Source organism: Pseudomonas sp. LAIL14HWK12:I1 (assembly GCF_003202095.1).
Taxonomy (GTDB): Bacteria; Pseudomonadota; Gammaproteobacteria; order Pseudomonadales; family Pseudomonadaceae; genus Aquipseudomonas; species Aquipseudomonas monteilii.
Genome location: NZ_QJKG01000009.1, coordinates 57,672 through 173,014, shown reverse-complemented (window position 1 = coordinate 173,014; position 115,343 = coordinate 57,672). Strand labels below are relative to the sequence as shown.

Sequence of the window (115,343 nt, the reverse complement as noted above, 5' to 3'; positions counted from 1 at the left end):
GCACCACGGCGGCGATGACCACCCAGGCGATAAAGTCGAGAATGCCGACGCTGTAGGCGATGATGTTGCTGGCCGGCAACGAAAAGCCGATCAGTGAGCCACCCAGGGCAACGGCTGCCGCCGGATTGTTCTCGCGGATGAGCGCAAACTCACGGTGAGGGGTGAGCCGGGTGTAGATGAACTGGAACAGCCAGAACACCAACAGGGCCACGCTGATATAGAGAATGAAGCCGGTCACCGCTGAAGCGTTGAGCGACAGGCGCAGTGCGTCGAGCATGGGAAATCCTTGTCAGGTTACGTAAAAATCGCCGGGGAACAGGGTGGTGCCAAGCGAAGTGGTGAAGGTCAGGTTGCCCTGCTCATCTTCCTCGATCGACAACAGCAGGAATTCGCGGCGCTCCGGCAGGCCGGTGTCGCGGGCGTAAAGCATCGACAGGTGGCTGATGCCGTAGCGGGCACTCTGGTTGACGACCTGCTCATGCAGGGATACCAAAGGCGCCTTGCCTTGCTCACGGCCCCACTGGCGGGAGTACAGATAACCATCGTGCTCGAAGATCGGCATGCCGACGCTGGATTGGCTGCCAACCACTTGCTGCAAGTGGGCTTGATCGCGGACCGGTATCGCGCTGTGGTAGCCAAACAGCACGGTATCGCCGGCCTCGTTGCCGTTCATCAGCACTTGCAGCCAGTAATCTTCATCATCCAGATAGAAGCGCTTGAGCTGCACGGCCTCACCGAGGTCGACTTCACCCAAGGCACAGACCGCTTGCGCGTCGGGTACCTGAAGTTCGGAATAACCGTCGAGCAGGGGCTTCAACGCAGGGGACGGGTTGAATAGACGGCCGATGAACAGGCCAAAGGGCGACATGACAACTCCTGGAATGCATCCTTGCAGGGGGCGCTACCTTAGCGGGTCCGAGCGGCCAGGCCAATAAACAAAGCGTTTAGGCTGGCCGCTAAAGACCGGCCCGCCCAGCAACAACGTCAGAAGGCTCCCGCAACGTCCCAGGCGATGGCCAAGGTCGGCAAGGGGGTGGGCTTGCGATCAAGGCGCGCCTTTCCCCTCCACCGCCTTGGCGGTTTCAATCAGCTTGTCGAACTTGCGGTTCAATTGGGCAAACTTCTCGTCACTCTTGGCCCGGGCCTTGATGTTTCCGGCCGAGCTGGCCTTGTCGGCAATGGTCACCACGGTCCAGTCCCAGTCTTTGGAGACCCAGTAAACCAGCTCACCCTCTGCAGAAAACGCTTCCAGCCGGCCACCGGTATTCGGCACTCGCTTGGCCTGCTTCGTCATCGGCAGCAGTTGCTGGACCCGCGCCTCGTCAGTGGTATCCAGCCGTACCTCGACCTGGCGAAGCTGGTCAGCGTCATTGAACGACGCTTTCACCTGTGAAACGGGAACACCGCCCAGGCTGTAGTCGCCCTTGGCATTGGTGCCCTGATAAAACTCGGTGGGTACCTGATAGTGATAGCCCGTGAAATGCTCAACCTCGCCGAATTGCTGCTGCAGAATGGCCAGGACCTGGGCCTTGGGCATGCCGAGGGTAAACTGGCCAACTTCAAGCGCCGACCAGGCTTGCAAGGGGAAAATCGCGCAGGCGAACAGGAGCGGTAAGGTCCGTTTCATGGGGTAGTCTTCCTTGAAGTAAGCCCGTCAACCTAACCCCTGCACGACAATCCGACAATACTGGCAGGGTGCCAAACCCTCCCTGCCCCGGCCTCAGGCTACTGCTTTATCCAGGCCACGCTCGGCTTCCAGCGCCCGCACCAGCGGCAACACGTGCTCGCCGAAGTACGCCACTTCCTCCTGGAAATGCAGGAAGCCAGAGAGGATCAAATCCACCCCCACCGCCTTCAACGCGACGATGCGTTCGGCAATTTGCTGCGGTGTGCCGATCAGGTTGGTCTTGAAGCCGTCGTTGTACTGCACCAGGTCCTCGAAGCTGGACCGGGCCCAGTTGCCCTCGCCCTCCGGGCTGGCCGAACCGGCATGCTTGACCTCCTGGCCGAACGCGCGCACCGCCTCGGGGTTGGCCTTGTCGATGATCTCTTGCAGCACCGCACGCGCTTCTTCCTCGGTATCGCGGGCAATGATGAAGGCATTCACCCCGATCTTTACCGAGTGGCCGTTGGCCGCCGCCTTGGTGCGGATGTCGTCCACTTGGGCCTTGATCCCTTCCACGCTGTTGCCGTTGGTGAAGTACCAGTCCGACACCCGCGCGGCCATGTCCCGTGCCGCACGCGAACTGCCGCCCTGGAAGATTTCCGGGTGCGGTTGCTGCAGCGGCTTGGGTTTGAGGTTGTAGTTACGGAAGCGGTAAAAGTCGCCGTTGAAGGTGAAGTTGTCCTGGGTCCAGATGCCCTTCAACGCGCGGATGAATTCTTCAGAGCGGCGATAGCGCTCGTCGTGATCCAGCCAAGGCTCACCGATGGCATGGAACTCGCCCTTGAACCAGCCCGAAACCACGTTGATGGCGATACGGCCCTGGGTGAACTGGTCGATGCTCGCCAGCTGCTTGGCCGCCAGCGCCGGGTTCCACGGGCCTGGCAGGATGGCGGCGATGACCTTGAGTTTTTCCGTGGCGGCCAGCAGCGCGTGGCTGATGGTGACGGACTCATGCTGGTTGTCGGCGCCATAGCCCGCTGTGAAACGGATTTGCGACAGGGCGTAATCGAAACCGGATTTTTCCGCGATTTGCGCCAGCTTGCGGTTGTAGTCGATGTCCCAGCTGGTGCGCTGCTCGATGGTGCTGACCACCAGGCCACCGCTGACGTTGGGGACCCAGTAGGCGAACTTGATTGGGGTGTGGCTCATGGGGAGGCTCCTTGACAATACTTGGGGTTCAAGGAGTTGGGAGCAGCAAACATGCCAACCTATAAATACATATAAATCAATAAGTTAACAAAAATAAAAACCTGTCCAGGTGCACTTCAGGCAGCAGACTGTCGATCCACTGTTGCCCCCGCAACAGCACGCCTGAGAAGCCCCGCCAAGCGACCATCCGCACTGACTGGGAGGATTACAGCAGGCCTACGCCCGCGCTGCCGACGACCCCGAGGGATTCTGGCGCAAACAGGTCGCCGCGCTGGACTGGCATCGCTTTGCGCAACAGATCTTCACAGTCCGGGCCGACGGCAGCGGCCAGTGGTTTGCCGATGGCCAGCTCAACACCTGCCAGCTGGCCGTCGTCAGGCCGCGTTAACGGTGACCATTTGCGTCGCCATGTTCCCGGCCCATCTTGGTTGCCCAAGGCCGCACCACAGACAACGAGCTGAGGATGAACGCGTTGAATCCTCGCCCCGATTTGCTCAAGGCAAAAGCCGCCAGCTATCGCGAGCGCTGGCCATGGCTTGCCTTGGTCGAGTGAAGGCCTACGCCACTGCCTTACTCACGTTGGCCTTGCGCCAGGCAAGCCGCCCGGGCGTGTCAGTCGGCGGCGGGGGCCGCTGCGGTGTCGGTGGCGGGGGCCGGAGCCTGCGCTTTCGACTTCGCACGGTTGCGACGGTCCTGGCTGCGCTGCCGCGATGCCTGCTGCTTGGCATGCAGTGCCTGAGCGGCGGTCACAGTACCAGCGGCTTGGCCGGTCAAGTCCACGCGTGGTGCGTTCTCGACCATGCTTGCCCAGTACCGGGCCCCCCGGCACCAGGTCGAGATGCCCAGCTTGAGCTGTTCACGGGTTAGCCCGAGCAGCTCCAGGTGTTGCTCAGCATCCTTGAAAATGCCCTCTTTGAGCGGCACCTTGGGGGCCGGGTTGACCGGGAAGGCCAACGGAAAATGCTTCTGCAATGGCCAGATCGCCGCGACCGCCGGATCCTGCTCGCGCGGTTTCGCCTGCGGGGACGGCTTGCGCTTGGGCTGTTTCGGGCTCTCGGCCTTTACCTGCTGTTTTTCCGCCCGCAGGCGGTCGCGTAGCGCTGCTAGTTGTTCAAAACCCATCGTTCAGTTCACTGCTTAGAAGTTGATTGCGTGGCGCAAGGATACCCTATGCAGCCCTGACAGTGTTTGCAGGTCATCTTTCCTGGCCAACCGAGACACGCCGAGCGGGCCTCTCAGCTGAATACCCAGAGTACCCGCGTGGGCTTGTCGGTAAGGTTGGCATAACGAAAACTGGCGTGGGGTTGCAGCTGAAAGCTGTCATTGGCGCACAGCGTTACCGGCTCACCGCCGCCCAGCCACACGGTCAGTTCACCTTCGAGCACGAAGCAGCCCTGCTCCGAGCTGTCGTCCAGGTACTCCTCGCCGCTGCTGGCCCCCGGCTCCAGATGGCTATCGAGCATGGAGAACGCGCCCGATATGGTGGGGGACGCCAGTACATCGGTGATGCCGCCTGCCAGGTGAAGCGTGCGACGCTCGTGCGGGCGGGTGACCCAGTCGAGCTCGCGGGGTTTTTCCAGCTTGTAGAAGTAGGCGGTCGAGACACCCAGCGCTTCGCTGATGGCGGTAAGGTCGGCCACGGTCGGGCGTGATACACCCCGCTCGACCTGGGACAGAAAGCCCACCGAACGGCCGATTCGCTGGGCCAGATCACCCAAGGTCAGGCCTTTGAACTTGCGCAGGTCGCGAATCAGTACTGCCAGGCCTTCGATTTCTTCGTGCACTTTCATAGTTGAATCGCGACTTTCAGACAGGAAATGAATGCCCTGAAAATTACATGATCCGACTCGCAAAGCAAAATGCTTCACAGGTGTACTTCTTGCCAGCCAGGCAAACCGGGGCCGCCTTGCGACCCCGGTGCAGCCAACGGCCGCTTAGCGAACAGCCTCGTACGTCAGGTCCAGGCACTTGCGGGCCTTTTCCACCAGTTCGTCAATTTCCTCGATGCTGATCACCAGCGGTGGGGCGATGATCATGGTGTCGCCCACGGCGCGCATGATCAGGCCGTTGTCGAAGCAGTGCTGGCGGCAGATCATGCCCACGCCCTTGCCTTCGTAACGGGCGCGGGTGGCCTTGTCTTTCACCAGCTCGATCGCACCGAGCATGCCCAGGCCACGCACTTCGCCTACCAGCGGATGGTCGGCCAGCTCGCGCAGGCGTTGTTGCAGGTACGGCGCGGTTTTATCGTGCACTTGCTGGATGATCTGCTCGTCACGCAGGATGCGCAGGTTCTCCAGGCCCACCGCCGCCGCCACCGGGTGGCCGGAATAGGTGAAACCGTGGTTGAAGTCGCCACCTTCGCTGAGTACCTGGGCCACTTCGTCACGCACGATCACCCCGCCCATGGGGATGTAGCCAGAGGTCAGGCCCTTGGCGATGGTCATCAGGTCGGGCTTGAGGTCGTAGTAGTCGGTCCCGAACCACTCACCGGTACGGCCAAAGCCGCAAATCACTTCGTCGGCGACGAACAGGATGTCGTACTTGGCGAGGATCTCCTTCACCTTCGGCCAATAGGTCTGCGGCGCAATAATCACGCCCCCGGCGCCCTGGATCGGCTCGGCGATGAAGGCGGCAACGTTGTCTTCGCCAACTTCGAGGATCTTCTTCTCCAGCTGCTCGGCCGCCCACACGCCGAAGTCGGCCTCGGTCATGTCGCCACCTTCGCCGAACCAGTAAGGCTGCGGGATGTGCACGATGTCCGGAATCACCCCGCCCTGCTGGTGCATGCCGCTCATGCCGCCCAGGGCGGCGCCTGCCACCGTAGAGCCGTGGTAACCGTTGATGCGGCCGATGATCACCTTCTTGCTCTTCTGGCCCTTCAGCGCCCAGTAATGGCGGACCATGCGCAGCACGGTATCGTTGCCTTCGGAGCCGGACCCCGTGAAGAACACATGGTTCATGCCTTGCGGGGCCACATCGGCGATCGCCTTGGCCAGCTCCAGCGCAGGCGGGTGAGCGGTCTGGAAGAACAGGTTGTAGTAAGGCAGTTGCTTCATCTGCTGGCTGGCGACTTCGGCCAGCTCATCGCGACCATAGCCAACCGCCACGCACCACAGGCCGGCCATGCCATCGAGAATCTTGTTGCCTTCGCTGTCCCACAGGTACACGCCCTTGGCCGAGGTGATGATGCGCGGGCCTTTCTCGGCCAGTTGCTTCACATCGCTGAACGGCGCCAGGTGGTGGTCGCGGCTCATGGCCTGCCAGGCCAGGGTTTGCGAATTCTGTTCACTCATTGCTTTCACTCCATCGCGTTGCGCAGCAAGGCTGCGCAGGTACTTTTTCTAGTTGGGAAAGGTCGCTTTCAGGCAGACAGCAACAGCTTCTGGCGCAATACCGAGCGCTGCCGGCAGGCCTTGCCGAAGGACTGGAAGAGGGTCAGGTAGTGCGGGTTGTCCATGACCTGGAACTCAGGGTGCCATTGCACCGCAAGGGCAAAACCCTTGCCGTTCTCGACCGAAATCGCTTCCACCAGGCCATCGGGTGCCAGCGCTTCCACCCTCAGCCCCGGGGCCAGCACATCAATGCCCTGACCATGGATGGAATTGACATCGAAGATCGCCGGCAAACCCATGCGGTCGAGCAGGCCGCCAGGCTCTACATGCATGGTGTGGCGCGGGCCATACTGCTTTTCGATGGGCTCGCCCTTGCCTTCACGGTGGTCCATGAACACCCCGGCCTCGTGCACCTTCTGGTGCAGGGTGCCGCCCAGTGCCACGTTCATTTCCTGAAAACCGCGGCAAATGCCGAGTACCGGCACACCGGCAGCGATAGCCGCACGCATCAGCGGCAACGTGGTGGCATCACGCAGAGGGTCGTGATGGGTGCCCTCGGCACTGGCCGGGCCGTTGTAGTGAAACGGCTCGATGTTGGACGGCGAGCCGGTGAAGATCAGCCCGTCCACCACGTCGAGAATATCGGCGCTGTCCATCAGCTCACCGAGGCTGGGTATCACGATGGGCAAGCCACAGGCCGCCTTGGCCGCCGCGCGTGCATACTTCTCGGCGATGGTCTGGGTGGCATGCTGCTCAATCATGCTGGTGCATGCGGTAATGCCAATAACGGGCACACGTGGCATATCTTCCTCCGGCAAATCGGTATTGCGCGTGGTGTTTGAACGTTGAAAGGCGTCGCTGTAAGAACGGCGCCAGCTACAGGAACCAGCGGTATTCGCGGGCATCGATGTGGCGCATGAAATCCAGTTGCTCCTGGTATTTGTTTTCGCAATACACCATCACGAACTCACTGCCCAAACCCTGGTTGACCACCGGGTGGTGACGCATGGCGGCCAACGCACCGAGGGCATCCTTGGGGAAGTCGATGCCGCTCTGGCGGTTGTCGTTCAGCGGGGCGATGGGCTCGACGCCGCGGTCCAGGCCATGCTCCATGCCGGTCAGGATGGCCGCCAGCACCAGGTACGGGTTGGCATCGGCGCCCGCCAGGCGGTGTTCGATGCGCAGGTTGCGCGGGTCGGACTCGGGGATGCGAATGCACGCATCACGGTCTTCGAAGCCCCAGCTGGCCTTGCTCGCCGCGTTGACCATGGCGCCATAGCGGCGATAAGCATTGTGGTTGGGGGCGAAGATCGGCATGCAGTGCGGCAGCAATTCCAGGCACCCGGCTACCGCATGGCGCAGCTTGCGCTGTTCGGCACCTGCAAGGATGTTATTGCCAGCGCTGTCGTACAGGCTGACGTGCACATGCATGCCGCTGCCTGGTGCATCCAGGTACGGCTTGCTCATGAAGCTGGCACGGTAGCCGTGCTTCATCGCGATACCCCGGGTACTGCGGCAAAACAGCGCCGACCAGTCCGCCGCACTCAGGGGATCGTCGCTGTGGGAGAAGTTGATCTCGAACTGGCCTGGGCCCAGCTCCGCCGTGATGACGTTCGCTGGCACACCCTGCTCGTTGGCGCCATCCACCATTTCGTGCAGCACTGACGAGAAACGCGACAGCCGCTCGATGTGCATGTTCGGCTGATCGTCTTCATCCCCGGTCGCCGTGTCACGTGGGTACTGCGGCAGGCCGTTATCCAGCTGGCGGTCGAACAGGTAGAACTCCAGCTCAAACGCCACCACCGGGCGAATGCCACGTTTGGCCAGGCGTTCGATAACGCGGGCCAGCACCTCACGGGGCTCGAACTCGATCGGCTGGGCGGTGCCGTCGGAGGTAATCAGCATCTGGGCGACCGCTTCCTTTTCCCAGCGCACCGGTTTCAGGGTGCCGGGCACCAGGCGCCGGGCGGCGTCCGGGTCGCCGTCGGCGAAGCAGTAGTCACCAATCGGGTAGAGCCCACCCTGGGTACCGAGCAGCACGCAGTTCTGTGGCAGCTTCAGAGGGGCGCCGGCGGCGACCTTTTCCAGCATGTCCATGGGGTAACGCTTGCCGTAGAAGTGCCCGGGGATATCCAGCGCAATCAGGTCGACATAACGTATGGCCGGGTGCTGCGCCCGGAACGCGCGCACTTCAGTCAGCAGATCCGGAAAGATGACACTCATCTTCTTATCCTTGTGAGTTGAACGAATTCAATTGAAGACCCAGAGCACGCGGGTGGGTTTTGCCGTCAGGTTGGCGTAACGGAACTGCGCGTGGGGTTGCAGCTGGAAGCAGTCGTTGGCATGCAGGGTCACGGCCTCGCCTTGGTCCAGCCATACCGTGAGCTCACCTTCGAGCACGAAGCAGCCCTGCTCGGAACGGTCGCTCAGGTACGCCTCGCCACTGGTGGCGCCGGGTTCGAGATGGCTGTCGAGCATGGAGAAGGCGCCGGCGATGGTGGGCGACGCCAGCACATCGGTGATGCCCGACTCCAGGTACAGCGTGCGCCGCTCATGGGGGCGCGTGACCCAGCCGATGCTGCGGGGCTTGTTCAGGTTGTAGAAGTACGCGGTCGACACGCCGAGCGCTTCGCTGATGGCGGTGAGGTCGGCCACGGTCGGGCGCGAAACACCGCGTTCGACCTGAGAGAGGAACCCAACCGAGCGGTTGATGCGCTCGGCCAGCTCACCCAGGGTCAGGTTCTTGAATTTGCGCAGGTCGTGAATAAGGATCGCGAGGGCTTCAACCTCTTCGTGCATCTTCATCGTTTCGGACTGCCGTGAAATTTTTAGAGTTATTTTTCATGAAAAATTACATGAAAAAATTCACGAGTCAAGCACAGCGATGCAAATGTGCAGCCGATAACAGCGTGGCTTAAGGGAAACGGCGTTGGATTGGCTGCGGTGGCGTGGGTTTCTTTAATGGTGCTCAGGGAGTAGCCTCGGCATTGAATCTTTGCAGCCCGGCCACCTCCATCGTCATGCCAAACGGTTTCCCTGACTTACCCTCACTCAACGCGCTACGTGTGTTTGAAGTGGTTGCCCGCCACCTCAACTTCCGCTTGGCTGCCGAGGAGCTGGGGGTGACCCAGGCAGCCGTTGCTCAGCAGATACGCGGGCTGGAAGCAAGCCTGAACCTTCGTTTGTTCGAGCGCCTGCCCCGGGGCCTGGCTCTGACCGATGCGGGCCTGGGTTATAGCGGCAGCATTCGCAGTGCCTTGGCGATGATCGATGAGGCAACCCGCCTGTTGCGCCCGCAGACGTCTCACCTGACGGTCAGCGTTACCCCCACCTTTGCCTCGAAATGGCTTATTCCCAGGCTCGGCAACTTTGCGCAAAGCCACCCGGACATCGATCTGCGGGTGCTGGCCACCGATCGGCTGTCTCACTTCAGTACCGACGGCGTGGATATCGCGGTGCGCTATGGAAAGCCCGAAATTGGCGCGGGGTTGAACAGCGAACTGTTGATGGAGCAGCACATCGTCGCCGTGGCCTGCCCAGCGTTGTTCGAGGGCACCAACATCCCCACCTGCTTCGAGCAGCTGCAAGCGTTCATCATGCTTCACGATGCCCATGACTTCTGGCCCAGGTACCTTGCGGCCGTGTTCCCGCGCCACGCCCAACCGACCGCCAGAAACCTGCGGTTCAACCAGACTTCATTGGCTATTGATGCCGCCATCAGTGGTCAGGGCATTGCGTTGGCCAGCCTGGCATTCGTCGGTGACGACATTGCCGCAGGCAGGCTGATTCAGGTCTTCGACCAGCCGCTCCGGCTGGACAAGTCGTTCTACCTGGTGTGGCCGCGCAAGCTGCAGCAGCCTGAGGCGCTTGACGTGGTTCAACACTGGCTAAGGCAGCAGGCTTGCAATAGTTAATCTACTGTCACGGTAAAGTTTGCCTGCCTCCCTCGCCACTGGGGCTACTGCTAAGGTAAGTGCACCTAAGCAATCAGCCGTTTCAATTCTGGAGGCAGCATGTCAGTAGAAAAAGTTGCGATTATTACCGCCGGCGGTAGCGGCATGGGCGCTGCAGCAGCACGTCGCCTGGCCGCTGACGGGTTCAAGGTTGGCATCCTTTCTTCATCGGGCAAGGGTGAGGCGCTGGCTGCCGAGCTTGGCGGCATTGGTGTAACCGGCAGCAACCAGTCGGTCGAAGACTTGCAACGCCTGGTCGACGCCGTGGTGGAAAAATGGGGCCGTATCGACGTGCTGGTCAATAGCGCCGGCCATGGGCCGCGCGCGCCGATCCTGGAGATCAGCGACGAGGACTGGCACAAGGGCATGGACACCTACCTGCTCAATGTCATTCGCCCGACGCGTCTGGTAACGCCTTTCATGCAGCGCCAGAAGGGTGGCGTGATCATCAACATTTCCACCGCCTGGGCGTTCGAGCCGAGCGAACTGTTCCCGACGTCTGCCGTTTTCCGCTCGGGCCTGGCCGCATTCACCAAGATCTTCGCCGACAACTTCGCCGGGGATAACGTGCGGATCAACAATGTCCTGCCCGGCTGGATCGACAGCCTGCCGGCCACCGAACAACGCCGCGACAGCGTGCCGCTCAAGCGTTATGGCACCAGCGAGGAAATCGCCGCCACCATTGCGTTTCTTGCCAGCGACGGCGCGGCCTACATCACGGGGCAGAACATCAGGGTTGATGGCGGTGTGACACGTAGCGTTTAGGGGCTCATGCAGCTCATTACGCTGGACGGACAGGGTTGGCCCGCCACTTCCCCTACTTGCTGGCAATCGACTGATTCGCCAGCGGGCAGCTCTGGGGGTTAAGAAAACGCGATGTTTTCAGCCAGTCCTGCTGGGGGTAATAGGCGAACACATAGCTACCGCGTTGCAGCGTCTCGATCAGCTTGCCGGCAATGGCCGGCCGCACAGCCGGGCACCCCTGGCTGCGCCCCAGACGACCGAGGCCAGGTACCACCTTGGGGTCGGCGTACGCGGCGGCATGCATCACAATCGCCCGCGACATGCTGTTGTCATTGAACCCCGGTTCCAGCCCCTGCAGGCGCAGCGAGCGGCCGTGCTTGCCACTGTAGGTCTGGCCGGTCTCATACAGGCCGATAGACGACTGGTAGCTGTTCGGCGCGTTGGAAAACGCAGTCGGTACATCGGCGCCGCTGTTCTTGCCATGGGCGACCCATTCCTCGAACAACAGCTTCCTGGCACGCAGGTCGAACACCCACAAGCGTTTATCACGCGAGGCCTTGGAGTAATCGATCACCGTCAGCAACTTGTCCGCATCGCTGTGGCTGGCGCATGCATAGGCGGTGAGTGCCAAGGCCAGGGTCGACAGGCTGGAGCTCGGTGCCAACTGCTGCAGCTCGGCGGCACTCGGCAGAGGTTGCGCGTGGGCGGCTTGCCAGGCGCTGAGAAAAAACAGGCCAATACTGGCCAACGAGAGCCGCGCGGCTCCCCGCAATAGTTTGAAGATCGACATGGATTACCCTGATGAAAACCTGGCCGTTGTTGCCGTGATTGCAGCCAAAAGCGGCTACTTTGCTTGATTCCTGCAGCATTGCCGATCATTTCTTGACCAATGGTTTAACGTCTTCACTGCCTTCGGTGCTGATTACCGTGAATTGTCCATTGCTGCGGGTATCCCGGGTGGATGCCCAGTCGGTGATCACCAGCATCGTGCCAACGTCCATCGCCGCCCGTAAATGGCGGCGGAATTCCGGGTTGATGCTCAATTGGCCCAATTGTTCATAGGGCGTGTTCCCGTACTCCGGGTTGCTCAGGCCCACCACCGACCAATGCAAGGGCAGCGCGCCATCGAGTGCCGGGGCGGATGGCTTTTGCAGCAGGGAATACACCGCCATGCCACTGCGATGCTGGCTGCTTTCAAGCGAAAGCGCCGGTGCCGAGCCGACCAGCTGGCCACCGCGAAACACATACGCCCGCAAGTCGGCGCGGCTGATCAGGATCGACAGCGGCCCCGCCGTCGGGTCGGGGTCGTTCCAGAACTGTTGATTGCTCAATACCAACGGGCCTTGGGCTTTGCCATCGCTGACCGTGGGCGCCAGCACCCCTGGGTGGTAGACCTCCACCGGTGCACTGTGGGTGTCGGAAACGATGACCGTGGTCGAACTGAAACCGGTCACTTCGTACAGCTTCTTGGCAAAGTCCATGGGCAGCCGCACGCAACCATGCGAGGCGGGGTACCCCGGGAGGTGGCCAGCGTGCAGGGCAATGCCGTCCCAGGTCAGGCGCTCCATGTAGGGCATCGGCGCACTGTTGTAGAGGCTGGATTTATGCTCGACCTTTTTCTGCAGAATGCTGAATACCCCGGTGGGGGTTTCCCGGCCTGGCTTGCCGCTGCTCACGGTGCTGACGCCGATGGCGATGCCGTTACGGTACACATAGGCACGTTGCTCGGTAAGGCTGACCACGACAGTCACCGGCCCCACCGGCGAGACCTGCGGGTACCAGAGAAACTGCCCAGGCTTGAGGCTGTCGAGCTGGCTCCTGAGTTGGGCCGGGGTGGGGACCTGCAGGGGAGCCGCTTCGACCAAGGCGACGGCCATTAACAGACCCAGTCCGAGCGATACATGCAACATCGAATTGCCCCCTTGGAACCCTGCCCCCAGCTTAGTCGGAACACGCCCCGCAAAGCCAGCCGTTCACTGCGTCAACCTGCGCCAGCGGTAACAATTGCACACACGAATGTGCACGAACTTCCCACTTCAAGGCCCGATCCATCGCAGCAAAAGGCAGCAAAACGCCGAGAAAACGGCAAATCCCATGAAACCTGCGGGTTGGTACGAATCTTTTTTGTATACAAATCCAACAATAAAAGTACACAACCATCATGGAGTTCCGATGGCGTCGATTTCACGTTCCGATGTTGGCCACCCTGACGCGCTACCGGTCGAAACGGCCGACCCCGTTCAGCTGGCATTGAGCCCGCGCCTGTACAGCACCGACCTCGCGCCAACCCGCGCGGCAAATCGCACCTGGGGGCGCTACAGCCTGTTTGCGCTGTGGACCAACGATGTGCACAACATCGCCAACTACTCCTTCGCCATCGGCCTGTTCGCCCTGGGCATGAGCGGCGCGCAAATCCTTGGCGCCTTCGCCCTCGGCGCGCTGGTGATTTACGGCCTGATGAACCTGTCCGGCTACATGGGCCAGAAAACCGGCCTGCCCTACCCTGTGCTGTGCCGGATCAGCTTCGGCATCCACGGTGCACAGATCCCGGCCCTGATCCGCGCGGTGATCGCCATTGCCTGGTTCGGTATCCAGACGTACCTCGCCTCGGTCGTGCTGCGTGTGCTGCTCACCGCCATCGTGCCAGACCTCAAGGCCTACGATCAGAACGCAATCCTTGGCCTGTCAACACTGGGTTGGGTCACCTTCCTCGGCATCTGGTGCGTGCAGGTGGCGATCTTCGCCTACGGCATGGAGATGGTACGCCGCTTCGAGTCCATCACCGGGCCGATCATCCTGGTCGCATTCGCCTGCCTGGCGGGCTGGATGTACTGGCGCAGTGGCTTGTCGATTGCCTGGTCCAGCGGCAACGCACCGACCGGCTCGACCCTGTGGCTGAAAGTGCTCGGGGCCGCCGCCCTGTGGGTCTCGCTGTACGGCACCATGATCCTCAACTTCTGCGACTTCACCCGCAACTGCCCAGACCGGCGCACCATCAGCGTGGGCAACTTCTGGGGCCTGCCCGTGAACATGCTCGGCTTCGCGCTGATTGCCGTGGTACTCGCCGGTGCGCAGTTCAGCATCGACGGCAAGCTGGTGCAGGGCCCCACCGAAATCGTCGCCGCCATCCCCAGCACCGCCGGTTTGGTGCTGGCCTGCCTGGCCTTCCTGATCGTCACCGTGGCGGTGAACATCATGGCCAATTTCGTCGCCCCGGCCTACGTGCTCGCCAACCTGGCCCCGAACCTGCTGAACTTCCGCCGCGCGGGCCTGCTCAGCGCCGGCATCGCGGTGGTGATCCTGCCTTGGCACCTGTACAACAGCCCGTCCGTAATCGTGTATTTCCTCGGCGGCCTGGGCGCCCTGCTCGGCCCGCTGTACGGCATCATCGTCACCGACTACTACCTGGTGCGTCGCAGCCGGGTGAACCTGCCGCAGCTGTACAGCGAAAGCACCGAGGCCGCCTACCACTACAAGGGCGGGGTCAACCTGCGCGCCGTAGCGGCGTTCATCCCCGCTGCGCTGATCGCCATCGTGCTGGCGCTGGTGCCGGCGTTCGACACGCTGTCGCAGTTCTCGTGGTTCTTCGGCGCCGGTTTGGGCGGGTTGATTCATTACGCCATTGCCGATCGCAGTGCCAGGCATGCCGACGTTTCCGGTGAAAGCATTGCGGTGGATAGCGCGCAGCACTGAAAAGCTGCCAACAGGCCGCCCTGGCCAGTCGACGGATCAAGCCGGGGCAGTTACGCTGGCGCTTCCCACCTGCACGGAAGCGCCAGTGAAAGAGGCCTATCAAGGAAGCTGCCTGTGCGCAGCGGTCAGTTACCTGTTACTTACCCCACCCAAGGCAGTGAGCCATTGCCACTGCAGCCAGTGCCGCAAAAGCCACGGGGCCGCCTTCGCCTCATATGGCAGCGTTCCACGCAGCGGGCTGCGAATACTGCGCGGCGCTGCCAGCCTCAAGGCATTTGCCTCCTCACCCACAGTAGTGCGCGAGTTTTGCGCCGAGTGCGGCTCTAGCCTGTTCTGGTCACGTTCCCAGGGCGAGTTTGCCGATTGGGTTTCGATCGCGCTGGGCACGCTTGATACACCGTTTCTGCCCAAAAAGCAGAAACACCTTCATGTCGACTCTGCTGCCCCCTGGTACACAGCCTGTAGTGCTGACTAAAACTCACGGCAGCACTGCCAGGGCGATACCAAAAGCGCGGTAGCAATTGCCCTTAGGGGTGCAACTTTGATGATCTAGCCCGGTCTGTATAGTCCCGCCGGGCACCCCACACCCGGTGCGAATGCCCATGGATCGGCGTCTTCATGATGCCTCTTGATCACAACCGAACCGATAAGGAAATCTCATGCGTACATTCAAATACGTGCTCGCGGCGTTGCCATTCTTTGTTCTGGCCGGCTGCGGCAACGACGCCCTGGAAGGGACTTACGAAGCGACCACCACTGTGATGGGTTTCAAAAGCCCCAAGCAGAAATGGGAGTTCTCCAAGGACTACATCATCGCCAACGGCAGCAAGGTCAAGGTTGAAGAATGGGAGCGCAAGGATGATGTGGTCACTGCGCGCAACAAGGACGGGCTTGCACTGATCAACGTGCGGGTACTGGAGGGCGGCAAGCGCCTGGAAGCCGTTGGCGGCAGCGACATGGCCAAGAACGAGTTCGTGCGTGTGGATTGATCCACCTGTCAGCCAGCGTTCAAAGGGCCGCGTTGCGGCCCAATTTGCCTAACGGGTCGGCATTGCATTAAACCCGCGAACACGGGCGCCCTCCATGGCATGGTCAAACGTATTCTTGATTGAGCAATCACGGCTAGGCACTTCGATGCCTGAACAACGGATGCTAGCGCTCACCGCACCTTCCGGAGATTCCGTTCGTTGACTGACTCACAGCACAACCCTACCTACGCAAAACGGTTCGAAGCCGTGCTTGCCTATATCGACAGCCACCTTGAAGGCGACCTGTCGGTGAATGCCCTGAGCCGCATCGCCAACTTCTCGGCGTATCACTTTCATCGGCAATTCACGGCATACATGGGCGTTCCGGTTACACGGTATGTGCAACTGATGAGGCTTCGACGTGCGGCGCATCAACTGGTCGCCTCGCCCACAACGCCCGTACTGGAAGCCGCATTCGGCGCCGGCTTCGAAAGCCCCGAAGCCTTTTCCAGGGCGTTCAAGCGTGCGTTCGGCATGGCGCCGAGCGTTTTTGCCAAAGCGCCGAACTGGCAGGCCTGGAGTGCGGTGTTCGTTGTGCCTCACTTAACCAGGAGTATCACCATGCAGATCCGTATCGTGGATTTCGCCGAAACCCGCGTGGCCGCGCTTGAACACCGAGGGGCGCCAAGCCTGGTCGGCGAAAGCGTCGCGCGCTTTCGCCAATGGCGCATGCACAGCGGCCAGTCGCCAGTGGCGACCAGCCGCACCTTCGGCATCCCCTACGACAACCCCGACACCACGCCGGCCCACGCCTTTCGCTTCGCTGTTTGTGGCGAGCTGGACGAGGCCGTAAAGCCCAATGATTTCGGCGTGCACGAACGGGTCATCCCGGCGGGGCGTTGTGCCGTGATTCGGCATACCGGCTCACCTGACTACATTGGTGAGACCATTTATCCGCTTTATCGGGACTGGTTGCCGTCGAGTCAAGAAGAGCTGCGGGATCATCCGTTGTTCTTTCAGTACCTGAGTGTGTACCCGGAAACGCCGCTGGAGCAGTGGGAGACGGATGTTTATGTGCCGTTGAAGTAAGTCTGGCCGTGGGCAGCGGGCAACGCCAGTCATCACAGGGCCAGACGCATGGCAGGCCGAATTGGTAGACTATGCCCATTCCCCAAATCTCCCCGGCGTCGGGCAACCACGCCGGGTATCAGACACGTGCCCCAGATGCCTCAAGAATTAGCTGAAATTCAATGTGCGGAACCGTTCCGACGGTTCAGCGTTGCGCCGATGATGGATTGGACAGACCGCCACTGCCGCTTCTTCCTGCGCCTGCTCTCCAGCCAAACCCTGCTCTACACCGAGATGGTCACCACCGGCGCCCTCCTCCACAACGACGCCCACCGCTTCCTGCGCCACGACGTCTCCGAACACCCGCTGGCCCTGCAACTGGGAGGTAGTGTGCCCGCCGACCTGGCTGCCTGCGCGCGCCTGGCCGAGGAGGCCGGCTACGACGAGGTCAACCTCAACGTCGGCTGCCCGAGCGACCGGGTGCAAAACAACATGATCGGCGCCTGCCTGATGGCACACCCGGCGCTGGTGGCCGATTGCGTGAAGGCCATGCGTGATGCGGTGTCGACGCCGGTGACGGTCAAGCACCGCATTGGCATCAATGGCCGCGACAGCTACGCCGAACTGTGCGACTTCGTTGGGCAGGTGCGAGAGGCCGGCTGCCGGAGTTTTACCGTGCATGCGCGCATCGCGATCCTGGAGGGGCTGTCGCCGAAGGAGAACCGCGAAATCCCGCCGCTGCGCTATGACGTGGCAGCGCAGTTGAAGGCCGACTTCCCGGACCTGGAGATCGTGCTCAACGGCGGGATCAAGACCTTGGCCGAATGCCAGGCGCACCTTGAAACCTTCGATGGCGTGATGCTGGGGCGTGAGGCATATCACAACCCTTACCTGCTGGCCGAGGTAGACCAGCAGCTGTTTGGCAGCGCGGCGCCGGTGGTCAGCCGTAGCGAGGCGCTGGCACAGCTGCGCCCTTACATCGTGGCGCATATGGCAAGTGGTGGCGCGATGCATCACGTTACCCGGCACATTCTAGGGTTGGCGCAGGGGTTCAATGGCGCACGGCGCTTCCGCCAATTGCTGTCGGCGGATATTCACAAGGCCGCTGAGCCGTTGGCGGTGTTTGATCAGGCAGTCGAGTTGTTGCAAGGGCGGTGACAAGGCGGGATTGGGAACCTCGGGCCGGCTTGCGACTCGAATCTTCACCTTTCGCACCGCCCTTCGCGGGCAAGCCTGCTTCCACCGCTTGCCTGCATGGTTTCGACGGCCCTTGAGCGGCCGTCGGGGCTCGGGTAATGTCGAGTCATTGCACAGGACAGAGCACGCCCATGACCTCCAAGCTGGAACAACTCAAGCAGTTCACCACCGTGGTCGCCGACACCGGGGACCTGGATGCCATCACCCGCCTGAAGCCGGTCGATGCCACCACCAACCCGTCGCTACTGCTCAAGGCCGCCGCCATCCCGGGCTATGCCGATCTGCTCAAGCAGGTGAAGGCCGATGCCAAGGGCAATGTCGACCTGGCTTGCGACAAGTTCGCAGTGGCCGTGGGCTCGGGCATTCTCAAGGTCATCCCGGGGCGTATCTCCACTGAAGTGGATGCGCGCCTGTCGTTCGATGAGCCGGCCCTGCTGGCCAAGGCGCGCAAGCTGATCGAGCTGTACGAAGCGGCCGGGGTTGGCCGTGACCGGGTGCTGATCAAGCTGGCCTCCACCTGGGAAGGCATTCGCGCCGCCGAAAAGCTGGAGAAGGAAGGCATCCAGACCAACCTAACCCTGCTGTTCTCCTTCGCCCAGGCACAAGCCTGCGCCGATGCCGGGGTGTTCCTGATTTCGCCGTTCGTGGGCCGTATTTACGACTGGTACAAGAAGAGCACCGGCAAGGAATACGTGGGCGCCGAAGACCCTGGTGTGCAGTCGGTCACGCGCATCTACGACTACTACAAGGCCAATGGCTACGACACCGTGGTCATGGGCGCCAGCTTCCGCAATATCGGCCAGATCGAACAACTGGCCGGTTGCGACCGCCTGACAATCAGCCCTGAGCTGTTGCAGCAGTTGAGCGATGACCAGGGTGAGCTGCCGCGCGTGCTCAAGCCTGGCAATGCGGGTGAACCCAAGCAACAGCTGAATGAAAGCCAGTTCCGCTGGGCAATGAACGAAGATGCCATGGGCACCGAGAAGTTGGCCGAAGGTATCCGCCAGTTTGCGCGGGACCAGGAAAAGCTGGAGAAGTTAATGGCTGAAAAGGCCTGATACAGTTCGCGTTTGCCTGACGGGCGGGAGGTGTTAAGCATTTTCCGCCCGTTTTGTTTTGCCCTGTTTTAGTTGTGTACTGAATTCCAGGGCCTTTTCGCGGGCTTGCCCGCAAAGAGGCCCGCATAGCCACCCGAGCTGTCGATGACCCCCTCTACCCCATTGCCCCTCGTGCTCGCCGGCCCGGTACTGCGCCGCCTGGAGCCTCAGCGCCTGGCCATCTGGCTGGTCGCCACCCAACCGCTGCAACCCGATTTCATCTGCCCCGCAGGCGAGGCCCAGGTCGATTGCCAGGTTCTCCCCGTCGGCCAACAGGCCTTCATTCACCTGCTGGATATCCACTTCGCAAATCCCCTGCCCTGCAACCAGCTGCTTGACTACGATCTGATGATCAACGGTCAAGGCATCGCCAGTTGGGCGCCACACTTGCTCTACCCCGGCACCCAGCGCCCAAGCCTGGTGCTGCGCGACCGCCTCGACCACTTGCTGCACGGTTCCTGCCGCAAGCCGCACCACCCCGCTGCCGATGGCCTGTTGTGCGCCGATCGCCTGCTCAAGGCCTGCACAAAGCCCGAGGACCGCCCGGCCGTGCTGCTGATGACCGGCGACCAAGTGTACGCCGACGATGTCGCCGGCCCTATGCTGCGCGCCATCCATACCCTGATCGCGCGCCTGGGCCTGTTCGACGAGCAGCTGGAGGGTGCGGTGGTGCCTGATAGCCAGGCGCTGTACCAACACCCGGCCAGTTACTACCACCGCGCCGACCTGCTGCCGGCGCAGGAACACAACGACACCTTGCGCGAGCGCTTTTTCGGCGGCAAGCGCAAGCCGATTTTCTCGTCCAGCAACGCCGACAACCACTTGGTGACCTTCGCCGAGGTCATGGCCATGTACCTGCTGGTGTGGTCACCGGTGCCTTGGCAACTGGTGAACCTGGACATGCCCACCGGTCTTACCGACCAGCGCCAGGCCCGTTACCGGCAAGAGCTGCCATTGATCCAGGCGTTTGCCGACAACCTCGACCAGGTGGCGCGGGTGATGGCCCACCTGCCCTGCCTGATGATTTTCGACGACCACGACATCACCGACGACTGGAACCTCTCGGCACAGTGGGAAGAAACCGCCTACGGCCATCCGTTCTCGCGGCGCATCATCGGCAACGCCCTGCTCGGCTACCTGCTGTGCCAGGCATGGGGTAACAACCCGGACGGCTGCAAGCCACTGACCGAGCAATGCCAGGCGCTGACCGGTCAACACCAGGATGCGCTCATCGACGAGTTGTTGCGCTTCCAGGGCTGGCAATTCAGCCTGCCCACAAACCCGCCCCTGCTGGTGCTGGACACCCGCACCCGGCGCTGGCGCAGTGAAAGCAGTTTGGCCAAGCCGTCCGGCCTGCTCGATTGGGAGGCGCTGAGCGAGTTGCAGCAAGCACTGCTCGACCACCCGTCAGCGGTCATCGTGTCACCGGCGCCGATTTTTGGCGTGAAGCTGATCGAGACGGTGCAAAAGGTGTTCAGCTGGCTGGGCTATCCACTGTTGGTGGATGCCGAAAACTGGATGGCCCACCGAGGGGCGGCGCAGGTCATCCTCAACATCTTCCGCCACTCCCGTACACCGGGGCACTATGTGGTGCTGTCCGGGGATGTGCACTACTCGTTCGTCTATGAAGTGCTGATCCGCCACCGCCAGCGCAGCCCGCACCTGTGGCAGGTGACCAGCAGCGGGATCAAAAACGAGTTCCCCCGGCGTTTGCTGGATGTGCTCGACCGGCTCAACCGCTGGCTGTATTCGCCACGCTCGCCGTTGAACTGGTTCACCAGACGTCGGGAGATGGAAGTGGTACCGCGTACGCCCAGCCACAGCAAGGCTGGAGAGCGGCTGTGGAACGGGGCGGGGTTGGGGCAGGTGTTCTTCGACGAACAGGGGCGGCCAGTGCGGGTATTTCAGCTGGATGCCGGCGGCGCTGAAGCAACCGAGTTTGTTGCCGGGCGGTAGCCGGGCGACAGGTCAGCTTCGCTCCAGCGCACTGACCAGGTCATGGAACGCTTCGCGGTTGGAGTCGTTCAGGCCCATGAGGATTTTGTGCGCCTCCAGCACCTTGGAGCGCACCACGTCTTCGTTCTGGTCCTGCGATGGCAGGTCGGTCAGGCATTCCGGGCACGGAATTGGGCGATCGACGATGTTGAACACCTGATCGAAGCCCATCGACTGCAGCAACCGGGAAATGTCCGGGTTGGTGGTAACCACGGTCGGCAGCAAGCCCACCTTCTGCCGCGACAGGATCGACAGCTTGGCCAGCAGGCCCAGGGTGGTGCTGTCGATGCTTTCGGTTTCAGTCAGGTCGATGACAATCGCCGAGAAGTTCAACGCCGTGAAAATCTTCTCGATCGTCGCATCCAGCGCCGAACACAGGGTCAGGCGCACTTCACCGACAAATTTCAGTACGAAGGTACCACTCTGCTCGGCGAACTGGATTCTACCGGTACTCATTGAAGGTTCCTGCTCAACACCAATAGGGCGATATCATCCGGCATCTCCCCAAGCGTAGCCAATCCGAATCGTTGACGCAGCCCATCCAGGCTGCCACCTGCTGCCTTGACGATCTCCGGCAAGGCGGTTTCTTTATCTTTGAGCGTGTCACCCGGCAAAAGGTCCAGAATGCCATCGGACATCAGGCTGAGGCTGAACTGCGGTGGCAGCTCCACTACCAGGTCCTGGTAGGTGGCCTCCTCAAACAGCCCCACCGGCAGCCCACGGCCTTCCAGATAGCGGGCGTGATCGGGGGTGTACAGCACCGGCAGCGGCAGATGGCCGCCAACGGCGTAGGTCAGCAGACCGGACTCTTCGTCGATCACACCGCCGACCATGGTGACGTGCTTGCCCAGCTTGCTATTGATCAGGCCGCGGTTGATATGGCTAAGCACTTCCGACGGCTTGAACTCGCGCATCCTGCTGCGCTTGAGCTCGAACATGAGCCGCGTGGTCATGAACTTCAACAGCACAGTGACAAAGGCCGACGACGCGCCATGCCCGGAAACATCGGCGAGGTAGAAGGCAATGCGCCGCTCGTCCACGCGGAAGTAATCGACAAAATCACCCGACAGGTACAGCGACGGAATGATCTGGTGCGCGAAAGCGAACTCGCCGGCTGCCCAGGGGCTTTCCGGCAGCATGTTCATCTGCACCTGGCGGCCGGCGGTCTGGTCCTCCTGCAGCAGGTGCAGGCTGGCTTCCAGTTCGCGGTTGGCGGCTTCGAGCTTGTCGCGATAGCGCTGGTTTTCCAGCACCAGGCGCGAACGGTCGAGGGCGCGGCGCACCGAATGCTCGAGTACGGCCAGGTCTTCCAGCGGTTTGATCAGGTAGTCGGCGGCGCCCAGGCGCAACGCTTCAACCGCATCACTCATGACGCCGGCACCAGACACCACGATCACCGGCAACTGCGGCGCGCGCTCGCTGACCTGGCGGATCAGTTCGAGGCCGCCCATCTGCGGCATGCGCAGATCGCAGATCACGAGGTCGGGCTGGTGTTCTTCGAAGACCTGAAGCCCCTGCTGGCCATTACCGGCCTGGAGGACGCTGAAGCCACTGTCTTCAAGATAGGCGGCGAGGCTCGCACGGACCACGTCGTCGTCATCGATGATCAGCAGCGTTGCACTGGTTTTCTGCATGTGGGCGAACGGCGCCGATTTAGGTTGGTGCAGCGGTGTCGGCAAGGCAGACGGCCAGCTACGGGAATTCTTTAGGGTCACACTCTACTTGAGTTGTAGGACAAGAACACCTGCCCGGCAACTCTCCGGCAACTGTCAGAGCTACCTTGTAAGGCGCAGACGGTACTCCCATCCGGCAGGGGTTTCAAGCATGCAAGGGTCGACCTCGCCGCTCTTTACAGGGCAAATCACCGGGAGTTATAAGAAAGTCGACCAGCGCAACCCGATGGGAAGGATGCAGCATGCCCCACACGCCCTCCAGCCACAGCGAGAAACGCGACTTTATCCGTATGCGCATCGACACCGAGGCCAGCCTGCTGCATGAAGGCCAGGTGATTGCGGCGGTGTGCCTGGACCTGTCCAGCGGCGGCATGCAGGTACAGGCACCGCAGCGCTTTCTGGTGGGGGATCATATCGAGGTGCGGATCGACTCAGAGCACCCGGCGCTCAAAGGGCTGCATGCCAGCACCGAAGTGGTATGGATTGCCGACCAGCCGGGCGGGCAGCAGAAGTTCGGGCTGCGGATTCTGGCGATGCACTGAACCTGGGGCCGCGTTGCAGCCCCAGGCCAGCCCACGGATCAGAAGTCGTCTTCGACTTCGCCGTCCTGCACCTTGAACTCGCGGTTCTGCAGGTAGGCGTTGCGAATGAAGATGTACTTGTCACCCTGAATCAGCTTCTCGGCCGACAGCAGGTCGGCACGGGTGTCGATCACGTCCAGGGCGAAGATCGAGTTGCGCGTCGGCACATGGTCGATGTAGCGGTAGGGTTTGGTGTAGGTGTCCGGGTATTTGGCTACGCCGTCACGTACGGTGCTCGGCCCCAGCAGCGGGATGACGACGTACGGGCCGCTCGGCACGCCCCAATAACCCAAGGTCTGGCCAAAGTCCTCGTCATTACGTTGCAGGCCCATCTTGGTACCCACATCGAAGAAGCCGCCCAGGCCGAACGTGGTGTTGACGATCAGCCGCGCAGTGTCCACGCCCGCTGCATGAGGCTTGAGCTGCAGCAGGTCGTTGGCCAGGTTGGTCACGTCGCCCAGGTTGCGGAAGATGTTGTGGATGCCATCTTCAAGGAACTGCGGGGTGACCGCCTGGTAGCCCTTGGCCAAAGGCTTCAGGGCATAGGTGTCGAGGGTATCGTTGAAACGGAAGATCGGGCGGTTGACCGCTTCCCAGGGATCTTCCTCGGTGGCGGCCTGGGTGGCTGCCACGGGCGCCAGCAGCAAGCTGGCGCAGACACAGGCCTGGGTGACTCGTTCGATCACACTGGCACCGATCCTACGCATAGATGTCTCTCCATCGAATTTCTCGGCCGCACGCGCAACGGGGCGCGCTGCTGGTAAGGCGGCAGTATAGAGGCTTGCGGCCCGATAAACAGCTTTACACATTTTTGCTCAATATTTTGTGAACAACTGTTGCGCGGGCGAGCCTGTCACAGGCCGGTAACAATCAGCGAATAGCCTGCGGACTATTTGGGGGAAGTTGCCATGGACGCTGCACCCGCCTTCACCGCTGTGCTGTTCGGCTTGCGCGGCTGCCTGGTGGAGGCTGCCAATGGCGGCGCCCCCTCACCCGCTCCCGGCGCACTGGCCACCCTCGCCAGCCTGCGTCATCGCCAGGTGCCGTGCATCTGGCTGGATGACCTCACCGCCGCCCACAGCAAACGCCTGGCCCATGTGCTGCCCGACTGGCTGCCAGGGCACCTGGTCAACGGCGTCCGCTGGCCAGCGCCCAACGCCTGCTGGCAGGCCTTGATGAGCCTGGACAGCGAACGCCTGGACGGCTGCGTGCTGGTCAGCGGCGACCCGCGCCTGCTGCAGTCGGGCCTTAACGCGGGCCTGTGGACGGTGGGCCTGGCGGCCTGCAGCCCGCTCTGCGACCGCAGCTCGCAGCAATGGCAAGCCATGAGCACACAGGAACAAGACCTGGCTCGCGGCAAGGCGACGCTGGAGCTGTTCAGCCTGGGCGTGCATTCGGTAATCGACCACCTCGAAGCGCTGGATACCTGCCTGCAGGACATCGCGCAGCGCCGCCGCAAAGGTGAAAAACCCTGATACAGCACCTTTGACACGGATCATGCAAAGCGGCGGCAGGTGGATTACGCTGAAGACAGGCCAGAACCTTTGCCGCTTCGCTGAGGTCCATGGTTTGCCAAGCCATTGATGGAGAACTGCCAATGCCTGCCCGCGAATTGCAAGAGCGCCTGAACAGCTTGCGCGAGCAACTGGACCGCAACGTACCGCTTTCGGAAGAAGAGCTGGCCGCGCTGCACGAAGAAGCGCGCCAGATCGAGGCGCAACTGAAACTTGAGGAAGCCACCCCGGACAACAACCTGGTCGATGGCGTGAACCTGGCGATCGAACGCTTCGAGGCCGACCACCCCGACCTCACCGCCACCCTGCGCAGCATTGCCAACTCGCTGCACAGCATGGGGATCTGAAATAGCCGGGGCTGCGTTGCAGCCCTTGTGCCGCGAAAGGGGCGCAGAGCGCCCCCCAGCGTACGGGAACCTTACTGCCTAACCAGCCGCGTGTTCTGCGGGCTGATCGCCCCGGTGCTGCGGTAAGGGTTGATGTCCAGCCCACCCCGGCGCACATAGCGCGCATACACCGTCAGGTGCTCCGGCTGCAGCAGGTTCCTCAAGTCCAGGTAAATGCGTTCTACGCACTGCTCGTGGAAGTCGGCATGCTGGCGGAAGCTGATCAGGTAGGTCAGCAGGCTGGCATGGTCCAGCGCCCTGCCCTTGTACTCGACCACCACGCTGCCCCAGTCCGGCTGGCCGGTAACCGGGCAGTTGGACTTCAGCAGGTGGCTGTGCAAGGTTTCTTCCACCACCCGCTCCGGGTCGCAACGCAGCAGTTCCGGCTGCGGCTGCTCGTAGTTGCTGATGGCCACATCCAGTGCATCGATGCACAGCCCCGGCAAAGCCACCACACCCTGGGCCTCGACCTCGGCCAAGGTCCGCACTTTCACGCCCACCGGCTTGCCAGCGGCAGCGGACAGGTCTTTTTCCAGGCACGCCTGCAACTCGCCCAGCGAGGCGAACACCGTCTGGTTCAGCGAGTTGAGGTACAACTTGAACGACTTGGATTCGATGATGTTCGGCGAATCAGCCGGAATGGCGAACTCGCCGATCGCCACCACAGGCTTGCCCGACGGCAGCAGCCAGCTCAGCTCAAAACAGTTCCAGTAATCCACGCCCTGCCAGGGCAAGGTCTGCGCGGTAACGCCCAGCTCGGCCCACTTGGCAGTACGCGGGATCGGGAACAGCTGCTCCGGGGAGTAGGTGGCAACGTATTCGCTGGATTTGCCCAGCGGGGAGTGTTCGGCAGCGGGATGCATGGAAACTGACCTAGAGGTTCGAAATTGCCCCTAGTTTACCGGTTTTGCACCCCGCCTTGCAGGGCAAGTCACTCGATGGTCAAGACCCCGACCATACCGGCCTGGTAATGCCCTGGTACGTTGCAGGCAAACTCGATGGGCGCCGACTGGCGGAAGGTCCAGGTCAGCTCGGCGCGCTGGCCGGGCATTACCAGCACGGTATTGCCACCGCCGTGACCATGGCCGCCACCGTGATCCATCATCTGGCTGTGATCCATGCCTTCATGGTTCATGGCCTGGGTGAACATCCTGCCTTGCATGGCGACCATTTCTTTCTGGTGCTCGGCATGCATGGCCTTGTCACCCAGGTTGAACTCGTGCGGCAGCTTGCCCTCGTTGACCAGCACGAAGCGCACCGTCTCACCGGCTTTTACCTGCAGGCTCTTGGGCTCGAAGGCAATGTCTTTGAGCACCACGTCCACCGTGCGGGTGGCTTTGGCCGCCGGGGCCGGCTCGCCGAAGGCGAAGGTTTTCGCCTCGGCAGAAAAGGCTGGCAGGCTGACCAAGGCAAGGGTGGCGGCGATGAACAGGTGTTTCATGATGACTCCGGGCATGCACAACAGTATGAGGCGACCTTAGTCAGGGACGGCTGGCGGCAACCTGACAGGGAGATTACAACGTTGTCAGCTTGAGTGACGACCGGGATAGTCACGTATCATTTCAAGCATCACCCGGCCCTTGCTGGAGGCAAGCTACCCAATGAAATTGCTGATCGTCGAAGACCAGGCCCGCACCGGCCAGTACCTGAGCCAAGGCCTGAGCGAAGCCGGCTTCGCCACCGAACTGGCCACCGATGGCGAAACCGGCCAGTTCCTGGCGCTGACCGGTGACCATGACCTGCTGATCCTCGACGTGATGCTGCCCGGCCGGGATGGCTGGCAGATCCTGCAAGCGGTGCGCCAGGCCGGCCTCGACACGCCGGTACTGTTCCTCACCGCACGCGACGCCGTCGAAGACCGGGTGCACGGCCTGGAGCTGGGCGCCGATGATTACCTGGTCAAGCCCTTTGCCTTCTCCGAGCTGCTGGCCCGGGTGCGCACCTTGCTGCGCCGTGGCACCAACCCCGGCCAGGACACCATCCTGAGCTTGGCCGACCTGCGCCTGGATCTGATCCGTCGCCGCGCCGAGCGCGCCGGCCAGCGCATCGACCTGACCGCCAAGGAGTTCGCCCTGCTCGAACTGCTGCTGCGCCGCCAGGGCGAGGTGCTGCCAAAATCGCTGATTGCCTCGCAGGTATGGGACATGAACTTCGACAGCGACACCAACGTGATCGAGGTGGCAATCCGCCGCTTGCGACTGAAGATTGACGACCCGCACACCAACAAACTCATCCACACCGTACGCGGCATGGGGTATGTACTCGAAGAGCGTGCAGATTGATGCGCAGGCTTTCCCTCGGCAGCCGTTTGGCCCTGTTGTTCGCCGCCTGCACAGCAGCCGTCTCGCTTGGTGCCGGCCTGTTGTTCAGCAAGGCCAGCGAGCAGCATTTCGTCGAGCTGGACCAACAATTGCTGGACTCGCGCCTGTCGCTGTTCCGCGCACAACTGGCCGGCATCAGCACGCCGGAAGATTTACAGGCCCGCCTGCCCGCCCTGCACGATGAGCTGAGCCACCAGGCCGACCTGGCCTTGCGCATCAGCGGCAACGATGGCACCACCTGGTTCGAAAGCCGCACAGGGCTGCCGCAGGCACCACGGCCAGCGGGGCTGGCTACCCTGCACGCGCAAGGTACCGACTACCGCAGCCTGGCCGTGCACCTGGCACAAGCCACAACACCGTCGCCGCAACTCACCCTTTACCTGGACATCACCCACCACCAGCACTTCCTGCAAGGCATGCAACGGTTGATCTGGCTAACCGTCGGCCTGTCGGCGCTGGCCACCGCGCTGCTTGGCGCCTGGGCCGCACGCAGTGGGCTACGCCCTTTGCGGCAAATGGGCCAGGTGGCCGCTGGCGTGTCGGCACGTTCGCTCACCACCCGCCTGCCGGTGGCGCAGATGCCCGAAGAACTGGCCGAGCTGGCCACCAGCATGAACGCCATGCTGCAACGCCTGGACGATGCCTTCCAGCGCCTGTCGGCGTTTTCTGCCGACATCGCCCACGAGCTGCGTACCCCCCTGTCCAACCTGCTGACCCACACCCAGGTCACCCTCACCCGCCCCCGCAGCCTGGAGGAGTACCGCGAGGCGCTGCATGGCAACCTGGAAGAGCTGCAGTGGATGGCGCAGATGATCAACGACATGCTGTTCCTGGCCAAAGCCGATCACGGCCTGCTGGTGCCGGGGCAGGCGCCGCTGGCGTTGCATGAAGAAGTGGATGCACTGCTGGAGTACTACGCGCCGCTCGCCGAGGACAGCGGGGTGCAGATGTTGCGTGAGGGAGAAGCCGTGTTGCAGGGCGACCGGCATATGCTGCGGCGAGCGTTGTCCAACTTGCTGGACAACGCCCTGCGGTTTACCCCGGCGGGCGGGCAGATAAGGGTGACGCTGGAGCCGGGACCTACAATCTGCGTGGCCAATACCGGGCAGGCTATCGACCCTGCGGCGTTACCACGGTTGTTCGACCGCTTCTACCGGGTCGACCCTGCGCGACGGGAAGGCAGCAGCGAGCATGCGGGGTTGGGTTTGGCGATTACCCGGTCGATCGTGCAGGCCCATGGCGGGTGCATCCGGGCGGAATGCGAGGATGGGTGGACGCGTTTTTTGATCGAGTTCACTCAGGATCGGTGAAATTGGGGCTGCTTCGCAACCCCCAGACTCTCAGGTAAACATCAAACCGCCAGGCCAATCGCCGGCTGCACCTGCGATGCCCGATATGCCGGGTAAATGGTCGCCAAAAAGCTCATCACCAACCCCGCAGTGCAGATGATCGCCACATCCCCCCACTGCAACTGCGACGGCAAGCTGCTGACAAAGTACACATCCGACGTAAAGATGTGCTGCCCGCTCACCCGCTCCAGCCATCCAACGATCTGGCTGACATTGAACGCCGCAATCACCCCCAGCACGCCACCAATCAACGTACCGACAATGCCGATCAGGCTGCCCTGAACCATGAACGTGCCCATGATCTGCGCCGGCGTGGCGCCCAGGGTACGCAGGATGGCAATGTCCGGCCCCTTGTCGTTCACCACCATCACCAGGGTGGCGATGATGTTGAACGCGGCCACCGCGATGATCATCATCAGCAACAGGCCGATCATGGTCTTTTCCATCTTCATGGCGCTGAACAGGCTGCCCTGGGTGTGCGACCAGTCATCGGCGCGGTAGGCATCGCCCAGCCCGGCAGCGATGGCCTTGGACACCTGCGGCGCGGCATACAGGTCATGCAGTTTCAACCGCACGCCCTGCACCTGGCCCGGCGCCCAGCGCTGCATCTCACCGGCATCCGCCACGTGGATGTAAGCCTGCGAACCGTCCAGCTCGGCGCCCACCTTGAAAATACCGACCACGGTCAGGCGCTGCATACGCGGGGTAATCCCGCCCGGCTCCTTGCTGATTTCCGGCACGATCAGGGTCAGCTTGTCGCCGGTGTTCAGGCGAAAGCGACGCGCCGTCAGCTCGCCGATGACCACGCCGAACTCACCCGCTTGCAGGTCCTGCAAGCGGCCCTGCACGATGTGCTGGCCAACGATAGAGACCTTGCCCTCTTCGGCCGGGTCGATACCGCCCACCTGGATCGGCTGCATCGCCCCCTTGTACGACAGCATGCCTTCCATTTCGGTAATCGGCGCTGCCGCCATCACCGCCGGGTTCTGCAGGGCCGCGTCGGCCACCTTGTGCCAGTCGTCCATCGGCTGCACGCCCAGGATGGCAGCATGCGGCACCAGGCCAAGAATGCGCGCGCTCATTTCACGCTGGAAGCCGTTCATCACCGACAACACCACGATCATCGCCAGCACACCCAGCGACAGGCCGATCATCGAGGTCATCGAAATGAACGAGATGAAGTGGTTGCGACGCTTGGCTCGGGTGTAGCGCGCGCCGATGAAAATGGGCAAGGGTCTGAACATGTACGGAATCACCCAGTGAAAACAGGAAAACGGGGCGGCACCTGCCACCCCGGGCAGTCGATCAGATGGCCACCAGGTGGCCGTCGTCGAGCTTCAATACACGGTCCATCTGCCGCGCCAGGTTGAGGTCGTGGGTCACCACGAGGAACGCCGTGCGCGAGGCGCTGGACAGCTCCTGCATCAGCTCCTGGATGCCCTGGGCGGTATGGTGGTCGAGGTTGCCGGTCGGCTCGTCGAGCATCACCAGGCCAGGGCGGTTGACCAGGGCCCGGGCAATCGCCACACGCTGGCGCTCACCACCGGACAGCTCGGCCGGCTTGTGGTTCAGGCGATGGCCCAGGCCCACGCGCTTGAGCAGCGCCTCGGCGCGCTCACGGGCCTCGGGGATGGGCGTGCGGCCGATCAGCAGCGGCATGCACACGTTCTCGATGGCGGTGAACTCTGGCAACAGGTGGTGGAACTGGTAGACAAAGCCCAGCTCTCGGTTGCGCAGCAGGCCACGGGCGCGCTCGCCCAGCGCCGACAGCTCTTCGCCGGCCAGCCAGACGCTGCCCTGGGTCGGCCGGTCGAGGCCGCCCAGCAGGTTGAGCAAGGTACTCTTGCCCGAACCGGAGCTGCCGACAATGGCCACCCGCTCGCCGGCGTGCAGCTCCAGGTTGAGCCCGGACAGCACCTGCACCGACTCCGGGCCCTCGTCGTAGGACTTGCCCAGGTTGCGGCAACTCAGAACGGCTTTATCACTCATGCGCGACTCACTCATAACGTAGCGCCTCTGCAGGCTGGGTGCGGGCCGCACGCCAGGCCGGGTACAGGGTGGCGAAGAAACTCAGGACCAGCGCCGCACCGCAGACCATGTACACGTCCTGGGCCTGGATCTGCGAGGGCAGGTAATCGATGAAGTACACGTCGGCGTTGAGGAACTTGTGCCCGATCAGTTTCTCGATGCCGGCGATCGCCGCACTCACGTTCAGCGCGGCAACAATCCCGACCACGGCGCCGATCAGGGTACCGATCACCCCGATTACCGTGCCCTGGACCATGAAGATGAGCATGATCTGCCCGGGCGTGGCGCCCAGTGTGCGCAGGATGGCAATGTCACCACGCTTGTCGTTCACCACCATCACCAGCGTGGAAATGATGTTGAACGCCGCCACCGCCACGATCAGCAGCAACAGCAGGCCGATCATGGCCTTTTCCATGCGGATGGCCTGGTACAGGTTGCCGTGGGTGCGGGTCCAGTCGCGGCTGTAGTACTCCTGGTCACCCAGCTGCTGGGCAATGCTCCAGGCCACCCGTGGCGCCTGGAACAGGTCGTCGAACTTCAGGCGCAGGCCCTGTACCTGGTCGGGCTTCCAGCGGTGCAGGCGGGACAGGTCGCTGATATTGGTCAGGCCCAGATAGCCGTCGATCTCCCCCGCGCCCACATGGAAGGTGCCCACCACGGTGAAGCGCTTCATGCGCGGGAACATGCCGGCAGGCGTCACGCTGACTTCGGGGGCGACGAAGGTGAGTTTGTCGCCAATGGTCACACCCAGCTTCGCCGCAGCCTTGTCGCCTATCATGATGCCCCACTCGCCCGGCGCCAGCTGGTCGAGGCGGCCTTGCAAGATGAAGTTGTCGATAATCGACACCTCGCGCTCGCGGGCCGGGTCGATGCCGTTGAGCAGCACCTTCTGCACCTTGCCGTCATGGGTCAGCAGGCCCTGCATCTGGGTGAAAGGCGCTACCGCCACCACCTGCGGATTCTGCTTTACTTGTTGGGCAAGGGCAGGCCAGTCGGTTATGGGCTGGCCGCTCTCCAGCGTGGCATGCGGGACCATACCGAGCACGCGGGTGCGCATCTCGTGGTCGAAACCGTTCATCACCGACAGCACCACGATCATCACCACCACGCCCAGGGCGAGGCCGATCATCGAGGTCAGGGAAATGAACGAGACGAAGTGATTACGGCGTTTGGCACGGGTATAACGCGTACCGATGAATGCGAAAAGAGGTCTGAACATGTCGGGGCTTGTTCGGATGAAAGGGAACGTCCTTGTGGCGAGGCGCCTACGGCGGCTTTACACTCGGACCACCGCCGCTACCTTGGGTTCGCCATGACGACATTAGACGAAGAAGATCGCCGCGAATACTACCGCATCGAAGATCGGATCGCACTTCAAATAAGCCCCCTCAGCGCGGCCGAAGCCCTCGACCCAGATGTGTTGCAAGATGATTCCCCGCTGTTCAACCTGCTCAGCGAACTGCATCTGTCCGACTTCGAGTCGCAGCACCTGCTGCGCCAGCTGAGTGACAAGGACCGCACCCTCGCTGCCTTCCTGCGGGCGCAGAACAAGCGCCTCGACCTGCTTAGCGCGGTGGTTGCGCAAACCCTGCTTGGCGAAGTCGGCCAGCCGCTGCCGGTGGTCATCTCCGAAGGCGGTATCGAATTCGCCCAAGCCACGCAGATTGCCCCCGGCACCCGGGTAAAAGTGAAAATGGTGCTGATGCCGCGCGCCCATGGCCTGCTGCTGCGCGGCAAGGTCACCCATTGCGACCCGCGCCCGGAGGGCGGCTTCGAGGTCGGCACCGAGTTTACCGACATGACCGACGCCCAGCGTCAACTGCTGGCCCGCTACATCCTGCAGCGCCAGCAACAACAACGGCGCCAGCAGCTGGAACAGAACGACCCCGCCTCCTGAGCCTATTTTCCCCTGATTTGAAGGAACGAACGTGACCCTGATCTACGGCCATCGCGGCGCCAAGGGCGAAGCACCCGAGAACACCCTGACCAGCTTTCGCCAGTGCCTGTCCCACGGCGTCACCCGCTGCGAGCTGGACCTTCACCTGTCGGCCGACAACGAGCTGATGGTGATACACGACCCTACCCTCAAGCGCACCACCGGCAAACGCGGCAAGGTGGTCGAGCACCCGGCCGCCGACCTGGTGAAAATCGACGCACGTAAAGGCGGCCCGGGCCATGTGCAGCCCTGCCCTATTCCAAAACTGGAAGAACTGTTCGAGAAGTGCCCGTTCGAGCACTGGCAGCTGGAAGTCAAGAGCGCTTCGCGCACCCGCGCCGCCACCACCGTGCTGGCGATCCGCGAACTGGCCCAGCAATACGGCCTGCTGGACAAGGTAACCATCACCTCCAGCTCACGCGAAGTATTGGGCGCAGCCCAGGAGCTGGTGCCAGACGTGAAACGCGGGCTGGTAGCCGAATACGCCTGGCTCGACCCGTTGAAGGTGGCGCAGAACTACGGCTGCGAGATGCTGGCCCTGAACTGGACACTGTGCACCCCCGAGCGCCTGCTGAAAGCACAGGGCCAGGGCTTGCACGTGTCGGTGTGGACGGTCAACGAACCGGCACTGATGCGCCGGCTCGCTGACTTTGGCGTGGACAGCCTGATTACAGACTTTCCCGGTTTGGCCAAGACCACCCTCGGGTAGGGTTGAAATCGGTCTCTCCGACCGGCTCAGGCCACCGGTCGGAGCCGCTCAAAAAAGCCGGTTCAGGCCATCGTAGGCAGCTACCCGGTAGGCTTCGGCCATGGTCGGGTAGTTGAACGTGGTGTTGACGAAGTACTTCAGGTTGTTGTGCTCACCCGGCTGGTTCATGATCGCCTGGCCGATGTGGACAATTTCCGAAGCCTGGTAGCCGAAGCAGTGCACGCCGAGGATTTCCAGGGTTTCGCGGTGGAACAGGATCTTCAGCATGCCCTGCGGCTCGCCGGCGATCTGCGCGCGCGCCATGCTCTTGAAGAAGGCCTTGCCCACTTCGTACGGCACCTTGGCCTGGGTCAGCTCCTGCTCGTTCTTGCCGATCGAGCTGATCTCCGGAATGGTATAGATGCCGGTCGGCACGTCATTGACGAAGCGCCAGCTGCCATTGTCGACGATGCTGCCAGCCGCTGAACGGCCCTGGTCATGGGCCGCACTGGCCAGGCTTGGCCAGCCGATCACGTCGCCTGCACCGTAGATGTTCGGCACGCTGGTGCGGTAGGCCTCGTCGACCTCGATCTGGCCACGGCCGTTAACCTTGATACCGATGTTCTCCAGGCCCAGCTTGTCGGTGTTGCCGGTACGGCCGTTGCACCACAGCAAGGCGTCGGCCTTGATCTTCTTGCCCGACTTCAGGTGCAGGACAACCCCGTTGTCCAGGCCTTCGACGCGCTCATACTCTTCGTTGTGGCGCACGGTGATGTTGTTGTTGCTGAAGTGGTAGCTCAACGCCTGGGAAATTTCCGAATCCAGGAAGCTCAGCAGCTGCCCACGGTTGTCCACCAGTTCTACCAGCACGCCCAGGCCACTGAAGATCGAGGCGTATTCGCAACCGATCACACCGGCGCCGTACACGATCAGCTTGCGCGGGGTGTGGCTGAGGCTGAGGATGGTGTCGCTGTCGTAGACACGCGGGTGGTGGAAGTCGATGTCGGCCGGGCGATACGGGCGCGAACCAGTGGCGATGATGATGTGCTTGGCGTTGAGTTTTTCCACCACGCCGTTCGGGCACACCACTTCGACGGTTTGCTCGTCGGCAAAGCTGCCGGTGCCGAAGAACAAGTCAACGCGGTTACGGGCGTAGTAGCCAGTGCGCGATGCCACCTGCTTGGCAATCACCTTCTCGGCGCTTTTCAGCACGTCCGGGAACGAGAACCAGCGTGGCTCACCGATGGCACGGAACATCGGGTTGGTGTTGAACTGCATGATCTGCCGCACCGAGTGACGCAGTGCCTTGGACGGGATGGTACCCAAGTGGGTGCAGTTGCCACCAACCTGGCGACGGTCATCGACCATCGCTACCTTGCGCCCTGCTTTGGCGGCGTTCATTGCCGCACCTTCACCGGCCGGGCCGGAACCCAGCACCACTACGTCGTAGTTGTAGACAGCCATGCGTACTCCTTCAGAACTGGCCCGCAAGCCACGGTCGCTCGCGGGGCGCGATCATGCCGCCGGGGCGTCATGAGAAAATTCGGGTGCAGTCTAATCAAGCGTGAACGCCGCGCACATTAACCCTTGGTCGCGTCGTAGGCCAATTTCGCCCGCACTACATATGGTTTACCCATTCCCTGGCGGCAATCATCCCTGCCTGCGCTTTCAATCGCCTTTCACCGCCCGTTCGAATGCGGGCGTAGCTCGGGAGACGAAGCCACCCTCGGCCCGAGTCACCAATACCGCAGCCAGGCCATGCGCCAGGGCAAAGTCCCAGCCACGCTCGGGACCAAGGATCAGCAGCAGCGTCGAATAACCGTCGGCCTGCAGCGCCGAAGCGTGTAGCACGGTGACGGCGGCCAGGTCATGTTGCACCGGGCGCCCCAGGCGGGCATCGAAGGCGTGCGAATAGCGCCGGCCATTCTGCTCGAAATAGTGCCGATAGTCACCCGAGGTTGATACTGAAAGGCCATTGACCGGGATGATCTGGCGTGCGATCTGGCGGTCTTCACGGGGCAGTTCCAGGGCGATGCGCCAAGGGCTGCCGTCAGGTTTGCGGCCGACCGCCTTGAGCTCGCCAGTGGCCTCGGCGACAAAGCGGGTTACGCCCATGGCTTGCAGGCGAGCGGCAATCAGGTCGACGGCATGGCCAGCGGCCATGCTGTTGAAGTCGAGCTGCACCTGGGCGTCCTTGCACAGGGCCTGCCCTTTGATGTGCAAGTGCCGGTAGCCCACGCGCTGGCGCACCTGAGCCAGGGCTTGCGGGTCCGGCACCTGCTCGTGGCGGGCCTGGGGGCCAAAGCCCCACAGGTCGAGCAAGGGCTCGACAGTGAGGTCGAAGGCGCCATCGCTCTGCTCGGCCAGATGCTGGCCAAGGTTGACCAGTTCGAGCATGTCGGGCGGCAGGGCCAGGCACTGGTTGGCGGGCAACTGGTTGAACAGGCTGACAACGGAGTCTGCGCGGTAGGTCGAATAGTGCTGGTCGATGTCGCCCAGGATGGTTTCGACCGCCGCTTGCACCTGCTCCGGCGCCGGGCCGCCGGGCTCACGGACGTACTGGATGCTGTAGCTGCTGCCCATGGTCGGGCCACCCAGGCGCTCCAGGGTAGGGCCTTGGTTGCAGGCGGTTAGCAGCAGGAGGAAGGACAGTAAGGCTTTGCGCAAAAAATCGGTTCCTGGGTGCTTGGCTTGAATTTTGTGGTGTGGCACATATCGAGCGCCGCGCGGGCGGCGCTCGATCTAACAGACGCCACACAACTTACTCCAGGCAAAAAAAACGGGAACCCGAAGGTTCCCGTTTTTTCATTGCCTTACAAGCGCATTAGCGTGGAAACGCTGGCGGGTTCACACCGGCCATCTCTTCCATCACGCGAACCACCTGGCAGCTGTAACCGAACTCGTTGTCGTACCAGACGTACAGAACAACGCGGTTGTCGTTGGCGATGGTGGCTTCAGCGTCAACCACACCGGCGTGGCGCGAGCCGACGAAGTCGGTCGAAACCACTTCCTGCGAGCTGACGTAGTCGATCTGCTTGTGCAGCTCCGAGTGCATGGCGGTCTGGCGCAGGTACTCGTTGATCTCGTCGCGCGAGGTGGCCTTTTCCAGGTTCAGGTTCAGGATGGCCATCGAAACGTTCGGCGTCGGCACGCGAATGGCGTTGCCGGTCAGCTTGCCCTTCAGCACTGGCAGTGCCTTGGCGGCAGCAGTGGCGGCGCCGGTTTCGGTGATGACCATGTTCAGCGGCGCGGCACGGCCACGGCGGCTGCCCTTGTGGAAGTTGTCGATCAGGTTCTGGTCGTTGGTGAACGAGTGAACGGTTTCGACGTGGCCGTTGACGATGCCGTACTGGTCGTTGATGGCCTTGAGTACCGGCACGATGGCGTTGGTGGTGCAGGAAGCTGCCGAGATGATCTTGTCATCGGCGGCGATGTCACCGTGGTTGATGCCGTGCACGATGTTCTTCAGCGCGCCCTTGCCAGGTGCGGTGAGGATCACGCGGGCAGCGCCCGGGCAGGCCAGGTGCTGACCCAGGCCGTCAGCGTCACGCCATACGCCGGTGTTGTCGACGATCAGCGCGTTGTCGATGCCGTACTGGGTGTAGTCGACTTCGCTCGGGCTCTTGGCGTAGATAACCTGGATCAGGTTGCCGTTGGCGGTGATGGTGTTGTTGGCTTCATCGATGGTGATGGTGCCATCGAACGGGCCGTGAACCGAGTCACGACGCAGCAGGCTGGCACGCTTGACCAGGTCGTTTTCGGCGCCTTTGCGCACGACGATGGCACGCAGGCGCAGGCCGTCGCCACCACCGGTCTTCTCGATCAGGATGCGCGCCAGCAGGCGGCCGATGCGACCGAAGCCGTACAGGACAACGTCGGTGCCTTTACGGGCCGAAGCGTTCTGCTGGCCAACCACGTCAGCCAGCTCTTCACGGACGAACTGCTCGGCAGTGCGGCCATTGCCTTCCTGCTTGAACTTGTTGGCCAGCTTGCCCAGGTCGACCGAAGCGGCGCCCAGTTTTAGCTCGCTCATGGCCTTGAGCAGTGGGAATGTCTCGTGGACGGACAGTTCGGTTTCGTCGGCTTGACGATGACGCGCAAAGCGGTGCGCCTTGAGGATCGAGATAACCGAACGGTTGATCAGGCTGCGGCCATAAATCGAGCTCACCACGTTGTTGTTGCGGTAGAGCTGACCGATAAGCGGGATCATCGCTTCAGCCAGGGCTTCACGATCGATCCACTCACCAAGACACTGGTCGGGCTTCTGAGTCACGGGAACCTTCCACATGTAGGGACAGAAAAAAGGGGCTACATTATGACGCCCCAACGCGGAACCGGCAATGAGCGCCTGTCGCAGTCACGCAAGCCAGCGTTCATGCCCTTTCAAGCCTGACAGGCGGCACTGGCACCGGTACAATCGGTCTCTTTGCCGCAACGCTTGGAGTGCAATCTCCCGTGTCAGTTCTGCGCCTACCGCAAATGTCGGCCACGGCCGGCAAACAAACCTGGGGCAACCTGCCCGGTGCCGCCCTCAGCCTTGCCATCGCCGAGGCCGCCAGCAGCGCTGGCCGCTTCACCCTGCTGCTGACGGCCGACAGCCAGGCCGCCGACCGTCTGGAACAGGAGCTGCGCTTCTTTGCCCCAGACCTGCCGGTGCTGCCGTTCCCCGATTGGGAAACCCTGCCCTACGACCTGTTCTCGCCACACCAGGACATCATTTCCCAGCGCATCGCCAGCCTGTACCGGCTGCCGGAGCTGAGCCACGGCATCCTCGTGGTGCCGGTCACCACCGCCCTGCACCGCCTGGCACCCACACGCTTTCTGCTAGGCAGCAGCCTGGTGCTGGATGTGGGCCAGACCATCGACGTGGAACAGATGCGTACGCGCCTGGAGGCCAGCGGCTATCGCTGCGTCGACACCGTGTACGAGCATGGCGAGTTTGCCGTGCGCGGCGCGCTGATCGACCTGTTCCCGATGGGCAGCAAACTGCCCTACCGTATCGACCTGTTCGATGACGAGATCGAGACGCTGCGCACCTTCGACCCCGAGACCCAGCGCTCGATCGACAAGGTGGATTCGGTGCGTCTGCTGCCGGCACGCGAATTCCCGATGCAGAAAGAGGAAGTGACCCGCTTCAAGGCGCGCTTTCGCGAGCGCTTCGACGTCGACTTCCGCCGCAGCGCCATCTTCCAGGACCTGGCCAGCGGCATCATCCCCGCCGGTATCGAGTACTACCTGCCACTGTTCTTCGAAGAAACCTCGACCCTGTTCGACTACCTGCCAGCCGACACCCAGGTGTTCTCGCTGCCCGGTGTGGAGCAGGCCGCCGAACACTTCTGGAACGACGTACGCGGGCGTTATGAAGACCGTCGCGGCGACCTGAGCCGGCCGCTGCTGCCACCGGCCGAGCTGTTCCTGCCGGTGGAAGACTGCTTTGCCCGGCTCAAGCAGTGGCCGCGGGTGGTGGTCAGCAGCGAAGACCTCGACCCGGGCGCGGGCCGCGAGCGCTTCCCGGCACGCGCCCTGCCCAATCTGGCCATCGAGGCCAAGGCCAACCAGCCGCTGGCCGAACTGGCCAACTTCCTCGACCAGTTCCCCGGCCGCGTGCTGTTCACCGCCGAATCGGCGGGCCGCCGCGAAGTGTTGCTGGAACTGCTCGACCGGCTGAAGCTGCGCCCGCATACCGTCGACGGCTGGGACGATTTCATTACCGGCAGCGAGCGCCTGGCAATCACCATTGCTCCGCTGGACGACGGCCTGGTGCTGGACGACCCAGGCCTGGCCCTGGTGGCCGAAAGCCCGCTGTTCGGCCAGCGGGTGATGCAGCGCCGACGCCGCGACAAGCGTGGCGAAACCGCCAACGACGCCGTCATCAAGAACCTCACCGAGCTGCGCGAAGGCGCGCCAGTGGTGCACATCGACCACGGTGTGGGCCGCTACCTGGGCCTGGCCACCCTGGAAATCGACGGCCAGGCCGCCGAGTTCCTTACCCTGGAATACGCCGAGAACGCCAAGCTGTATGTGCCAGTGGCCAACCTGCACCTCATCGCTCGCTACACCGGTAGCGACGACGCGCTGGCGCCGTTGCACAGGCTGGGCTCGGAGGCCTGGCAGAAAGCCAAGCGCAAGGCCGCCGAACAGGTGCGCGACGTGGCCGCCGAGCTGCTCGACATCTATGCTCGCCGCGCTGCGCGCAAGGGTTATGCGTTTGCCGACCCGTCTGCCGACTACGCCACCTTCAGCGCCGGCTTCCCGTTCGAAGAAACCCCGGACCAGCAAGCCGCCATCGAAGCCGTGCGTGCCGACATGCTGGCACCCAAGCCGATGGACCGTCTGGTGTGCGGCGATGTCGGCTTCGGCAAAACCGAAGTGGCCATGCGCGCCGCGTTCATCGCTGTGCACAGCGGCCGCCAGGTGGCCGTGCTGGTGCCCACCACACTGCTCGCCCAGCAGCACTACAACAGTTTCCGTGACCGCTTCGCTGACTGGCCGGTGACCGTGGAAGTGATGAGCCGCTTCAAATCCGCCAAGGAAGTGGCCGCCGCTGCCGCCGACCTGGCCGAAGGCAAGATCGACATCCTCATCGGCACCCACAAGCTGCTGCAGGACGATGTGCGCTTCAAGGACCTGGGCCTGGCCATCATCGACGAAGAACACCGTTTTGGCGTGCGCCAGAAGGAGCAACTGAAGGCCCTGCGCAGCGAGGTCGACATCCTTACCCTCACCGCCACGCCGATTCCGCGTACGCTGAACATGGCGGTAGCGGGCATGCGCGACCTGTCGATCATCGCCACGCCGCCGGCGCGCCGCCTGTCGGTGCGCACCTTCGTCATGGAACAGAACAAGAGCACGGTCAAGGAAGCGCTGTTGCGTGAACTGCTGCGCGGTGGCCAGGTGTACTACCTGCACAACGATGTGAAAACCATCGAAAAATGCGCCGCCGACCTCGCCGAACTGGTACCCGAGGCGCGCATCGGCATTGGCCACGGGCAAATGCGCGAGCGCGAGCTGGAACAGGTGATGAGCGACTTCTACCACAAGCGCTTCAACGTGCTGGTGGCCTCGACCATCATCGAAACCGGCATCGACGTGCCCAGCGCCAACACCATCGTCATCGAGCGTGCCGACAAGTTCGGCCTGGCCCAATTGCACCAGTTGCGTGGCCGGGTCGGGCGCAGCCACCACCAGGCCTACGCCTACCTGCTCACACCCACCCGGCAGAAAGTCAGCGCCGACGCCGAAAAACGGCTGGAGGCTATCGCCAACACCCAGGACCTGGGCGCCGGTTTCGTGCTGGCCACCAACGACCTGGAAATCCGCGGTGCGGGCGAGCTGCTGGGCGAAGGTCAAAGCGGGCAGATCCAGGCGGTGGGCTTCACCCTGTACATGGAAATGCTCGAACGTGCGGTGAAGGCGATTCGCAAAGGCACCCAGCCGAACCTCGAACAGCCACTGGGCGGTGGCCCGGAGATCAACCTGCGCCTGCCGGCGCTGATCCCCGAAGACTACCTGCCCGACGTGCACGCGCGGCTGATCCTGTACAAGCGCATTGCCTCGGCGGCCGACGAAGAAGGCCTCAAAGACCTGCAAGTGGAAATGATCGACCGCTTCGGCCTGCTGCCGGAGCCAACCAAGAACCTGATGCGCCTGACCTCGCTCAAGCTGCATGCGGAAAAGCTTGGCATCAAGAAAGTCGACGCCGGCCCCAATGGCGGCAAGCTCGAGTTCGAGGCCGAAACCCCGGTCGACCCGCTGACCCTGATCAAGCTGATCCAGGGGCAGCCCAAACGCTACAAGTTCGAAGGTGCGACCCAGTTCCGTTTCCTGGTGCCGATGGAGCGCCCCGACGAACGTTTCAACACCCTGGAGGCGCTGTTCGAGCGCCTGACCCCACAGCCTGCCTAAGGAAGATCCATGCGTGCCATCCGTAGCCTGACCCTGCTGCTGGCGCTGTTTGCGCCAGCCGCCTTCGCCGAAGGCCTGTATCAGGTTGAAATGATCCTGGTGCGGCAAAACAGCGTGCCCGCCTTCACCAGCCCGTTCGCCCCGGAAAACTGGAGCGCCGGCGCCCCACGCCTGGAAAAGGACGCCGAGCGCCGCTTGGCGCTGGAGGACGAAGCCACCCGCCTGGAAGCCACTGCCGACTACACCGTATTGATGCACAAGGCCTGGCAGCAGCAGGTGGGCAGCGAGCCCGGCCGCATTGCCCTGGGCGAAGGTACTGAGCAGTTCGGCCACTTCCCCATCGAAGGTAACCTGAGCATCGCCGAAGGCCGCTTCATCACTGTCGAGGCCAACTTCTGGGTCAACCAGCTGGACGGCAACGGCAACGTGCTGCAAAGCGAGCAGTTCAAGCAGAGCAACAGCAACGTCAAGGGCGGCCAGCTGACCTTCCTCGACGGCGGCCACCTGGCCGTACTGCTGAAGGTGACGCCACCGGGTACGCCGAAAATGCCGGTGGTGGACCCGGAGATGATGGAGCAGTGACGTGAGCGAGAGCGATGCGCAGTTCTTTGTGCGGGCGCACAATGGCTGGACTATGTCGTTTGATCGCAAGACCCTGCGGCGCGGTCGGGACTATGCCGATGAAGGCAGAAGCGCGATCGTATCGATCCTGGGCATGACGATCCGCGCTGAGTGTACAGGCTCCGCGGGCCGCACCTACTACCAGCGCATAACCCTGGACATGACTGGAGATGGCCTGGAATGCGAGGGCAGTTGCACGTGCCCTGTAGGTGAAAACTGCAAGCATTGCGCCGCTGCACTTTACCTGCTGGAACAGGGCCCGGATTGCGGCGAAGGCGATCAGGACACCCCGCCTGCACCTGCCGAAACGACCCAGCACTCGCTCGACCTCCCCCCTGAACTCGCCCACTGGGTCGAAACCCTGGAAGTCCCGACCAAGCCCGCTGAACCCGCCAAGCGCAAAGGCCCCTCGCTCTACTACAAGGTCGTTAACGACCATGGCGTTTGCACGCTCAGCGTATCCAAAGGCACCCGCGAAGCCGATGGTCAGCTGAAGCTGGGGCGTGCCAGCTCGCTGCCTGAAATGCTCTATTACACGCCGCGTTATGTCACAGATGAAGATCTGCGCATCCTCAGGTTGATTGACACCCTTGCCAATAATTCCAGCATGCCCATCGCCAGACTGGAAGGTAAACAAGGTGCAGAGCTGTATGAATTCGCACTTGCCAGTGGGCGCTTGATTCATGCCGAGAAACAGTTGTCATTAATCCCTGGGCCGACCCTCCAAGCCGAGTTCCGCTGGATGAGGCTTGAGAACGGCAGCTATCGCGGTTCGTGGCACAATGACAAGCGGATGCATGACGTGGCACTGCCGCTCGACCCGCTCTACTACATCGATACTCAAACGGGTATGACTGGCAAGCTTGAGCATGGTCTTGACCCGTTCATTGCCAGCCAACTGGCAAGCGCACCTACGGTGCCCGAACACTTGATCATCCCCCTGAGCCACCGGTTGAATGCGCTGAATCGCCAGGTGCCAACGCCTACAAGCGTACGCAGTGAAGAAATCGACAGTATTCAACCCAGGCCGCACCTGACCCTCGGCAGCCTCGAATTCAGCGCCTACATGCCCAAGACCGGCCGCATGCAGCGGCAGATGCAGCATCGAGCCGCACTGGCGTTCGACTATGACGGTTTACGCGCCAGCGGCAGCGACGAAAAACCGCTGACCCGCCTGATCAACAACACCAGCCAGCGCATCCGCCGCCAGCCGCAGGCCGAGCAGGCGCTGCGCAAGGTGCTGCTTGACCTGGGCTTCAAGGCCGCCACCCGACAAAGCAAGGCCCTGCCCGACAGCGCCGGCGAGATGTTTCAGCTGCCAGACGACGAAGCTTGGCTGCGCTTTGCCCGCGAAGGCCTGCCCCGCCTGCGCGAGGCCGGGTGGGACATCGACATCCACCGCGATTTCGCCTTCAACCTGCAAGAGGTAGACGACTGGTACGCCACCATCGACGAAGCCCCCGGCCATGAATGGTTCGACCTGGAGCTGGGTATCGTGGTCGATGGCCAGCGCCACAGCCTGCTGCCGATTGTGCTGCAACTGCTGCGCAGCAACCCGGAATTGCTGCGCCCCAGCGAACTGGCCCGGCGCAGCGACGACGAGCACCTGCTGATCGACCTCAACCGCGGCCGCCTCGATGCCTCGGCCCTGCGCGTTGCCCTGCCCTACGGCCGCATCAAGGCCGTAATGGGCACCTTGGGCGAGCTGTACCTGCACGAAGACGTAGCCGGCCCGTCCCTGCGCCTGGACCGCGCCGATGCCGCACGCCTGAACGAGATCGAAGGCTTGCCCCTGCACTGGGAAGGCGGCGCACATGTGCGGGATCTGGGCCGCCGCCTGCGCGACGCCCGCGACTTGCAGGTAGCCCCGCCCACAGGGCTGCAGGCCAGCCTGCGCCCCTACCAGCAACAGGGCCTTAACTGGCTGCAGGCACTACGCGAAATGGGCACAGGCGGCATCCTGGGCGACGACATGGGCTTGGGCAAGACCCTGCAGGCCCTGGCGCACCTGCTGCTGGAAAAGCAGGCCGGGCGACTGACCGCTCCCGCCCTGGCAGTGATGCCGACCAGCCTGGTGCCCAACTGGCTGGACGAAGCCCAGCGCTTCGCCCCCGACCTGCGCGTGCTGGCCCTGCAAGGCCCGGGGCGCAGCAAGCATTTCGCCACGCTGCACGAATACGACCTCGTGCTGACCACCTACGCCCTGGTGCCACGCGATCTCGAACACCTGCGTAGCCAACCCTGGCATGTACTGGTGCTGGACGAGGCGCAAAACATCAAGAGCAGCACCAGCAAGGCCGCACTCGCCGTCTACGAGCTGCAAGCCAACCAGCGCCTGTGCCTGACCGGCACGCCAATGGAAAACAACCTGGGCGAGCTTTGGTCGATCTTTCACTTCCTGATGCCCGGCTGGCTGGGTGACCTGAAGCGCTTTAACCAGGACTACCGTACCCCCATCGAGCGCCATGGCGACAACGAGCGGCTGGCCCACCTGGTTACACGCATTCGGCCGTTCCTGTTGCGCCGCACCAAGGAACAGGTGGCCACCGAGCTGCCTGCCAAGACCGAGATGGTGCACTGGGTGGAGCTGAGCGACGCCCAACGCGACACCTACGAGGCCGTGCGCGTGGCGATGGACAAGAAAGTGCGCGACGAAATCGCCCGCAATGGCGCCGCCCGCAGCCAGATCGTCATTCTCGACGCCCTGCTCAAGCTGCGCCAGGTGTGCTGCGACCTGCGCCTGGTCAAGGGTGTGGAAAGCAAGGGTAACCAGGCCGACAAGGGCAAGCTGGGTGCGCTGCTGGAAATGCTCGAAGAACTGCTCAGCGAAGGGCGGCGGGTACTGTTGTTCTCGCAATTCACCTCGATGTTGGCGCTAATCGAGCAAGAACTGCAGAAGCGCAAGATCCGTTACAGCCTGCTGACCGGTGACACCCGCGACCGGCGCACGCCGGTACAGCAATTCCAGCAAGGTGAGAGCGACGTGTTCCTGATCAGCCTCAAGGCAGGTGGCGTGGGGCTGAACCTGACAGCTGCGGACACGGTGATTCACTTCGACCCCTGGTGGAACCCGGCCAGCGAGAACCAGGCCACCGACCGCGCCTACCGCATTGGCCAGGACAAGCCGGTGTTCGTGTTCAAGCTGATTACCCGCGGTACGGTGGAAGAGAAGATCCAGTTGCTGCAACAAGAGAAGGCGGCGCTGGCGGCAAGCCTGCTGGATGGCGGGCAGGCTGGGCAGTGGCGACTGGGGGATGAAGAGATCGAGGCGTTGTTTGCGCCGCTGCCGGGGAAGCGTGGGCGGTGAGTGTTTCGGGGCGCATGACTTGAGGGTTTTGTCGCCCGTCAGATCGAGCGCCGCGCGGGCGGCGCTCGATCTCGGCAACCCCAGAAAACTCAAGACCTAAGCTTCGGCTCAATCAACCAGCTGGGCCTCCTTCAACGCCCCCAGCGCCTCCAGCCAGCGCGGCTGCTGCCGGTAGTCGGTCCGCGCAAACCCTTGCCCACGCATCCGCGCAATTCGCGGCGAGGGCTTCACTTTCATTCGCTGAGCCGCACTCAGCGCCAGCTCAGCCGCCGCCCGGTCGTTACACACCAGGCCCATGTCACAGCCGGCACTCAGCGCCGCCTCGATACGGCTGGCCGCATCACCCACCACATGTGCCCCGGCCATCGACAGGTCATCACTGAAGATCACCCCGTCGAAGCCCAGCTCGCCACGCAGGATGTCCTGCAGCCAGCGCCGCGAGAAGCCGGCTGGCTGGTTGTCGACCTGCGGGTAGATGACATGCGCCGGCATCACCGCTGCCAGCTGCCCGCTCAGGCGGGTGAACGGCACCAGGTCGGCCTGGCGCAGCTGCTCAAGGCTGCGCTCATCGGTAGGGATGGCCACATGCGAGTCGGCCTCGGCCCAGCCATGCCCCGGGAAATGCTTGCCACAAGCGGCCATGCCCGCCGCATTCATGCCGCGAATGAAGGCCCCGGCCAGTTGCGTGGCACGCAGCGGGTCACCCTCGAAGGCGCGGCTGCCAACCACGGCGCTACGCTGGTGGTCCAGGTCGAGCACCGGGGCAAAGCTCAGGTCCAGGCCAACCGCCAGCACCTCGGTCGCCATCAGCCAGCCGCATTGCTCGGCCAGGTACTCGGCATTGTCATTGTCGGCCAGCGCACGCATGGCTGGCAGGCGCACAAAGCCCTGACGCAGGCGCTGCACACGGCCACCTTCCTGGTCTACCGCCAGGATCAGGTCGGGGCGAATGGCGCGGATCGACGCACACAGCTCACGCACCTGGCGCGGGCTATCGATGTTGCGGGCAAAGATGATCAGGCCAGCCACTTCGGGCTGGCGCAGCAAGTGACGGTCTTCGGCGGTCAGCCATTTACCGGCGATATCCACCATCAGGGAGCCTTGCAGGCTGACGGTCATGGGTAATCCTTCATTGAAGACTGAGAGAAGCCCACTGGGGGCAGGCAGCTTGTTCGATGAGCACCGGGCAATGGACCGGCACCCGCTCGAACAGGCTTAGCAAGTCGGTATTACGCAGGCGTATGCAGCCATGGGACAACGCTACGCCCAGGGGTTCCGTATCCGGAGTGCCATGCAGGTAGATATAGCGGCGGAACGTGTCGACCGCACCCAGGCGGTTGACGCCAGGCTCGCAGCCGCTGAGCCAGAGGATGCGGGTGAGGATCCAGTCGCGCTCCGGGTTTTGCGCGTGCAGCTCCGGCGACCACACCTCACCCGTCCAGCGCCGCCCGGCCAATACCGCATTCAGCGGCAGGCCTGCGCCAATCTTTGCCCGCACCTGATGCAGCCCGCGCGGCGTGCACCCCGAACCGTTGCGCTCGCCGGCTCCGTTACGCGCCGTGGACACTGGCACGCGCACGCGTAACTGGCCACGGGCGAAACCGTACAGGCATTGGTCGGCAAGGGAAATGTGCAACAGATCGAGGTCGGGCATGGGCGCTAGCTTAGCCGAAGCGCCCTGCCCCGCCCAGCCTTCAGGCTTTGGCGGTGGTAGCGCTGACGCTGGTCTTGGTACGCGGGCGCAGCTGGGCGCTGGCCATGGCATCATCGGTGACACCGCTGTCGGCACGCATGCCGGCCGCCAGGAACGGCACCATCAGGCGCATCACCTGCTCGATCGAGGTATTGATGCCGAAGTCGGTCTCGGCGATCGCCCGCAGGGCCTTGATACCGGACATGCTGAAGGCCGCAGCACCGAGCATGAAGTGCACACGCCAGAACAGCTCCAGCGGTGGAATGCGTGGCGCGGCCTCGTTGACCAGCAGCATGTAGCGGCGGAATACCTTGCCGTACATGTCTTCCAGATAGCGCCGCAGGTGGCCCTGGCTCTGGCTGAAAGCCAGGCCCAGCAAGCGCATGAAGATCGACAGGTCATTGTTGCTGCGAGGCTGCACCGCCAGCGCCTGCTCCACCAGCATTTCCAGCAGCTCTTCAAGGCTGGGTTTTTGTTCCGGCTTGGCCTGACGCCGCTCGAGTTCACGCTCCAGGCTGGCACAAAACGGGCCGAGGAAGCGCGAGAACACCGCCTGGATCAACGCCTTCTTGGAGCCGAAATGATAGTTGACGGCCGCCAGGTTGACCCCGGCCTTGCTGGTAATCAGCCGCAACGAGGTTTCGGCGAACCCCCTTTCCGCGAACAGCTGCTCGGCAGCATCGAGAATGCGTTCAACGGTTTCCGATTGGGCCATGACTACTCCGGGTACTCCGCCAGACAAACAGGTGTTTGAAACATACGTTTCAGCCCCGCTTCTGTCAAGGCTCGGTGACCGGGCGGTCGCCATTTAAAAGCGCCAGACGGCCGGCTGCAAGCATCACCTCTGCTGTTTATTGCGCCTTTTGGCTTGCAGCGCATCCAGTACTGTATATAATCCCAGTCACTGTACAAAAAGACAGAGCGCTCACCATGTTGAAACTGACGCCACGCCAAGCCGAAATTCTCGCGTTCATCAAACGCTGCCTGGAAGACAACGGCTTCCCGCCGACGCGCGCCGAGATCGCTCAGGAGCTGGGCTTCAAGTCGCCCAACGCCGCCGAGGAGCACCTCAAGGCCCTCGCCCGCAAAGGCGCCATCGAGATGACCCCGGGCGCCTCCCGTGGTATCCGCATTCCCGGCCTGGAAGCCAAAGCCGAAGAAAGCGGCCTGCCGATCATCGGCCGGGTTGCTGCCGGTGCGCCGATCCTTGCCGAACAGCACATCGAGCAATCCTGCAACATCAGCCCCGCCTTCTTCCACCCCCAAGCCGACTATCTGTTGCGCGTACACGGCATGAGCATGAAGGACGTCGGCATCTTCGACGGCGACCTGCTGGCGGTACACACCTGCCGCGAAGCCCGCAACGGCCAGATCGTGGTGGCCCGCATCGGCGACGAAGTGACCGTCAAGCGCTTCAAGCGTGAAGGCAGCAGGGTATGGCTGCTTGCCGAAAACCCCGAATTCGCCCCCATCGAAGTCGACCTGAAAGAACAGGAGCTGGTGATCGAGGGCTTGAGCGTCGGCGTCATTCGCCGCTGATCCAGGAGGCGTCATGCAGCAGTTCATTCACGCACCCGAGCAAGCTCAGTTGCCCCTGTTCGAAGCTTTTCTCGCCCAGCCCGTGCTACCGGGCCTGAAAGCCAGTGAACTGGCACGCAAGAGCAGCCAACCCGAGCTGTTCAGCGAACTGTCGCTGCGCGGCGCCCCTGGGCACTGCCAAAGCCTGCTGGCACCGGTACTGCGCGAGCTGAGCGAAGAGGACGAAGCGCGCTGGCTGACCCTGATCGCTCCGCCCTCCAGCCTGACCCAGGCCTGGTTGCGCGATGCCGGGCTCAACCGTGAACGTATTTTGCTGCTGCAACCTCGCAGCAATCAAAGCCCGCTGCAACTAGCCTGCGAGGCCTTGCGCCTTGGCCTCAGCCACACCGTGGTGAGCTGGCTGGGTAGCGTCAATGCCACTGCACGTCAACAGTTGCTACGCGCGGCCAGTGCCGGAAATGCACAAAGCCTGAACATCCGCCTCGGCTGATGTTCAGGCTTTGCCTGTCACTTCAAAAAGCCTGACACGTTGCTGCACCCTTAGTGCAGCACACGCGGCCCTTCATCACGCTCAAGCTCGCCATCCATCAGGCGACCGGCCATCTGCACGCCCACACTGAGCATGGCCTTGGCCACTTCCACATGCTGGCCCTGCAGGAACACCTTGGCGTCTTCCGAGAAATCCAGGGTTACCAGAGAGCCCTCATCCTCGGCGCGACGCAGTTCGATGCGGCCATCAGGCAACTCGACAATTTCCAGAAACGACGTAGACATAAATGGCAGTTCTCCGCGAAAGGCCGCTAGTGTATCAGCCGTTGCGGCTATCAGCACTCACTCAACGCATCGCGGAAACGTCTCACCAAGCCCTTGAGGTTGCTGCGCCAGCTTTCCAGCTCGGCACGCGACAGTGCAGGATGCTCGGGCTCATCGAGATTGACGGCCTGGATCAGGGGTTGGGTAACGTCAGTTTTCGGCGCCTTCTTCGCGACAGGTGGTCGGAACAAATCGGCATAAGCACCCAGCATTTGCGCCAGCCAGGTTTCGCGCTGGCGGGCGATTTCCAGTAGCTCAGCCACTTCCGGGATGGCGATGCCGTTCAAGGCATCGTCAGCCAGGGCTTGCTCGACCGTTGCAACAACCGGCAGGCGGTAGAAGCCGCCGATCTCATGACACAGGCCCAGCAGCGCGCCGTACAGATGGAACAGCGCCGATTCGCGTTCAGCCTGCACCAGGCCTTGAGCGTTCATGGCCTGGCTTTGCTCGGCCTTGGCCATGGACTCCAGGGCGAGGCCGGCGAAGAACAGTTTCTGGTTGGTACGGGTATACAGTTCCTGGGCCATTTCAGTGGCCTCCCTAAGGCTGCAAGGCGAGTACATGCATCATAAATGATTGGGGCCGCAAAGCGGCCCCAATTGCTGCACTGAAGAATCAGCGCTTGTCTTCAACCTTCCACGCATTCCCGTCGTAGAACGCCTTCCAGCCGGTCGGCTTGCCATCAACCTCGGACTGCACGTACTGCTCCTTGGTCTTGCGGCTGTAGCGGATTACCGCCGGGCGGCCTTCCGGGTCTTTCTGGGGCGCTTCGCACAGGAAGTGGTACTTGGGGTCGATCTCATGCTTGTGCGGCACAATCTCCAGCACCAACGGCGCACGGGTTTCGCGGTTTTTCGGGAACTGGCTAGCCGCCAGGAACAACCCCGAAGCGCCGTCACGCAGCACGTAGGTGTCGTCGACCTTTTCGCACTTGAGTTCAGGCATGTCCACCTTGTCCATCTTCGGTGGCGCAGCCTCGCCGCTCTTGAGCAGCTTGCGGGTATTCTTGCATGCCGGGTTGGTGCAACCGAAGAACTTGCCGAACCGGCCGGTTTTCAATTGCATCTCGCTGCCGCACTTGTCGCACTCCAGGCTAGGCCCTTCGTAGCCCTTGATGCGGTAGTTGCCTTCCTCGATCTCGTAGCCGGCGCAATCCGGGTTGTTGCCGCAGATGTGCAGCTTGTGCTTCTCGTCCAGCAGGTAGGCGTCCATCGCCGTGGCGCAAATCGGGCAGCGGTGCTTGCCCAGCAGCACGCGCGACTCCGACTCACCCTCGTCATCAGCGGCAATCTCGTCACCCGGCACCAGATTGACGGTGGCCTTGCAGCGCTCTTTCGGCGGCAGGCTGTAACCCGAGCAACCCAGGAACACACCCGTGGAAGCGGTGCGGATCATCATCGGCCGGCCACATTCCTTGCAGGCAATGTTGGTCATGGTCGGCTGGTTGGCGCGCATGCCGTTTTCGCTGGACTCGGCAGTCTGCAGCTTCTTGCTGAAATCGCCGTAGAACTCGTCGAGCACGTTCTTCCAGTCACGCTCGCCTTGGGCTACGTCGTCGAGGTTCTCTTCCATGTCGGCGGTAAAGCCGTAGTCCATCAGATTGGAGAAACTCTCGGACAACCGCTCGGTCACGATGTCGCCCATCTTCTCGGAATAGAAGCGGCGGTTGTGCAAGGTCACATAGCCACGGTCCTGGATGGTCGAGATGATCGCCGCATAGGTCGACGGGCGACCAATGCCGCGCTTTTCCATTTCCTTGACCAGGCTGGCTTCGGTGAAGCGCGCCGGCGGCTTGGTGAAGTGCTGGCTCGGGTCGATCTGGATCAGCTTCAGCGCTTCGCCCTGGACCATTTCTGGCAGCACGTCGTCTTCGCCCGGCTTGCTCTGCTGTGGCAGCACGCGGGTGTAACCGTCGAACTTGAGAATGCGGCCCTTGGCACGCAGCTCGAAGTCGCCAGCCGCCACGGTGACGCTGGTGGACAGGTACTGCGCCGGCGGCATCTGGCAGGCCAGGAACTGGCGCCAGATCAGCTCGTACAGGCGCTCGGCGTCACGCTCCATGCCACTGAGCTTGGTCGGGTGGGTATTCACGTCAGAAGGACGAATCGCTTCGTGCGCTTCCTGAGCACCTTCCTTGCTGCCGTATACCAGCGGTGCTTCCGGCAGGTACTGCTTGCCGAACTCGCGCTCGATGTAGCTGCGCGCCATGTCCAGGGCATCGGCCGACAGGTTGGTCGAGTCGGTACGCATATACGTGATGTAGCCGGCTTCGTACAAACGCTGGGCCATCATCATGGTTTTCTTCACCCCGAAGCCCAGGCGGTTACTGGCCGCCTGCTGCAGGGTGGAGGTAATGAACGGTGCCGATGGCTTGCTGCTGGTCGGGCGGTCTTCACGCTTGACCACGCTGTAGCTGGAAGCCTTGAGCTTCTCCAGCGCCGCCATGGCCTGGGCTTCGTTCAGCGGTTTGAACGCCTCCCCCTTCTCGCGCGCCACCTCGAAACGCACCTTGGCGTTTTTGGCGGTGCCCAGGTCGGCGTGGATCTCCCAGTACTCTTCCGGGATGAACGCGCGGATTTCGCGCTCGCGCTCCACCACCAGCTTTACCGCCACCGACTGCACGCGGCCGGCAGACAGGCCGCGGGCAATCTTGGCCCACAGCAGCGGCGAAACCATGTAACCGACCACACGGTCGAGGAAACGGCGCGCCTGCTGGGCGTTGACCCGGTCGATATCCAGCTCGCCTGGCTGCGAGAAGGCATCCTGGATGGCCTTCTTGGTAATTTCGTTGAACACCACGCGCTTGTAGCGGGTGTCGTCACCACCGATGGCTTCGCGCAGGTGCCAGGCAATGGCTTCCCCTTCGCGGTCCAAGTCGGTTGCGAGATAGATGGTGTCGGCATCCTTGGCCAGGCGGCGCAGCTCTTCGATCACCTTTTCCTTGCCAGGCAGGATCTCGTACTTGGCCTTCCAGCCATGGTCAGGGTCGACACCCATGCGTGCCACCAGCTGGCGACGGGCCTTTTCTTTTGGCGAAAGGGCCGGAGCCTCACCCGCGGCCTTGCCACGCTTGGCGGCTGGCTCTTTGCTCGCGCTGGCCGAACCGCTGGTGGGGAGGTCTCGGATATGGCCGATACTCGACTTCACCACGTACTGGTTGCCCAGGTACTTGTTGATGGTCTTGGCCTTGGCCGGGGATTCCACAATGACCAGCGATTTGCCCATGGATCGGAGTATTCCTGAATCTGAAGATGAAAAACGCGTCAGGTGCCAGACGCGGCACCGCTATATATAGTGGCAAAAGTGTGAGGTCAAGCTCGAACGATCATGCGTGCGACTTGCCCAGCAACCCAGGCAGCCCCTCTTCGGCCTTGACCAAAGCAAAGCGTGGCACCTGCTCGCCGTCAACCTCGACAGACTCCTGGAACATCGAAAGTGGCCGTACCCAGAAGCTGTAATCACCATACAGGCACTGGTAGAACACCATCCACTCTTCGCTCTCGGAGTGCCGTGCAACACTGAAGACACGGTACTCAGGCCCTTTGTAATGCCGGTATACGCCTGGTTGTATCTGCATGTTGCCCACCCTCTTGACTTGAACCTGAAAAAAACAAAAACCGGGGCACAAGGCCCCGGCTGCTGTCCCGCTACGCGATCAGACGCGTTCGAAGACAGTGGTGATACCTTGGCCGAGGCCGACGCACATGGTCGCCACCCCCAGGGTACCGCCATTCTGCTTCATGACGTTGAGCAGGGTGCCCGAAATACGTGCCCCGGAGCAACCGAACGGGTGGCCCAAGGCAATGGCGCCGCCGTGCAGGTTAACCTTCTCATCCATCTTGTCGAGCACTTTCAAGTCTTTCAGCACTGGCAGGGCCTGTGCGGCGAAGGCTTCATTGAGCTCGATGAAGTCGATATCGGCCATGGTCAGGCCGGCACGCTTGAGGGCTTTCTGAGTCGACGGCACCGGGCCATAGCCCATGATTGCCGGGTCGACACCGGCCACCGCCATCGAACGAATCACCGCCAATGGCTGGATGCCCAGGTCCATGGCGCGCTGGCCAGACATCACGATCATGCACGAGGCGCCGTCGGTGATCTGCGACGAGGTACCGGCAGTAACGGTGCCGCCTTTCGGGTTGAACGCAGGCTTGAGCGATGCCAGGCCTTCGAGGGTGGTTTCCGGGCGAATGGTTTCGTCGAAATCGAACACCTTCAGGAAGCCGTTCTCGTCGTAGCCCTGCATCGGGATGATCTCGTCCTTGAACTTGCCTTCGACCGTGGCCTTGTGGGCCAGCTGGTGCGAACGCAGGCCGAACAGGTCCTGTTGCTCACGGGTGATGCCGTGCATCTTGCCGAGCATTTCCGCAGTCAGGCCCATCATCCCGGAAGCCTTGGCGGCGTGCAAGGACAGGTGCGGGTTGGGGTCGACGCCGTGCATCATGCTGACGTGGCCCATGTGCTCCACGCCACCAACCACGAACACATCACCGTTGCCGGTCATGATCGCCTGGGCAGCCGTGTGCAGCGCGCTCATCGACGAGCCACACAGACGGCTGACGGTCTGGGCTGCGGAGGTGTGCGGGATCTGGGTCATCAGCGAGGCCATGCGGGCGATGTTCCAGCCCTGCTCCAGGGTCTGGTTGACGCAGCCCCAGATCACGTCCTCGACCTCTTTCGGGTCGACCTTGTCGTTGCGCTCCAGCAGCTTGCTGATCAGGTGCGCCGACATGTCTTCGGCGCGGGTATTGCGGTGCATGCCACCCTTGGAGCGGCCCATTGGCGTGCGACCGAAGTCGACAATCACCACGTCTCTTGGATTCAGGCTCATATCAAATCTCTCGCTCTAGCTCGTTGACCGCTCAGTTGAAGAAGCGCTGGCCGTTCTTGGCCATTTCACGCAGCTTGGCGGTCGGGTGGTACAGCGGCCCCAGGTCGGCGTACTGATCGGCCAGGGCAACGAATTCGGCCACACCGATCGAGTCGATGTAGCGCAGCGCACCACCGCGGAAGGGAGGGAAACCAATGCCGTAGACCAGGCCCATGTCGGCTTCGGCGGCGGTTTCGACAATACCGTCTTCCAGGCAACGCACGGTCTCCAGGCACAGCGGGACCATCATCCAGTTGATGATGTCTTCGTCGGTGACTTCACGCTGCTCGAAGACGACCGGCTTGAGCACGTCCAGGACGGTGGCGTCGAAGACTTTTTTCGGCTTGCCGCGCTTGTCGGTTTCGTAGGCATAGAAGCCCTTGCCGTTCTTCTGGCCCAGGCGGTTGGCTTCGTACAGCGCGTCGACGGCCGAGCGGCGCTCGTCTTTCATGCGGTCCGGGAAGCCTTCGGCCATCACGTCGCGGCCGTGGTGGCCGGTGTCGATGCCGACCACGTCCATCAGGTACGCCGGGCCCATTGGCCAGCCGAACTTTTCCATCACCTTGTCGATACGCACGAAGTCGACACCGGCGCTGACCAGCTTGGCAAAGCCGCCGAAGTACGGGAACAGCACACGGTTGACCAAGAAGCCCGGGCAGTCGTTGACCACGATCGGGTTCTTGCCCATTTTCTTGGCGTAGGCCACGGTGGTGGCGACCGCCACTTCACTGGATTTCTCGCCTCGGATCACTTCCACCAGCGGCATCATGTGCACCGGGTTGAAGAAGTGCATGCCGACGAAGTTTTCCGGGCGCTTGAGCGCCTTGGCCAGCAGGTTGATGGAGATGGTCGAGGTGTTGGAGGCGAGAATCGCATCATCCTTCACCTGGCCTTCCACCTCAGCCAGCACGGCCTGCTTCACTTTCGGGTTCTCGACCACGGCTTCGACGACGATGTCGACATTGGCGAAATCGCCATAGGACAGGGTCGGGCGAATGGCGTTGAGCGCCTCGGCCATCTTGGCCGGGGTCAGGCGGCCCTTCTCGACGCGGTTGCCGAGCAGCTTGGAAGCCTCGTTAAGGCCCAGCTGGATGGCTTCCTCGCGGATATCCTTCATCAGGATCGGGGTGCCCTTGACCGCCGACTGGTAAGCGATACCGCCACCCATGATGCCAGCGCCGAGCACGGCAGCCTGCTTCACGTCGTGGGCGATTTCGTCATGCGCCTTGGCCTTGCGCTTGAGCTCCTGATCGTTCAGGAACAAGCCGATGAGGCTTTCGGCAACCGAGGTCTTGGCCAGCTTGGCAAAGCCTGCGGCTTCGACCTCCAGCGCCTTGTCGCGGCCGAAGTTGGCAGCTTTCTGGATGGTCTTGATGGCTTCGACCGGTGCAGGGTAATTCGGGCCGGCCTGGCCAGCGACGAAGCCCTTGGCGGTTTCGAAGGCCATCATCTGTTCGATGGCATTGAGCTTGAGCTTTTCCAGCTTCGGCTGGCGCTTGGCTTTGTAGTCCAGCTCGCCGCTGATGGCGCGCTTGATCAGGTCCAGAGCACCGGCCAGCAGTAGCTCAGGGGCGACCACAGCGTCGACGGCACCCACTTTCAGGGCGTCTTCGGCGCGGTTTTCCTTGCCGGCGGCAATCCACTCGATGGCGTTGTCCGAACCGATCAGGCGTGGCAGACGCACAGTGCCGCCGAAGCCCGGGTAGATACCCAGCTTGACTTCCGGCAGGCCGATCTTGGCGCTGGTGGACATGACCCGGTAGTCGGCGGCCAGGCACATTTCCAGGCCACCACCCAGGGCGATGCCGTTGATGGCGGCAACGGTCGGCACTTCGAGGTCTTCGAAGGCGTTGAAGATGCGGTTGGCTTCCAGGTTGCCGGCGACCAGTTCGGCCTCGGGCAGCTTGAAGTTGTCGACGAACTCGGTGATGTCGGCGCCGACGATGAACACGTCCTTGCCACTGCTGACGATCACGCCCTTGACCGAGGCATCGGCCTTGATGGCATCGACGGCCTGGCGCAGCTCGTTCAGGGTCAGGCGGTTGAACTTGTTGACGGACTCACCCTTGAGGTCGAACTTGAGCTCGACGATGCCACTTTCAAGAGCCTTAACCGTGATGGCTTTACCTTCGTAAATCATCAACTGATCTCCACGATATGGAAGCTGAACTGTACACGCCGATCGCTGCAGCAAAAGCAGGCCTAACTGCCCCGCCCCAGGCACACCCGTCAGCGCGCTAGTCGGAAGTATGGCTTGGCGTCACGACATACAAACGCTCAATTCATACGCCCGTTTGATTTGGGTGTGCACACATTCTCCGAAAAGATCGGCGTTGTCAAATGCTCACGAGCATGGCGAAAACGCGACTTTCCAGTCATTTTGTATCGTCTTGGTACAAAACATGATGACAGTGATCGCCGGCCATTCATGTCAGCGATTGACCACAGCCACTTGCAGTGTGCTGCAACTTTCCGCTTGCACGGCAACCCCGGGCGGCTACACTGCCACTTGCTTGAATGAATACCCGGCCTGCCTGGCCTTTTCTGCGCAGCAGAACGCAAAGCGGCGACTTGGCACCCCACCCTTCAGGGTTCTGCCAAGCCGCCGCTTTGTCGTTTCAGGCCAGATTAACCGGGCTGATGCCTACCCGCCCCTAGAAGGCGTATGAGCATGACTCAGGCGAGGGTTTCAAGGACGTAGGCAACATCCTGCAATACAGCCGTATCGCCCCGCTCAGTCCAGTACAACGCGATCATCCGAGCATCCGCCTCGACCTTGTAAACGCTCGCCGGCAAGCGCGCCAGGGCCTCCACGAAGCGCGGGTCTTCGCAGGGTTCACGCCACTGGTTCCACCACACCCCCGGGCTGACCTGCCAGAAACTGAAGCTGTCCTCGTGCCCACGGCGCCGGGCGCGGTGGTACTGCGGGCAAGGGCTTGGCGGCTCCTTTTCCAACCAGTGCGGCCATTGCTGCGGCGCCAGCTGCATGGCCAGGCCCATGCGCCGTGCTTCCAGGCGCAGTTTCATCTGCTCGCTCTGTTTGCGCGAGGAACGCAGCCAGGAAAGCGGGCTGAGAATCAGCGCAAGGATTGACACCACCAGCAATACCGTCATATCAGTAGATCCCATAAAGCGTTGCAAATGAGCTGGTTAGCCATTTTTCACGGAAGACCCGCCCGAAAGCGACCATACTTCTTCTATCGCGATTGTCAGGAGTACCGCTCATGCAATACGAACATTTGTTGGTCGCCGTCGACCTGACCGAAGAATGCGACCCGGTGATCAAACGCGCCATGGCGCTGGCCGCGCCTTCGAACGCCAAGGTGTCGCTGGTGCACATCGTCGAACCGATGGCCATGGCGTTCGGCGGTGACGTGCCAATGGACCTGTCGCAGCTGCAACAGCAGCAGTTCGACCAGGCCAAGGAGCGCATGGACCGCCTGTTCAACAAATACCCGGGCATCAACCGCGGCGACTCACACCTGACCTATGGCCAACCGCGCCAGGAAATTCACCAGCTGGCCAAGGACCAGAAATGCGACCTGATCGTGGTCGGCAGCCATGGCCGACACGGCCTGGCGTTGCTGCTGGGTTCCACGGCCAATGATGTGCTGCATGGGGCGCCGTGTGATGTGCTGGCGGTGCGGTTGCTGAAGAAGGAATGATTTAACCTGTACCGGCCTCTTCGCGGGTAAACCCGCGAAGAGGCCGGTACAGGTTAAAATCTGATCAGCCTTCCAGCTCAGCCCAGCGCTCTACCAGTACATCCAGCTCACCCTGCAGCTTCTCGATCTTGGCCAGCACCGCCGAAGTCTCCGCAATCGGCCGCTGATAGAAGCCCGCTGCATTCACTTCTTCCTGGGCTTCAGCCATGCGCTGCTCCAGCGCGTCGATCTGCCCCGGCAGCATCTCCAGCTCACGCTGCAGCTTATAGCTGAGCTTCTTCTTCGATGCCTCTTCCGCCACCGGCGCAGCAACAGGCGCAGGCTTGGCCTCGACCTTCTCCACCACCGCACTGTTGAGGGCCGACTTGCCGCCCTTGCTCTCGGTCACGCCCAGCAGCTTCGGCGAGCCACCCTGGCGAATCCAGTCCTCATAACCACCGACATACTCGCGCACCTTGCCCTCGCCTTCGAACACCAGGGTGCTGGTAACGACGTTGTCGAGGAAGGCCCGGTCGTGGCTGACGATCAGCACAGTGCCCTTGTAGTTGGACAGCACCTCTTCGAGCAACTCGAGGGTTTCCACGTCCAGGTCGTTGGTCGGTTCGTCGAGCACCAGCAGGTTGGCCGGTTTGCTGAACAACTTGGCCAGCAGCAGGCGCGCACGCTCACCACCCGACAGCGCCTTGACCGGCGTACGCGCACGCTGCGGGCTGAACAGGAAGTCGCCCAGGTAGCTCAGCACGTGGCGGTTCTGGCCGTCGATCTCGATGAAGTCACGGCCTTCGGCCAGGTTGTCGATCACGGTCTTTTCAAGGTCGAGCTGGTGGCGCATCTGGTCGAAATAGGCCACTTCGAGCTTGGTGCCGCGCTCTACCTTGCCTGCGGTCGGCTCAAGGTCGCCGAGCATCATCTTCAGCAAGGTCGTCTTGCCAGTACCGTTGGCGCCCAACAGACCGATACGGTCCTCGCGCTGCAGGACCATGGAGAAGTCCTTGACCAGCATCGGCCCGTCAGGGTGATGGAAGCTGACGTTTTCCAGCACCATCACCTGCTTGCCGGACTTTTCCGCCGCTTCGATCTGGATATTGGCCTTGCCCTGGCGCTCACGGCGCTCGCCACGCTCCACACGCAAGGCTTTCAGCGCACGCACACGGCCTTCGTTGCGGGTACGACGGGCCTTGATGCCCTGACGAATCCACACCTCTTCCTGGGCCAGACGCTTGTCGAACAGCGCATTGGCGGTTTCTTCGGCGGCCAGTGCGGCCTCCTTGTGCACCAGGAAGCTGGCGTAGTCGCCGTTCCAGTCGATCAGGCCGCCACGGTCCAGCTCGAGGATGCGTGTGGCCAGGTTCTGCAGGAAGGAACGGTCGTGGGTAATGAACAGCACCGCACCGTTGAAGCCGCGCAGGGCTTCTTCGAGCCAAGCGATGGCACCGATGTCCAGGTGGTTGGTGGGCTCGTCGAGCAGCAACAGGTCGGGCTCGGACACCAGCGCCTGAGCCAGCAGCACCCGGCGGCGCCAGCCACCGGACAGCTCGGCCAGGGTCTTGTCGGCGGGCAGTTGCAGGCGGCTGAGTGTGCTCTCCACCACCTGCTGCAGGCGCCAGCCATCACGGGCTTCCAGCTCGTGCTGGACGTGCATGAGCTTTTCCAGGTCTTCGTCACCGTGGATGTTCATGCTCAGGTGGTGGAACTGCGCCAGCAACTCCCCCACGCCGTCCAGGCCAGCGGCCACCACATCGAACACCGTACGTTCGTCGGCCACCGGCAGTTCCTGCGGCAATTCGCCGATCTTCAGGCCCGGGGCACGCCAGATTTCACCGTCATCGCCCTTCTGCTCGCCCTTGACCAGGCGCAGCATGCTCGACTTGCCGGTGCCGTTGCGGCCGATGATGCACACCCGCTCGCCACGAGCGATCTGCCAGGACACTTTGTCCAGCAGCGGCATGGCGCCGAATGCGAGGGACACATCGCTGAATTTGAGCAGGGTCATGTTGGTCTCCATAAATCGGGCGCGCATTCTACCTGACTTGGCCCTCGACGGCATCCGCCAAGCCAACCGGCGAGTGCCTGGCGACATCTGGTCGAACTTAATATCCCGATACAAGCACAGTGCTTTCACCCGCTGCCGGCAAACAGCTAAGCTAAGGCAATAGCTTTCAACAGTGCTGGCTCCGCCGTCACTTCCCCATGGTTCAACTGCCCGGACGTATCATGCGCAGCCGCCTGTTACATATTGCATCCTGCCTGCTGCTTACCGCTGCCACCTGCGCGGCGCAGGCCACCGACCTGACCCTGCAACGCCAGTACTACGACGAGGCCAAGCGTGCGCTGGCCAAAGGCGACAAAGGCCCGTACCTGCGTTATGCCCAGGCCCTGAACGACTACCCGCTGACGCCCTATCTGGCCTACGACGAGCTCACCGCCCGCCTGAAAAGCGCCAGCAACCAGGAAATCGAAGGCTTCCTCGCCAAGCATGGCGACCTGCCTCAGGCCAACTGGATGAAACTGCGCTGGTTGCGCTGGCTGGCCGAACGGGGCGAGTGGGACACCTTCGTCAAATATTACGACCCCAAGCTCAACTTCACCGAGCTGGACTGCCTCAACGGCCAGTACCAGCTCAGCCATGGGTTGCGTGCCGAGGGCTACGCCACGGCCGATAAACTGTGGAACGTCGGCAAGTCACAACCTGCCGCGTGCGACACGCTGTTCGGCATGTGGGCCGCCGAAGGCCAGCTGACCGAGGCCAAGCGCTGGGAACGCACCAAGCTTGCGGCCCAGGCGCGCAACTACGCGCTGGCCAATAACCTGGTCAAGACCCTGACCACCCTCGGCCCGCAAGGGCGCCTGCTGGTCGACGTGGCGCAAAAACCGGAGCTGCTCAACCAGCCGTCGCGCTTCACCCCGGTCAACGAAGCCATGTCCGACGTGGTCAGCCTCGGCCTGCGCCGCCTGGCCCGCCAGGACCCGGAGCGGGCCATGGCCTTGCTGGACGATTACGCCCAGCGCATGCACTTTTCCCGCGACGAGAAGGTGGCCATCGCCCGTGAAATCGGCCTGACCCTGGCACGCCGCTACGACCCGCGCGCCCTCGACCTGATGACCCGCTACGACCCAGAGCTACGCGACAACACCGTCAGCGAGTGGCGCCTGCGCCTGTTGCTGCGCCTGGGCCGCTGGGAAGACGCCTACGAGCTGACCAAGCGCCTGCCCCAGGACCTGGCCAGCAGCAGCCGCTGGAAGTACTGGCAGGCTCGCAGCCTGGAGCTGGCACATCCGAACAACCCGCAGATCCCGCTGCTGTACAAGACCGTGGCGCGTGAGCGCGACTTCTATGGCTTCCTGGCTGCGGACCGGGCACAAACACCGTACCAGTTGAACAACAAGCCGCTGCTGCTAAGCCCGCAACTGGTCAAGAAGGTACGCAACACACCCGGCATCCAGCGCGCGCTGGAATTCCACGCCCGCGGCCAGATCGTCGAAGGCCGCCGCGAGTGGTACCACGTCAGCCGCCACTTCACCCGCGACGAAATGGTTGCCCAGGCGCGCCTGGGCTATGAGCTGCGCTGGTACTTCCCGGCTATCCGCACCATCAGCCAGGCGCAGTATTGGGACGATCTGGACATCCGCTTCCCGATGGCCCACCGCGACACACTGGTGCGCGAAGCCAAGGTCCGCGGCCTGCATTCGAGCTGGGTATTCGCCATCACCCGCCAGGAAAGTGCATTCATGGAGGATGCGCGCTCGCCGGTGGGTGCCAGCGGCCTGATGCAACTGATGCCGGCCACAGCCAAGGAAACCGCTCGCAAGTTCAGCATCCCCCTGGCGTCACCGGCGCAGGTACTGAACCCGGACAAGAACATCCAGCTGGGCGCCGCGTACCTGAGCCAGGTGCACAGCCAGTTCAACGGCAACCGTGTGCTGGCTTCGGCGGCCTACAACGCAGGGCCCGGGCGCGTTCGCCAGTGGCTGAAAGGCGCCAAGCACCTGAGCTTCGATGTGTGGGTGGAGTCGATCCCGTTCGACGAAACACGCCAGTATGTGCAAAACGTGCTGTCGTATTCGGTGATCTACGGGCAGAAGTTGAATTCGCCACAGCCGCTGGTGGATTGGCACGAGCGGTATTTCGATGACATGTAAGGTTCGCCGAGCCTGAACCGGCCTCTTCGCAGGTAAACCCGCGAAGGGGCCAATACGGACAAACAGTTATTCAAGGACTTCCACTTTCATCCCCACCTCAAGCCACCCATTCCCATCCACCGCCAGGTTCTGCCCGAACAGCACATCCCCCTCCTTCTCGCGAAAGGTCTTGAGCGTGGCCATCGGCTCCCGATCGGCACTGCGCTCCCCGGTAGCCGGGTCAATCGTGGTAAAGATGCACCGCACACTCGGTTTGAGCACACGAAACACCAAGCTGCCGACACGAATCCGCTTCCAGCCATCTTCGGCGAAGGGTTCAGCGCCGTGCACCACCAGGTTGGGCCGAAAGCGCAGTATCTCCATGGGCCGGCCAACACGCCGGCTGAGCTCGTCGAGCGAGCCCTGGCCAATCAGCAGCAAGGGGAAACCATCCGGAAACGCCGCCCGGTCACTGTTGAAACCATAACCATTGGGCAGGTAGCGCGCACGCTGCTCCGGGCAATGCACCAGGCGCACGGCCTTGCCTAGCAGTTCGCTCAGCCAGGCCGCCACTTCATCGCCTGCATCAGGCACTCGCAACGTATCGCGCCAAATGGTCACGCCACGCAGGGCTTCGTCGGCAGCGGGTACAGGTACCCGCAACGGTGCCTGCCCGGGCGCCTGCAGCAGCAACCGGCCGCTGTCGTCTTCACACGCCTGTAACTGGCCAAGTTGAGGCCATGCGCGCTGGGTCAGGAAGCGTCCGTTTTCTTCCTCGACCACCATCCAGCGCCGGTCACCTTGCAACCCCAGCAACCCAACCGGTGAAGCCTGCAGGCTTTGCGCCTGCCCCGACTTCACCGGGTATCGATACAACTCACTGAGAAACATCCCTGCTGCCTCGCGTCATGCCAAAAGCCAAGCTTATACCTGGCCGGCCCAGGGTTCACGCAGTGGCGGTGTCCAGTAGCAGGCGTTGCTTGACCACATCGACCAGGCGATCAGGCTGGAACTTGGACAGGAAGTTGTCGCAACCCACCTTTTTCACCATGGACTCGTTGAAACTGCCCGACAGCGAGGTGTGCAGCACCACGTAAAGCTGGCGCAGGCGTGCATCACTGCGGATCTCGGTGGTCAGCCGGTAGCCGTCCATTTCCGGCATTTCGGCATCGGTAAATACCATCAGCAGCTTCTCGCATACGTCTTCGCCGGCATCGGCCCAGCCCTTGAGCATACGTAGCGCTTTCAGGCCATCACTGGCCACATGCAGTTTCACGCCTAACTGGGACAGCGTATCGCGCAACTGCGCCAAGGCCACGCTGGAGTCATCCACCAACAGCACCTCGCGGCCACGCGCCCGGGCCAGCACCGGGTCGGCGAGTTTGTCGCCGGAGACCCGGGCGTTGTACGGCACGATCTCGGCCAGCACCTTCTCTACGTCGATAACCTCCACCAACTTGTCATCAACCTTGGTGATGGCTGTCAGGTAGTGTTGGCGCCCGGCACTGGAAGGGGGTGGCATGATCGACTCCCAGTTCATGTTGACGATGCGGTCCACACCACCCACCAGGAAGGCCTGCACCGAGCGGTTGTACTCGGTGACGATGATGGTGCTGTCCGGCCCCGGCTGCAGCGGGCGCATGCCAATCGCCTGGGACAGGTCGATCACCGGCAGGGTCTGCCCGCGCAGGTTGACCACACCGCAGACGAAGGCGTGGCGCTGGGGCATCAAGGTCAGTTTGGGCAGTTGCAGCACCTCCTGCACCTTGAACACGTTGATCGCGAACAACTGGCGACCGGCCAGGCGAAACATCAGAATTTCCAGGCGGTTCTCACCCACCAATTGCGTGCGTTGGTCTACCGTGTCGAGAATGCCAGCCATTGGAAACCCCCAGGCTTGAGTCGGAAAAGGTGAAATCATCTACCCTGTATCGGCGGTTTCACGCGCACCTTGACCCTTGCGGAAAAATACCGCAAAGGCAATTGATATCACTTTACCATCATGCTTTACTGCGGGCCCACCGGGATAAACCGAGTGTGCTGAAAAAGTTCCCCACCCCGGCCCCGCATCAGGGAAACCCTTAGTCGCAATCGGGCGCAACCTGATGTTCGCGATATCCTTTAGCCATTAATGTGACGCCATTCTCACTGCATGAATGGAGTCAGGCTTTTGCTAGCTATCGTTTTGGCGTGCCCGTCCCCTGCGCCTACCCCACGCGCGGGGACCTGACCATGGACACTGCCTTATCGTTCGACGACGCCCTCCAAGGCTTCCTGCTGGATGCCCAGGTACTGCTGACCCAGGCCCAGGAATGCCTGCAGCATCTGGAACTGATCGACAATGATCCGGATGCCTGCCGCTGCCTGGGCAACGCCCTCGACAGCCTCGCCCGTCAGGCCACACGCCTGGGCCTGCGTGAAGTCGCCCATTACACCACTGCCCTTCAACAGTTGCTTGCCCCGGCCTGCCACGGTGGTTGCCTGCAACGTGCAGCCCTACCCGCGGTAGGGGAGTGCCTGACCCTGCTGGCCTGGCAACTGGAGCTGGTCGACACCCGAACCGGGCGGCTGAACCTGGACATCGGCGAGCAACTGGTGCTACTGGGTGAGTTGGCGAAAGTCGTGCAACAACCTTTTGCGTCAGCCTGTACGTCATGCGATGAGCAAGGCAGCGAGTGCATACACACCCAGGGTGAAGTGGCAGACAGCAGCCACCCTGATCGCTCTAAGCCGGCGCTTTAAAAGACGCAGAGTGCAACTAAGTACCGTTGTTCAAGCTCCACCATGGTCAAACTTGGAAAGTTCTCCAGGTTTTCAGTGGCCCAAGTTGAACCTTGAGCACGCGAGTTACAGCACAAGTGCGTACTGCACGATTAAAGGGTGGCACTTTGCTACCCGAAAAGACCGGACCAGCAGGCGTTTCAAAGCGTTTCCCATCCGCGACCGATGCAATGCAAAGTGGTAATATGCGCCCCCACCAAGGCTTGCAACCTGAAGCAAGGTTGCAAGATCACGCATTCGAAAAAACATCGAAAGTACTGCGCCAAAGCCTCTGACCAGCATTGTGCAAGGCCTCCATCAGCAATACTTCAGTGGCTTTCCTACTTATGTTCCCACGCTTGAAGACTTCTCTGCGTTGCTGCTCCCGCGCCGTCCTGTTGCGTTGGGCGACGGCCGGGCTGTGCGTGGCCTCGCTGGTTGCGAACCTGGCGCTGTACCTGGCCAACCAGGCCATCCCGGCCAGCCTGCTGGTGCTGCAGCTGGCCGCCACGCTGGGCGCCGCCGTTCAACTGGGCCTGGGCGCCAGGTCGATCAGCCTGCGCCCGGCCGAACTGGCCGAGCGCATGCTCAAGGTGCAGGAAGACGAACGTCAGCATCTGAGCCGCGAACTTCACGACGACATCGGCCAATTGCTGACCGCTGCGAAGCTGCAGTTGCAGTGGCTGCAGCGGCGTATGCCCGACGAGCTGCAAAGCCACTGCGATGCCCTGCGGGGCACGCTGGATGACACCCTGGGCAACGTGCGCGATGTGTCCGCCCTGCTCAACCCCCGGCAGCTCGCCAGCCTTGGCCTGGAAGCCAGCCTGCGCGCGCACCTGGTACGTACGCTGGCCAGCAGCAGCGTGCACTGGAGCCTGGCGTGCAACCAGCGCCTGGGCGGCATCGACGAAGCCGTGGCCATGGCCGTGTTCCGCATTACCCAGGAGGCGGTGACCAACATGTTGCGCCACGCCCAGGCACACAACCTGGTCATCCGCCTGCAGCGCACCCCTGAAGGGCTGGCACTGTCGATCCACGACGATGGCCGTGGCTTCATTCCGGCCCGGCACCCGGCCGAGGCAGGCCAGCGCGGTCTGGCCGGCATGCAGGAGCGGGTAACCGCGTTGCAGGGCAGCCTCGACATCACCAGCCAGCCTGGCCTGGGCACGCAGATCGAAGCGATGTTCCCCTGGCCCCCGCGCAGCCAGCAACGCGCCCGGAGTACTGCCACCCATGACCTGTAGACTGCTGCTGGTTGACGACCACTCGCTGATCCGCGCCGGGGTACGCGCGCTGGTCTGTGACATCCCTGGCTATGACGTGATCGGCGAAGCTGACGATGGCGGCCAACTGCTCGAACAGGTGCGCACGCTGGCGCCCGACATCGTCTTACTGGACATTTCAATGCGCTCCACCAGCGGCCTGGATGCCCTGACTCAACTGCGTGCCAGCGGCAACGCCTGCAAAGTGCTGATTCTGTCGATGCACACCGACCCCGACCTGATCATGCGGGCGCTGGAAAGCGGCGCCCACGGCTATCTGCTCAAGGACACCAGCGCCACCGAGCTGGAACAGGCCCTGAGCGCGGTGCGCAACGGCGAGCGCTACCTCAGCCCGGCCATCGCCCACACCGTCATCAACCAGGCGCTACGGCACACCAAACCGGGCAAGCAGGCCGCTGGCGAGCGGCATAACCTCACGGCCCGGCAACTGGAGATCCTGCGCCTGATCGTGCGCGGCAAGTCCACCCGGGAAATCGCTGCGGGCCTAGGCCTGTCTATCAAGACGGTCGAAACCCACCGTTCGCAAATCATGAAGCGGCTGCAGATTCATGACGTGGCTGGCCTGGTGCTGTTTGCCGTACGCGAAAAGATCATCAGCCTGGACGACTGAGCAATGGCGACCCGGCCGGCAGGTGCAGGCGTATCGCGGCTGGCCTGGCCTGAAAGCGCAGGTTGTCGGCCTGCAAAGGCTCGCCATCGAGGTTGATATCCAGCCCCTGCGAACTCTTGATTTCCACCCAGGGCAGCCTCGCCCGAATGAACAGGCCATCGCCGGCCAGCAGATCGCGCAAAGCTCCAACCACTTCCTGCGGCGCAGGCAGGATGGCGATGTCCAGCAAGCCGTCATTCACCACCGCTTCAGGGCATAGCACCTGCCCTCCCCCAGCCTGGCGGCCATTACCGATACCGAGTGCCAGCAAGCTCCCTTGCCACTGAAAATCTGGCCCTTGCAGTTCCACCGAAGCTGCCTGCAGTTCGCTGAAGCGCGACAAGCCGGTGAACAGGTAGGCCGCCGCCCCCAGCACTTTTTTCAGGTCTTCGGAGGTGTTGGCGGTGACCTGACTGCCAAATCCGCCTGTGGCCATGTTAAGGAACAACTGGTCCCCAGCCTGGCCCAGGTCTATCGCCTGGGCCGGTGTGTTCAACAACGCCAGAGCCGCAGCAGGCTCCAGCGGTATACCCGCGGCCCGGGCGAAGTCGTTGGCAGTGCCAAGGGGCAACAGCGCCAGGCTGGCATCGGCGCCGGCCAGCCCCATGGCTTCGGCCACGTCGCGCAAAGTGCCGTCCCCACCACCGGCGACAATATGGCTGTAGCCCGCGCTAAGTGCCTCACCGACCAGCCGCTGCGCATCACCCGCCTCCCAGGTAACACGTACATCCAGTGCCCAACCGGTACCGCGCAGGTCATGCACGGCGCTGCGCAGTTCTTCGTTCATCGCCTGCTTACCGTGCAGAATCAGCATTGCCTTGCGCCCTTGCATTGCGCTTCTCCGTGAAGTTGAACCACCCAAATCTCGACCATGCCCAGCAACGGATCGTTGCATAGGTGTAAAAAAATAACGAAGCCGGCGCGGTCTTTTTCCCACACCCGACAATGCGCGGCTATGCTCAGGAAATGAACTTTTGACAAGTTTTTGACCCAGGCCAACATTTTTCCCAGGGTGGTCAGCCTTTTGACTTCTGTTCGCCGGGCCAATCTCGATCCTGGCCATGGACGCGCCCCCCGGCAGTGGTGTGCATAGCGCTGCCGATGGGCGCGTCTTTTCATCCACAGCCTTCAGCGAGGATTCCGGGTCATGCGCATTCTCTGGACACTGCCGTACCTGCCTTGGCCAACTACCAGCGGCAGCAAGACCCGGCAATACCACCTGATGCGCGCAATGGCACAGCAAGGCCACCGCATTACCCTGCTGGTGCAGTCGAAAATCCCGCTCAGCGATGCGGCCCGCGAAGCCCTGGAGCCCCTACTCGAACGACTGATCGTGCTACCCCGTCGGCCACTGCACAGCCCGCTGAACCTGCTGGCCTCGCCGATCATCGACTACCCCATGCGGGCGATCATCAATGGCCTGTCCCCTTGCCTGCGGCACAGCTTCGAGCAGTTGCTGGACGAACCGTGGGACGTGATCCAGATTGAGCACAGCTATAGCTTTCAACCGTTCGAAAAGGCTTTGCAGGCGCGCGGGCTGCCCTACATGCTCAGCGAGCACACGCTGGAGTCCGTGATGGGCGGTGCCTGCCACGACCGCCTGCCGCTCTGGCTACGCCCGCTCAATGCCTTTGACCGCTGGCGCTACCGGCGCTGGGAACAGCGGGTGCTGCGCCAACCTACCGAGTTGGTAGCGGTCAGCGCACACGATGCCGAGCTGATCGCGCAGATCAGCGGGCGCCCGGTGAACGTGGTGGTCAATGGTGTGGATTGTGATTTCTACCAGCACGTGCAACCTGCGCTGCATAGCCAGCGCTTGTTGTTCGTGGGCAACTTCGAGTATGGCGCCAACCTGGAAGCCATCGAGTGGGCGCTGGAAGACATCATGCCGCAAGTGTGGATGAGCAACCCGGCGGTGCGCCTGGCGATAGCCGGGCATGCGCTGCCGATCAGCTGGAAATTGCACTGGAACGACCCGCGCATCGAATGGTTAGGCTACCGCCCTGACCTGCGCGAGCTGCAAAAGCGTTCGGCACTGTTCTTCGCCCCGCTGCGCTATGCCGGCGGCTCCAAAGTAAAAATCCTCGAGGCCATGGCCGCCGGCCTGCCGGTGATCACCACCGGAAAAGGCGTATCGGGCCTGGCCGCGAACAACGGAGAACACTACCTGGGCAGTGATGACGGTGACCAGCTCGCCCTGCTGATCACCCAACTGCTCAACCAGCCCTGGCGCATGAGCCAACTGAGCGATGCCGGGCGGCAATTCGCCCGTCAACGCCACGACTGGAGCGTGGCGGCCCAGCAACTGGAGAACGTGCACATGCGCCTGGCCCAGGCAGCGCCCGCCGAGGCCGCACCGCTGGGCAGTGCCTGGCTGGGCCGCTCAGCCAAGTAGCTCGCTGAAGGGGATGAACGGCACGCTATCGCCCTGTTTCGGCGTACTGCCTTCGCGCACCTCTACCAGGCCCTCGGCCCAGGCGGCACTGCGCAGCACCCCCGAGCTCTGGTTCTTGTAGATGCGCACCTGGCCCTGTTCGATGCGCGCGCGCAGGTATTCGCGGCGCGTGCCAGGCTTGGGCCAGTCGAAGCCCGCCGGCATGTCGAAACGCAGCGGCGTGACATCGGCCACCCCCTGACGACGGAGCAAGTAGGGCCGGGTCAGCAGGCCAAAGGTGACCAAGGTCGAGGCCGGGTTGCCCGGCAGGCCGATCACCGGCACGCCCTGGAAGTGGCCGAAGGTCAGCGGTTTGCCCGGTTTGATCGCCAGCTTCCACAACGCCAGCTCGCCGGCTTCGCGCAGGGCAGCACCGAGGTAGTCGGCCTCCCCCACCGAGACACCGCCGGTAGACAAGATAAGGTCAACGTCGCCCAGCGAGGCCAGGCAGGCACGGGTACGTGCAAGGTCATCCGGCAGGATGCCCGCATCGACCACGTCGCAGCCCAGCCGCTGCAACCAGCTGACCAGCAGCCGACGGTTGCTGTTGTAGATTTGCCCAGGGCCCAGCGGCAGGCCGGGCTCGACCAGTTCGTCACCGGTGGACAGCACCGCCACCCGTACCTTGCGTACCACATCCAGGCGACCATGGCCCAGGGTCGCCGCCAGGCCCAGTTCGATCGGACCAAGGCGGGTGCCGGCGCTCATTACCTGCTCACCCCTGCGGGTTTCCTGGCCCTGAGGGCGTATGTTCTGCCCGGTTTGCAACGCTTCAAGAAAGCGTACCCGGCCATCTTCGAGCACCTCGGTGTTTTCCTGCATCTCGACGCAGTCGGCCCCTTCCGGCACCGGCGCCCCCGTAAAGATGCGCGCGCAGGTGCCTGGCTGCAGCGGCTGTGGCGCATGCCCGGCAAAAATGCGCTGGCTGACCGGCAGCGGCTGGCCCTGCCAGTCGGCGTTGCGCAAGGCATAACCGTCCATGGCGCTGTTCGGCCAGGGCGGCAGGTCGAGCGAGGCCACCAGATCGGTGGCCAGCACACGGCCTTCGGCCTCGGCCAGCGGCAGGTTCTCCATCTCGCGTATGGGCGCCGCCTCGGCCAGCGCCAGCAGTTGCTCCAGGGCCTGCTCCACCGGCATCAGCGGCCGGGCCTGGCCGGCCTCAGCCACGGCTGTCACAGGCCGCAGCCTGCTTCAGGTGCGCAACGAAGTTGCACGGGCGATGGCGGGCATCGAGCTGTTCGGCCAGGATGCCATCCCAGCCGGTACGCACGGCGTTGGTCGAGCCCGGCAGGCAGCACACCAAGGTACCGTTGGCCAGCCCGGCCAAGGCACGCGACTGCACAGTGGAGGTGCCAATGTCGGCCACCGAGATCTGCCGGAACAACTCTCCAAACCCTTCCACCTGTTTGTCCAGCAGGCAGGCCACCGCCTCGGGCGTGCTATCGCGGCCGGTAAAGCCGGTCCCCCCCGTGATCAACACCACTTGCACGTTGTCATCGGCGATCCAGGTGGCAACCTGGGCGCGGATCTTGTACAGGTCATCCTTGAGCAGCACGCGCTCGGCCAAACGGTGGCCGGCCGCACTCAGGCGGTCGACGAACAGCTGCCCGGAGGTGTCGGTGTCGAAAGTACGGGTGTCGCTGACCGTGAGCACGGCGATGTTCAGCGCCACGAAGGGGGTATCTGCCTTGGCTTTCATGGGTGTCCGTCACAACAGGATGAGATGGCCGCAGTTATATCACAGCGCACCTTTCCCGACGTTGCGCCCATGGCGATTGCCCTCGGTCAATAGGCCGGGTTTGCCGCTATGCTGCACTAAAAAAGGAACTTGCATGGACACCCTGCGTCTTAACTGACATCTAGCACCATCGCACTGGAGAAACACGATGATTCAACGGACCCTACCCGCCTTCCTGCTCGCCCTGGGCCTGGGCGCCCTTGCCGGCTGCGCTTCGCCGACCGTCATTACCCTGAACGATGGCCGCGAAATCCAGGCCACGGACACCCCGAACTACGATGAAGACTCCGGCTTCTACGAATTCGAGCAACTGGATGGCAAGCGCACCCGCCTGAACAAGGACCAGATCCGCACCGTCAAAGAGCTCTGATCCAGGCGCCCGTTTTGCAAAGCCCCTTTGAACAACAAGGGCTTGTGTGCAAAAACGGGATGCAGTAGGATTTTGTTCATCGGAGTGTAGCGCAGCCAGGTAGCGCGTCTCGTTCGGGACGAGAAGGCCGCAGGTTCGAATCCTGTCTCTCCGACCAGATCCTGCTCGAAAAGCCCGCCTTGTGCGGGCTTTTTGTTGTGCCTGAAAACGGTCAGGCCGTCAGGCGCGAGGTCACCTCACCCAACTGCCCCGACAACCCGTGCAAGCGCTGCCCGGCCTGCTCGGTATGCTGCACTGCCTGCTGGTTGGCCGTGGCGATACGGGTGATTTCGATCAGGTTGCGCGAAATGTCCTCCGCCACGCTGGTCTGCTCTTCGGCCGCCGTGGCGATTTGTCGGTTCATGTCACGGATCGCCTCTACGGACTGGGTGATGCGCTGCAACATCTGCCCGGCCTGCTGCACCTGCTCGGCCCCCTCCTCGCTGCGCTGCTGGCCGCTTTCGATCGCCTTGACCGCCTCTACCGCCCCCGACTGCACGGCTTCGATGATCTGGTGAATCTCGGCAATCGATGCAGCGGTGCGCTGGGCCAGGCTGCGCACCTCATCGGCAACCACTGCAAACCCACGCCCGGCTTCGCCAGCACGGGCCGCTTCGATGGCTGCGTTGAGCGCCAGCAGGTTGGTCTGCTCAGCGATGCCACGGATCACCTCCAGCACTTTGCCAATGCGCGTGCTGTCGTGTTCCAGGTCGCGGATTACCGCCGCCGTGCCGGCGATTTCACGGTTGACCACACCGATAATGTCGATGGTCTGCTGCATCACCTGCTCGCCGGCCTGGGCGCTGTGGTCAGCGTCATCTGCCGCGCGAGCGGCCTCGCCGGCGTGGCGGGCGACCTCCTGGGCGGTGGCGGACATCTCGTGCATGGCCGTGGCCACCTGGTCGGTACGCTGGAACTGGTCGTGGGTGCCACGGGCCATGTCGCCGGCGATGCTACGCAACTGGCCACTGGCGCCTTCCAGCTCCTGCGCGTTGTCCTGCAGGCGGCCAACGGTATCGGCAAGGAAGTCGCGCAGCGTGTTGGCAGCCCGCGCCAGGCGCCCCAGTTCATCTTCACGGCGGCTATCGACCCGGGCGGCGAAACGCCCTTGGCTCAGTTGTGCGACATACTCGATCAGTTGGCGGATCGGCTCGATCAGGCTACGGTTGACCAGCCACAGGCTGAGTAGCCCCACCAGCACCGCCGAAGCCAACATCACCAGCAAGCCCAGCCATACCGTGCGCTCGGCGCTGGCGCTGATGCTGGCCGCACGCTGACGCGCATCGGCACGCAGCTGCTCGACCAGTTCGCTCATCTGCTCGCTGGCGGCGCGGTCCACGCCTTTGACCGCCTGGTCGCCGGCTACCGGGTCACCACCTGCGGCAAGGAAAGCCTGGCGGCCCTGCGCATAGGCCTGGCCCAACTGCCGGTGGCTGTCACGCAGCTGCTGCAACGGCGCCTTGAGCCTGGCGTCGCTGCTGTCGATCAACTGCCCGAGCAGCTCTTGAACCTGTTGTTCACGGGCCTGGAACTGCTGCCAGTACTTGTCCATGTCCGCTGGCTGGCGCCCGCGCAGCAACACGTTCTTCCATTCCTGTACCTGTATCTTGAATTGCAGGTTGGCTTCGTCGATCAATTGCGAGGCCCGCAGCGGCCCGTCGACCAGCTCGGCATAACCGCGCACGCTGGACGACAGGAACTGGAAACACACCAGGGCGATCAGCAACATCGCCGCCAGGCTGCCGCCGAGCAGCGAGAGAATTTGCACTCTGAGGGATTTACGCAACATCTAGGGTCTCGGAACCAAAGAGAGAGGGCTGGGGCCGCTGTGCAGCCCCCATTACTGGCAGGCCAAAAAAAAGCTGCCATCAAGCAATGGCAGCCAGGTCGAGCACTTACGCAACAGTTGAGGCAGATACTCTCAGGCAATTGCTACAAAAATGTTACAAAACCGCGACACCCTACCCTGTGGTGAACTGCAAGGCCGCCAACCGCGCATACAGCGGGCTTTCCTCGATCAACTGACGGTGTGTGCCCACCGCCACCAGCCGCCCCTTGTCGATGACCGCGATACGTTCGGCATGCTGCACCGTGGCCAGGCGATGGGCGATCACCAGCGTGGTGCGCCCGGCCATCAGGCTGGGCAACGCCTGCTGGATCAGGTGTTCGCTCTGCGCGTCGAGGGCGCTGGTGGCTTCATCCAGCAACAGGATCGGCGCATCCACCAGCAACGCCCGGGCAATCGCCAGGCGCTGCCGCTGCCCACCGGAAAGCCCGATGCCGCCCTCGCCCAAAGGCGTCTGGTAGCCTTGCGGCAGCTGCCGGATGAATTCATCGGCATAGGCACCGCGGGCGGCTGCCTCGACTTCTGCCAGGCTCGCCTCGGGCCGGCCATAACGGATGTTGGCCTCCACCGTGCCACGAAACAGCGAGGGGTTTTGCGCCACCAGGGCGAACTGGCGGCGCAGCTGGTCAGGGTCGAGCGCGGTAATCGCCTGACCATCGAGCAGGATGCGCCCTTGCTGTGGGTCGTAAAAACGCAGCAACAAATCGAACAAGGTCGACTTGCCTGCACCCGAGGGGCCAACCAGGGCAACGGTCTGTCCAGGTTCGATGGCCAGGCTCAGGCCATCGACAGCCGCCACCGTAGGCCGTGACGGGTAGGCAAACACCACCTGCTGCAATTCGATGTGCCCTTTGGCCCGCTGTCTTGGTAGCGCCTGCGCCAGCTCGGGCGGCAGGATTGCACTGCGCGCAGCCAACAGTTCGGCAATACGCTCAGCGGCGCCAGCGGCACGCTGCAGCTCGCCGATCACCTCGCTGAGGGTACCGAAGGCGCTACCGACGATCAGGCTGTAGAACACGAATGCAGCCAGCTCGCCTGCAGAAATACGCCCAGCGATCACATCCATGCCGCCGACCCACAACATCACCCCCACCGCCCCCAACACCAGCACGATCACCAGGGTGATCAGCCAGGCACGCTGGGCAATCCGCTTGCGGGCCACGCTGAACGCTGCTTCGACCGTGCCCGCGAACAGTTCGCGGTCGTGCGCCTGGTGGTTGTAGGCCTGCACCGTCTTGATCTGCCCCAGCGTTTCGGCCACGTAGCTGCCCACATCGGCCACCCGGTCCTGGCTCTGCCGCGACAGGCTGCGCACCCGACGACCGAACAGCAGGATAGGTGCCAACACCAACGGCAGGGCCACCACCACGATACTGGTGAGCTTGGGGTTGGTGATGAACAGCAACACCACGCCGCCGATGACCATCAACGCGTTACGCAAGAACATCGACAACGATGAGCCGATGACCGACTGCAGCAAGGTGGTGTCCGCCGTCAGCCGCGACTGGATCTCGGAGCTGCGGTTGTCTTCGAAAAAGCCGGGGTGCAGGCCGATCAGGTGATCGAAAACGGCGCGACGGATATCGGCCACACACCGCTCGCCAATCCACGAGACCAGGTAAAAGCGGCTGAAAGTGCCCACCGCCAGGGCCAGCACCAGCAGCAGGAACAACCCGATGGTCTGGTTGAGCTGGTGCGCGGAGCGGGTCATGAAGCCCTGGTCCACCAACAGGCGGATGCCCTGCCCCATCGACAGGGTGATGGCGGCAGTGACCACCAGGGCCAGCAAGGCCAGCAGCACTTGCCGGCGATAGGGGCGGACGAACTGCCAGGCCAGGCGCAAGGCGCGGCGCTGACGTGGGGAAACCGATTCGGGCATGGCGACGACCATAATGCGGGGGAAACCGCAGACTACCACTCATCCAGGCTGTGGGAATGCCCGCAGGTTGCTATAGCCCATCGGTATAACCAGTCGCTGGAGCTTTCACCTGGTTTCTGTTGGACTGTTGCTGCCGTGACACAGAAGCTGTCACAGGCCAGTCACGGCGCAGGGCTAACTTGAGCTTGAACCTGATGAGGAGACAGTGCATGAGCTTGCAGCATGGCAGTGACAACCAGAAGCCCCGGACCACCCCGCAACCGCAGGTGTGCGGTTCGATCATCGACGCCCAGGGGCGCGAAGTGCCGATCACCGAGCAAATGATCCAGCAGGCCTGCAAGGCCCTGGAAGAAAGCCGGGCCGAGCGCGTACGCAAAGGTTGACCGACGAATTATTTGCAACCCGGCGCTCGCGCCGGGTTTTTATTGGCCTGAATCAGGCCAGCACCCCACCCAAGGCACTGACCAGCTGCGCCAACTGTGGCGACTCACCCCGCAAGCGCACCGCCAGCCCTTCGATCTCGCGACGTGGCGGGTACTGCTTGCGCAACTGGTCGAACGCCGCCCGCTGCAGCTGCGGGTCGTCGCTCAGGCTGCGGCGGAAGTCCGCATCGTCGCGGCGCGGGTCGTACACGGCGCGGCACAGGGTCGCCAAGGCCCAGGCCGGGTCGGTGCCGGCATCCAGTTCGATTTGTGCCAGTGGCGGCCGGGGCAGCAAGTCTGCCAGTTGCACCTGCTCGTCCACGCCGAGGAAGCGGCACAACGCCTGGTAGATCTGCGCCGTGCCACGCTGGCGGCCATCGAGGCTGTAGCCGGCAATGTGCGGCGAAGCCAGCGTGCACAGGTCGGCCAGTTGCAGGTCGACCTGCGGCTCGCCCTCCCACACATCCAGCACCGCATGCACGTCTTCACGGTCCAGCAGCAGCTCGCGCAAGGCAGCGTTGTCCACCACCGGGCCACGACTGGCGTTGATCAGCCAGGCCCCTGGGCGCAACTGCGCCAACTGCGCCTGGCCCAGCAAGTGCCAGGTCGGGTGCTCGCCGGCACGCTGCAACGGGGTATGCAGGCTGATCACATCGCACTGCTGCAAGATCGTCTCGAGGCTGACGTAGTCGCCACCCTCGACGGCCTGGCGCGGCGGGTCGCACACCAGTACTTTCCAGCCCAGGCCGTGAAGCACCCGCACCAGGCGGCCGCCCACCTCACCCGCACCCACCACGCCATACACGCGATCGGGCAGTGCCACGCCATCGAGCTCGGCCAGGGTCAGTACGCTGCCCAGCACGTAGTCGACCACGCCGCGTGCATTGCAGCCCGGCGCACTGCTCCAGCGGATGCCGGCTTCGGCAAAGTAGTCCAGGTCCAGGTGATCGGTACCGATGGTGCAAGTGCCGACAAAGCGTACGCGGCTGCCTTCGAGCAGCTGGCGGTCGACTTTGGTCACCGAGCGCACCAGCAGGATATCGGCGTCCTTGACGCTGGCGGCATCGAGGCTTCGGCCCGGGTAGCGGCGAATTTCACCGAAACCCTGGAAGAAGGCATCGAGCAGCGGGATGTTCTCGTCGGCAACTATCAGCATGGCGCTCTCCTGTCTGGGGAACGCAGTGTAGGCGCAACGCGGGGCGTGTTCCAGAGCGCTTCAGTCGGCTTTTTTACGGATCCAGTACAGGAAGGTGCCGGCGTCCTCTTGCTGCTGCAGCAATTCGTGGCCGAGGAAGTTGCAGAACTTGGGAATGTCACGGCGGGTCGACGGATCGGTGGCGATGACCTTCAGCAGGCCGCCAGCCGCCAGGTTGCGCACGTGCTGGTGCAGCATCATTACCGGTTCCGGGCAATTCAGGCCGGTGGCGTCGAGGATGGCATCGGGGGTGAAATCGGTCATGGGGGGCTCCGCAAATGATCGTTATTGTCGCGCATAGGCTCGCTTCAACCAAGGGGCTGGCTTGCAGCCCCCGAAATCAGCGCGGCTTCAGGTCCAGTCTGCGCAGATGGCAGGTCACTTCCTCACGGTCGTGATACAGCTGCTTGCAGGCAATCGATACCCTGATCTTGCGCGCCTTGAACGTCGCCTCCATGCGGTCGAGCAACCGGCGTACTTCGGCATAGCGTTGCTTCATCGGCAATTTAAGGTTGACCACTGCCTCGCGGCACAACCCCTCACCCAGCCAGGTTTCGATCAGCGAAGTGGTGCGCGCCGGCTTCTCGACGATGTCGCACACCATCCAGTCCACCGGCTGCTTCGGCTGCCAGGTGAAACCGTCGGCCATCAGGTGCTGCACCAGGCCGGTGTCCATCAGGCTTTCGGCCATCGGCCCGTTGTCGATGGCCGTCACCAGCATGCCACGACGTACCAGCTGGTAGGTCCAGCCACCCGGCGAGGCGCCCAGGTCGACACCGGTCATGTCATCGCCCAGGCGCTGCTCCCACTGCTCACGCGGGATGAACTGGTGCCAGGCCTCTTCCAGCTTGAGGGTCGAACGGCTGGGTGCCTCGCGGGGGAATTTCAGGCGCGGGATGCCCATGGGCCACAACGCGCTGTTGTTGGCCGGGGCCAAGCCGACAAACACCCGCCGGCCGCTGATGAAGGTCAGCAGCAACCGTGGGCGGCTGGCGTCGTCGACCAGGCGGCCGGCCTTTTCCAGGGCCTTGCGCAACGGCACTTCGAACTTGCGACAGAAGGTGGACAATTCCTTGCCTTCGTTGCTGTCCAGCACTTCCAGCCACAGGCTGCCGAACACCGGGAAGTCGGCCAACTGCGCCAGCAGCACACTGATACGGTCACTTTCCGGTAACTCGACAAAACCGCCACGGGCCCACTGCCGAGGGAAAATCAGCTCGTTGAAGCGCAGCGCCCCCATCAATCGCTCGGCACCGCCGTCTTCACTGCAGACAAACTCGGCGCTGGCACTTTGTGGCTTACCTTTGGCATAGCCGGCAATGCCCAGGCGGGCGGCATGTTCGCTGATTTCGGCGCAAACCTCGCCCTCGAAACCGGGCCGGCAATGCATGAACAGGGTATTCATCTCTCACTCCACTACGGCTGGCGCGCAACAGGCGCCGGCAGGGCGGCGATGATAAAGGAAGATCGGAACCTGCGACACGCTCCGCCGGTCCAGAAAAGGGTCAGCGGCCGCAAAGCGGTCTAACCTGACCTTTCAGCCAGGTCCGTACCGTGCGGACCGCAACAGAGCGGTGACACCGGCAGACCTTGAGTAATTGCCGGGCACCGGCGCAGAAGGAGTTGGCAATGCCCTCGCTCGACAGCCTGAACACCCTCAAGACCCTCCAGGTCGGCAACCAGACCTATCACTATTTCAGCCTTACCGAGGCCGCCCGCCAGCTGGGTGACCTGCAACGCCTGCCCATGTCGCTGAAGGTGCTGCTGGAAAACCTGCTGCGCTGGGAGGACGGCCATACCGTCACCGGCGACGACTTGCGCGCCCTTGCCCAGTGGCTAAGCGAGCGGCGCTCTGACCGCGAGATCCAGTATCGCCCGGCGCGGGTGCTGATGCAGGACTTCACCGGCGTGCCGGCCGTGGTCGACCTGGCCGCCATGCGCGCAGCCATGGCCAAGGCCGGCGGCGACCCGCAGCGGATCAACCCGCTGTCACCGGTGGACCTGGTGATCGACCACTCGGTAATGGTCGACCATTACGGCACGCCGCAGGCCTTCGGCGAGAACGTGGATATCGAAATGCAGCGCAATGGCGAGCGTTATGCCTTCCTGCGCTGGGGCCAGAGCGCCTTCGACAACTTCCGCGTAGTGCCGCCGGGCACCGGCATCTGCCACCAGGTCAACCTGGAGTACCTGGGCCGCACGGTGTGGACCCGTGAAGCCGATGGCCGCACCTATGCCTTCCCCGACACCTTGGTGGGTACCGACTCGCACACCACCATGATCAATGGATTAGGTGTGCTCGGCTGGGGTGTCGGCGGCATCGAGGCAGAGGCGGCCATGCTCGGCCAACCCGTGTCGATGTTGATCCCCGAAGTGATCGGTTTCAAGCTGACCGGCAAGCTGCGCGAAAGCATCACCGCCACCGACCTGGTACTGACGGTTACGCAAATGCTGCGCAAGAAAGGCGTGGTGGGGAAGTTCGTCGAGTTTTACGGCGATGGCCTGGCCGAGCTGCCATTGGCCGACCGGGCGACCATTGCCAACATGGCGCCGGAATACGGCGCCACCTGCGGTTTCTTCCCGGTCGATCAGGTGACCCTGGACTACCTGCGCCTGTCGGGCCGCCCCGAAGCGACCGTGCAACTGGTCGAGCATTACTGCAAAGCCCAAGGCCTGTGGCGCCTGCCTGGCCAGGAGCCGCTGTTCAGCGACAGCCTGGCGCTGGACATGCACGAGGTCGAAGCCAGCCTGGCCGGGCCTAAACGGCCACAGGACCGGGTAGCGCTGGGCCAGGTCAGCCAGGCTTTTGACCACTTCATCGAGCTGCAACCCAAACCACTGGCCAAGGACATCGGCCGTCTGGAGAGCGAAGGTGGCGGCGGCGTAGCGGTGGGCAACGCCGACCAGGCGGGCGAGATCGACTACAACCATGCAGGCCAGACTCACACCCTGCGCGATGGTGCCGTGGTGATTGCAGCGATCACCTCGTGCACCAACACCTCCAACCCCAGCGTGATGATGGCGGCCGGGCTGGTGGCGAAAAAGGCGCTGGAAAAGGGCCTGCAACGCAAACCCTGGGTCAAGAGCTCGCTGGCACCGGGCTCCAAGGTGGTCACCGACTACTTCAAGGCCGCCGGGCTCACCCCCTACCTCGACCAGTTGGGCTTCGACCTGGTCGGCTATGGCTGCACCACCTGCATCGGCAATTCCGGCCCGCTGGATGAAGCGATCGAGAAAGCCATTGGCAGCGCCGACCTCACCGTGGCATCGGTGCTGTCTGGCAACCGCAACTTCGAAGGCCGTGTGCACCCACTGGTCAAGACCAACTGGCTGGCCTCGCCGCCGCTGGTGGTGGCCTACGCCCTGGCGGGCAGCGTACGGCTGGACCTGACGCGTGACCCGTTGGGTACCGGCAAGGACGGCCAGCCGGTTTACCTGCGCGACATCTGGCCCAGCCAGCAGGAAATTGCCGAAGCCGTCGCCAAGGTCGACACGGCGATGTTCCACAAGGAATATGCCGAAGTGTTCGCCGGCGATGCACAATGGCAGGCCATCGAGGTGCCGCAGGCCGCCACCTACGTGTGGCAGCCCGACTCTACCTACATCCAGCACCCGCCGTTCTTCGACGGCATCAGCGGCCCGCCGCCACAGATCGTCGACATCCAGGGTGCGCGTGTGCTGGCGCTGCTGGGCGACTCGGTGACCACCGACCACATCTCACCGGCTGGCAACATCAAGGCCGACAGCCCCGCCGGGCGCTACCTGCGTGAGCAGGGGGTGGAGCCACGCGACTTCAACTCCTACGGTTCGCGGCGTGGCAACCATGAAGTGATGATGCGCGGCACCTTCGCCAACATCCGCATTCGCAACGAAATGCTGGCGGGTGAGGAAGGCGGCAACACCTTGCATGTGCCCAGCGGCGAGAAGTTGTCGATCTACGACGCGGCCATGCGCTACCAGCAGGAAGGCACCCCGCTGGTGGTGATTGCCGGCCAGGAATACGGCACCGGCTCAAGCCGCGACTGGGCAGCCAAGGGCACCAACCTGCTGGGGGTCAAGGCTGTACTGGCGGAAAGCTTCGAGCGTATTCACCGCTCAAACCTGGTGGGCATGGGCGTGCTGCCGCTGCAGTTCAAGGCCGGTAACGACCGCAAGCAACTGGGGCTGACCGGCAAGGAGCGAATCGATGTGCTGGGCTTGAATGGCGCGCAGATCCGCCCGGGCATGAGCCTGCCCTTGCGCATCACCCGCGAGGATGGGCAGCAGACGCAGATCGAGGTGCTGTGCCGTATCGATACCCTGAATGAGGTGGAGTATTTCAAGGCTGGGGGGATTTTGCATTATGTGTTGCGACAGCTGATTGCCGGCTAAGTCAGCAAAGCCTGGGGCCGCCGCACAACGGCCCCAGGCTGGGTTGGCATGCCTGGTATCTTTCACATTAAATAATCATTCAATAAAACCAGTCCCTTGCCGATACCTGTCGAAAGCCTTGCGGACTATCAACCCATGCGTAACAACCAGCCGATTACCCAGAGAGAACGGACTTTCCCTGCCCAGCAGCGGTTGATCTCCACCACCAATGCCAAGGGTGTGATCACCTACTGCAACGATGCCTTCATCGAAATCAGTGGGTTCACCCGCGAAGAGCTGACCGGTGCGCCGCACAACCTGGTGCGTCACCCCGACGTGCCGCCTGCCGTGTTCGCCCATATGTGGCAAACGCTCAAGCAGGGCCAACCCTGGATGGGCATTGTCAAAAACCGCTGCAAGTCTGGCGACCACTACTGGGTCAACGCCTATGTCACGCCGATCTACGACAACAACCAGGTCGTGGGCTTCGAGTCCGTGAGGGTCAAGCCCACCGCCGAGCAGATCCGTCGCGCCGAGGCGCTGTACCAGCGCATCAACCAGGGCAAGCCGCCAGTACCGCGCCGCGACAAGTGGCTGCCGGTGTTGCAGGACTGGCTGCCGTTCATCCTGATCAGCCAGGTAGGCTTCCTGATCGGCAACTGGCTTGGCCACTCCTGGGGCTTCGCACTGGCCGCCGGGCTTTCCGTACCGTTGGGCCTGCTTGGCCTGGGCTGGCAGCAGCGCGGCCTGAAGCGCTTGCTGCGCCTGGCCGAACAGACCACCTCCGACCCGCTGATCGCACAGATGTTTACCGACAGCCGAGGCGTGCAGGCGCGCCTGGAAATGGCCATGCTCAGCCAGGACGCCCGCCTGAAAACCTGCCTGACCCGCCTGCAGGACAGTGCCGAACACCTCAGCGACCAGGCGCGCCAGTCCGACGCCCTGGCGCACAAGAGCTCCTCGGGGCTTGAGCGTCAGCGGGTAGAAACCGAGCAGGTCGCCGCTGCAGTCAACCAGATGGCCGCCACCACGCAGGAAGTGGCCAACCATGTGCAGCGCACCGCCGACGCCACCCAGGAAGCCAACCGTCTGACCAGCCAGGGGCGGCAGATTGCCGGGGAAACCCGCGATGCCATCGAGCGCCTGTCGGCAGCGGTGGGTGAAACCGGCCAGACGGTGACCCAGCTGGCCAAGGACAGCGACGAAATTGGCGGTGTGGTCGACGTGATCAAGGGCATCGCCGACCAGACCAACCTGCTGGCGCTTAACGCAGCGATCGAAGCGGCGCGCGCCGGGGAAATGGGCCGTGGTTTTGCCGTGGTGGCTGATGAAGTGCGCCAACTGGCTCAGCGCACTGCAGAGTCCACCGGTCAGATCCATGGCCTGATTGCCAAACTGCAACAAACTGCCAACAACGCCGTACTGACCATGGAAACCGGCCACCGCCAGGCACAGGAAGGCGTCGACCGGGTGATGCAGGCTGACGAGGCGCTGGTGGGGATCAGTGAAGCGGTCGCCAACATCACCGACATGGCGACCCAGATTGCTGCAGCGACCGAAGAGCAGACTGCAGTGGCCGACGAGATCAGCCGCAACATCAGCACCATTGCCGAACTGGCCGACCAGACCGCCGAACAGGCCTTGCACTCGGCACTGCTCAGCGAAGAGTTGACCAGCACGGCGGGGAGCCAGTACTCGCTGGTGGAGCGTTTCAACCGCTGACTCCCGCTGGCCTTACGCGGTCCCTGTAGGAGCGGCCTTGCCGGGGCGCTCCTGCAACGACCGAGTGCGTCCGACTTACCGCGCTACCAATCCAGCCGCAACCGGCTCTCGAAATACCGCTCTTCCCCGCTCAACGGGTCCTTGAAGCGCAGGCTCTGCGCCAGCAGTTTCAGGGGCCGCTGATAGTCATCTTCTTCGTTCAGCAACTGCGGATAGAACGGGTCGTTGCTGATCCCCGCCCCCAACGCCGCCATGTGCACGCGTAATTGGTGGGTCTTGCCGGTTACCGGCGACAACCCATAGCGCCACAGCTCACCCTTCTTCTCCAACACCTCGGCCAGGGTCTCGCTGTTGGCCTCCCCTTCTACCTCATGCATGCGGAAAAACGGCTCGCCATGCACCAGCCGGCTTTTGTGTACCAGCGGATACTCATGCTGCGGCATGGCTGCGGCAATGGCCTGGTAGCGCTTGTCGATACGCCGTTCGGGGAACAGGCGCTGGTAGGCACTGCGGCTGTGCGGGTTGGCAGAAAACAGCACAAGCCCGGCGGTGTGACGGTCGATACGGTGCAGCGGCACCAGGTGCGGGTTATCCAGACGGCGGATCAGGCGGCGCAGCAAGGTCTGCTCGACGTATTCTCCGGTTGGCGTCACCGGCAGAAAATGCGGCTTGTCGGCCACCACCAGGTGCTCATCCACATGCAGGACCGTTTCCTGCACCGGGATGGGTCGCTCGTTCGGCACTTCACGGAAATAGTGCAAACGCATACCGCGCTTGTAAGGCAACTCGGCAGAAACCGCCCGCCCCTCGGCATCCAGCACCCGGCCACGGGCAAAACGGTCGAGCCACTGGGCGCGATCGATAGCCTTGAAATGGTCACACAGGCAATCGAGCACCGTCGCCCAGTTACCGGGGGGCAGGCACACCGTGCTGGCTTGCTGGCGGGCGGGGTCGAAAGGCGTGGTCATGGCAGGCTCGAAACGTTCACGGCCGCGTATTATCCCCCAAGCCCGCGCCCTCAACCAGCCTGGCCTATGGCCTCGCTGCGCTCCTTCAGCCAGCGCAGCACCTGCACCGGCTCCCAGCGGCCTGGGTCGTAGAGGGCATACAGCAACCCTTGGTAACCCACTACATCCAGCCCCCGGTGGTAACCGGCACGCTGGAACAGGGCCTCGATCTCGGCGAAACAGGTATTGAAGTGGACCTTACCGAACGGGGTACGGTCATCGGTGACCAGGCCTTCGAGGCGCAGTTCCAGCACGGCATCGGCCACCCGCTCCACGGGCATGCGGTTGACGCTGTACTTGAGTTGCTCGACGTTGAGCATGGGTTCACCTCGATACTGTATTTATATACAGCATACGAACATCCCCTTGCCGCCGTCAATGCGGTTCATTGCAGCCCCGGCAGATAGCCACTGCCTTTGCGCAGGGTCAGCACCTGGCGCCGAGGCGTGTCGCACGTCACGGACAGGTGCACCCAGCGATCGAATTCGAGGATCAACTGGTCGAAAGCGATGGTGCTGTTACTGATTCTGCGCACGGTATCGCGCGGGCTGACTTCAATCACCGTGAAATCTGCCGCCAGGCCTTGAACGTGCTGGCTATTCCGGGAGCCTCCGATCAGCTGGTTGACCTTCTCGCTGCGGTAGCCGCTGCTGATGATGATGGGCGCATCGAACAGCGCGCGCACCTGCTCGAGCGCTCCACACAGAAACTGCAGGTTGGCACGGGCTTGCGGCGGTGGCGTGTTATCAAAGCCGTCCCTGGCGGCAAGCTGGGAAACGGTCATTTCATCAAGCGTGAAATGCGGGGTGATCAACATGGCGAGGCTCCCGGTGACTGAATGTAGGCACCGGATCATCAGCTCAACGTCATCACCTTGGAGCAGGGACGCAGCTCCCCTGGAGCCATCACTGCGCGAGGAACGCCACCACCTGCTCGGCATCGAACGGCCAGTGCAACTCACCGCCGTTGTCGCAGCGTCGCAGCACCGGAATGATCAGGCCATAACGCTCGAACAGGGCCTCGTTCTCGGCGATGTCGACCAGCTCAACCAACAGACCATGATCGACGAAGGGCATCAGCACGGCCTCGGCCACTTCGCACAGGTGGCAGCCGAGGGTGCCGAACAGTTGGCATTCAGGCAGCATGGGGTACATTCCGGTATGGCTGGGAAAAACCTATTCTAGGTCCGTCCCGCCATCCGTGCACCTGACCTGGCTCAATCCTGGCTGGTGGCGCCAATGCGGTGCAGTGACAGGTCCGCGCCCTGGAACTCCTGCTCATGGCTCAAGCGCAGGCCATGCAACGCGCGGATTGCCCCGTACACGGCAAAGCCACCGGCCAAGGCCACAACCACACCCATCAGGCTGCCCAACAACTGGCTGGCCAGGCTGACACCGCCCATCCCACCCAGGGCTGTCTGACCGAATACGCCGCAAGCGATTCCCCCCCAGACGCCGCACAGCCCGTGCAACGGCCACACACCCAGCACGTCGTCGATCTTCCAGCGGTTTTGCGCTGCGGTGAAGGTCCAGACGAACAGTGCGCCCGCCACCAGGCCTGTGGCCAGCGCACCGATCGGGTGCATCAGGTCGGAACCGGCACAGATTGCCACCAGGCCGGCCAACGGCCCGTTGTGCAGGAAGCCCGGGTCGTTGCGTCCGGCCAGCAGGGCCGACAGGGTGCCGCCGACCATGGCCATCAATGAATTGATCGCCACCAGGCCGCTGACGCCCTGCAACGTCTGGGCGCTCATGACATTGAAGCCGAACCAGCCGATGATCAGGATCCACGAACCCAGCGCCAGGAAGGGAATGCTCGACGGCGCAAACGCCACCAGCCGGCCATCGCGGTAGCGCCCGCGGCGCGCGCCCAGCAACAGCACCGCCGCCAGCGCCAGCCAGCCGCCCATGGCATGCACCACCACCGACCCCGCAAAGTCATGGAACGGCGCGCCGAAGCGTGCCTGCAGCCAAGCCTGCACGCCAAGGTTGCCGTTCCACACCACACCTTCGAAAAACGGGTAGATGAACGCCACGATCAAGGCCGTGGCGCACAGCTGCGGCACAAAGCGCGCCCGCTCGGCAATGCCGCCGGAGATGATCGCCGGTATCGCCGCCGCGAACGTCAGCAGGAAGAAGCACTTGACCAGGGCATAGCCATGATCGGCAGCCAGCGTTGCCGCGGGCTGGAAGAAGTTGACGCCATAGGCGATCCAGTAGCCTATAAAGAAGTACACCAGCGCCGAGATGGCAAAATCGCTGAGGATCTTCGACAAGGCGTTGACCTGGTTCTTGTGGCGCACCGTGCCCACTTCGAGGAACGCGAAGCCGGCATGCATGGCCAGCACCAGAATGGCGCCCATCAGAATGAACAGGGTATTGGAACCGTGGACCAGGGAGTCCATCGCGCTGTGCATGTTTTCCATGAAATAGGCAGACCTGCTGAAAAAGGCACCAGGACAGTTCAAGAACCTGCATCCCTGCACCGATTCGGTGCCAGCCCCCTGCCCTGTTTTGGCGAACCGGGCGGAGCCTGCGTGGTTTTTTCTTGGGTTTGTCGTGGATTGGGTTAAGGTTTATCGGTATTCGCTGCATGGGCGCCCTGAATCGGCGCAAGCCGTGACGGCGGTGCCCCGCAACGTGGCAAACACTTAGCAAGGCCCATACCAGCACTGGCACTTGAACCTTCCGCGCGTGCTATCACTCGAATTACCAACACTCAATCGACAGGGAGACACCCATGGCCAGCAAATCGGCAAAGACTGCACAAGAGATATTGATGGCTGACTTCCAGGCCTTGGTGCGTGACACCGAGAAACTATTGGCCGACACCGCCAACCTTGCCGGCGACCAGGCCGACGAATTGCGTGAACAGATTCACGACCGCCTGGCCCAGGCCCGCGAAACCCTGCAACTGACCCAGGACTCGGTGCGTGAACGCGGCCAGGCCGCGCTGGGCAGCGCCGAGCAGTATGTGCGGGAAAGTCCGTGGCAGGCGATCGGCATCGCCGCCGGCGTCGGCCTGTTGATCGGCCTGCTGGCCAACCGGCGCTAAGGGGTTCCCATGGAGAATGACGCCAACGGCGCCAGCGCCTCGGGCAGGCGCCTGGGCGCCGCCGCGCTGGGCCTGCTGCACAGCCACATCGAACTGTTCGGCATCGAATTGCAGGAGCAAAAGGGCCGCACCTTGAGCCTGCTGCTGTTCGCCGGCCTGGCGCTGGTATTCGCGCTGCTGCTGCTGACGGCGCTGTCCGGGCTATTGCTGGTGCTGCTGTGGGACAGCTATCGCCTGGCCGGTATCATCGGCCTGTGCGTGTTCTATGGCATGGCCGCACTGTACTGCGGGCTACGCCTGAAGGCGGCGGTGTTCGACGAGTCGTCGCCGTTCGGCGCCACCCTCGAAGAACTTGCCAAGGACCGGGAGCGCCTGTTGCCATGAGCCTGCCAGAACTGCCAAACACGCGTAACCCACGCGAACTGCGCAAGGCACTGCTGCGCCTGCGCATGGAAATGCACCGCCAGGAAATCCGTCACGAGTCGGGGCAACTGATGGAACCGCTGCGCCGTGTGCGCGGCATGGGCAACTCGCTGCACGATGGCCTGGGGATCAAACATGCGCCCTTGTGGGGGATTGGCGCCGTGGTGGCGCTGGGCTTCCTCACCGGCAAAGGCGTGCGCAGCGGCAACCTGGCGCGCCTGGTGCGGCTGGGGACCAGCCTGTTGCCGCTGGTGCGCCTGTACCTGCAAGGCAACCGCCGCCCCTGAGCCTTGAATGACCCGCCCCCACCCAGGGGCGGTACCACCCTGCCCCTTGCGCAGATGAACACGACACGGGAAGCTAAAGCCTTCGATCCACAGGAGACCGCGCCTTGGACTGGCACACCCTGCTCACCCGCGAACGCCTGGGCAAAGCCCTCTATAGCGCCGATGAACTCGGGCGCAGCCCCTTCCACAAAGACCACGACCGCATCATCTTCTCCGGCGCTTTCCGTCGCCTTGGGCGCAAGACCCAGGTACACCCGGTTTCCAGCAACGACCATATCCACACGCGCCTGACCCATTCGTTGGAAGTCAGCTGTGTCGGTCGCTCGCTGGGCATGCGCGTCGGCGAAACCCTGCGCGACAGCCTGCCGGACTGGTGCGCCCCCAGTGACCTGGGAATGATCGTACAGTCGGCCTGCCTGGCCCACGACATAGGCAACCCGCCTTTCGGCCACTCTGGCGAGGACGCCATTCGCCACTGGTTCCAGCAAGCCGCCGGGCGTGGCTGGCTGGACGACATGAACGACGACGAGCGGGCCGACTTCCTCAACTTCGAAGGCAATGCACAGGGCTTTCGTGTGCTTACCCAGCTGGAGTATCACCAGTTCGACGGCGGCACCCGGCTGACGTATGCCACCCTCGGCACCTACCTCAAGTACCCCTGGAGCGCGCGCCACGCCGACGCCATGGGTTACAAGAAGCACAAGTTCGGCAGCTACCAGAGCGAACTGCACCTGCTCGAACAGATCGCCCGCAAACTGGGGTTGCCACAACTGGAAGACCAACGTTGGGCACGCCACCCGCTGGTGTACCTGATGGAGGCTGCCGACGACATCTGCTATGCACTGATCGACCTCGAAGACGGCCTGGAAATGGAGCTGCTGCAATACGCCGAAGTCGAGGCGTTGCTGCTCGACCTGGTCGGTGATGACCTGCCGGAAACCTACCGCCAGCTAGGCCCACGCGACTCGCGCCGGCGTAAGCTGGCCATTCTGCGTGGCAAGGCCATCGAGCACCTGACCAACGCTGCCGCCCACGCCTTCGTCGAGCAGCAACACGCCTTGCTGGCCGGGCAACTGGCAGGCGACCTGGTCGAACACATGCACGGCCCGGCCAAGCGCTGCGTGCTGCAGGCCAAGGACATGGCGCGCAACAAGATCTTTCAGGACAAGCGCAAGACCCTGCATGAAATCGGTGCCTACACCACCCTGGAGATTCTGCTGAACACCTTCTGCGGTGCAGCCCTTGAACAGCATGGTGGGCGCACGCCATCGTTCAAAAGCCGTCGGGTACTGGACCTGATCGGCAACAATGCCCCAGACCCGCATGCCTCGTTGCACAGTGCCTTCCTGCGCATGATCGACTTCATCGCTGGCATGACCGACAGCTACGCCAGCGAAATGGCCAGTGAAATGACCGGGCGCTCCAGCCCTACGTGAGTTGTGCTTTCGGTGCAGCCTGCCTCGGCTGCACCGCTGATTGCAGGAAACTTCCTACATATACTGACGGCAAATTAAACAACACGAATAAAAATCAATGAAAAGTTACCAAATGCGCTTTGACATCGAGTTGAACATGCCCATTTCGTAGCCGGTTTTGTTTTATCTTGTAAGCCATTTCCCATATAAGGCTAACAGCCCATCCTCGCATGCCCGGCGACTTCCAACTGCGATAAGGTGCCACCTGTCACCCTAAACGACCGCAGGGAAGTTAAACATGCACTCCATATTTATTGTTGACGACCATCCGGTCATTCGCCTGGCCGTCCGTATGCTGCTGGAAAACCAGAACTACAAGATTGCCGGCGAGTCGGACAACGGCGTGGATGCCATGCAGATGATCCGGGAGAGCAACCCCGACCTGGTCATCCTCGACATCAGCATCCCCAAGCTAGATGGCCTGGAGGTACTTTCCCGTTTTCAGTCGATGGCTCTGCCCTTGAAGGTTCTGGTATTGACTGCACAGTCCCCGGCATTGTTTGCCGTGCGCTGCATGCACTCAGGTGCTGCGGGTTACGTGTGCAAGCAAGAAGCGGTCATTTTCACTTTTTTTTGAATTTTTTCAGCCTAAGTTGAATTTCAGGCACTACCCACGAGCATCACTGAAAAAAGCCACATCAAAATCACTTCTTAGACAATTTTGAGGAGTAGTCGCAGCGATCCTTTAGCTCCCGGCCTTACGACCTTGGGGTCAGAATCCGACGAGCGTGCCCGTCGTCCCTACTTCAGAGAAGCCAGCTCTCTCTGCTGCCAGATTGCGGGGGGCTTTTGCTGGTATCCAGTCCCGACGAATGCGCAGTTGCAGTCCTCACCTTTAAGGCTATACAAGGAGACACGCGTGTCAATCGCATCGCGCCCTACCCCGACCAATGCCCTTTCGAATTCGATCAGGATTGGTGCAAAAACCTTATGCGGCAATCATCGGATCATCCCTATTGCAGAATGGATGGAGTGAAGGTGACCGGGAGGAACGGTGATCAGCTGGAGCTGCCCCAGGCTGAGATGACCTGGTGTAAACCGCTTCTTCTGAACGGGCTTCGCGTCCTCGCTTGCGGCTTTCGTCCAACTCCTACCGCCGTCTTGCGACTCTACAAGCAGCTACGTGTCGACAAAAATCGATGCAGCTTCGGACCCAGCCCAGAGCGGCGCACAATCGATGGTAGCGCCATGACCCCAGCCCTTGCGGCCTTAAAGACCTGAGTAGGTGCCTCCAATTAATGGCCTGCAATGGGCAGTGCAGTCCCGTGAGCGATACGAGGATGTCTGGACATACTCATTCTGAGGACGCTGCGGAACTGGTTGTCATGACTCAGTGGCGTACCTGCCTGAGCTTTCAAGTAAGCCATACCACGAAAAGCAGGGTCGGCGGAACCAGGGATAGGCGCTTTTCCTGGCGACTCGACAGTGAAGTCCCTCTGGTAAGCCGTATAGCTGGCAGCACCCTCACCGGTGTACGTACCTCTCGGTCGCTGACTCCATACCGTGTAAACCACTTTTTTTAACTGTAAACCACTTTAGTTAACAGTGAAAAAAGTGGTTTACACGCCTGCCCGACTGATGGACTGGCGTGACTCGAACAAAGCTCGTAGCGCTATTGCGACAAGAGCTTTCCTTAGTTGGCCACAGTCAAGCGTGTGCATTCCAACTACTTCCACACCTCGTAATAGATTCCAGTGGGGGCCTAGTTAAAAAGTAGCCGCGAACAGGAAGGGCTTGTGGCCCTAGACATCAAAGACATCTCCTGTCGCGACCGAAGGGGAAATTCAGGCTCAAGCGTGGATCCGAGAGCCTAGGAGAAATGGAAGGAGCTGGACCATCCCCCTGTCACCAGCACAGAAGCTGCAGATGACTACTTTGCTGCTTCTATCCCAGCCTTAGCGAAGCCGATACAGACTGCCTCTGCAATACCTCCCATGGTCTGCTAGCACGCTCTCAGAGCAGGGCCCAGAAGGTCATCTACGAGAGGCTAGATCTGCGACGGTACCGTTGGACGGCGCGAATATTGACTTTACTCAAAACTAAATGCAATCTCTTCTGACAAAAAAGCAGCCGGATTAGCTTGCATCTGCTGATTATCAACACTCCAGACATAGCCAGGGCTACCTTTCGATAGTCGTTGAGCTCGAAATTACTGGTAGATGATTCGCCGACTCGCGCCAAGCCGAGCCCTAAAAGCCAGAGACGAATCATGCAGCTACGCCTCGTGCCTCCCCTTTTCCTCGCGACGCCTGCAGTAGGCGCATTCGGCGCTCTCTGCGCAGAGAGCATTAGCTGGCCCCTACCCTGGATGGTTGGATCCATGGTCATGGTCATCATCGTTCGCTGCTCCGGCTGGAGATTAAGAGACGTACCTAACGGTAGAAGAGTTGGCCAATGGCTCATCGCTTCAGTGATCGGCATGCACTTCTCAGCGGCTTTCTTGAGTGAGGTATCAAACCACTTCCTCATGATGCTTATTGCCGCTTTACTCACATTGTTGACTGCACTCATCGGAATCACTTTGATCAACCGAAGCGGGGTTGATCTACCGACTAGTTTTTTCTCCCTGATGCCGGCCAACTCAGCAGAGATGATCATTCTGGGTGAGCGATATCAGGCGGATCGCGCACGGGTAGCTGCAGCTCATAGCCTGCGCCTTGTTCTGATCGTTCTGGTTATCCCTGCAGCCGTAACCTGGGGGCTTGGTACCGGTACGCGCAGCACCCCTGCCCCTGCAGACTGGTCATGGCTATCCATTATGTTGCCGACCGGCTTTGCCGTAGCTTGGCTATGGACGCGGATAGGCATGCCCAATGGATGGGCCTTCGGCCCCATGCTGGTGTGTGCCATTTTCACCATCGCTTTTGACCTCCACCTGAGCCTTCCACCGTGGCTTAGTAAATTCGGGCAATTACTGCTCGGCTGTTCTCTAGGCTCCTATTTTGATCGCTCATTCTTTCGCAGCGCCCCTAGCTTTCTGGCAAAGGTGCTACTGATAACCATCGCTGCAATAGGCGTCGCCTTCGGGGCCGGGTGGGTCATGAGCCTTGCGGTTGATGTCGATCCGATGTCCCTTGCCTTGGGCCTCATGCCTGGCAGTAGTACGGAAATGAGCCTAACCGCGGAGGCGCTGGGACTCGGCGTCGCACTGGTGACTGCAATGCAGATCATCCGCATGGTCGTCGTGATGCTGGTAGCAGAGCTCATCTACAAACGATGGGAACGGCGTGTGCAAGCACGTAGGTACAACTAAAACACCGCCTTGGCGGCCTCCCAATAGACCCACACATGAGAAAAGCAACATGGAATGGCTGATGAGCCCCGAGATCTGGATCGCCTTCTTCACCCTGACTGCCCTAGAGATCGTTCTCGGCATCGATAACATCATCATGATTGCAATCCTCGTGGGACGCATGCCACCACATATGCAGGCCCGAACACGCTTCTTCGGACTAGCACTGGCCATGGTCACCCGGATTATGCTGCTACTTTCCATCACCTGGATCATGCGGCTCACCAGCGACTTGTTCGAGGTTTTTGGACACGGAGTATCTGGGCGGGACCTCATCCTCTTCTTCGGTGGCCTTTTCCTGCTATGGAAAAGCAGCACCGAGATGTATCACAGCCTCGAAGGAGAAGAGGAATCTGAAAGCAATCCTAAAAGCATGGCCGGCGGCTTCATCGGAACGATCATTCAGATTGCGATCATTGACATCGTTTTCTCTCTGGACTCGGTAATCACCGCGGTTGGTATGGTTTCCAACGTGCCAGTGATGGTGGCGGCGATTGTTGTCGCGGTGTTGGTGATGATGGCGTGTGCCGGGGCTATCAGCGGTTTCATAGACCGTCATCCCAGCTTGAAGATGCTTGCCCTTTCCTTCCTGGTGGTGGTTGGTACCGTCCTGATTGCAGAGGCTTTCGATGTCCACGTACCGAAGGGATACGTTTACTTTGCAATGGCATTCTCGCTGGCTGTGGAAGCACTCAACATCCGCATGCGAACAGCTCAAGGCCGCAAGCAAGAACCTGTGAAGCTGCGTAAAGACGTGATCGACAACTGATCACCCCCAATTAATCACAACACCTTCCCGATTCATCGCTAAGCCGCAGGTTTAAGCGATCGGGGAGGTGTTCGCCCTCGATTAGGAAAAGGACGCCATGAGCACGAGATCAATCGGTATTGCGTTTCGCGCCACCCTGGGTTTTTCATGCATCGCAGCCCTCAGCTTTTTCTTGGGGTTCTTCGCTCTACAACAGATCAGTGATGTTCGCACGCAAGCACTTGAGATCCAGGACAACTGGCTTCAGCGCGTGAGGGTCCTTGCTGCTGCCAATACCTCCTTGAACCGCTACCGCATGGGCTCGATGCAACACATCCTCACCAACTCCTCCGAGGAAATGAGCAGCTACGAAGCAAAAGCGACATTGCGCTTATCCCAGATCCGCGAACAAATGGCCGAGTACAGCAAATTGCTGGGTACCGATAGCGAGAGGGAGCAGTTGCAGGCCTTCAACCAGAGCCTGGATGCATACGCCAAGAGACACCAAGAGCTGTTGCAAGTATCCCGGGCCGGCGACAAAACGGGAGCGAGGGGGCACTTGGCATCGATCCGTGACGCTTACGACCAGATGACCAAGGGCTTCGAGCTATTGATCACCCAGGCTGATCAAGGGGCCAAAACCGCCGCAGATCAATCGTCATCCACATACGAAAACGCAAAAATTGGTGTGCTAGCCGTCATTGCGCTGGTCCTGTTGGGCACGATCGTCATCGCATGGCTGCTTACCCGCAGCATCATCCAGCCACTAAATGAAGCGCTCAACTGCGCCCGAACCGTGGCCTCAGGCGATCTGACCAACACAATCCAGCCCTCAGGCAACGATGAAGCCACACGGCTTCTCGAAGCCCTGAACTCGATGCAGGGCGTGCTGCTTTCCACTCTCAGACAAATCGGTGGTACCTCCACCCAGCTAGCCTCAGCAGCGGAAGAGTTGAACGCGGTCACCGAAGAAGGCGGCCGTGAAACTCATCGGCAACATCTGGAAATTGAACAGGCCGCTACCGCTGTAACCGAGATGTCAGTCGCCATTGAGCAGGTTGCCCGCAACGCCGCGTTCACCTTGGAGCTCACTCAGACTTCCCAACAAAATGCGGTCAATGGCCAACGCTCGATGGAGGAGACATTGGCATCGCTTGGCAGTTTGGCTAATGAAGTGCTGTCTAGCGCCCAGGAGGTCGAAGGACTCGCTGACCAGGCACAGGGTATTGGCAAGGTATTGGAGGTCATCAGGACCATTGCCGAGCAAACCAACCTTCTAGCACTTAACGCTGCTATCGAAGCCGCCCGAGCAGGTGATGCTGGTCGAGGCTTTGCTGTCGTCGCTGATGAAGTCCGTGCGCTCGCACATCGCACCTCGCAATCGACGAGGGAAATCGAGGAGATGATAGGAAGTATCCAGCTGGGCACCGAGAAGGCTGTCAAATCCATGCAGCTCAGTAACGCCCGCTCCCAAGAGGTGCTGACCAAAGCAGAACAGGCAAGCGCTGCTCTGGAAAGCATCGTCGAAAACAGCAGTGAGATCAGTCGCCAGAACCTTCAGATCACCACAGCAACTGAAGAGCAGGCTCGTGTCGCACGCGCCGTAGACCAGAACATTCTGACCATACGTAACGTCTCTGTTCAGACCTCAGAGGGGGCGAAGCAGGTCACCGCCGCCTCCCAATCCCTTGCGGAGTTAGCTACGGATTTGCACGCTATGGTTAAGAAATTCCGCACGGACTAGCCACCTAGACTGGCTATCAGCAGCGCGACGCGAAGGAACGACAGATGCGCAATTTTGACTTGAACCTGCTTCGTGCACTGAGGGCTCTCCTGGAAAAGCGGGATGTCCAAGCGGCAGCCATGCACATTGGAGTGCCTTCGACCGCCATGGATGCCATGTTGACCCGATTACGAATGGGACTGTGGTGACCGAACGAGCAAAGCTGATAGCCGAAGGCGTGGAGCGGATCTTTGAAGAGCTCGACAGACTGCTAGCGCCTTCAAGATCATGAAGCCGTGAGACCACGACCATTAAAGTTCGCAAGGCGTCGAGTAAACTGGTTGTCATATGGACTCTTCAGCGTGCCCGGCTTCCCTAGCCTGCTGGCAACAGTTTAGAGAAGCTAACCCTAGGATCTGATTCCGAATGAGCACACCAATCACCCTTTCCGTGGGCGGCATCGATCTCACTTACAACACCGGATACATGGGCATGGATCATGGCATGCTGTTTCAGGAAAACGATCGCCAGTACCGCGGCCGCGATAGCCTCGACGGCGATGGTTTTGCCCAGACAGACGAACACCTGCGGCAGCAAGATTTGTGTTTTTGCCGAACGCTGGGCTCTATGGTTTCACGTCTGGAGCTGCTCGGATACACGTTGGCGGCGGTCAAGTCGGAGTATGAGAAGCACGTTTCGATCGACCACGATCTGTTCGATGCATTTGAAGCCAGGCCCGAGCGATTGACGTTCGATCAATTCGTCGACTTCATCAAGATTCACTCTGTCCGGGACCTCAACAACGAATATGTCAGTGACTACGATGCGCAACATGCGCAGGGCCGAGGCCGCTTTGCCGATGATCCATCTGTGCCACTGCTACCGAGCGGAGAGTTTGACAGTGGTCTCGGTGGCTATTCTGAGCGAAGCCATTTTGGCTCTCTGATTGCCTTCTTGAGTCCATACGCCACCCTGCGCATCCTTGCCGAAAATCCTACCAACCAAACCTTGGACGTTGTCTGGGATTATGGAAATTTCGTTCATGCCGGATGGGCTAAGAATGAGGACTTCTACGCCGGAGCCCGCCGAACACAGACTTTCCTGATAGCGACGGAGGGGACCTCAGACATCCACATCTTGAAGCATGGCTTGTCGCTACTGCGGCCGGATATGGAGGACTTTTTTCGTTTCATTGATAACAAGGAACGCCACCCATTTTCCGGTACGGCCAGCTTGGCAAAATTCGCCGAAGGGCTTGTGAGGATAGACGTCCACAATCAAGTCATTTTTCTCTTTGACAATGACGCCGAAGGGATTGAAGCCTTCCAGACCCTTGAGCGCTTAACATTCCCTGTGAATATGGGAGCGATGGTTCTCCCCAATCTTGAAGCTTTGCGCGACTTCCCAGCCAAAGGACCGGGGGGTGTTGTGAATGCTGATATCAATGGCTGCGCAGCAGCCATCGAATGCTATCTCGACCTAAATCTGAAAGGCCGCCCTCCAGCGCAGATAACCTGGACTAATTACAAACATGCGCTGGGCACCTATCAAGGGTCGCTTGACCACAAAGAGACCTACGCCAAGGCGTTCTACAAAGCCACAACCACAGCTATTGAGTCGGGTGCCTACGATGCGAGTAAGCTCCGGGCCGTTATCGACGCATTGTACGAGCAGTGCGTGAAAGTAGCCGTGGCAAAGGCGTAAGCCGTGTACCTCAGATCCTGCTTGCTAGCCCTGCTGAGAAGCTCCCTCCATGCCCAGCAATAACATCTGCAGTAATCGATGAGCCGTTACCTCGATACGGTTGCCCTCAGATGCACTCAAGATTTCTTGCTTCAGGGATTGGCCAGAATCACCGGGCTGGCACCTCAGTAAAGCCAGCCTTAATGAGGTCCGCCCGCACTTCGCCCAAGCAATTGTGGGGAACGGCTAGCCAGAACAGGTTTCTCGCTCTCGTCAGGGCCACATAGCCGATGCGGCCGTCTTCCGTTGCTGTACCGCCCAGCATTGCGCTGATGTTGGCCTTGGTCGCGACGTAGAGCACAGCGCCTATAGACTCGCCCTTAACCTGGTGAACAGTTTCAACTCGTATGCCATGCCTCTTCTCTTCATCGGCTTCGGCTCCAGTGAGCGGGACGTCATTCAAGCGTTTCTTGGCCATCTTGTGTCCGAAAGTGGCGATCGTTTTGAGCCCGAATTGCTGGTCAATTTTTGCGAGCAGTGAGCGTAGATTGGCTACGAGTTTCGGATGCCACTCTGCGTTGGCTTGCAGCGAAGAAGATGGGAGACCCGTGTCATTATCCCGGACAAACGCCCACAATAATCGCCTTAGCCTCAGCATCCACTCATCGTGAGGAGATCCCTGCAGCGCAGAGCTGAGCCCATGTGGAGCATCGTCGATAAGGCTAACCACCGCGCTGCACACCAAGCGGAAAGCATCTCTCAAACGGCCCTGCTGATCACGGGCAAGTGAAGCCTCCGCGAACAGCGTCACTACTCCTTGTCCTGGAGCCGCTGCCTTCCCCGCCAGCTTTGCGGCTCTATCAGTCGCCCTACTCAGAATGACTGAATCTGAATCCTCAATCCCCAACTCACTGAAACGAACCTTGAAAGCGGTAATGAGATGGGGAATCTTGGTCTCCTTGTACCCAATGAAATACGCTCCGCCTTGCTCAGGCTCCCTGTCTGGCTCATCGTTGCGGCCGCAAAGCAGGTTGGCAATATCGATGATCGGAGGGAGGGAGCGGTAGTTGCGGGTAAGCTTGTAGTCTCTCACTCCTGGGCGATCAGCGTAGGTTTTCAGAAACATCCCATCGGCGCCGGCGAAAGCGAAAATGCCTTGGTTAACGTCACCGATCAAAGAAACCTGGGCGCCCGCCTTGATCAGTAGCTCAAGGATTGCCTGATGCATCGACCCCAGATCCTGCGATTCATCTACCAGAATCTGTGGATAACGAGTGACAAGCGCTCGCAAAATTGCAGGTTGTTGAATCAACGTTCGATAGACCCAATAGCGTCCCAAGTCATGGGTGTATGCCCCAGTGCGCCCGAGCTTCTCTATGAGCGCCCTGGCCTTTGCACGATCAAGTTTTTCGACTCCAGCACGAGTGTCGATGAAAAAGAAAGCTTTTCCAGCCTCTGCACCTACTTGCAGATCTTTGATCGGGATAGGTCGCTCATCTTCATTCTTCCAGTACTGGAAGCTATTCAAAAAGGGTTCTGAACCCGAGACGAGATAGGCGGCTTGCGAGGCGCCCATGGAGCGGAAAGCATGGGGACGCAGTACATGCTGGGTGAAGAATCCATCCAATGTGTCTACTTCTACGCGCTTACGATTGGTGTTGTCCGGTAGGTCTGAGGCGAGCTGCGCGTATCCTTTGTTGAAGGTATTCACGGCGACATTGGAAAACGACAGCAGCAAGACCCGTCCGCGGTGATCTGCAAGCTTTTCCCGAATCGCGATGAGTCTGCGGATTGCCGTGGCAGTTTTTCCGCTTCCAGCGCATGCGGTAACGGCCATGGCTTCTAATGGCGCATTGATCACCGCTTTTTGCTCATCGGACAAATTCATAACTTACCCGCTCCCTGGCAAACATGCTTGATCGCCTGCTCTAGGTATGCGGGGACCTTGCACCCAGGCGTCAGTGTAATCTGCTCGGCAAGCGCTTGACCGAAACGGCCTTTCTGCACATTGCTACTACTATCCTTACGCTCGAACATGCCGCAGAACAGCGCCTTAGCTTTCGCAGTGTTGTCTGGTGCAGCGTCCACGATTTTACGCAGCGCCTTTGAGATTTTCGGATGAAACTCAGCCAATGCCTTCAGCATTGCATCTCGGTTTTCCTCATGAAGAGCAAGGTCATACTCAAGGGTCTTAACGCCGTGGTGCACCTTTACATACCGGTCTTCTAACGCCTTCATTTTCAACGTGTTGCTCGATACCTGAATCGCTTCGCCGAGCCCAGGATAGGCCGCCTTGCGCTTGACCTTTTTCTTCTTTCCATCGGCATCGCCGGCCTCCACGTCGGCAGGCTCTTCGATTTCTTCTTCGTTTTGTGCGTCAGTCTCTTCAAGATATGCCGCCTCAGAGAGTAGCTCCTCCTCGACCTCCGCGGCTGTCTGTTCTGCTCCGTCTATTTCAGGTACCTCTTCCACTTCAAACGGATCGGCATCAGTGACCACTGACACAGGTATACGCAGTCCTTTCTCACCGAACAGTGGGAGGAACGAGTCGAAGTTGAGACCCTCGACGCTGATAAGGCTGATGCCGTATTCCTTCAAATCGAAACCGAGCCGTTTCGCGAGCGCGTCCACCAGCATGAGCTCGGCGGCACCTTCGACGAAAATAACGCGACGGGCAAAAAACAGTTCTGCCCGGGTCACGTCCAGGTAGCGTTCCAGCTTCTCTCGCTTACCCTTTTCGAACTGGACATCGCGAGGGAAGAAAGTCTCTACTCCTGCATCGTTCTCGACCAAGCACACCAAGGACTGGAGCTTTGAATTGCTGGCGAAGTTCGGCGAGTGGCTGGTGACGAATAATTGCACAGGCTTTTCACCTTCATTCGTGGGAATGCCCGCCAAATAGCTCAGCAGTACGCGCTGCAGTTGGGGGTGTAGATGTGCTTCCGGCTCCTCGACAATCAAGCTTCGGTAAGCAGCATCCGGGTTTTTGGCCAGTTCGCTCAGCACTACCGCCATGAAAATCAGATTGTTGAAACCGAGGCCGTTTTGCTCAATCTCCATAGACTCAGCCGTCATGGAAAGCCGGGCAGAAAGACGCTGGAAGTCTGTTGCACTGAGCCCAACAGCTAGCACTTGCGCCAATTGCTCACCCATCATGGCGCCGTGACGTGCAGAGATCGCGGCATGGGTACTTTTGATCGACTCATTTTGCTGCAACTGATCATCCAGCTCTTTCAGAGCGGCGTTGATTTTCTCGCGGCCTTGATCATCGGTCAGTAGGTGAAGCAAGCGAGCCAGCTGACTGTTGCGGCTGGGCCGAAGCCCTTGGGCGGCATCCCGCAGAGGCTGAAGGTAGACACCGCGCAGGTTTTCCATCATGTCCGAGGTTAGCGCAATGTCTTGGTGATCTCCGCACCATCGTTTAACCCTGAATCGACCAGTTTGATCGGCATCGGTATACCGGACGTGGATGTGCGCTTCCATAAAGTTATCTGCAGAGGGCTTCAGGGCCGCGATAAAATCGGCCTCGTCATCGAGGCTCAGATCTCTGAAAACAAAATGGAAGCTGATGTCGCCACCTGGCTCGCCCTCAAGGGGCCTGTGGCGGTCGGCGATATCAAGACGTGGATATGGTTCTTCATGTCCAGCTAGAAGCGTCCGCAGCGCGTCAACTACGGCGCTTTTTCCGACGTTATTGGGGCCAACGAGAACGTTCAACCCTGGCTGAAATTTCAGTGTTGTGTCATGCAGCTTGCGGAAGTTTTTTATTGTGAGTTCAGCGAGGTACATAGAGATCTCCATCCTTGATTTGCGGATGGAATCCCATTCGACCGGGGATGCGCAATAGGGGAAGACGTCGCGCTCGGCGATAATCCCACTCCTTGCCGGAAATCGGCGATCCGGCGCAGGCCATCATCAAGAACCAGATCCTTTCTTAATGCGATATGTTGGAAAAAAGGACTCAATTTTGCTCATGAACTGAGCGCAAAAAATGCCCTTTCTGCCCTTCCCTCTGCTGACAATGTCGCAAGAGAGGTCACAGAGCATCAGCCTGGCTGCTGAGTCCACCCGCCACCAAGCGATACCATCAAGCCTATAGATGTCTCTACCTGCTTGGTCTGTAGACCTTGAAGATCCTGCTTCGTCTGGAGTGCATCCAGCTGGGCAGTAATAACGTCGAGCAGGCTTACCGCTCCCTGCTTGTAGCTACCCTTTGCGCATCGCCGTCATCAGCGGCACCGACGGGAGTCACTCCTACAGCAGCCAAGCTATCCAAAAACGAAAATTCAAGGACCACCACGCGCTTTGGCGCATCCGCCAGTTTGACTGTGTGCTGACCATCATTCACTTCGATGGGGGCTGCATGGCTGATGCAGGAGAAAGCAACAACTCGCAGGAAAAAAGAACCCTGAGTGGTGCGGGGGTTCGCATAGTGGTCCCTGTGACGTCACTCTGCCAGACATCGACAGGTGCGGAGCGGATGGGCGCACGCTGACGCAGATGGTCAGCGATGCGCGATTTAAAGCGGAAAGACAACGGCACAGAACAAGCGGTTCAGACTGTCGACTCAGGCCGACTCAACAGCAACCTCAACAGGTACCTCTACTGCCTCAAACAACTCAGCTGCAACTTTATGCCGGCGAGCTTGCTCCAGGTGCTTACGCATATGATCAGCTGCCGCAAGGCGATCACCTTTTTCAAGGCACGCAAGGATCGCGAGGTGCTCAACCGCCTGCTCTCGGCGAGGAGCGCGCTTGCTAGCCTGACGGTACTCCACCAAACGGCGGAGCTGGTCGAGACGACGAACCGTCTGGACGTGAAACCTGTTGCCAGAAAAACTGGCAAGCGTCTCATGGAACTGAGCATTCGACTCGAAGAGCTCCTGAGGCGTCATGGTCAGGTAGCCGCCATCAGCAATGAATTGTTGCTGCTTCTTGCAGCGAGCCAAGGCTTCCGTATCGACCATGAACGTGGGGGCAAGCAAGCCTGCCGGCTCTATGATCGCTCGGAAGGAATAGCTCTCTTCATAAGCTTCAACCGAATCGATCATCGGCAGGAACTGCCAGCCTTGGCCGGCACGCTGCTCGATCCAGCCCTCCTGCTGGATACGCATCAACACGCCACGCAGCATATAGCGTGAAATGTTGAATAAACGCATCAGGTCCGTTTCAGCGAACTGCTCGGGGATCTGTCCATTCAGGCGCATCACTGCGATCTGCTGATAGATCGGATCATCGATGGAAACCGACAAATCCTGGGCAATATCGGCCAGATCATCATAGGGCTTGGCCAGGAAAAAGCCGCGATTGCGGTCCTGACTCAGCATTCCTCGCTCAGCGAGGTAGTTCAGAGCAATTTTGATAGGAGTCCGTGACGTCTTCAAAGCCTTAGCCAGTCCTAGCTCCGAGACATGATGCCCCGCAGCCAGTTGCTCTTCACGAACATAGGCAACGATATCGCGAGCTACGCGGGCTTGAAGAGGCGTTAGATTCATATCTTTTCCGAGTTGGGGCATGGGATTGTGGGGCTCTTCCATTGAGACGAGCCCCACAGCACCTACATTATGCCTTTTGCGGGCTCATTTCCAAATGGGGTTCGGTCTCAACTGTAGCCGGGACCATTGGCTTACGAGTCATAGTCAGTGCAATAACCGCACCAGCCACCAGGAGGATGCCTGCGGTCATGAAGGCCCAGTTGTACGAGCCTGTGGCCTGAACGACGTAGCCAGTGACGATCGGAGCCGCCACACCGAAGAGGTTGCCGCCAACAACAATGAACGCGACCGCACGACCAACGTCCCCAGCACTTGGCAGCAGGTCATTGAGCAGGGAGAAGTTCAGCGAAGTGGTCGAGGCAATACCTGCCAAGGTCAGCGACGAAATCAAGACCAGCGATGCAGTAGAGTCAGCGAATGGCACCAAAAGGATGCAACTGGCAATCAGCATCGAGATCGCAATTACGTTGCGGCGCTTACCCGAGCTCACACCCCCGCCACGGGTCAGGTACCAGTCACTGAGTTTGCCCAGGCCGATGCAGAGCACAACAGCCGCAGCATAAGGGATAGCCGTCACCAGACCACTTTTTTCCAGCGTCAGATGACGCTCTTGCTGGAGGTAGCTCGGCAACCAGGTCAGGAAGAGGTATTGGGTGTAAACGTTGCAGCCTTGGGTCAGAGCAAGACCCCAGAGGGTCGGCGTCTTCAGCAGGCGCTTCAGACCATACGGAGCGACTGCAGCACCACCCGCTTTGCCACCACCGGAGCGCGAGTCCAGGATGGTTTTACGCTCTTGGTTGCTCAGCCACTTCACATCTTCAGGCTTGCCGTAGAACAGGTACCAAGCCAACAGCCAAACAAAGCCGATACCGCCGGCAATCACAAAGGACCAGCGCCACCCAACACTGGCGACCAGCATCGCAAGGACGATCGAGCAAATCGCTGGCCCAGCGTACGAGCCGCTGTTGAAAACAGCAGTGATGGTGCCGCGCTCCTGGCTCGGGATCCACTCACGAATCACCTTGGCCCCGACCGGGTTGCTGACCGATTCACCAGCCCCCATGACAAGCCGCGCAGCCAGCAGCGAAGCGAAGTTCATCGCTGCCCCGGTCAACGCCGTAGCAGCCGACCACACGAGAATGCCAAAACCACCGATGCGCTTGGCGCCGTAGCGGTCGATCAGCAGACCAACAGGAATCAGGAAGAGCGCGTAACTCCAGATAAATGAGGAAAAGAGGTATCCCATGCCGACTGCACTGAGATTGAATTCCTCGGCGATTGGTTTGGCAGCGATGGACAGGGCAATACGGTCCATGTAATTGATCATCGCCAGAGAGAACAGAAATACAGCAATCCAGGCTCTACGGTACGGCATGGTTACACCTTTATTTTTCTAGGCGCGGTTGCGCCGGCTACTAGCACCGGCAGCTGGCCGTCGACAGAGCCGACGGCCAGCCACCGACTCATGAAGCTGAGTGATAGAGCGGAAACGCTCCGAACATCACGCCACCTACCAACATGGCCATACTCACCAGCAGCGCCCACTTCAACGCAAAGCGCTGATGGTCACCCAGGTCGACTTTTGCCAACGCCACCAACAGGTAGAGCGAAGGCACCAATGGGCTGAGCAAATGAACGGGCTGACCAACCACCGATGCCCGGGCGATCTCCAGATGCGAGATTCCGTAGGTAGCGGCGGTCTGGGCGATCACAGGCAAGATGCCGAAGTAGAAGGCATCGTTGGACATGAAGAAGGTGAACGGAATGCTGACCAAGGCAGTGAACACCGCAAGGTATGGACCAAACGCATCAGGAATGACTGCCAACAGCCCCTTCGCCATCGCATCGACCATGCCGGTACCCGAAAGGATGCCGGTGAAGATGCCTGCGGCGAAAATGACCGAAGTCACCGCGAGAACGTTGCCCGCGTGAGCGGAGATACGCTCTTTCTGCTGCTCCAGGTGTGGGTAGTTGATCATCACCGCAATGGCGAAGCAGACCATGAACAGCACCTGAATCGGCACGATACCCGCCATCAACACGCCAATCATCGTTGCAGTGAGCAGCAGGTTGGGCCAGAACATGTGCGGGCGGCGATTGCGATCGCACTCTTCGTGCGAACCGTTACCCAGCGCGATAGAGCCGTTGTGGAAATCATCCACGGCAATCACACCCAGGCGAGCACGCTCACGTCGACCCAGCAGAATTGCGATGAAGAGCAAGCAGGCGCAGCCCAGCAGCATCGACGGCACCATCGGCAGGAAGATATCCATAGCGTCGACATGCAGCGCAGCCGCAGCGCGGGCAGTAGGGCCGCCCCACGGGGAGATGTTCATGATGCCGTTTGCAATGTTGACCACGCAGGTCAGGCCCAGAACGCTCATTCCCAGGCGCTGATAAAGCGGCAGGAATGCGGCGACCACGATCATGTAGGTAGTGGAACTGTCGCCATCCAGGGACACAAGCATGGTCAGGATCGTGGTTCCGACCAACACCTTCAGCGGGTCACCCTTCACGATCTTCAGGATGCAGCGCACCAATGAATCGAACAGTCCCGCGTCGATCATGATGCCGAAGTAAAGAATCGAGAAGGTCAGCATGACGCCAGTCGGCGCCAGAGTCTTGATGCCGTCGAGCATCATCGTGCCCAGGCCGGCATAGAAGCCACCAATCAGGGCAAACACGATCGGTACCACAATCAGGGCGACCAGGGCGGTCAGCCGCTTGGTCATGATCAGGTACATGAAACAGGTGACCATCGAAAAACCGAGCACGGTCAGCAGCATGGCTCTCTCCTTATTTTTTTAGTGCCGCGAAGCCAGGCTTTTAGCGGTACGAAGCGGAAGGAGCGGACTGATGCCGGACGGATTTACGGTAGGTCTGATTGCATTTCATCTTGGATTTCCTCGTTTTTGTCTTTGTGCGGGAAAGGCTGGCAGGCAGATAAATGGCCGGTCTACAGGCTTCAAGGTGACCATTCGGCGCTCGACCGAAGTTTTTCTGCTGGAGATAAATTGACTCATGTTTAGACAAAGTGCAATATCACCTCACAAAAAACACGCCTGTGAGGTCCCCGGCATGAGCAAGCACATTGGCCAAACCCTGGCCGTAAACGGTCGCGATTACCGCGTCTGCAACGTATCGGAAGCTGTAAAAGCGATAGGCGGCGACTTTTCCCGCCTGCCAATGAGCCTCCGGATCCTCGCTGAAAACGTCCTGCGTACCGAAGCAGAGCCGAACGAAGCGCTGAAGGTAATTTGCACTCGATCTAAAAACAGCGACATCCCTTTCCGCCCCGCTCGTGTGGTTCTTCAGGACCTTCTCGGCACCCCCGCCCTGGTCGACCTGGCCGGCCTGCGTGACGCCGTAGCAAAAGCAGGCGGCGATCCACGCCAGGTAAACCCGGTCACCCCTACCCACCTCGTCGTGGACCACTCGCTGAACGTAGAGCGTTGGGGTGATGCCAGCGCGCTGGCCGACAACGAAGCCATCGAGCGCGAGCGCAATGCCGAACGCTTTGCATTCCTTGACTGGTGCAACAAGGCCTTCAACAACCTGTCGATCGTGCCTTCGGGTAACGGCATCCTTCACCAGATCAACCTGGAGCGCCTGACCACCGTCATCGGCACTCGTGAAGTTGAAGGTGATCTGTGGGCCTTCCCTGACACGCTAGTCGGTACTGACAGCCACACCACCATGATCAACGGCATTGGCGTGTTGGGCTGGGGTGTTGGTGGTATCGAGGCAGAAGCCGCAATGCTGGGCAAAGCCCTGATGATGCGGGTTCCAGAAATCGTCGGCGTCCGGCTGGAAGGCGTCCCGCCATCGGGCTACGTTGCTACCGACATCGCGCTTGCCTTGACCGAGAGCCTGCGCAAAGCCGGCGTAATCGGCAGCGTGTTGGAATTCCATGGCCCAGGCGTTGCCGCTCTGTCCTTGGCGGACCGTGGCACCCTGTCCAACATGGCTCCTGAGTTCGGCGCTACCGCAGCAATGTTCGCGATCGACGATCGCACCCTGCACTACCTGCGACTCAGCGGTCGTGGCGGTGAGATTGCCGAGCTGACCGAGGCTTATGCCAAGCATCAAGGCCTGTGGCACGACAGCCTGGAATCGGTCGAGTACGACCGTGTCGTCACCCTCGACCTGAGCACCGTTGGTCGTGCGATTGCCGGTCCGAAACAACCTCACCAGCGCATCCTGCTGGGTAAAGGCGAAGCAGCAAAAGACATCCCTACCGGCCTGGATAACGGCTCGGTCGTGATTGCCGCCATCACCAGCTGCACCAACACTTCGAACCCTCGTGGCGTGATCGCTGCGGCCCTGGTCGCCCGCAACGCACTCAAGCGCGGCCTGCGTCGTGCTCCATGGGTCAAGACTTCCTTCGCACCCGGCTCCAAGGTGGTCGCCGACTACCTGGACCGTGCAGGTCTGAACGTGGACCTCGACAACATGGGCTTCAACGTTGTTGGCTACGGCTGCACCACCTGCAACGGCATGTCCGGCCCTCTGCTCAGCAAAGAGATCGAAGACGAAATCCGCACTCGTAAGCTGGAGACCGTTGCCGCTACCTCCGGTAACCGCAACTTCGAAGGTCGCGTACACCCGCTGGCTCGTGAAGTGTTCATCATGTCCCCTCCCCTGATCGTGGCGTACGCGATCGCTGGCACCTACCGCATCGACCCGCAAGTGGATGCGCTCGGCACCGACGCCGAAGGCAAGCCGGTTTACCTCAGCGAGCTGTGGCCTTCGGATCAAGAGCTGGACGAGATCGAGAAGAAAGCACTGTCGGCCGACCTGTTCGACAAGGCCTACAGCTCGGTACCTCGCGAAGCGGGCGTCATCGCCTCTGACCTGCGCGCCGGCGTTACCGATCAGTACGCCTGGGACCAGAGCAGCACTTACATCCGCAAGCCGCCGTACTGGAGCGATGAGCTGACTGCTACCGACCCTCAACGCGACCTGAAAGACATGCGCGTTCTGGTGATGCTGTCGGACAACATTACTACCGACCACATCTCGCCGTCGGGCGCCATCCTGCCGGACAGCGATGCAGGTTCGTACCTCAAAGGCCACGGCATTGGTGTTGATGACTTCAACTCCTACGGCACTCGTCGCGGCAACCACGAAGCCGCGCAGCGCGCCACCTTCGCAAGCCCGCGCCTGAAGAACGAGCTGATGACTGACGGCCGCGAAGGTCCTTGGACCCTGCTGCTGCCGGAAAACCGCGTGAGCACCGTGTTCGAAGCCGCCCAAGCCTACGCCGATCGCAAGCAGCCTCTGATCGTAGTGGCAGGCAAGGAGTACGGCAGTGGTTCGTCGCGTGACTGGGCAGCCAAAGGCCCTCGCCTGCTGGGCGTACGCGTTGTCGTGGCCGAGAGCTTCGAGCGCATCCACCGCACCAACCTGGCTGGCCTGGGCATCCTCCCCCTGCAGTTCCCAGAAGGTGTAACTCGCAAGACGCTGGGCCTGACCGGTCACGAGAAGTTCTCGGTGGAAGGCATCAACGACACCTTCGCGCCTGGCGACAAGCTGCAACTCGTCATTGAGCGTGCAGATGGCACCACTGAAAACGTAACCGTAACCAGCCGCCTGGATACGCATGAAGACGTGCGCTACTTCCGCCGCGGTGGCCTGCTGCCGCAATTGCTGGTGGAGAGCATGGACAAGGCTGCTAAAGCGAAGCAACTGGAAGGAGCAGTGTAATGACTCAAGTTCGAATCCCTGCCGTATTCATGCGCGGTGGCACCAGTAAGGGCGTCTTTCTCCTTGAACAAGATGTTCCAGCTGCAGGCCCCGAGCGCGATGCACTGATGCTCCGCGTCATTGGCAGCCCGGATCCTTATGGCAAGCAGATCGACGGCATGGGTGCTGCCACCTCCAGCTCCAGCAAGGTCGTCATCATCGGTAAATCGGGTCGTACCGATTGCGATGTCGACTACCTGTTCGGTGCCCCGGCAATCGAAAACCCAGTGGTTGACTGGTCCGGTAACTGCGGCAACCTGAGCGCAGCCGTTGGCCCATTCGCAATTCGCCAAGGGCTCGTCGATGCGCCTCGTGACGGCATCGCCACCATCCGCATCTGGCAAGCCAATATTCAGAAACGCATCATCGCCCATGTCCCGATGAAGGATGGCGAAGTCGTTGAAGAAGGTGATTTCGTGCTGGATGGCGTCGCCTTCCCGGCTGCCGAAATCGTCGTGGAATTCCTTCAACCTGGCGGTTCGGGCGGCAGCATTCTGCCAACTGGCAATGTCGTGGATGAACTGGATATCCCTGGCTTCCCAGGCTTGCGGGCAACGCTGCTCAACGCAGGCAACCCGACGATCTTCGTCGACGCCCAGCGCGTTGGCCTGACCGGGACCGAGACCCAAGACCAGGTCAACGGCAACGCCGAACTGCTGCAGTCGCTGGAAAGCATCCGCGCACACTGCACCGTGGCCATGGGCCTGGCGGCTACCGCTGAGGAAGCAACGCGCCTTCGCCCTCACACGCCGAAGCTCTGCCTGGTAGCTCCGCCGCAAACCTACGGCGCTGCCGGTGGCAAGACAGTCGAAGCCGGCGAGATCGATGTGATCGCCCGCATCCTTTCCATGGGCAAATTGCACCACGCAATCACCGGCACTGGCGCTGTAGCCGTTGCCGTGGCGGCCGCTCTGGAAGGCACGCTGGTCAACCGTATCGTCGGCGATATCGGTGAACGCCAAGTCAACATGGGCCACACCGCCGGTACCGTTGCCGTTGGCGCGCAGACCACCCAAGTCGATGGCAACTGGATTGTGGACAAGGCCGTCATGAGCCGAAGCGCCCGTCGCCTGATGGAAGGCTGGGTGCTCGTACCTTCGAAGTACTGATTGCTCAGCTACCGCCGACCTTCGAAGGTCGGCGGTACTCATCACAACAAAAACAACGATGAGATTTTGCTATGTGCCCATCACCGTTCTTACCCGCCATTACCCGACGCACGCTGCTCTCTTCTACTTCCATCGTCGCTGCGGCAACCATTCTGGGCCTCGGCGCGGGAGCGGCAGATGCCAAATCAGGACCTGAGAAAAACTCTATGCAGCCTGCCAACTCGAACAAAACCCAAATTGTCTATGTGGGCTCCAGAACCACTCGCGAGCGAAACGCCCGCGGTGCAGGCATCACGGTCTATCGACATGACCCGCAGACAGGTCGCTCCGAATTGGTTCAAACCGTCGGCGATCTGACCAATCCATCCTTCCTGTGCCTCGACCAAACCCAGAGCCTGCTGTTCTGCGTGCATGGCGACCAGTTCACTGTCAGCTCATTCCAAATTGAGCCAGCCAGCGGAACGCTCACCAAGGTCAGCTCGGTTAGTTGCGAGGGGAACAACCCCGTCCACCTTACCGTGGACAAGAGCAACAAATTCCTCGCTGTGGCCAACTATGCCACCGGCAGCATTGTCATTCTGCCGTTCGATAAGACGGGCCACCTGCAACCCGTCATCAGCAAATACGACCTTCCGGGCAACCCTGGCCCGCACAAGATCGAGCAGGCGAGCTCCCACCCCCACATGATCCCACGCGATCCATCAGGACGCTTCCTGGTGGTACCGGACAAAGGGCTGGATAAGGTCTTCGTGTTCGACCTGAAGCAGGACGGGACCGCGCTGAAGCCTGAGCTCGCCCATGAAATCAAAGCACGCGAAGGTGCCGGCCCTCGGCATGTGGTGTTCTCTCCGACCGGTTCTTTTGCCTACGTGGTGAACGAGCTGGATAGCACGATCACTAGCTACCGCTACAACCAGAAGGACGGCTCCCTGGTTCCATTCCAGATGGTTCCAGCACTGCCTCAGGACTTCGTGGGCGATAGCCGTGCAGCAGCATTGGTCATGGCACCGAATGGAGAACATTTGTTCTCTTCCAACCGCGGGCATGACAGCGTGACCATTTATTCGGTGGATCAGCCTACCGGCAAGATCAACCCGATCGGCAACGTACCTAGCCAAGGCAAGAAGCCACGCTTCATGACGGCATCTCCTAATGGGCGGTTCCTGTTCGTCGCTAACGAAGACAGCGACAACATAAAGACCTTCTCCATTAGCCCGAAAGGCGAACTGGCTTTGCTGGAGCATCAGATCGAGACCGGCAGCCCGGTCTGCATGATTTTCCGCACCGCCTGACTCTCTTTTTATTCCTGATCCTGGCGTGCCGGGAGGCACGCCTACACCCCACGTTCCAATTGATGGAGCAGCAAATGCATAACAAAAACAAAATTGGTTGCAAGCTTCTTGCAGTAACTCCTTGCCTGGCCACAGCTACGGCTTATGGAGATGGCTTTATCGACGACAGCAAGGTCACCTTGCAAACGACGAACTTCTACATCAACCGCGATTTCCGTGACGGCGCCGGCCAGTCAAAGCGCGAAGAATGGGCCCACGGTTTCATTCTCGATGCGAAGTCCGGATACACGCCTGGCCCAGTCGGTTTTGGCGTCGATGCTCTGGGCATGCTCGGCCTGAAGCTGGACTCAAGTCCCGATCGGACCGGCACCGGCCTGCTGCCAACTCATGATGATGGTCGCGCAGCTGACGAGTTCAGCCGCTTGGGCCTGACTGGCAAGATGCGCCTGTCCGAGACAGAGCTGAAATACGGCACTCTGATCCCCAAGCTGCCTACTGTTCAGGCCAACACTGGCCGCCTCCTCCCCCAGACCTTTGAGGGCGGACTGCTCACCAGCAAAGAATTTGACTCACTGTCCTTCATCGGTGCCCGGTTCGAGCGCCAAACCGATCGCGACTCGACAGACCGCGTACCGATCACACTAAACAACAAAAACCGTCGCTTCACAGGCAATGCCGAAGGTGACGCCTTTTGGCTGGGCGGCTTGGATTACCAGCTGACAAAAGAGCTGCTGCTGACCTATCAATACGCAGAGCTGGAACAGGTCTACCACCAACACTTCGTAGGGGCGAACTATTCGATTCCAGTCGGCCCCGGGAAGATCAAAGCTGATCTTCGCTACATGGATAGCGACGATGACGGCCGAGCTTTGGGCGGACGTATCGAAAGCAGAGCAATTTCCGGCATGTTCACCTACAGCCTGGGAGGACACGCGCTAGGCCTGGGACTGCAAAAGATGAACGGTTCTACCTCCATGCCGTATCTCGATGGAACCGATCCTTACCTGGTCAACTTCGTCCAGCTCAACGACTTCGCCGAGCCCGGTGAGCGTTCTTGGCAGCTGCGCTACGACTACAACTTCGCGGCTCTCGGTATTCCTGGCCTGACCTTCATGACCCGCTACCTGCGAGGCGATGAGGCCGACGCAGCGACCCTCACCGGTGAGGGTCATGAGTGGGAGCGCAACACCGAACTGCAGTATGTGGTGCAATCCGGTGCCCTGAAGAACGTATCGGTCCGGTGGAGAAACGCGAGCTACCGATCGAGCTTTGCACGTGGCGCGGATGAAAACCGCTTGATCGTGTCCTACACACTCCCAATTTTCTAACCCTGGAGAAGGTATGAGCCCTATTGCCCAGCAGGTTCTCAAGGACCTGGCGCCCAACGGCATTCTGCGTGCGGCGATCAACTTCGGTAACCCAGTGCTGGCTCAGCCAGGCGCTGACGGAGAACCGCATGGTGTTTCTGTTGCACTTGCTAAATCGCTGGCCGAAGAGCTGGGCGTAGGTCTCGAATTGCGCACATACGACGCAGCCGGGAAGGTATTCGCTGCACTTGAAGAAAACGCATGGACGTTGGCCTTCTTGGCTATCGAGCCTGTCCGCGCCGCCCAGATCAGCTTCAGTGAACCCTACGTACTGATCGAAGGCACCTATCTGGTAAAGGCCGAGTCGCCCTATTCCAAAATCGAGGACCTGGATCAACCTGGACTTCGGCTTGCGGTAGGCAACGGCGCTGCTTACGACCTGTACCTGTCACGCACGTTGCAGCATGCAGAGCTGCACCGCGCTGACACGTCTGCAGGTGCTGTAGACCTCTTCATTGACCAAAGCCTTGATGCTGCCGCTGGGGTCAGACAACCGCTGGAACAAGTCGCCGCCAAGAATCCGAATTATCGGGTGATGCAGGGAGCCTTCACCGCTATCCGCCAAGCAGTCGCAGTGCCACGCGGCCGTGATGCGGGAGCAGCCTATGTCCGGGATTTCGTCGAGCGACGACTTGCCGAGGGTTTCGTCCGCGGCGCGTTACTCGCCAGCGGACAAACAGACGTCAGCGCACCTCGCTGAGGTCGATAGCCTGCAGGTGCGTCTCGCCTGCTTCAAACCGTGATAACTGAGGTAATAAGCAAGATGGCTAAGGCCGCCGATGTCGTAGTGCAATGCCTGGAAAACGAAGGTGTCGAGTATGTGTTCGGCATTCCTGGGGAGGAAAACCTCGACCTGCTGGAATCCCTGCGCAAGTCGAAGATCAAGCTGGTACTGACTCGCCACGAGCAGTCCGCCGGCTTCATGGCCGCCACCTATGGCCGCCTGACCGGCAAGACCGGCGTCAGCCTGTCGACCCTGGGCCCTGGCGCCACCAACCTGGTAACCGCCAGTGCATACGCCTACCTGGGCGGCATGCCGATGATGATGATCACCGGCCAGAAGCCGATCAAGAAGTCCAAGCAGGGCCGCTTCCAGATCATTGACGTGTGCGGCATGATGGACCCCATCACCAAGTACACTCACCAGTTCGCCTCGGCCGACAACATCCCGGCGCGCATGCGCGAAGCGTTCCGCCTGGCTGAAGAAGAAAAGCCGGGCGCCGTGCACCTGGAGCTGCCGGAAGACATCGCCGCCGAGCAGACCGACGCCCTGCCGATCCCGCGCAGCCTGCACCGCCGGCCGCTGGCCGAGCACAAGGCCATTGAAGCTGCGCTTGAAAAGCTGCAAGCAGCACGCAATCCGATCCTGGTGATCGGTGCCGGCGCCAACCGAAAAATGACTGCCAAGGTCCTCAAGCAACTGATCGACAAGACGGGCATCCCGTTCATCACCACCCAGATGGGTAAAGGTGTGGTCGACGAGCGCCACCCACGCTTCCTGGGCAACGCCGCGCTGTCGTCGGGTGACTTTGTGCACCGCGCCGTCGAAGCCGCTGACTTGATCGTCAACATCGGCCACGATGTGATCGAGAAGCCGCCGTTCTTCATGGTGCGCGGTGGTACCGAAGTCATCCACATCAACTTCCGCTCTGCCGAAGTCGATGCCGTGTACTTCCCGCAGGTTGAAGTGATCGGCGACATAGCCAACGCCGTGTGGCAGATCAGCGAAGCGCTGAACGACACATCGCACTGGGACTTCACCCGCCTCATGGCCATCCGCGAAGCCAACGAAGCGCAGATTGCCGAAGGTGCTGACGACAACCGCTTCCCGGTCTACCCGCAGCGCATGGTCGCCGACATCCGTCGCGTACTGCCGTCCGAAGGCATCGTTGCCCTGGACAACGGCATCTACAAGATCTGGTTCGCCCGTAACTACAAGGCGCACAAGCCGAACACCGTGCTGCTCGACAACGCCCTGGCGACCATGGGCGCCGGCCTGCCATCGGCCATGGCCGCGCACCTGGTGCACCCGGACCGCCCGGTGATTTCGGTCTGTGGCGACGGCGGCTTCATGATGAACAGCCAGGAGCTGGAAACTGCGGTCCGCTTGGGCATGCACATCACCGTGGTGATTCTGCGTGATGACGGCTACGGCATGATCCGCTGGAAGCAGGCAAACATGGGCTTCACCGATTTCGGCCTGGACTACGGCAACCCGGACTTCGTCAAGTACGCCGAAGCCTATGGTGCCAACGGCCACCGCGTCGAAAGCGCCGAAGGCCTGCTGCCGCTGCTCGCGCACTGCATCAAGACCCCAGGTGTGCACGTTATCGACTGCCCGGTCGACTACAGCGAGAACGACCGCATCCTCAACAGCGAACTGCGCGAGCGAGCCATGATGGCGTAATCGGAGAGGGGGGTACGCTACGCCCCAATACCCCCGAAACCCCTGAAGCGTACATCCGTAGCCCTCATCTGCCTTTGCAAAGCATGATGAGGGCTATTTAGTTAAAGACGATAATTGACACGCAGGCTAGGCTCTGTACGAAATCCCGAGAAACCCAATCGCCGCTCCTCGAACGCTGAGATTATGTAGACTCCCCGGCCATCGCATATTCTTGGCTCGATAATTAAAAATGCTAGCACTTAAGAGGCCTAAGCATCTTGAGCTTCTTTCTCTCAGAACCAATTACGGAATCAAATCTTGATAGCTCTTCCTGAATTGCTTGAGCAACAATTTCCATCGAATATAAAATACCATCAGGCTTAATATTCGAAAGCAGCGATTTTAGATTAATGCCTAATGTCCCCGGTTGCGATGCTTTTGTAGCTCTGATTGCCGTATAGATAGCTTGGCCATCCGCAGCCTTGATTGCATCTCTCGCATTTCCCTCGATGAGATCAGTCAATAAGTAATGAAAGCCAAACATAGGCACTATAGTCTCTACCTCAAAGCCAACTGCTTGCGTACCACTCATCCGCATTTGGAAGCCAGGTAGCTTCTGATTGAGATATTGAAAAACCCCACTTGGATCGCGAAGTTTCAGCACTGAAGTTATTTGCTCCAGCTCTGCAGGATAGTGCTGAAGTACGTAGTATTTCCCATACCTAAATTCGTCTATATACCTCAAAAACCCAAGAACCTCTTCCCAGCACTGAATATCTTCCGATGCGAGTGAGTAAAATTCTTCTGCGGTTTCATCTGATGAAGATTTTACGAATGAAGCGGCATGATATTCCAAGATACTTTTATGCAGGAAGCTGATCTGATCGAAACCGTCCTCCAACATCAGGCATGCAACTCTAGTAATGTCTTTTCTAAATCCTTCAATATCGCAGGATATGCCATCTACATAGTTCAAAGACTCATAAAAAACGTGTCTAAATTGACCTTCCGTCATCGTCCTACCAAAATCCAACTGCATTGCCATGAAGCAAAATGCATCAAACAACCGCTGCAGTTTTGACTCCCCGAGTCCGCTGTGCCGTTCTCGCTGAAAACCCGGCTTGAAGCGGTCATGCCTCGAGAATACGGCTTGGAAGAGGCTATTGAAGAACTCTGGCAAGCTTGAGGGTATGTGGCTTTCCATTTCATACACCAAGCAAAGCAGGGTCAACATCAACGGGGTCGTGATTACCCCCTGAATATTGCCCGGCGCACCCCGCAACGCTTGGTAGATACTCTCCCTTAAAATGACATCGCCTATTAGTTTCTTTAAGAAAGGTTCGTAGTCGTGAGCCTCAAATTCTTTGATTGCGTAATTTTGGAATCCGCCGAGGCGTTGTACATCATAGTGGGGCCTGGAAGAGACGATGAGAGGCAGATCAGGGTATTTCTTTTCATAATGCTGAATCGCATAGATCGTTGAGGTCACCATGTTGTCAGGTACTTCATCGAAGCCGTCCAACACCAGCGTCACTAGCCCTTCTGCGGCCAAAAAATCAAGAACGTCCTTGCCTCCTTTGATTCCTGCCGAGTCTAGATAGTCTAGTATCAGCTCCGTCAGAGCACGCTCGCTGGAGACCATTCGCAATTCAATGAAGATTGGGATATTGCCGCGACTCAAGATTTCATTACAGAGATTGC

At 61.2% G+C, this 115,343-nt stretch carries 101 protein-coding genes, 1 tRNA gene and 4 pseudogenes (2 of these 106 cut by a window edge); 49 read left to right on the top strand and 57 right to left on the bottom strand.

Annotation, left to right across the window (positions count from 1 at the left end; all coding sequences use genetic code 11):
- The 4 genes from D906_RS21485 to sfnG all read right to left on the bottom strand — a co-directional run.
- Window positions 1-277, bottom strand: the 5' portion of a protein-coding gene (locus tag D906_RS21485; protein WP_019098736.1) for a DUF350 domain-containing protein. 149 nt of this gene lie to the left of the window's left edge; 277 of the gene's 426 nt are visible here — the first part of the coding sequence; the start codon lies at window positions 275-277; its stop codon lies off the left edge, out of view.
- A gap of 12 nt (window positions 278-289) precedes the next feature.
- Window positions 290-868 (bottom strand): DUF2491 family protein, encoded by a 579-nt coding sequence (locus D906_RS21480; protein ID WP_019098735.1) that lies wholly within the window; start codon window positions 866-868, stop codon window positions 290-292.
- Window positions 869-1,045: 177 nt separating this feature from the next.
- Window positions 1,046-1,627, bottom strand: a complete 582-nt coding sequence (locus D906_RS21475) for a hypothetical protein (protein WP_019098734.1) — start codon at window positions 1,625-1,627, stop codon at window positions 1,046-1,048.
- A 93-nt stretch (window positions 1,628-1,720) separates the two neighbouring features.
- Window positions 1,721-2,815, bottom strand: coding sequence for a dimethylsulfone monooxygenase SfnG (gene sfnG, locus D906_RS21470; protein ID WP_019098733.1), 1,095 nt, complete (start codon window positions 2,813-2,815; stop codon window positions 1,721-1,723).
- A gap of 196 nt (window positions 2,816-3,011) precedes the next feature.
- Here sfnG and D906_RS21465 point away from each other — a divergent pair, with 196 nt between their 5' ends.
- Window positions 3,012-3,203 (top strand): acetyl-coenzyme A synthetase N-terminal domain-containing protein, encoded by a 192-nt coding sequence (locus tag D906_RS21465; protein WP_231115651.1) that lies wholly within the window; start codon window positions 3,012-3,014, stop codon window positions 3,201-3,203.
- A gap of 224 nt (window positions 3,204-3,427) precedes the next feature.
- Here D906_RS21465 and D906_RS21460 read toward each other — a convergent pair whose 3' ends face one another.
- The 6 genes from D906_RS21460 to D906_RS21435 all read right to left on the bottom strand — a co-directional run bounded on the left by D906_RS21460 (window position 3,428) and on the right by D906_RS21435 (window position 8,952).
- A complete protein-coding gene (locus D906_RS21460) occupies window positions 3,428-3,937 on the bottom strand; it encodes a ProQ/FinO family protein (protein ID WP_019098731.1) in 510 nt (169 codons plus the stop codon).
- Between the two features lie 113 nt (window positions 3,938-4,050).
- Window positions 4,051-4,605, bottom strand: a complete 555-nt coding sequence (locus tag D906_RS21455; protein ID WP_019098730.1) for a helix-turn-helix domain-containing protein — start codon at window positions 4,603-4,605, stop codon at window positions 4,051-4,053.
- Window positions 4,606-4,749: 144 nt separating this feature from the next.
- Window positions 4,750-6,108, bottom strand: a complete 1,359-nt coding sequence (locus D906_RS21450) for an aspartate aminotransferase family protein (RefSeq protein ID WP_016714939.1) — start codon at window positions 6,106-6,108, stop codon at window positions 4,750-4,752.
- Window positions 6,109-6,176: 68 nt separating this feature from the next.
- Complete coding sequence (locus D906_RS21445; RefSeq protein ID WP_019098729.1) at window positions 6,177-6,950, bottom strand: gamma-glutamyl-gamma-aminobutyrate hydrolase family protein; 774 nt, start codon at window positions 6,948-6,950, stop codon at window positions 6,177-6,179.
- Window positions 6,951-7,023: 73 nt separating this feature from the next.
- Window positions 7,024-8,370 carry a glutamine synthetase family protein gene (locus D906_RS21440; RefSeq protein WP_019098728.1) on the bottom strand — a complete coding sequence of 449 codons (1,347 nt, stop codon included), beginning with the start codon at window positions 8,368-8,370 and terminating at the stop codon, window positions 7,024-7,026.
- A 27-nt stretch (window positions 8,371-8,397) separates the two neighbouring features.
- Complete coding sequence (locus D906_RS21435; RefSeq protein ID WP_027615692.1) at window positions 8,398-8,952, bottom strand: helix-turn-helix domain-containing protein; 555 nt, start codon at window positions 8,950-8,952, stop codon at window positions 8,398-8,400.
- Between the two features lie 215 nt (window positions 8,953-9,167).
- Here D906_RS21435 and D906_RS21430 point away from each other — a divergent pair, with 215 nt between their 5' ends.
- Together D906_RS21430 and D906_RS21425 are read left to right on the top strand one after the other, a co-directional pair.
- Window positions 9,168-10,061 carry a LysR substrate-binding domain-containing protein gene (locus D906_RS21430; protein WP_033694714.1) on the top strand — a complete coding sequence of 298 codons (894 nt, stop codon included), beginning with the start codon at window positions 9,168-9,170 and terminating at the stop codon, window positions 10,059-10,061.
- 99 nt (window positions 10,062-10,160) lie between these two features.
- Window positions 10,161-10,865, top strand: a complete 705-nt coding sequence (locus D906_RS21425) for an SDR family oxidoreductase (protein ID WP_019098726.1) — start codon at window positions 10,161-10,163, stop codon at window positions 10,863-10,865.
- Between the two features lie 52 nt (window positions 10,866-10,917).
- Here the strand turns inward: D906_RS21425 and D906_RS21420 are convergent, their stop codons facing one another.
- Together D906_RS21420 and D906_RS21415 are read right to left on the bottom strand one after the other, a co-directional pair.
- Window positions 10,918-11,634, bottom strand: coding sequence for a murein L,D-transpeptidase catalytic domain family protein (locus tag D906_RS21420; protein WP_027615690.1), 717 nt, complete (start codon window positions 11,632-11,634; stop codon window positions 10,918-10,920).
- A gap of 85 nt (window positions 11,635-11,719) precedes the next feature.
- Window positions 11,720-12,754, bottom strand: a complete 1,035-nt coding sequence (locus tag D906_RS21415) for a L,D-transpeptidase (RefSeq protein ID WP_025754447.1) — start codon at window positions 12,752-12,754, stop codon at window positions 11,720-11,722.
- A 262-nt stretch (window positions 12,755-13,016) separates the two neighbouring features.
- Between D906_RS21415 and D906_RS21410 the strand changes: the two genes are divergently transcribed.
- From D906_RS21410 to D906_RS21380, 7 genes are all read left to right on the top strand, one after another.
- Entirely contained in the window at window positions 13,017-14,537 is a 1,521-nt protein-coding gene (locus D906_RS21410; RefSeq protein WP_027615689.1) for an NCS1 family nucleobase:cation symporter-1, read from the top strand.
- Between the two features lie 85 nt (window positions 14,538-14,622).
- Entirely contained in the window at window positions 14,623-15,012 is a 390-nt protein-coding gene (locus D906_RS21405) for a GFA family protein (protein ID WP_081735858.1), read from the top strand.
- 184 nt (window positions 15,013-15,196) lie between these two features.
- Complete coding sequence (locus tag D906_RS21400; RefSeq protein WP_019098722.1) at window positions 15,197-15,526, top strand: hypothetical protein; 330 nt, start codon at window positions 15,197-15,199, stop codon at window positions 15,524-15,526.
- A 198-nt stretch (window positions 15,527-15,724) separates the two neighbouring features.
- Window positions 15,725-16,594, top strand: coding sequence for a GyrI-like domain-containing protein (locus D906_RS21395; protein ID WP_027615688.1), 870 nt, complete (start codon window positions 15,725-15,727; stop codon window positions 16,592-16,594).
- A 135-nt stretch (window positions 16,595-16,729) separates the two neighbouring features.
- The gene (gene dusA, locus D906_RS21390; RefSeq protein WP_027615687.1) at window positions 16,730-17,731 is read left to right on the top strand and encodes a tRNA dihydrouridine(20/20a) synthase DusA; all 1,002 of its coding nucleotides are present in this window, start codon (window positions 16,730-16,732) and stop codon (window positions 17,729-17,731) included.
- Window positions 17,732-17,901: 170 nt separating this feature from the next.
- On the top strand, window positions 17,902-18,828 hold the full coding sequence (tal, locus tag D906_RS21385) for a transaldolase (protein WP_027615686.1): 927 nt from the start codon (window positions 17,902-17,904) through the stop codon (window positions 18,826-18,828).
- A gap of 144 nt (window positions 18,829-18,972) precedes the next feature.
- Complete coding sequence (locus tag D906_RS21380) at window positions 18,973-20,823, top strand: alkaline phosphatase D family protein (RefSeq protein ID WP_027615685.1); 1,851 nt, start codon at window positions 18,973-18,975, stop codon at window positions 20,821-20,823.
- Between the two features lie 12 nt (window positions 20,824-20,835).
- Here the strand turns inward: D906_RS21380 and rssC are convergent, their stop codons facing one another.
- Both rssC and rssB read right to left on the bottom strand, forming a co-directional pair.
- On the bottom strand, window positions 20,836-21,318 hold the full coding sequence (rssC, locus tag D906_RS21375) for an anti-sigma factor antagonist RssC (RefSeq protein ID WP_019096598.1): 483 nt from the start codon (window positions 21,316-21,318) through the stop codon (window positions 20,836-20,838).
- On the bottom strand, window positions 21,315-22,496 hold the full coding sequence (rssB, locus tag D906_RS21370; protein ID WP_019096597.1) for a two-component system response regulator RssB: 1,182 nt from the start codon (window positions 22,494-22,496) through the stop codon (window positions 21,315-21,317). Before rssB ends, rssC begins: the two co-directional genes overlap by 4 nt.
- Before the next feature lie 281 nt (window positions 22,497-22,777).
- On the opposite strand from rssB, the gene D906_RS21365 reads away from it, so the two are divergent.
- Complete coding sequence (locus D906_RS21365; RefSeq protein ID WP_019096596.1) at window positions 22,778-23,077, top strand: PilZ domain-containing protein; 300 nt, start codon at window positions 22,778-22,780, stop codon at window positions 23,075-23,077.
- A gap of 38 nt (window positions 23,078-23,115) precedes the next feature.
- Here D906_RS21365 and D906_RS21360 read toward each other — a convergent pair whose 3' ends face one another.
- Window positions 23,116-23,823 carry a VacJ family lipoprotein gene (locus tag D906_RS21360; protein ID WP_025754453.1) on the bottom strand — a complete coding sequence of 236 codons (708 nt, stop codon included), beginning with the start codon at window positions 23,821-23,823 and terminating at the stop codon, window positions 23,116-23,118.
- A gap of 201 nt (window positions 23,824-24,024) precedes the next feature.
- Here D906_RS21360 and D906_RS21355 point away from each other — a divergent pair, with 201 nt between their 5' ends.
- Window positions 24,025-24,591, top strand: a complete 567-nt coding sequence (locus D906_RS21355; RefSeq protein WP_025754454.1) for a hypothetical protein — start codon at window positions 24,025-24,027, stop codon at window positions 24,589-24,591.
- 122 nt (window positions 24,592-24,713) lie between these two features.
- Window positions 24,714-24,977 (top strand): DUF4404 family protein, encoded by a 264-nt coding sequence (locus D906_RS21350; protein WP_003248815.1) that lies wholly within the window; start codon window positions 24,714-24,716, stop codon window positions 24,975-24,977.
- A gap of 71 nt (window positions 24,978-25,048) precedes the next feature.
- Here D906_RS21350 and queF read toward each other — a convergent pair whose 3' ends face one another.
- Both queF and D906_RS21340 read right to left on the bottom strand, forming a co-directional pair.
- Window positions 25,049-25,879, bottom strand: coding sequence for an NADPH-dependent 7-cyano-7-deazaguanine reductase QueF (gene queF, locus D906_RS21345; RefSeq protein WP_019096220.1), 831 nt, complete (start codon window positions 25,877-25,879; stop codon window positions 25,049-25,051).
- A 68-nt stretch (window positions 25,880-25,947) separates the two neighbouring features.
- Window positions 25,948-26,457, bottom strand: coding sequence for a plastocyanin/azurin family copper-binding protein (locus D906_RS21340; RefSeq protein WP_019096219.1), 510 nt, complete (start codon window positions 26,455-26,457; stop codon window positions 25,948-25,950).
- Window positions 26,458-26,617: 160 nt separating this feature from the next.
- On the opposite strand from D906_RS21340, the gene cinR reads away from it, so the two are divergent.
- Together cinR and D906_RS21330 are read left to right on the top strand one after the other, a co-directional pair.
- The gene (cinR, locus tag D906_RS21335; RefSeq protein WP_019096218.1) at window positions 26,618-27,298 is read left to right on the top strand and encodes a two-component system response regulator CinR; all 681 of its coding nucleotides are present in this window, start codon (window positions 26,618-26,620) and stop codon (window positions 27,296-27,298) included.
- Window positions 27,295-28,647 carry a heavy metal sensor histidine kinase gene (locus D906_RS21330; RefSeq protein ID WP_019096217.1) on the top strand — a complete coding sequence of 451 codons (1,353 nt, stop codon included), beginning with the start codon at window positions 27,295-27,297 and terminating at the stop codon, window positions 28,645-28,647. Before cinR ends, D906_RS21330 begins: the two co-directional genes overlap by 4 nt.
- 41 nt (window positions 28,648-28,688) lie before the next feature.
- Here D906_RS21330 and D906_RS21325 read toward each other — a convergent pair whose 3' ends face one another.
- From D906_RS21325 to D906_RS21315, 3 genes are all read right to left on the bottom strand, one after another.
- The gene (locus D906_RS21325; protein WP_026020291.1) at window positions 28,689-29,930 is read right to left on the bottom strand and encodes a lipoprotein-releasing ABC transporter permease subunit; all 1,242 of its coding nucleotides are present in this window, start codon (window positions 29,928-29,930) and stop codon (window positions 28,689-28,691) included.
- 61 nt (window positions 29,931-29,991) lie between these two features.
- Window positions 29,992-30,675: a lipoprotein-releasing ABC transporter ATP-binding protein LolD gene (lolD, locus tag D906_RS21320; RefSeq protein WP_174244669.1), complete on the bottom strand. Its 684-nt coding sequence runs from the start codon at window positions 30,673-30,675 to the stop codon at window positions 29,992-29,994.
- A gap of 7 nt (window positions 30,676-30,682) precedes the next feature.
- Window positions 30,683-31,933, bottom strand: coding sequence for a lipoprotein-releasing ABC transporter permease subunit (locus tag D906_RS21315; protein WP_019096215.1), 1,251 nt, complete (start codon window positions 31,931-31,933; stop codon window positions 30,683-30,685).
- Between the two features lie 93 nt (window positions 31,934-32,026).
- Between D906_RS21315 and D906_RS21310 the strand changes: the two genes are divergently transcribed.
- Window positions 32,027-32,611 carry a PilZ domain-containing protein gene (locus D906_RS21310; RefSeq protein WP_016714910.1) on the top strand — a complete coding sequence of 195 codons (585 nt, stop codon included), beginning with the start codon at window positions 32,027-32,029 and terminating at the stop codon, window positions 32,609-32,611.
- A 31-nt stretch (window positions 32,612-32,642) separates the two neighbouring features.
- Entirely contained in the window at window positions 32,643-33,359 is a 717-nt protein-coding gene (locus tag D906_RS21305; protein WP_019096214.1) for a glycerophosphodiester phosphodiesterase, read from the top strand.
- Between the two features lie 48 nt (window positions 33,360-33,407).
- On the opposite strand, the gene sthA is transcribed toward D906_RS21305, so the two are convergent.
- From sthA to D906_RS21290, 3 genes are all read right to left on the bottom strand, one after another.
- The gene (sthA, locus tag D906_RS21300) at window positions 33,408-34,802 is read right to left on the bottom strand and encodes a Si-specific NAD(P)(+) transhydrogenase (protein WP_025754456.1); all 1,395 of its coding nucleotides are present in this window, start codon (window positions 34,800-34,802) and stop codon (window positions 33,408-33,410) included.
- A 204-nt stretch (window positions 34,803-35,006) separates the two neighbouring features.
- Window positions 35,007-36,005 (bottom strand): FAD:protein FMN transferase, encoded by a 999-nt coding sequence (locus D906_RS21295; protein ID WP_025754457.1) that lies wholly within the window; start codon window positions 36,003-36,005, stop codon window positions 35,007-35,009.
- A 157-nt stretch (window positions 36,006-36,162) separates the two neighbouring features.
- The gene (locus D906_RS21290) at window positions 36,163-37,626 is read right to left on the bottom strand and encodes a glyceraldehyde-3-phosphate dehydrogenase (protein ID WP_016714907.1); all 1,464 of its coding nucleotides are present in this window, start codon (window positions 37,624-37,626) and stop codon (window positions 36,163-36,165) included.
- 167 nt (window positions 37,627-37,793) lie between these two features.
- On the opposite strand from D906_RS21290, the gene mfd reads away from it, so the two are divergent.
- Genes mfd through D906_RS21275 form a run of 3 tightly spaced genes read left to right on the top strand, consistent with a single transcriptional unit; the run spans window position 37,794 to window position 45,171 of the window.
- Entirely contained in the window at window positions 37,794-41,243 is a 3,450-nt protein-coding gene (gene mfd, locus D906_RS21285; RefSeq protein ID WP_025754458.1) for a transcription-repair coupling factor, read from the top strand.
- A 9-nt stretch (window positions 41,244-41,252) separates the two neighbouring features.
- Window positions 41,253-41,825, top strand: a complete 573-nt coding sequence (locus D906_RS21280; RefSeq protein WP_027615684.1) for a CsiV family protein — start codon at window positions 41,253-41,255, stop codon at window positions 41,823-41,825.
- 52 nt (window positions 41,826-41,877) lie between these two features.
- Window positions 41,878-45,171 carry a DEAD/DEAH box helicase gene (locus D906_RS21275; RefSeq protein ID WP_177325294.1) on the top strand — a complete coding sequence of 1,098 codons (3,294 nt, stop codon included), beginning with the start codon at window positions 41,878-41,880 and terminating at the stop codon, window positions 45,169-45,171.
- A gap of 108 nt (window positions 45,172-45,279) precedes the next feature.
- On the opposite strand, the gene nagZ is transcribed toward D906_RS21275, so the two are convergent.
- The 3 genes from nagZ to D906_RS21260 are packed head-to-tail and all read right to left on the bottom strand — an operon-like array spanning window position 45,280 to window position 47,579.
- A complete protein-coding gene (gene nagZ, locus D906_RS21270; RefSeq protein WP_172455937.1) occupies window positions 45,280-46,278 on the bottom strand; it encodes a beta-N-acetylhexosaminidase in 999 nt (332 codons plus the stop codon).
- 22 nt (window positions 46,279-46,300) lie between these two features.
- Complete coding sequence (locus tag D906_RS21265) at window positions 46,301-46,825, bottom strand: L,D-transpeptidase (protein ID WP_019096208.1); 525 nt, start codon at window positions 46,823-46,825, stop codon at window positions 46,301-46,303.
- 40 nt (window positions 46,826-46,865) lie between these two features.
- Complete coding sequence (locus D906_RS21260) at window positions 46,866-47,579, bottom strand: TetR/AcrR family transcriptional regulator (protein WP_019096207.1); 714 nt, start codon at window positions 47,577-47,579, stop codon at window positions 46,866-46,868.
- Window positions 47,580-47,794: 215 nt separating this feature from the next.
- Between D906_RS21260 and lexA the strand changes: the two genes are divergently transcribed.
- Entirely contained in the window at window positions 47,795-48,403 is a 609-nt protein-coding gene (gene lexA / locus D906_RS21255; RefSeq protein WP_027615683.1) for a transcriptional repressor LexA, read from the top strand.
- 13 nt (window positions 48,404-48,416) lie between these two features.
- The gene (gene sulA, locus D906_RS21250; protein ID WP_016714900.1) at window positions 48,417-48,893 is read left to right on the top strand and encodes an SOS-induced cell division inhibitor SulA; all 477 of its coding nucleotides are present in this window, start codon (window positions 48,417-48,419) and stop codon (window positions 48,891-48,893) included.
- A 50-nt stretch (window positions 48,894-48,943) separates the two neighbouring features.
- On the opposite strand, the gene D906_RS21245 is transcribed toward sulA, so the two are convergent.
- The 7 genes from D906_RS21245 to D906_RS21215 all read right to left on the bottom strand — a co-directional run bounded on the left by D906_RS21245 (window position 48,944) and on the right by D906_RS21215 (window position 57,200).
- Window positions 48,944-49,177: a hypothetical protein gene (locus tag D906_RS21245; RefSeq protein WP_003248777.1), complete on the bottom strand. Its 234-nt coding sequence runs from the start codon at window positions 49,175-49,177 to the stop codon at window positions 48,944-48,946.
- A 50-nt stretch (window positions 49,178-49,227) separates the two neighbouring features.
- A complete protein-coding gene (locus D906_RS21240) occupies window positions 49,228-49,743 on the bottom strand; it encodes a DUF6586 family protein (RefSeq protein ID WP_019096206.1) in 516 nt (171 codons plus the stop codon).
- An 88-nt stretch (window positions 49,744-49,831) separates the two neighbouring features.
- The gene (topA, locus tag D906_RS21235; protein ID WP_025754460.1) at window positions 49,832-52,441 is read right to left on the bottom strand and encodes a type I DNA topoisomerase; all 2,610 of its coding nucleotides are present in this window, start codon (window positions 52,439-52,441) and stop codon (window positions 49,832-49,834) included.
- A 100-nt stretch (window positions 52,442-52,541) separates the two neighbouring features.
- Window positions 52,542-52,793, bottom strand: a complete 252-nt coding sequence (locus D906_RS21230; protein WP_025754461.1) for a DUF1653 domain-containing protein — start codon at window positions 52,791-52,793, stop codon at window positions 52,542-52,544.
- A 78-nt stretch (window positions 52,794-52,871) separates the two neighbouring features.
- On the bottom strand, window positions 52,872-54,047 hold the full coding sequence (fadA, locus tag D906_RS21225; RefSeq protein ID WP_013971712.1) for an acetyl-CoA C-acyltransferase FadA: 1,176 nt from the start codon (window positions 54,045-54,047) through the stop codon (window positions 52,872-52,874).
- 31 nt (window positions 54,048-54,078) lie between these two features.
- Window positions 54,079-56,226 carry a fatty acid oxidation complex subunit alpha FadB gene (gene fadB, locus D906_RS21220; protein ID WP_025754462.1) on the bottom strand — a complete coding sequence of 716 codons (2,148 nt, stop codon included), beginning with the start codon at window positions 56,224-56,226 and terminating at the stop codon, window positions 54,079-54,081.
- 536 nt (window positions 56,227-56,762) lie between these two features.
- Complete coding sequence (locus D906_RS21215; RefSeq protein WP_019096202.1) at window positions 56,763-57,200, bottom strand: hypothetical protein; 438 nt, start codon at window positions 57,198-57,200, stop codon at window positions 56,763-56,765.
- 110 nt (window positions 57,201-57,310) lie between these two features.
- On the opposite strand from D906_RS21215, the gene D906_RS21210 reads away from it, so the two are divergent.
- Window positions 57,311-57,751: a universal stress protein gene (locus D906_RS21210; RefSeq protein WP_019096201.1), complete on the top strand. Its 441-nt coding sequence runs from the start codon at window positions 57,311-57,313 to the stop codon at window positions 57,749-57,751.
- Between the two features lie 64 nt (window positions 57,752-57,815).
- Here the strand turns inward: D906_RS21210 and D906_RS21205 are convergent, their stop codons facing one another.
- A complete protein-coding gene (locus D906_RS21205) occupies window positions 57,816-59,744 on the bottom strand; it encodes an ATP-binding cassette domain-containing protein (protein WP_027615682.1) in 1,929 nt (642 codons plus the stop codon).
- 221 nt (window positions 59,745-59,965) lie between these two features.
- On the opposite strand from D906_RS21205, the gene D906_RS21200 reads away from it, so the two are divergent.
- Window positions 59,966-61,891, top strand: coding sequence for a transglycosylase SLT domain-containing protein (locus tag D906_RS21200; RefSeq protein WP_025754464.1), 1,926 nt, complete (start codon window positions 59,966-59,968; stop codon window positions 61,889-61,891).
- Window positions 61,892-61,957: 66 nt separating this feature from the next.
- On the opposite strand, the gene D906_RS21195 is transcribed toward D906_RS21200, so the two are convergent.
- Window positions 61,958-62,761: an MOSC domain-containing protein gene (locus D906_RS21195; RefSeq protein WP_019096198.1), complete on the bottom strand. Its 804-nt coding sequence runs from the start codon at window positions 62,759-62,761 to the stop codon at window positions 61,958-61,960.
- Window positions 62,762-62,816: 55 nt separating this feature from the next.
- Window positions 62,817-63,752 carry a chemotaxis protein CheV gene (locus D906_RS21190; RefSeq protein ID WP_016714890.1) on the bottom strand — a complete coding sequence of 312 codons (936 nt, stop codon included), beginning with the start codon at window positions 63,750-63,752 and terminating at the stop codon, window positions 62,817-62,819.
- Window positions 63,753-64,102: 350 nt separating this feature from the next.
- Here D906_RS21190 and D906_RS21185 point away from each other — a divergent pair, with 350 nt between their 5' ends.
- From D906_RS21185 to D906_RS21175, 3 genes are all read left to right on the top strand, one after another.
- Entirely contained in the window at window positions 64,103-64,612 is a 510-nt protein-coding gene (locus D906_RS21185; protein ID WP_025754465.1) for a hypothetical protein, read from the top strand.
- 365 nt (window positions 64,613-64,977) lie between these two features.
- On the top strand, window positions 64,978-65,874 hold the full coding sequence (locus D906_RS21180; RefSeq protein ID WP_027615681.1) for a sensor histidine kinase: 897 nt from the start codon (window positions 64,978-64,980) through the stop codon (window positions 65,872-65,874).
- The gene (locus tag D906_RS21175; RefSeq protein WP_019096195.1) at window positions 65,864-66,523 is read left to right on the top strand and encodes a response regulator transcription factor; all 660 of its coding nucleotides are present in this window, start codon (window positions 65,864-65,866) and stop codon (window positions 66,521-66,523) included. The genes D906_RS21180 and D906_RS21175 overlap by 11 nt, the downstream gene beginning before the upstream one ends.
- On the opposite strand, the gene yegS is transcribed toward D906_RS21175, so the two are convergent.
- Window positions 66,507-67,394: a lipid kinase YegS gene (gene yegS / locus D906_RS21170; RefSeq protein WP_027615680.1), complete on the bottom strand. Its 888-nt coding sequence runs from the start codon at window positions 67,392-67,394 to the stop codon at window positions 66,507-66,509. The genes D906_RS21175 and yegS overlap by 17 nt on opposite strands.
- Window positions 67,395-67,709: 315 nt before the next feature.
- Here yegS and D906_RS21165 point away from each other — a divergent pair, with 315 nt between their 5' ends.
- Window positions 67,710-68,957, top strand: a complete 1,248-nt coding sequence (locus D906_RS21165) for a glycosyltransferase family 4 protein (RefSeq protein ID WP_027615679.1) — start codon at window positions 67,710-67,712, stop codon at window positions 68,955-68,957.
- Here D906_RS21165 and glp read toward each other — a convergent pair.
- The gene (glp, locus tag D906_RS21160; protein WP_027615678.1) at window positions 68,946-70,172 is read right to left on the bottom strand and encodes a gephyrin-like molybdotransferase Glp; all 1,227 of its coding nucleotides are present in this window, start codon (window positions 70,170-70,172) and stop codon (window positions 68,946-68,948) included. The two genes, D906_RS21165 and glp, sit on opposite strands and share 12 nt — an antisense overlap.
- Window positions 70,156-70,695 carry a molybdenum cofactor biosynthesis protein B gene (gene moaB / locus D906_RS21155; RefSeq protein WP_016714883.1) on the bottom strand — a complete coding sequence of 180 codons (540 nt, stop codon included), beginning with the start codon at window positions 70,693-70,695 and terminating at the stop codon, window positions 70,156-70,158. Before moaB ends, glp begins: the two co-directional genes overlap by 17 nt.
- A 187-nt stretch (window positions 70,696-70,882) precedes the next feature.
- Between moaB and D906_RS21150 the strand changes: the two genes are divergently transcribed.
- Window positions 70,883-71,104: a YgdI/YgdR family lipoprotein gene (locus tag D906_RS21150; RefSeq protein WP_019096192.1), complete on the top strand. Its 222-nt coding sequence runs from the start codon at window positions 70,883-70,885 to the stop codon at window positions 71,102-71,104.
- An 80-nt stretch (window positions 71,105-71,184) separates the two neighbouring features.
- Window positions 71,185-71,261 (top strand) — tRNA-Pro (locus D906_RS21145).
- A 54-nt stretch (window positions 71,262-71,315) separates the two neighbouring features.
- Here D906_RS21145 and D906_RS27115 read toward each other — a convergent pair.
- The 3 genes and pseudogenes from D906_RS27115 to D906_RS21135 form a co-directional block, all read right to left on the bottom strand.
- Window positions 71,316-72,020, bottom strand: coding sequence for a methyl-accepting chemotaxis protein (locus D906_RS27115; protein WP_371257972.1), 705 nt, complete (start codon window positions 72,018-72,020; stop codon window positions 71,316-71,318).
- Between the two features lie 228 nt (window positions 72,021-72,248).
- Window positions 72,249-72,359: pseudogene (locus D906_RS27110) on the bottom strand (hypothetical protein); the annotation flags it as partial.
- A 745-nt stretch (window positions 72,360-73,104) separates the two neighbouring features.
- A complete protein-coding gene (locus D906_RS21135) occupies window positions 73,105-74,868 on the bottom strand; it encodes an ABC transporter transmembrane domain-containing protein (protein WP_025754469.1) in 1,764 nt (587 codons plus the stop codon).
- A 209-nt stretch (window positions 74,869-75,077) separates the two neighbouring features.
- Between D906_RS21135 and D906_RS26660 the strand changes: the two genes are divergently transcribed.
- Window positions 75,078-75,251 carry a PA1571 family protein gene (locus D906_RS26660; RefSeq protein ID WP_016714880.1) on the top strand — a complete coding sequence of 58 codons (174 nt, stop codon included), beginning with the start codon at window positions 75,078-75,080 and terminating at the stop codon, window positions 75,249-75,251.
- A 52-nt stretch (window positions 75,252-75,303) separates the two neighbouring features.
- On the opposite strand, the gene pdxB is transcribed toward D906_RS26660, so the two are convergent.
- From pdxB to rlmM, 3 genes are all read right to left on the bottom strand, one after another.
- Window positions 75,304-76,446, bottom strand: a complete 1,143-nt coding sequence (gene pdxB / locus D906_RS21130; protein WP_016714879.1) for a 4-phosphoerythronate dehydrogenase PdxB — start codon at window positions 76,444-76,446, stop codon at window positions 75,304-75,306.
- A 60-nt stretch (window positions 76,447-76,506) separates the two neighbouring features.
- Window positions 76,507-76,749: a sulfurtransferase TusA gene (gene tusA, locus D906_RS21125; RefSeq protein WP_003248727.1), complete on the bottom strand. Its 243-nt coding sequence runs from the start codon at window positions 76,747-76,749 to the stop codon at window positions 76,507-76,509.
- 76 nt (window positions 76,750-76,825) lie between these two features.
- Window positions 76,826-77,890, bottom strand: coding sequence for a 23S rRNA (cytidine(2498)-2'-O)-methyltransferase RlmM (gene rlmM, locus D906_RS21120; protein WP_019096188.1), 1,065 nt, complete (start codon window positions 77,888-77,890; stop codon window positions 76,826-76,828).
- A 224-nt stretch (window positions 77,891-78,114) separates the two neighbouring features.
- On the opposite strand from rlmM, the gene acnA reads away from it, so the two are divergent.
- Window positions 78,115-80,856: an aconitate hydratase AcnA gene (gene acnA, locus D906_RS21115; protein WP_027615676.1), complete on the top strand. Its 2,742-nt coding sequence runs from the start codon at window positions 78,115-78,117 to the stop codon at window positions 80,854-80,856.
- Window positions 80,857-80,991: 135 nt separating this feature from the next.
- Window positions 80,992-82,557 carry a PAS domain-containing methyl-accepting chemotaxis protein gene (locus D906_RS21110; RefSeq protein WP_019096186.1) on the top strand — a complete coding sequence of 522 codons (1,566 nt, stop codon included), beginning with the start codon at window positions 80,992-80,994 and terminating at the stop codon, window positions 82,555-82,557.
- 83 nt (window positions 82,558-82,640) lie between these two features.
- Here the strand turns inward: D906_RS21110 and D906_RS21105 are convergent, their stop codons facing one another.
- The 5 genes from D906_RS21105 to D906_RS21085 all read right to left on the bottom strand — a co-directional run bounded on the left by D906_RS21105 (window position 82,641) and on the right by D906_RS21085 (window position 85,989).
- Window positions 82,641-83,525: a pseudouridine synthase gene (locus D906_RS21105; protein WP_019096185.1), complete on the bottom strand. Its 885-nt coding sequence runs from the start codon at window positions 83,523-83,525 to the stop codon at window positions 82,641-82,643.
- Window positions 83,526-83,575: 50 nt separating this feature from the next.
- The gene (locus tag D906_RS21100) at window positions 83,576-83,884 is read right to left on the bottom strand and encodes a hypothetical protein (RefSeq protein WP_019096184.1); all 309 of its coding nucleotides are present in this window, start codon (window positions 83,882-83,884) and stop codon (window positions 83,576-83,578) included.
- Between the two features lie 65 nt (window positions 83,885-83,949).
- The gene (locus D906_RS21095) at window positions 83,950-84,381 is read right to left on the bottom strand and encodes a D-Ala-D-Ala carboxypeptidase family metallohydrolase (protein ID WP_019096183.1); all 432 of its coding nucleotides are present in this window, start codon (window positions 84,379-84,381) and stop codon (window positions 83,950-83,952) included.
- Window positions 84,382-84,469: 88 nt separating this feature from the next.
- The gene (locus tag D906_RS21090; protein WP_019096182.1) at window positions 84,470-84,709 is read right to left on the bottom strand and encodes a glutaredoxin family protein; all 240 of its coding nucleotides are present in this window, start codon (window positions 84,707-84,709) and stop codon (window positions 84,470-84,472) included.
- A 71-nt stretch (window positions 84,710-84,780) separates the two neighbouring features.
- Entirely contained in the window at window positions 84,781-85,989 is a 1,209-nt protein-coding gene (locus D906_RS21085; RefSeq protein WP_016714870.1) for an ammonium transporter, read from the bottom strand.
- Between the two features lie 314 nt (window positions 85,990-86,303).
- Between D906_RS21085 and D906_RS21080 the strand changes: the two genes are divergently transcribed.
- The 10 genes and pseudogenes from D906_RS21080 (at window position 86,304) to D906_RS21040 (ending at window position 96,270) form a co-directional block, all read left to right on the top strand.
- Window positions 86,304-86,618: a YqjD family protein gene (locus D906_RS21080; protein ID WP_019096180.1), complete on the top strand. Its 315-nt coding sequence runs from the start codon at window positions 86,304-86,306 to the stop codon at window positions 86,616-86,618.
- A 9-nt stretch (window positions 86,619-86,627) separates the two neighbouring features.
- Window positions 86,628-87,002, top strand: coding sequence for a phage holin family protein (locus tag D906_RS21075; protein WP_016714868.1), 375 nt, complete (start codon window positions 86,628-86,630; stop codon window positions 87,000-87,002).
- The gene (locus D906_RS21070) at window positions 86,999-87,328 is read left to right on the top strand and encodes a hypothetical protein (RefSeq protein WP_019096179.1); all 330 of its coding nucleotides are present in this window, start codon (window positions 86,999-87,001) and stop codon (window positions 87,326-87,328) included. Before D906_RS21075 ends, D906_RS21070 begins: the two co-directional genes overlap by 4 nt.
- Window positions 87,329-87,432: 104 nt before the next feature.
- Window positions 87,433-88,764, top strand: coding sequence for a deoxyguanosinetriphosphate triphosphohydrolase (locus D906_RS21065; protein WP_019096178.1), 1,332 nt, complete (start codon window positions 87,433-87,435; stop codon window positions 88,762-88,764).
- 277 nt (window positions 88,765-89,041) lie between these two features.
- Window positions 89,042-89,356: pseudogene (locus D906_RS21060) on the top strand (response regulator transcription factor); the annotation flags it as partial.
- Window positions 89,357-91,012: 1,656 nt separating this feature from the next.
- Window positions 91,013-92,056: an AbrB family transcriptional regulator gene (locus D906_RS21055; RefSeq protein ID WP_027615674.1), complete on the top strand. Its 1,044-nt coding sequence runs from the start codon at window positions 91,013-91,015 to the stop codon at window positions 92,054-92,056.
- 49 nt (window positions 92,057-92,105) lie between these two features.
- A complete protein-coding gene (locus tag D906_RS21050) occupies window positions 92,106-92,864 on the top strand; it encodes a TerC family protein (RefSeq protein ID WP_027615673.1) in 759 nt (252 codons plus the stop codon).
- A 97-nt stretch (window positions 92,865-92,961) separates the two neighbouring features.
- A pseudogene (locus D906_RS27105) lies at window positions 92,962-93,723 on the top strand (MCP four helix bundle domain-containing protein); the annotation flags it as partial.
- Window positions 93,721-94,587 (top strand): methyl-accepting chemotaxis protein, encoded by an 867-nt coding sequence (locus tag D906_RS27100; protein WP_371262250.1) that lies wholly within the window; start codon window positions 93,721-93,723, stop codon window positions 94,585-94,587. The pseudogene D906_RS27105 and the gene D906_RS27100, both read left to right, overlap by 3 nt.
- Before the next feature lie 405 nt (window positions 94,588-94,992).
- Window positions 94,993-96,270, top strand: coding sequence for a HEPN/Toprim-associated domain-containing protein (locus D906_RS21040; RefSeq protein WP_027615671.1), 1,278 nt, complete (start codon window positions 94,993-94,995; stop codon window positions 96,268-96,270).
- A gap of 148 nt (window positions 96,271-96,418) precedes the next feature.
- On the opposite strand, the gene D906_RS21035 is transcribed toward D906_RS21040, so the two are convergent.
- From D906_RS21035 to D906_RS21010, 6 genes and pseudogenes are all read right to left on the bottom strand, one after another.
- Entirely contained in the window at window positions 96,419-98,137 is a 1,719-nt protein-coding gene (locus D906_RS21035; protein WP_027615670.1) for a UvrD-helicase domain-containing protein, read from the bottom strand.
- Window positions 98,134-100,038 carry an ATP-dependent endonuclease gene (locus D906_RS21030; RefSeq protein ID WP_027615669.1) on the bottom strand — a complete coding sequence of 635 codons (1,905 nt, stop codon included), beginning with the start codon at window positions 100,036-100,038 and terminating at the stop codon, window positions 98,134-98,136. Before D906_RS21030 ends, D906_RS21035 begins: the two co-directional genes overlap by 4 nt.
- Window positions 100,039-100,456: 418 nt before the next feature.
- Window positions 100,457-100,645 (bottom strand): annotated as a pseudogene (gene fecB, locus D906_RS26655) (Fe(3+)-dicitrate ABC transporter substrate-binding protein FecB); the annotation flags it as partial.
- A gap of 171 nt (window positions 100,646-100,816) precedes the next feature.
- Window positions 100,817-101,764 (bottom strand): GntR family transcriptional regulator, encoded by a 948-nt coding sequence (locus D906_RS21020; RefSeq protein WP_256204598.1) that lies wholly within the window; start codon window positions 101,762-101,764, stop codon window positions 100,817-100,819.
- 46 nt (window positions 101,765-101,810) lie between these two features.
- On the bottom strand, window positions 101,811-103,118 hold the full coding sequence (locus D906_RS21015) for an MFS transporter (protein ID WP_027615667.1): 1,308 nt from the start codon (window positions 103,116-103,118) through the stop codon (window positions 101,811-101,813).
- Between the two features lie 88 nt (window positions 103,119-103,206).
- Window positions 103,207-104,526 carry a CitMHS family transporter gene (locus tag D906_RS21010; RefSeq protein ID WP_027615666.1) on the bottom strand — a complete coding sequence of 440 codons (1,320 nt, stop codon included), beginning with the start codon at window positions 104,524-104,526 and terminating at the stop codon, window positions 103,207-103,209.
- A gap of 295 nt (window positions 104,527-104,821) precedes the next feature.
- Between D906_RS21010 and D906_RS21005 the strand changes: the two genes are divergently transcribed.
- From D906_RS21005 to D906_RS20980, 6 genes are all read left to right on the top strand, one after another.
- Window positions 104,822-107,449, top strand: a complete 2,628-nt coding sequence (locus D906_RS21005; RefSeq protein ID WP_027615665.1) for an aconitate hydratase — start codon at window positions 104,822-104,824, stop codon at window positions 107,447-107,449.
- Window positions 107,449-108,597 carry a 2-methylaconitate cis-trans isomerase PrpF gene (gene prpF, locus D906_RS21000; protein ID WP_027615664.1) on the top strand — a complete coding sequence of 383 codons (1,149 nt, stop codon included), beginning with the start codon at window positions 107,449-107,451 and terminating at the stop codon, window positions 108,595-108,597. Before D906_RS21005 ends, prpF begins: the two co-directional genes overlap by 1 nt.
- 71 nt (window positions 108,598-108,668) lie before the next feature.
- A complete protein-coding gene (locus tag D906_RS20995; RefSeq protein WP_177325378.1) occupies window positions 108,669-109,889 on the top strand; it encodes a lactonase family protein in 1,221 nt (406 codons plus the stop codon).
- Window positions 109,890-109,963: 74 nt separating this feature from the next.
- Complete coding sequence (locus D906_RS20990) at window positions 109,964-111,217, top strand: OprD family porin (RefSeq protein WP_027615662.1); 1,254 nt, start codon at window positions 109,964-109,966, stop codon at window positions 111,215-111,217.
- Between the two features lie 13 nt (window positions 111,218-111,230).
- Window positions 111,231-111,956 carry an ABC transporter substrate-binding protein gene (locus D906_RS20985; RefSeq protein WP_027615661.1) on the top strand — a complete coding sequence of 242 codons (726 nt, stop codon included), beginning with the start codon at window positions 111,231-111,233 and terminating at the stop codon, window positions 111,954-111,956.
- Between the two features lie 63 nt (window positions 111,957-112,019).
- Complete coding sequence (locus tag D906_RS20980; protein ID WP_027615660.1) at window positions 112,020-113,663, top strand: acetolactate synthase large subunit; 1,644 nt, start codon at window positions 112,020-112,022, stop codon at window positions 113,661-113,663.
- A 232-nt stretch (window positions 113,664-113,895) separates the two neighbouring features.
- On the opposite strand, the gene D906_RS20975 is transcribed toward D906_RS20980, so the two are convergent.
- Window positions 113,896-115,343, bottom strand: the 3' portion of a protein-coding gene (locus D906_RS20975) for an NACHT domain-containing NTPase (protein WP_027615659.1). The gene runs 331 nt beyond the window's last position; only the last 1,448 of its 1,779 coding nucleotides appear in the window; its start codon lies beyond the right edge, outside the window; it ends in the stop codon at window positions 113,896-113,898.

Coding starts and splice junctions, on each gene's coding strand:
- D906_RS21480 (WP_019098735.1), bottom strand. CDS start 868: ATGTCGCCCTTTGGCCTGTTCATCGGCCGTCTATTCAACCCGTCCCCT.
- D906_RS21475 (WP_019098734.1), bottom strand. CDS start 1,627: ATGAAACGGACCTTACCGCTCCTGTTCGCCTGCGCGATTTTCCCCTTG.
- sfnG (WP_019098733.1), bottom strand. CDS start 2,815: ATGAGCCACACCCCAATCAAGTTCGCCTACTGGGTCCCCAACGTCAGC.
- D906_RS21460 (WP_019098731.1), bottom strand. CDS start 3,937: ATGGGTTTTGAACAACTAGCAGCGCTACGCGACCGCCTGCGGGCGGAA.
- D906_RS21455 (WP_019098730.1), bottom strand. CDS start 4,605: ATGAAAGTGCACGAAGAAATCGAAGGCCTGGCAGTACTGATTCGCGAC.
- D906_RS21450 (WP_016714939.1), bottom strand. CDS start 6,108: ATGAGTGAACAGAATTCGCAAACCCTGGCCTGGCAGGCCATGAGCCGC.
- D906_RS21445 (WP_019098729.1), bottom strand. CDS start 6,950: ATGCCACGTGTGCCCGTTATTGGCATTACCGCATGCACCAGCATGATT.
- D906_RS21440 (WP_019098728.1), bottom strand. CDS start 8,370: ATGAGTGTCATCTTTCCGGATCTGCTGACTGAAGTGCGCGCGTTCCGG.
- D906_RS21435 (WP_027615692.1), bottom strand. CDS start 8,952: ATGAAGATGCACGAAGAGGTTGAAGCCCTCGCGATCCTTATTCACGAC.
- D906_RS21430 (WP_033694714.1), top strand. CDS start 9,168: ATGCCAAACGGTTTCCCTGACTTACCCTCACTCAACGCGCTACGTGTG.
- D906_RS21425 (WP_019098726.1), top strand. CDS start 10,161: ATGTCAGTAGAAAAAGTTGCGATTATTACCGCCGGCGGTAGCGGCATG.
- D906_RS21420 (WP_027615690.1), bottom strand. CDS start 11,634: ATGTCGATCTTCAAACTATTGCGGGGAGCCGCGCGGCTCTCGTTGGCC.
- D906_RS21415 (WP_025754447.1), bottom strand. CDS start 12,754: ATGTTGCATGTATCGCTCGGACTGGGTCTGTTAATGGCCGTCGCCTTG.
- D906_RS21410 (WP_027615689.1), top strand. CDS start 13,017: ATGGCGTCGATTTCACGTTCCGATGTTGGCCACCCTGACGCGCTACCG.
- D906_RS21400 (WP_019098722.1), top strand. CDS start 15,197: ATGCGTACATTCAAATACGTGCTCGCGGCGTTGCCATTCTTTGTTCTG.
- dusA (WP_027615687.1), top strand. CDS start 16,730: ATGCCTCAAGAATTAGCTGAAATTCAATGTGCGGAACCGTTCCGACGG.
- tal (WP_027615686.1), top strand. CDS start 17,902: ATGACCTCCAAGCTGGAACAACTCAAGCAGTTCACCACCGTGGTCGCC.
- D906_RS21380 (WP_027615685.1), top strand. CDS start 18,973: ATGACCCCCTCTACCCCATTGCCCCTCGTGCTCGCCGGCCCGGTACTG.
- rssC (WP_019096598.1), bottom strand. CDS start 21,318: ATGAGTACCGGTAGAATCCAGTTCGCCGAGCAGAGTGGTACCTTCGTA.
- rssB (WP_019096597.1), bottom strand. CDS start 22,496: ATGCAGAAAACCAGTGCAACGCTGCTGATCATCGATGACGACGACGTG.
- D906_RS21365 (WP_019096596.1), top strand. CDS start 22,778: ATGCCCCACACGCCCTCCAGCCACAGCGAGAAACGCGACTTTATCCGT.
- D906_RS21360 (WP_025754453.1), bottom strand. CDS start 23,823: ATGCGTAGGATCGGTGCCAGTGTGATCGAACGAGTCACCCAGGCCTGT.
- D906_RS21355 (WP_025754454.1), top strand. CDS start 24,025: ATGGACGCTGCACCCGCCTTCACCGCTGTGCTGTTCGGCTTGCGCGGC.
- D906_RS21350 (WP_003248815.1), top strand. CDS start 24,714: ATGCCTGCCCGCGAATTGCAAGAGCGCCTGAACAGCTTGCGCGAGCAA.
- queF (WP_019096220.1), bottom strand. CDS start 25,879: ATGCATCCCGCTGCCGAACACTCCCCGCTGGGCAAATCCAGCGAATAC.
- D906_RS21340 (WP_019096219.1), bottom strand. CDS start 26,457: ATGAAACACCTGTTCATCGCCGCCACCCTTGCCTTGGTCAGCCTGCCA.
- cinR (WP_019096218.1), top strand. CDS start 26,618: ATGAAATTGCTGATCGTCGAAGACCAGGCCCGCACCGGCCAGTACCTG.
- D906_RS21325 (WP_026020291.1), bottom strand. CDS start 29,930: ATGTTCAGACCCTTGCCCATTTTCATCGGCGCGCGCTACACCCGAGCC.
- lolD (WP_174244669.1), bottom strand. CDS start 30,675: ATGAGTGATAAAGCCGTTCTGAGTTGCCGCAACCTGGGCAAGTCCTAC.
- D906_RS21315 (WP_019096215.1), bottom strand. CDS start 31,933: ATGTTCAGACCTCTTTTCGCATTCATCGGTACGCGTTATACCCGTGCC.
- D906_RS21310 (WP_016714910.1), top strand. CDS start 32,027: ATGACGACATTAGACGAAGAAGATCGCCGCGAATACTACCGCATCGAA.
- sthA (WP_025754456.1), bottom strand. CDS start 34,802: ATGGCTGTCTACAACTACGACGTAGTGGTGCTGGGTTCCGGCCCGGCC.
- D906_RS21290 (WP_016714907.1), bottom strand. CDS start 37,626: ATGTGGAAGGTTCCCGTGACTCAGAAGCCCGACCAGTGTCTTGGTGAG.
- D906_RS21280 (WP_027615684.1), top strand. CDS start 41,253: ATGCGTGCCATCCGTAGCCTGACCCTGCTGCTGGCGCTGTTTGCGCCA.
- D906_RS21275 (WP_177325294.1), top strand. CDS start 41,878: ATGTCGTTTGATCGCAAGACCCTGCGGCGCGGTCGGGACTATGCCGAT.
- D906_RS21265 (WP_019096208.1), bottom strand. CDS start 46,825: ATGCCCGACCTCGATCTGTTGCACATTTCCCTTGCCGACCAATGCCTG.
- D906_RS21260 (WP_019096207.1), bottom strand. CDS start 47,579: ATGGCCCAATCGGAAACCGTTGAACGCATTCTCGATGCTGCCGAGCAG.
- lexA (WP_027615683.1), top strand. CDS start 47,795: ATGTTGAAACTGACGCCACGCCAAGCCGAAATTCTCGCGTTCATCAAA.
- sulA (WP_016714900.1), top strand. CDS start 48,417: ATGCAGCAGTTCATTCACGCACCCGAGCAAGCTCAGTTGCCCCTGTTC.
- D906_RS21245 (WP_003248777.1), bottom strand. CDS start 49,177: ATGTCTACGTCGTTTCTGGAAATTGTCGAGTTGCCTGATGGCCGCATC.
- D906_RS21240 (WP_019096206.1), bottom strand. CDS start 49,743: ATGGCCCAGGAACTGTATACCCGTACCAACCAGAAACTGTTCTTCGCC.
- topA (WP_025754460.1), bottom strand. CDS start 52,441: ATGGGCAAATCGCTGGTCATTGTGGAATCCCCGGCCAAGGCCAAGACC.
- D906_RS21230 (WP_025754461.1), bottom strand. CDS start 52,793: ATGCAGATACAACCAGGCGTATACCGGCATTACAAAGGGCCTGAGTAC.
- fadA (WP_013971712.1), bottom strand. CDS start 54,047: ATGAGCCTGAATCCAAGAGACGTGGTGATTGTCGACTTCGGTCGCACG.
- fadB (WP_025754462.1), bottom strand. CDS start 56,226: ATGATTTACGAAGGTAAAGCCATCACGGTTAAGGCTCTTGAAAGTGGC.
- D906_RS21215 (WP_019096202.1), bottom strand. CDS start 57,200: ATGACGGTATTGCTGGTGGTGTCAATCCTTGCGCTGATTCTCAGCCCG.
- D906_RS21210 (WP_019096201.1), top strand. CDS start 57,311: ATGCAATACGAACATTTGTTGGTCGCCGTCGACCTGACCGAAGAATGC.
- D906_RS21205 (WP_027615682.1), bottom strand. CDS start 59,744: ATGACCCTGCTCAAATTCAGCGATGTGTCCCTCGCATTCGGCGCCATG.
- D906_RS21200 (WP_025754464.1), top strand. CDS start 59,966: ATGCGCAGCCGCCTGTTACATATTGCATCCTGCCTGCTGCTTACCGCT.
- D906_RS21195 (WP_019096198.1), bottom strand. CDS start 62,761: ATGTTTCTCAGTGAGTTGTATCGATACCCGGTGAAGTCGGGGCAGGCG.
- D906_RS21190 (WP_016714890.1), bottom strand. CDS start 63,752: ATGGCTGGCATTCTCGACACGGTAGACCAACGCACGCAATTGGTGGGT.
- D906_RS21185 (WP_025754465.1), top strand. CDS start 64,103: ATGGACACTGCCTTATCGTTCGACGACGCCCTCCAAGGCTTCCTGCTG.
- D906_RS21180 (WP_027615681.1), top strand. CDS start 64,978: ATGTTCCCACGCTTGAAGACTTCTCTGCGTTGCTGCTCCCGCGCCGTC.
- D906_RS21175 (WP_019096195.1), top strand. CDS start 65,864: ATGACCTGTAGACTGCTGCTGGTTGACGACCACTCGCTGATCCGCGCC.
- yegS (WP_027615680.1), bottom strand. CDS start 67,394: ATGCAAGGGCGCAAGGCAATGCTGATTCTGCACGGTAAGCAGGCGATG.
- D906_RS21165 (WP_027615679.1), top strand. CDS start 67,710: ATGCGCATTCTCTGGACACTGCCGTACCTGCCTTGGCCAACTACCAGC.
- moaB (WP_016714883.1), bottom strand. CDS start 70,695: ATGAAAGCCAAGGCAGATACCCCCTTCGTGGCGCTGAACATCGCCGTG.
- D906_RS21150 (WP_019096192.1), top strand. CDS start 70,883: ATGATTCAACGGACCCTACCCGCCTTCCTGCTCGCCCTGGGCCTGGGC.
- D906_RS27115 (WP_371257972.1), bottom strand. CDS start 72,020: ATGTCCGCCACCGCCCAGGAGGTCGCCCGCCACGCCGGCGAGGCCGCT.
- D906_RS21135 (WP_025754469.1), bottom strand. CDS start 74,868: ATGCCCGAATCGGTTTCCCCACGTCAGCGCCGCGCCTTGCGCCTGGCC.
- D906_RS26660 (WP_016714880.1), top strand. CDS start 75,078: ATGAGCTTGCAGCATGGCAGTGACAACCAGAAGCCCCGGACCACCCCG.
- pdxB (WP_016714879.1), bottom strand. CDS start 76,446: ATGCTGATAGTTGCCGACGAGAACATCCCGCTGCTCGATGCCTTCTTC.
- tusA (WP_003248727.1), bottom strand. CDS start 76,749: ATGACCGATTTCACCCCCGATGCCATCCTCGACGCCACCGGCCTGAAT.
- rlmM (WP_019096188.1), bottom strand. CDS start 77,890: ATGAATACCCTGTTCATGCATTGCCGGCCCGGTTTCGAGGGCGAGGTT.
- acnA (WP_027615676.1), top strand. CDS start 78,115: ATGCCCTCGCTCGACAGCCTGAACACCCTCAAGACCCTCCAGGTCGGC.
- D906_RS21110 (WP_019096186.1), top strand. CDS start 80,992: ATGCGTAACAACCAGCCGATTACCCAGAGAGAACGGACTTTCCCTGCC.
- D906_RS21105 (WP_019096185.1), bottom strand. CDS start 83,525: ATGACCACGCCTTTCGACCCCGCCCGCCAGCAAGCCAGCACGGTGTGC.
- D906_RS21100 (WP_019096184.1), bottom strand. CDS start 83,884: ATGCTCAACGTCGAGCAACTCAAGTACAGCGTCAACCGCATGCCCGTG.
- D906_RS21095 (WP_019096183.1), bottom strand. CDS start 84,381: ATGTTGATCACCCCGCATTTCACGCTTGATGAAATGACCGTTTCCCAG.
- D906_RS21090 (WP_019096182.1), bottom strand. CDS start 84,709: ATGCTGCCTGAATGCCAACTGTTCGGCACCCTCGGCTGCCACCTGTGC.
- D906_RS21085 (WP_016714870.1), bottom strand. CDS start 85,989: ATGGAAAACATGCACAGCGCGATGGACTCCCTGGTCCACGGTTCCAAT.
- D906_RS21080 (WP_019096180.1), top strand. CDS start 86,304: ATGGCCAGCAAATCGGCAAAGACTGCACAAGAGATATTGATGGCTGAC.
- D906_RS21075 (WP_016714868.1), top strand. CDS start 86,628: ATGGAGAATGACGCCAACGGCGCCAGCGCCTCGGGCAGGCGCCTGGGC.
- D906_RS21070 (WP_019096179.1), top strand. CDS start 86,999: ATGAGCCTGCCAGAACTGCCAAACACGCGTAACCCACGCGAACTGCGC.
- D906_RS21055 (WP_027615674.1), top strand. CDS start 91,013: ATGCAGCTACGCCTCGTGCCTCCCCTTTTCCTCGCGACGCCTGCAGTA.
- D906_RS21050 (WP_027615673.1), top strand. CDS start 92,106: ATGGAATGGCTGATGAGCCCCGAGATCTGGATCGCCTTCTTCACCCTG.
- D906_RS27100 (WP_371262250.1), top strand. CDS start 93,721: ATGCAGGGCGTGCTGCTTTCCACTCTCAGACAAATCGGTGGTACCTCC.
- D906_RS21040 (WP_027615671.1), top strand. CDS start 94,993: ATGAGCACACCAATCACCCTTTCCGTGGGCGGCATCGATCTCACTTAC.
- D906_RS21035 (WP_027615670.1), bottom strand. CDS start 98,137: ATGAATTTGTCCGATGAGCAAAAAGCGGTGATCAATGCGCCATTAGAA.
- D906_RS21030 (WP_027615669.1), bottom strand. CDS start 100,038: ATGTACCTCGCTGAACTCACAATAAAAAACTTCCGCAAGCTGCATGAC.
- D906_RS21020 (WP_256204598.1), bottom strand. CDS start 101,764: ATGCCCCAACTCGGAAAAGATATGAATCTAACGCCTCTTCAAGCCCGC.
- D906_RS21015 (WP_027615667.1), bottom strand. CDS start 103,118: ATGCCGTACCGTAGAGCCTGGATTGCTGTATTTCTGTTCTCTCTGGCG.
- D906_RS21005 (WP_027615665.1), top strand. CDS start 104,822: ATGAGCAAGCACATTGGCCAAACCCTGGCCGTAAACGGTCGCGATTAC.
- prpF (WP_027615664.1), top strand. CDS start 107,449: ATGACTCAAGTTCGAATCCCTGCCGTATTCATGCGCGGTGGCACCAGT.
- D906_RS20995 (WP_177325378.1), top strand. CDS start 108,669: ATGTGCCCATCACCGTTCTTACCCGCCATTACCCGACGCACGCTGCTC.
- D906_RS20990 (WP_027615662.1), top strand. CDS start 109,964: ATGCATAACAAAAACAAAATTGGTTGCAAGCTTCTTGCAGTAACTCCT.
- D906_RS20985 (WP_027615661.1), top strand. CDS start 111,231: ATGAGCCCTATTGCCCAGCAGGTTCTCAAGGACCTGGCGCCCAACGGC.
- D906_RS20980 (WP_027615660.1), top strand. CDS start 112,020: ATGGCTAAGGCCGCCGATGTCGTAGTGCAATGCCTGGAAAACGAAGGT.